The sequence below is a fragment of the Halobaculum sp. EA56 genome, assembly GCF_051195075.1.
GTDB lineage: Archaea > Halobacteriota > Halobacteria > Halobacteriales > Haloferacaceae > Halobaculum.
Genome location: NZ_JBNTJX010000004.1, coordinates 108,642 through 215,994, shown reverse-complemented (window position 1 = coordinate 215,994; position 107,353 = coordinate 108,642). Strand labels below are relative to the sequence as shown.

Here is a 107,353-nt window from a genome sequence, read left to right as displayed (position 1 = left end):
GGGCCGAGACCGTCGAGGCGGCCCTGGAGAACGACGCTTCCGGCGTGCTCGTCGCCCGCTCGATGCCCGAGGCCGTGCTGTTCGCCGAGGAGTACGCCGCGGAGCACCTCTCGATCCAGGCCGAGGCCGACGAGGAGCTGCTCGACCGGGTCTCGAACGTCGGCTCGGCGTTCCTCGGGCGATACACCCCCGTCGCCGCCGGCGACTACGCCTCCGGGACGAACCACGTGCTGCCGACGAACGGGGGCGCGAAGGCGTTCGGCGGGCTGTCGACCGCGACGTTCCTGCGCTCGTCGACGGTCCAGCGACTCTCGGCGGACGGCCTGCGCGACCTCTCGGAGACCGTGACGACGCTGGCGGAGGCGGAGGGGCTGGAGGCCCACGCGGAGAGCGTTCGGACGCGGTTCGAGGACGAGGAGTAGCGGGAGGGAACGCTCCGGGGCCGGGGCAGCCGCCGCGGTTCCGGGCGTTCGGCCGCGTGACGGGACCTCCCAGTACGGCTATACCGTTCGTGGCCGTAGTTCGATCGATGCCGACGTTCGCGGACGCGTGCGCCGCGGTGCTCTCCGACCCGGACGGGGACCACTCGCTGTACACGACGCTCGCCCCCCTCTACGACCGGGTGGCGGCGTCCGCGGGGTCGCGATACGACGCCCAGGTCCGGGCCGTCGCCGAACGCGTCCCGACGAGCGCCCGCTCCGTCCTGAACGCGGGGTGCGGCGTCGGCCGCCTGCTCCCGATGCTGGCGGACCGACACGGCGCCGTCGTGGGAGTCGACGACTCCGCCGAACTGCTCTCGCTCGCGGCGGACCGGGTCGCCGCCGCCGGGGGCGTGTCGCTCGTCGAGGCCGACGTCTCCGCGCCGGACCTCGACCTCGACCGTCGGTTCGACGCGGCGGTCGCGCTCGACCACCTGACCGGACGCCTCCACGGCGACGCGCTCGACCGCGGGCTGGCCACCCTCCGGCGACATCTCCACGACGGCGGTACGGTCGTCGTCGACGCGGCGGCCGACGAACGGGCGGTCCGGGAGCCGTCGCCGTCGGTGTTCCGCGACGAGCGGTACGTGGTCGAGCGCGCCGTCGACGCGGTCGTCGCCGGCGACGGCACCGGCGACCTGCGACGCGTGTCCGACTACCGCGTCACGGACCGCCGGACCGGGGAGACGGCCGTCGCCCGCGAGCGCGAGTCGATCCGGACGTTCGACGGCGAGGGGCTCGCGGCCGCGCTCCGCCGGGCGGGCTTTCGCGGGGTGACCGTCGAGGCCGACGCCGTCGAGGAGGGCTCGCTCGTCGCCGACGCCCGAGTGTGACCCCCAACCGAAGGCCGCGGGGCCGCGTCGGGCGCCCGCGGACCCCGTCGGAACCGGCGGTCCGTGCCAGCCGGCGTCAGGGTTATACCCCTGTGCTCGGATCCATCCACCATGAGTACCGACGCGTCCGGAGGCGGCGAGCTCGACGCGGCCGTCACGGTGACGCCGGCGGCGGCGGAGGAGGCCATCTCCCTGATGGAGCGCGAGGGGATGGACACCGACGTCGGCGGGCTCCGCCTGTTCGTCCAGCAGGGCGGCTGTGCGGGGCTCTCCTACGGCATGCGCTTCGACAACGAGCCCGAGGACGACGACCGCGTGACCGAACAGCACGGCCTGCGCGTGTTCGTCGACCCGTCGTCGATGAACTACATCGGCGGCTCGACGCTCGATTACGAGTCCGGCCTGCAGGCGGCGGGGTTCCACGTCGAGAACCCGAACGTCGAGGCCGAGTGCGGCTGCGGCGAGTCGTTCAGGACGTAGTCGGTGTTCTCGCGGCCCGCCCGTCGTTCGCGCCGACCCAGACCGCTTAACAGCGCCCGCCCCCTTCCGACGGTATGAACCTCGACACTGTCGAGACCGCCGCCGGCGACCTGTACGTCGACCGGGCGGGCGGCGAACGCGGGGCGAAGGCCCCGTTCTTCCACGTGTACGCGGACGACGAGGGAGACACGCGCTGGGGCTTCCTCTGTGGCAACTGCGAGACGGTGAACAACGCGATGGACTCGATGGGGCGGATCGAGTGCAACGAGTGCGGGAACATCCGGAAGCCGGAGGAGTGGGACGCCGCGCACGAATAGCGTCTTCGAACGACCGGAGGGGACGAGACGACGGCACGACCGCGGAGCGGTCCTGTGCCGCTCCGCCCGGAAGATCGCGTCCCGGATGCGAACGCAGCGAGCGAGGGGACGGCCGTCGGCGGCGAGCCTTCGGCGAAGCCGCGGCGGGGAGACGACACCGTCGCCACGAACACCGCACATAAGGGGGACCCGGCCGCAGTCGGTGCCATGCTCGTCTCGCTCCCCCTGCAGTCCGGATCCGAACTCGTTCGGGAGGCGCTCACGCGGTTCGTGGACGACCTGGTCGGGGCCCTGCCGAACGTGCTGGCCGGCGTCGTCTTCCTGATCATCGCGGGCCTCGGGATCAAGCTGTTCATGACAGCCCTCAGGGCGGCGCTCAAGCGGACGATCGGCGGCGAGTCGCCGGTGTACCGTCAGTTCGTCGCGACCATCGTCGCCGTGTTCCTGTGGTTCGGCGTCGGCCTCTCGTTCCTCTCCATCGTCGGCCTCGACGGCATCGCCACGTCGCTGGGCACGGCCGCCGGGTTCGTCGCGCTCGGCATCTCCTACGCCACGTCCGGGATGATCGCCGACGCCGTCGCCGGGGTCTACCTCCTGCGCGACGAGGACTTCAACCCCGGCGACACCGTCGACATCGGCGGCACGGTCGGCGTCGTGAAGTCGATCGAGCTCCGCAAGACCCGCCTCGCCGTCGACGACGACACCGTCGTCCGCGGCAACGCCGAGATAGAGAAGAAGTGGACGAAGATCGGCGACGCCGAGTCGGACCGACAGGCGGCGGCGCCGACGGACGACTGAACGGCGGGATCCGGCGAGGGACGCGCACGGTCGCCCGATCGGGGCCCTCGTGCGATCCCGCCTGACGAGGGGATTGCGGCGTGCTACCGTGTCACGGTTTCTGCCGCGAGTTTAAATCCGATGAGGTGGTAGTACGCGCTATGTTCGTGGGACACGCGCTGGCGGCGTTCGCGCTCGTCGCCGTGGTCACCCGGCGCCTCGGCGAGCGACCGGCGCGTGCGCTCACGTTCGGCGTCGTCGCGGGGCTGTTCGCCGCCTCCCCCGACGTCGACATCGGCTACGCGCTCGTCGGCGTCGCCTCGGGACTGAGCGCGGGCGCGGGCGCGCTGGGGCTGGCCGAGTCGTTCTGGTCGACCGGGAACGTCGTCCACCGGTCGGTGACCCACTCGCTCGTCGTCGCCCCCGTCGTCGCGCTCGCGGCCGCGGCGTGGGTCGACGGCCGCGCGAGCGCCAGGGCCGTCGCGCTCGCGCTCGTCGCCGGCCTGGTCGCGGTCACGGCGACCGTCAGCGGCGCCCTCGGTGCCTTCGTGACCGTCGCGTTCGTCGCCACCGCGCTCGCGCTGGCCGAGGGGATCCGACGACGGACCGACCTGACGCCGCGGGCGACGTTCGCGCTCGCGCTCGCCGGCCTCGTCTCGCACCCCTTCGGCGACCTGTTCACCGGGGAGCCGCCGGCGTTCCTCTACCCCCTCTCCACCGACGTGGTGACCGCACGGGTGGCGCTATCGGCGGACCCGACCCTCCACCTGCTGGGCGCGTTCGCGCTGGAGCTGGCGACCGTCTGGGCGGCGGCGCTGGTGTGGAGCCGCCTCCGCGCCGAGCGCGACGGCCGACCCACGGGGCGGTTCGACCTCCAGCGTCGCGTCGACCCGCTCGCGATCGCCGGCGCGGGCTACGCCGCCGGCGCGTTCCTCATCCCCGCACCGACGCTCGACCTCTCGTACCCGTTCGTCTTCTCGGTGCTCGCGGTCGGAGCCGTCGGGGTCGCGCCGGTTCGGATCCGCCGCCGGGGGCGCGCGGCGCTCTCGCCGGAGTTCGTCCGCCCCGGGGTCGAGCGCGCCCTGTTCACCGGGCTGACCGCGGTGACCGTCGCGTGGCTCGCCTACCTGCTCGCCTACCTCGCGGGCGTCGCGTGAGGGTCCGACGGACCGCGTGAGGGCCGGACCGGGGAGGGAACCGCCAGGCGGCGCGGGCCGACCGATTTACACCCCGGCGCCGCATAGCGGCTTCCATGACGCAGTCGGGGCTCCGGACCGTCGTCGAGGACCGGCGGGCGAACGCGGCGGTCGGGTGGACGGTCCTCGCGTTCCTCGCGGTCAGCGGAGCCGGAGAGGTCGTCTCGGGCGAGCGGGTATGGGGGGCGTTCGTGCTCGCGCTGGTCGCGGTCGCCGTCGTTCCCCCGGTCGCCTACCGGAACGCGACCGCGATGCTGCCGTGGGAGGTGCTGGCGCTGGCGTCGCTCCCGGCGGTCGGTCGGACGCTGATCGTCGGGGAAACCGTCGGCGGCATCACGTTCACCGGACGGGTGACGACGTATCTCGCGGTGGCGGCGGTCGCGCTCATCGTCGCCGTCGAACTGGACGTGTTCACCCCCGTCCGCATGACGCACTCGTTCGCCGTCTTCTTCGTGACCATCGCGACGATGGCCGCGGCGGGCGTGTGGGCCGTCGTCCGGTACTTCTCCGACACGCTCCTCGGCACCCGGCACATGCTCGACGGGCGCCCAGAGCACGTCGTCGAGACGGCGCTGATGTGGGACTTCGTCGCGGCCACCGTCGCGGGTATCCTCGCCGGCTTGCTGTTCGAGTACTACTTCCGGCGGCGCGCCGCCGGCTCCGACCGGGTCGACGTCGAGGTGGTCGAGGCGTGAGGCTCCGCGACGTACTCGGGGTCTCCAGGCGGCGACAGGAGCAGGCGACGCGCGCGATGCAGGTGCTGATGGTCATGTTCCTCGGGATCGGGATCGAGCGCGGCTCGACGGGGCTGATCGTCAACGGCCTCGTGGCGCTCGGGGTGACGTTCCTCCCCGCGGCGCTGGAGCGCGAGTACGACCTCCCGATGGACGCCGGGCTGACGCTGTGGATCACCACGGCCGTCTTCCTGCACGCGCTCGGCGTCGCCGGGATACCGGGGGTGACCGGGAACCTCTACGCCGACGGGAGCCCGATCCCCTTCTGGGACCACGTCACCCACGCGCTGTCGGCGTCGGTCGTCGCGGCCGTGGGCTACACCGTCGCCCGAGCGATCGACGAGCACACCGAGGCGGTGTACCTCCCGTCGCGGTTCATGTTCGTGTTCATCCTGGTGTTCGTCGCCGCCTTCGGCGTGTTCTGGGAGGTGCTGGAGTTCGCCATCGGCGGCGCCGCGGCGGCCATCGGCTCCGGGAGCGTGCTCACGCAGTACGGGCTGGAGGACACCATCTACGACCTCGTGTTCGACCTTGCCGGTGCCGTCATCGTCGCCGTCTGGGGGACCGCCCACCTCACCGACGTGGCCGACGCGGTGACCGAGCGGATCGACCGCCGCCGCGGCACGCGCTGACGGGGGTTCGGACGGGCTCCCGCCGCGGCACCGTTGGGCGCGCGTGTCGCCGGCGGGGCACCTCGGGGGCGTTGTGCGCCCGCGGATACTTTTTTGGGCCGCGCCGGAGAGCGGACGTGTGGGATGGTCTTCAAGAAGATCACGCTGATCGGCCGGAGTACCGAGAGTTTCGACGCCGCCACGGACGACGCGATCGACCGCGCCGAGGAGACGCTGGACGAGGTACACTGGGTCGAGGTGACGGAGTTCGGGGTCGAGGTCGCCTCCGTCGAGGAGCGAGAGTACCAGGCGGAGGTCGAGGTCGCGTTCGAACTCCAGGACTGAACGGCCGCGGACGCTCAGTCCTCCTCGGACCCGCCGCCGTCGGGGACGCCGTCCGTCCCGGCCGCGGCGTGTGACTCGTGCGTCGCGCGCTCGTGCGAGACGGCGGCCTCGTCCCGCATCGTCACCTGCGCGACGCCGCTGGTGTCGTCGAACACGAGGTGGCTGTGCGGGTAGGCGAACTCCACGTCGATGGAGTCGTCGGACTCGAGGATGTCCCAGACGGCGGTCTGGACCTGCGAGCGGACGGTCAGCGGCTTGAACGGGTTCTTCGCCCAGTAGCGCAGGGTGATCTCGACGCCGTGGTCGCCGAAGTTGTCGATGTAGCAGGTGGGTTTGGCGGGGTAGCGGGCGACGCCGATCCGGATGTCCGGACCCCCCTCGATCACCGACTCGCAGGAGGCGGCCGCGCGCTCGATCAGCGACCGTGCGCGCTCGATGTCCGACTCGTATGTGACGAGGATCGGCAGCGAGAGGCGCGTGCGCTCGTCCTCGGCCGAGAGGTTCGTGACCCGGTGGTCGCGGATGTAGGAGTTCGGGATCACCTCGAAGGTGTTGTCGACGGTGAACACCTTCGTGTAGCGCAGGGTGACGTCCTCGACGAAGCCGCGGGTCCCGTCGGGGAGTTCGACCATGTCGCCGATCTCGAACGGCTGGTCCGCCAGCACGAACACGCCGCTGATGATCGACCCGACGATCGGCGCGAGCACGACGCCGACCACCGCCGAGAACACCGTCACCGAGAGGACGATGTTGCCCAGTTCCACGCCCGCCGCCGAGAGGCCGGCCGCGCCGAACAGGAGGATGACCACGAGGCGGATCCCCCTGAGAACGACGTGTGCGACCGACTCGCGGTCGAACCGGCGGGCGACGGGCCGCCCGAGCAGGCGGAGGGCGTACGTGGAGACGACCGCCCCGACGGCGACGAACAGGACGACGACGGCGATGGCGACGCCGGGTACGGCCAGCGCCGACTGGTACGCGGCGGCTATCCGCTCCAGCAGCCCCCCGACCGACGTGAGCGGTACCGCGGCCGCGGGCGCGGCGGTCGTCCCCGAGTGCATACCGCGGGCGTCGGCGCCGGCGCGAAAAAGCGTTCCCCTCACGCGGTCGCCCGCCACACCGGGCGGTCGCGTGTCCCTCCTCGGTCCTCGTCCGCCCGGTAGGGATAACACCGTGTCGCACGATCGGGTCCCATGGAGGAACGCGCCGACCGTCCCGCCTTTCACGTGGCAACGGAGACGGAGCCGTCGAGCACCGTCGTCGCCGGGTTCTCGCAGTTCGGCCTCGCCGGGCTGACCGCCGCCGACTACCTCGTCGACCACCTGGAGCTGGAGCGGACCGGTCACATCCGGACCGAGGGCCTGCCGACGATCACGCCGTTCGAGAACGGACGGCCGCGGTATCCGACGCGGCTGTTCTCCCGGCCCGACCTCGACGTGTCGGTGCTCGTCGGGGAGCTGTTCGTCCCGAACACGCTCGCCGAGCCGTTCTCGCGGGCGATCCTCGACTGGACCGAGGAGGGGGGCGTCGAGGAGGTCGCCGTCCTCTCGGGCGTCCCGTTCGCCCACGGGCCCGACGAGCACAGGGCGTTCTACATCGCCAGCGACGATTACCGGGAGGCGCACTCGCCCGCGTTGGCCGCGGCGGCACCCGACCCGACGGCCGACGGAGCCGCGGACAGTTCCGCCGCCGATGACGACCCGGGCACGGACCCGGCGACGGGGCCCGCGACCGATCCGGCGATCCCCCCGATGGGGAACGGTTTCCTCGACGGCACGAACGCGGCACTGATGGCCCGGGGGATGGAGTCCGACCTCGGCGTCGGCGTCTTCGTCACGCCCGTGCACGCGCAGGCGCCGGACGTCGAGGCGGCCCTCCGTCTGGTCGAGGCGATCGACCGCGTGTACGGCCTCGGCGTCGACACCGGGCCGCTGGAGGCGTTCGCCGGGGAAGTCGGGGAGCACTACCGTGGCCTCGCCGAACGGCTCGACGACCAGCGCGAGGAGGATCAGCCGCTCGACAGGATGTACATGTGAGCGCGCGTCGCCGCCGTCTCGGCCGACGACCGTCGTCATCGGGGGAGTCGGGCGCACACGCGGTTCCGAAATCCGGTACTACTCGGTTTTCAGTAAAACCCTTAGGGATGGGCGAGAACGAGGAGACATGGCCGACGACCTGCGGACGACGATGGAGCGGGTGGGCGAGCGGTTCAACCTCGGGGAGTACGAGATCGACGCCTACCTCGCCGTGCTGGAACACGGGGAGCTGACGGCCTCGGAGATCGCCAGCGAGACGGACATCCCCCAGCCGAGGGTGTACGACACGGTGCGCAGCCTCTCGGACCGGGGGCTGGTGGAGCTTCGCGAGTCGCGCCCGATGAAGATCGTCGCGGTCGACCCCGACGAGGCGTTCGGCGACATCCGGTCGTCGCTCTCGGAGATGGTCGACGAGCTGGAGGCCCGGTACACGGCGCCCACCCGCGACACGGAGGCGGTGTCGCTGGTGAAGTCCCGCTCGACGATCCTGCGGTACCTGGAGGAGGTCATCGAGTCCGCCGAGTACGAGCTGGCCGTCTCGCTGACGCCGGACCTGCTCCGGCGGTTCCGCGGGGCGCTCGAACGGCGCGTCGAGGACGGCGTCGCCGTGGAGCTGCTGGTGACGCCGGCCTCGCGGGCGCCCTCGACCGCGGAGTTCGACTACGACGCGGTGGCGACGGAGACGCGGAGCCGGCGCGGCATCACCACGCCCGTCATCGCGGTCGCCGACGGCGAGTACTCCGTGTACGCCACGCAGGACGCCCTCCGCGACGACCGCGACCGCTACGGCGTCATCTTCAACCGCTCGGCGCTTGGCTTTCTCGTCTCGGGCTTCTTCGGCACCGTCCTGTGGAGTACGGCCGAGTCCGTCTCGACCGACGGCGAGAGCCGGCCGTTCCCGCGGACGTACGCGTCCATCCGGCGCGCGGTCAAGGACGTCCACGAGATCGGGGGCGACTTCCACGCGGCCGTCACCGGCCGCGACGTGGAGACGGGCAACGAGATCCGGGTCGAGGGCCCGGTCGTCGACTACGAGTACGACGCCTCCGAGCAGGTCGCCTCCTTCACCGTCGACGACCCGGACGGCGGCCGGGTGAGCGTCGGCGGCCTCGTCGCCGCCTTCGAGGACATCGAGGGCCAGGAGATCGAGCTCGACCGGCGCTGAGCCGGCCGGGGATCCCCCGCCGGGACGCGGACGATCCACCGCCCCGGCAACCGCGGAAAGCTCCAAGTTCTCCCGCGTCGACGGGACGGGCATGGGTCTCCAGTGGTCCTCGCTGTCGGACGACCTCGCACCGACGACCGTGCTCGTGGTCGGCTTCCTGCTGTTCGTGTTCCCCGAGCCGGCGACGTCGGCGTTCGGGGCCGGACTGCTCCTGCTCGGCGCCGCGTGGTGGTTCTACGAGTGGGACCGCTTCTGAGCGGCGCGTCCGCCCGGGGCGGCCTCGGGACGGCCGGACCGCCCCGGGCCGACGGCGCCGCCCTCACACGTCGACCGAGTAGGGCGCGAACTCCGGGGCGCGCTCGGCCATGGCGCCGAACAGGTCCGCGACGGCGACGAGGTCCGTCGTGTCGACCACCTCGACGGGCGTGTGCATGTAGCGGTTCGGGATGCCGACGTTCAGCGACGGCGTCCCGCCGCGGCTGGTGAAGAACGCGTCCGCGTCGGTGCCGGTCCGCGAGCCCGCCGCCTGTAGCTGGTAGTCGATGCCGTCGCCCTCGGCGGCCGCCCGCGCCAGGTCCACGACGCGGGGGTGGTTCGCCGACCCGCGGCCGACGACCGGGCCCGCGCCCAGCTTTACCGGCCCGCGCGCGGAGTCGTCCACGTCCGGGTTGTCGGTGGCGTGGGTCACGTCCGCGGCGACCGCCACGTCCGGGTCGAGGTCGAAGCCGACCATCTGCGCCCCCTTGAGCCCGACCTCCTCCTGCACAGTCGAGACGGCGTACACCGTCGCGTCGACGTCCGCCTCGACGGCCCGGCGGAGCCCCTCGGCGGCCGTCCACGTCCCGACGCGGTTGTCCATGCCACGCCCCGAAAGCCGGTCCCCGTGGAGCTCCTCGACGGTCGTGGAGAAGGTGACCGGGTCGCCGACCTCGACGAGTTCGCGTGCCTCGGCCCCGTCGCTCGCGCCCACGTCGACGAACTGCTCGGCGACGTCCTCCACCTCGTCATCGGCGGGGTCGCGCAGGTGGATCGCCGTCTGGCCGATCACGCCCTGCACCGGGCCGCCGTCGGCGTGCACCGTGACGTGTTGGCCCTTCGAGACGGTCCGGTCGGAGCCGCCGACGCGGGTGAGCCGCAGGAAGCCGTCGTCGGTTACCCGCCGGACGAGGAAGCCGATCTCGTCGGCGTGTCCGGCGAACGCGATCGAGGGTTCGTCGTCGCCTCCCTCGTGGACCGCGACCGCGTTGCCGTAGGCGTCCACGGACACCTCGTCGGCGAACCCGCGGACGTAGTCGGTCCAGACGCGCTGGCCGTCGATCTCGAATCCCGAGGGGCTCGGGGTCGAAAGCAGGTCGTCGAGGAACTCGCGCCGGTCCGTGTCCATGTCCGTCCGCGGGGATGGACCGGACAAGAAGCCGGCGGTCCGCGCCGTCCGCGCGGGGAGCCGCCGTCCGCCCGGGTCGGCGTTCCCGGACCGGGAGGAACACCCGAACCGATAACAGGTCCCGCGGCGTATCGGAGCGTATGGCAGACCTCACGCTGTTCGAGCTGCATTTCCACGACGGGTTCGACTTCGCCCCCTCCGCGGTCACGGGCGGCGGCGACGCGGCCGACGTGGACGACGACGGGTCGGAGGAGACCGACGGTGCGGACGCCGAGTCCGGCGGCCGCGGCCCCGGCGTCGGCGCGCTCGTCGGCCTCGTGCTGCTCGTCGTGCTGGGCGTGGCCGTGCGGAAGCTCCTGGGCGACGACCTCGACCCGATCGAGGAGCTGGAGGAGCTGGACGAGTCGGACGGGGAGTGAGCCGGCGGCCGGGGGAGACCGTGCGGCCCGACCTCAGAGCGTGCCGGCCCGCTCGGCGGCGTAGCCGAACAGGTCCGCGTAGCCGTACGCCGACATCAGCGCCGGGTGGAACGGCTCGTCGGCGGTGAAGACCTCGCCGTCGGCCGAGGCGAACCGCTCGCCGACGGAGACGGCCGCGAAGTTCTCGACGAACACCTCGTACTCGTCGGCCGGCGGCTTCGGCACGGCGTCGAGCAGGCGGAACACCTCGACGTCGCGGGCGCCGCCGTCGGCGACGGCGTCGTCCGTCCCGGGCCTCGGGAACGCCCCGGTCGCCGAGAGGAACGACCGGACGAGCCGGTGGGCGTTCTCGGCGGCCTCCTCGGTTCCCTGGAGGCCGCACTCCACCTCCAGCGTGTGCGGGTGGCGGACCAGCCGCCCCTCCGCCAGCCCCTCGCTCTCGAGGAGCTTGTCGACCGGGAGGTGGGGCACGATCGCGCGGGCGATCTCGTCGACCGTCTTACAGACGGCGAACGGTTCGGCGGTCGACTGCGTGGAGTGGAGCGCCAGCACGGTACACCCCTCAAGTTCGCTCATGAGGTGGTGGGCCAGCCGGGACTCGTGGGTATCGCCGTCGGCGTCGCCCGGGAACGCCCGGTTCAGGTCCTCCTCGAGGTAGCGGACGCCGGCGTCGAGCGCCTCCTCGTTGGCGACGACGAGCTTCACCGGCCGGTCCACGTCGGGGTCGGCCGCGAGCAGCCGCTCGACGGCCCGGGGACCGCACGGCTCGTCGCCGTGGATGCCGGCGACGACGGCCACCTCGGGGACGCCCGTCCCCAGTTGGTGGATTCGCATATATCCGATCTCCGCCCGGTACACATTTGAGGGGCGCGGTTCCGGACGCGTCGTGTCCGCGATCGGACCGGTCCGGGAAGTGTCCATTGATAACAGTTAACAGGGACGGCGGCGAACATCTTCGCGACAATGAGCGAACCAACGGAGGTCGCGGGCGGGGAGTCGGCGGTGATCGAGTCGGGGTCGGAGCTGGCGATCCCGATCACCGTCAAGGTGCTCGGGGTCGGGATGCTCGGCGGGCTGCTCGGGATGATCACGATGATCCCGGTGCTGGTCGGCCTCCCGGCGGCGCTGGGGCTGTTCCGTCCGGACCCGATCGTGGAGTTCGTCCCCCTGACGGAACTGTTCGGAATCGAGCCGTCGCTCGCGCTCGGCCTCGCGCTGTTCGTCGCCGGGGGAACGGTGCTGCTGCCGATGGTGTTCCTCGTCGTCGGGGCGTACCTCCCGCCCGAGGGACCGCGCTACCTCCGCGGCGCGACGTTCGCGACGATCTTCTGGACCGGGTTCGTCCCCGCGTTCTGGCCGGAGGGGTCGGCCGTCGTCGTCGGAACCTTCCTGGTCGTCTCGCTGGTCGCCCACTGGGTGTACGGGGTCGTCCTCGCGGGGGTGCTCGACCGGACCATCGGGATCCCCCAACACGAGGTGTGACCCGAGGTGTCGGGGATCCGAACACCCCGAACCGGGGCTCCGTCGGCGATAGTTCTATCAATACTTGCCGTGATTGGTAGTGTGACATGATACCGTGTGACGCTGCGGCGGTCCACGCCGTGCTCCTCCACACGGGCGGGAGCGGGCTCGTCCCCCGGGGGACCAGAGCGCAGGTGTTCAACAGGATCTTCGAGGTGTTCCTGGTGCTCGGGACGGCGGTGGGCGTCGTCGTGATCGGCTACATGGCGCTGAAGGCGTACCAGTACCGACAGGGTGCCGATCACGACCACGAGGACGTCGAGCGGCCACGGCTCGGCGAACTCCCGAGCGGGAGCGAGGGGGGCGGGAAGCTGTTCGTCTCCTTCGGCATGAGCGCGGTCATCGTCGTCTCGCTCATCGCCTGGACGTACCTCACGCTGCTGTACGTCGAGAACCCCGGGTCGACGGCCGCCGATCCCGAAGCGATCGAGGTGCAGGTGGTCGGCGGGCAGTTCTCCTGGACGTTCATCTACCCGAACGGCCACGAGAGCGACGTGTTGCGCGCGCCCGCCGACACGGACGTCCACCTCGTGGTGACTTCCCGCGACGTGTTCCACAACTTCGGCATACCGGAGTTGCGGGTGAAGTCCGACGCCATCCCGGGCCAGACCACCGAGACCTGGTTCGTCGCCGACGAGCCAGGCACGTATCAGGCCCACTGCTACGAGCTGTGCGGGTCGGGCCACTCCTACATGGACGCGCGGGTGGTGATCATGGAGCCGGAGGCGTTCGACGCGTGGTACGCGAACACGTCGGCGCCGAACGGCTCCGACGGTGACGGGGCCACGAACGCCAGCGTCTCGGCGACGACCGACCGGGTCGCCGCGCCGGCGGGGGTGGGCGCGTGAGCGCCCCGGACGACCGGGCGAGCGTCCTCGCGACGCCGCATCTCCCGGACTCGAAGACGCTGAAGCGCTGGTTCGTCACGACGAACCACAAGGACATCGGGCTGCTGTACATCGGGACGTCGCTGTTCTTCCTGGTGTTCGGCGGCGTGCTCGCGCTGTTGATGCGGACCCAGCTGTGGGTGTCGCGGGCGCCGGGCGAGGGCCTGCTCGGGCCGGTCGCGTACAACCAGGCCGTGTCCGCGCACGGCCTGCTGATGGTGTTCTGGTTCCTCTCGCCGTTCGCGTTCGGCTTCGCGAACTACATCGTTCCCCTCCAGATCGGCGCGAAGGACCTCGCGTTCCCGCGCCTGAACGCACTGAGCTACTGGCTGTACCTCTTCTCGGGGGTCCTGTTCGGCGTGTCGTTCTTCCAGGGGGCGTCGTTCTCGGGCGGGTGGACGATGTACGCCCCCCTGAGCGTCCCGACGTTCCTCCCGAGCGTCGGCGCGACGACGACGGTGCTGGCGATGGTGCTGTTCACCGCCTCGGTGACGGTCGGGTCCGTGAACTTCATCACCACCATCCATCGCATGCGCGCGAAGGGGCTGTCGCTGTGGAACATGCCGCTGTTCTCGTGGACGATCCTGCTCACCGTCTGGATGATGCTGTTCGCGTTCGCCGCGCTGCTTGCGGCGCTGCTCATCCTCTCCTCGGACCGCATCCTCGGGACGACATACTTCGCACAGACCAGCCCCGGCGGGTCGCTGCTGTGGACGCACCTGTTCTGGTTCTTCGGCCACCCGGAGGTGTACATCGTGTTCTTCCCCGCGCTGGGGATCATGGCCGAGACGTTCCAGACGTTCACCGGCCGCCGGATCGTCGGTCGCAAGTGGTTCATCGCCGCGATGGTGCTGGTGGCGCTGCAGAGCTTCTTCGTCTGGATGCACCACATGTTCCTCACGAGCATCTCGCTGAACGCCAAGACGGTGTTCATGGCGACCACCATCGGCATCTCGCTCCCGTTCGACCTGATGGTGTTCGCGCTCATCTACACGATGAAGAAGGGCGACATCCGATTCAAGACCCCGTTCCTGTTCAACTTCGGCGCGCTCGTGCTGTTCATCCTCGGGGGGATCACCGGCGTGTTCCTCGGGGCGGTCGTCCTCGACTACGAGTTCCGCGGCACCTACTGGGTGGTCGCGCACTTCCACTACGTGATGGTCGGGGGGGTCACCGCGCTCGTCGGCGGGCTCTACTACTGGTTCCCGAAGCTCACCGGGCGGATGTACGACGAGTTCCTCGGGAAGGTCCACTTCGCGATGTACTTCGTGGGCTTCAACCTCCTCTACTTCCCGATGTTCGTCGCCTGGGAGACGCCCCGCCGGGTGTTCGCCTACCAGACCGAACTGGAGCCGTGGCACCAGCTCGCGACGGTCGGCGGCTTCCTGCTGGGGTCGTCGTTCCTGGTCATGTTCTACAACCTCTACCGGAGCGCGTGGGCCGGCGAGGAGGTATCCGACCGGCCGTGGGAGTACGCCAGCACCGCCGAGTGGGCGGTGCCCTCGCCGCCGCCGCTGGAGAACTTCCCGGGCTACCCCGACTACACGTCCGGCGAACTGGAGTTCCGCGACGAGGAGGAGGTCCGCGCGGCGACGGCCGGCGGCGACCCCCACGGCGCCGCGGCCGCCGCGGACGGCGGTACGACGGCGTCGGACGGCGGGGCGGTCGTGACCCGCGAGGGCGCGACGCGGCCGGCGACGCCGGTCGAGACGGAGCACGGCGGGCACGTAAGCCACGCGAGTGTCTGGCCGGTGATCGTCTCGGCGGGCGCGTTCCTCACGCTGCTGGGCGCCTCGGGGATCAGCGAGGGGTCGTTCGTCGACGGCATGGCCGGCGACGTCTACCTCGGCTTCCTCGTGGCCGGCGGCGTCGTCACGCTGGGGTCGCTCGTGGCGATGACGATGGAGCCGTTCGACGGGCCCGTCGTCGAGTGGGCCGCCCAGTGGCCCTTCGGCGACGTGGAGAACACGAAGATGGGGATGTGGGTGTTCCTCGCCTCGGACGTGGTGCTGTTCGGCGCGTTCATCGGCGCGTACGCGTTCGTCCGTGTGGCGTACGGCTGGGAGTCGTGGCACCACATGATCCCGGCCGCGCACGTCCCGCTCCCGGGGCTGATCAACACCTACCTCCTCCTCACGAGCAGTTTCACCGTCGTGATCGCGATGGTCGCCGCTCAGCGGGGAAAGCGACTGTGGACCGTCGGGAGCCTCGCGGCGACGTTCCTGCTCGGCGTGGGGTTCCTGATCAACAAGGCGCTGGAGTGGAGCCACCTGTTCCACGTCCACAGCGAGGCGTTCCCCGACGGGTGGGGGCTGTCGACGAACATCGCGTCGTCGACGTTCTACCTCACCACCGGCCTCCACGGCGCCCACGTCGCCGTCGGCCTCCTGATCACCCTGTACATGATCGTCCGGGCCGCCCGCGGCGCGTACGCCGGGAACGAGGAGCCCATCGAGTACTTCGGGCTGTACTGGCACTTCGTGGACGTGGTGTGGCTGTTCCTGTTCCCGCTGTTCTACATCGTGTGAGGTGACCAGAACATGACATCACTCAAACTGTACACGGCGATATACGTGGTCCTGTTCGTCATCGCGACGGCGCAGGTGGCCGTCGAGCGCGCGGGGTACCTCGACTCGATGTACTGGGTCGCGTTCACGGCGATCATGGTGCTTTCGGCGGTGAAGGCGCTGTTCGTCGTCGGCTACTACCAGCACCTCAAGTTCGAGCCCCGGTCGGTGACGCTCGTGGTGCTGGCCGGACTGATCGGCGCGCTCGCCCTGACGTTCGCCGCGGCCTACTCCATCATCTAACGGGAGGCCGCGGCTCCGCCGTCGCCCGCGACCACACACGGTCGGACCGGGACGGGCGTCCGTACCGGGTCAGGAGCCGCCGAAGCGACCCGGCACCACCACGAGCAGCGCGACCGCCAGCAGGAACGCCGCCGTCGACACCTCGACGGAGGCGGCGTACACCGCGCCGAGGGCGGCCGACGACCCGCCCGTGACGCCCGCGACCAGCGAGAGGACGACCGAGAAGCCGCAACTCACGCAGGAGGCGAGCCCCACGACGCCCGACAGCGCCGCCGCAGTCGCCGACAGCAGCCGGGCGTACACGAGGTACGACAGCGCGAGGTACCCGATAAGGCGGTACGGGACGAGCGTGAACGAGAACAGCGTCCCCGCGAAGCGGACGACCGGCCCCCAGCCCGGGGAAGCCATCCCCACGTCGATCCACCCGAGCGGCCCGCCCGTGCCGCCCCCGAGAAGCCCGGTCACGGCCAGCAGGACGAGGAAGTAGCAGCAGGCGGCGACGCCCGCCGCGACCCGTCGGCGTCGCGGCGCCGGCGGGGCGTCGACGCGAGCGAGCGCCCAGACGCCGGCGTTGATCCAGACGAACGGCGCGAGCACGTAGCCGAGGTGCGTCACCGTCGCGTCCGTGAGCCCGAAGTACGCGAGCAGCAACGCCGCCTCGACGCAGAGGAGGAGCGCCCACCGCAGGACGGTCCCTCGGTCGGCGTGGCCGGACAGCGCGCCGCGGAGCCGCGAGGCGACCGCCGCCGCGAGCCCGCGCACGTCGGCGGAGGCGCCCCCGTCACCGGACACCGTCGATCACCCGACGAGGAGCTTCGCGACGATGCCGGCGAGGAACACCGTCGCGAGCAGCCAGACGCCCGCGCCGAACGCCTGCGCGTAGGTCATGCCGCGCGACCGGCAGATGTGATAGACGCCCCAGGCGACGTACAGCGCGAGGAGGCCCCCGAACAGCCCGAAGAGCGCACCCAGCGCCGGGGTCTCGGCGAGCACCGCCGCGCCGACGCCGGCGGCGGCCGCGACGACCAGCACGCCGCCGACCGCCAGCGGGACCCCCGAGGGCTCGGCGGTCTCGCCGGGGAGCTCCGGGGTCGACCCGTCGTCGGTCCCGACGCCGGTGCCGGTCGCGCTGACCCAACTCCGCCAGGCGAACGACCGGGCGACGTACGCGCCGACCGCGACCAGCACCAGCCCCGTCGCGAGCGTGCTGACCAGATACGCCGTCGAAGCCATGTCGAACACGTTCGACCCCCTCCGATATAATGCTTGCCAGATACTGACACGCATGTCGCCGACGCGACGACCGTTCCGCGCCGGGGTCAGCCGTCGTCGTCGGCCGGGACGCTCCAGCGCGCGAGCACGACGCGGTCGACCCGGTTGCGCTCCCACAGCAGCGCGACGTCCGACCCGGCGTCGGCCCTGAACAGCCCCGCGTCGCCGGACGAGAGCGTCCCCGATCCCCACGCCGGGTGTCGCTCGACGCCGTCGACCGACACCATCAGCCCCTCCGGGGAGACGGTCGGCCCGCCGTCGTGGACGACCCGCGCGTGGCTGTCGTTCACCCGGTCGAAGCGCCACTGGACGTCCCGCATCGGCTCGGCGGTCGAGGCGTTCCCGGTGGCGGCGACGTACCCCAGCACCCCCAACGCTGCGACGAACAGGGCAGCGACGCCGACGACGGCGACCGTCAACAGGCGGTCCGGATCCCCGGGCATGTGAACTCTCCCCGCAACTCGCGGCTCGAACGGCATGAGCGTACCGGCGGAACCGCCGGCGGGATCGGACGGGGTTCCTCCCCCCGCATCCCGCCTCGCCTAGCGAAGTCCGTCGGGTCCGGCCTCGACGGCGGCCGTCAGGAGGTCGACCGTCGCGGCCAGGTCGTCGACGTGGGCCGTCTCGACCGTCGAGTGGTGGTACCGGACGGGAACCGAGAGGGCCCCCACCGGCGTCGACCCGGCGGCGGTCTGGAGGGCGCCGGTGTCGGTCCCGATGTTCGCCGCCACCTCGCGCTGGAACGGGATGTCGCGCTCCTCCGCGAGCGCCTCCAACCGCCCGACGACCGCCGGCGTCGGGACGACCGTGGCGTCCTTGTGTTTCACGCCGACGCCGGCGCCGAGTGCGGTGACGCGCTCGGCCGGGTCGACCCCCGGGACGGCGCGTTCGAGCGTCCCGTCGACGGCGACGGCGAGGTCGGGGTCGACATCGACCCCGACCGCCTCGGCGCCCCGGAGGCCGACCTCCTCCTGGACGGTCGCGACGAAGTGGACCGTCGCGTCCGGGTCGGCCCGCTCGGCGGCCCGGAGCATCGCCCACACACCCGCGCGGTCGTCGAGCGCCTTCCCGCTCACGCAGTCGCCGATCCGCTCGGTCGGCGCGCGCATCGTCACCGCGTCGCCGACGGAGACGCGCTCGCGTGCCGCCTCGGCGTCGAGGCCGAGGTCGACGGCCACGTCCGTCACGTCCTGTTCCCCCTCGGTGTCGCGGACGTGCGCCGGGACCGCGCCGATAACCCCGTCGACCGGGGCCCCACGGGTCGCCCGGCTCCCCGTTCGTTCCGAGGGCTCACTTCGCTCGCCCTCGCTCTCCCCGCCGCCGGTATGGATCCGGACCCGTGCGGACCGGAGGATCTCGGGGTTCCAGCCCCCCAGGGGGGCCACGCGGACGAACCCCTCGTCGTCGACGTGGCGGACGACGAAGCCGATCTCGTCCATGTGGGCCGCGACGAGTAGTTCGGGCCCGTCGTCCGCGCGGGCTCCGCCCGCCTCCCCCTCCACGGTGCCGACGACGTTGCCCATCGCGTCGACGCGCACGCGGTCGACGCTCCGCTCGAACTCCCGGGCGACGAGTTCCCGCGGTTCGTCCTCGTGCCCGACGGGCCCGTGTGCCTCCGTGAGTTCACGGAGGAGGTCGAATCCGTCCATGAACGGGGGAGGATACGGGGGGCGATAAGGGACCGGGAGGCGGCGGGTCGAGCCGGAAGGCGGCGGGTCGTGGCCGTCGGCCCCGAAGACCGCCCTCCCGACGCGGGTCAGTGTTCCAGCGACTCCGCGTACTCGTAGTCGGCGGCGTGCGCCGTCGCACGCTGGCCGTCGAGTTCGATCAGCCAGCCGTCGAGGGCGGCGGGGTCCTCCAGCGCCCGCCGCAGCGTCGCTCGCACGTCGTCCACGTCGACGCCGTAGAAGTCCCCGGGAACCGACCGGAGGTACCGGAGGGCGGTCCGGAACAACGAGCGCATCCCGTCGTCGTCGCGGAAGTCGACGTGCTTGTAGGCGCCGGCGGCGACCTGCACCATCCCGTGGAGGAAGGCGCTCTCGACGGACCCGCGGCCGTAGTTGTACCACTCGTCCTCGAAGCAGTCGTGGGACTCGTGGTAGTCGCCGGCGTTGAACAGGCGGACGCCGTGTTCGGTCGCCCGGCGGAGGGTCGCGTGCTCCCAGACGCGCTCGTCGCTCCGCCACCCCGTGGGGTCCCCCAGCGGGGGGGCGACGCTCGGGTCGCGCGTGTGGTCGTCCATGCGGGGACGTGCGCGAGCGAGGCGTGTAACTCCGTCGCCGGCGCGTCGCCCCGGTCGGACGGCTCGCGTCCGTGGCCCCGCGACCGGCGGGCATTTATGAGCCGCCGACCCCATTCCCCGGTGTTCGATGTCCCTACCCCGACGTGTGACGGCGGCCGCAGCGCGCGCGTTACGGCGTCGCGGCCGCGCCCTCCGGCGGACCTGGGCGGCGCTCGCCGACCGAAACGCCCGCCCGGCCGTGTTGTACCTCCTGGCGCTGGCGGCCGCCGGCGCGAGTTTCGTCATGTTCCTGCTCGGCGACGGCGGCACGCCCGACGGCGTCGAGTTCGGCCTCCTGATGGGCTCGTTCGGGATGGTCCTGTACATGTCGCTGCAGCAGGCCGGCACCGCGTCGCGGCGGGGACGGTAACACCGCGGGAAATCGGAGCTTTAACCCCCGGGGCCGTCCTGCCGGCTACTGCGTGCGAGGGTAGCCAAGCCAGGAAACGGCGGCGGACTCAAGATCCGCTCCTGTAGAGGTCCAAGGGTTCAAATCCCTTCCCTCGCATCGCAGCGAGGCCCTCAGGGGCCGAGCGAGATGCACAGCGGAGGGGTTTGAAGCAGGGAGCAGTTCGCTGCGACCGTGGTTCAAATCCCTTCCCTCGCACTGCGCGGGCCGCTGGCCCACAGTGCGGAAGACGCTCTCACGGAGCGCTCTTCCCTCGCACAACTCACGTCCGGAACCCGACTACCGCGAGGTGTCGACGGATCCGTCATCGATTTTGGCACGCCTAAATTTCGAAACCCACTTATCCGATTAGGTTGGCCTAAATCGTATGTCGAGCGAGGCGGAGCCGGACGGGGGAACGGCGTCGAACGGCGAGGAGGGCCGCGACTGGTCGAGGGGGGAACCGACCGGGAGCCGATCCGCGATGCTCGCCCGGACCTGGGCGATCGCGGGCTGTTACGGCGAGCCCGCCGAGTACGGGATCCCCGACTTGCCGGGATGGGAGGTGCGTCGAGTCGAGGACGGGGGCCTGTCGTTCGTCGCCGAGGGGGAGACGCGGCCGTTCATCAGCGCCGAGGACCCCGTTCGGGTGCGGCGCTGAGCGGACGGAACGGACGCGGGGCTCGCGGCGGGGATCGGACCGTGGAGAACCCGAGACGGGGCGCTATCGATCCGCCGTCCGGTGGCGACGCCTGTCGACCGGGCGGGTCACTCGCCCCCGTCGGTCGCGACGCCGAGGAGTTCGTCGGCGACCTTCCCGGCCTCGGCGGGGTCGGGGCGGGCGCCCCCGCGGACCTCGGCGCCGAGGGCCGCCGCGAGGTCGGCCACGTCGGCGCCGTCGCCGGCGGCGTGGACGCGTTCGAACGCGGGACGGTAGCCGGCCGCGCAGCGACGGCCGCCGTCGGTCGATGTCGCGTCGATGACGTATTCGATCTGTCGGACCGCCTCACTCGGGCGCATCGGATGGGATCACGTCGTACTCCGACTTAACTCCGGGCTGAGTCGATTTCGAGTAAACAGTCGCTCCGGGCGTCTGTCGGCCGATATCGCCGGGGACGGTTCGAACACAACTCGGTTCCGAGTTCGAGTACACGCTACGCGAGCCGTCGGCGCATCGCGTCCAGATACTCCGCGGCGACGGACGGGTCGGCCTCGGCGAGGTCGGCGACCCGGGCGCACCCGTGAAGCAGCCGATCCCTCCTGTCGCCGTCTGGGAGCTCGGTGGCGGCGACCGTCTCCGCGGTGTCCACCGACGCGAGCGCCTCCCCCCTGTCCCCCGCGCGCAGCGACTCCCGGGCCGACGCGATCAGTTGGGCGAGCGCGGCCTCGACGTCCGCCGGGAGGTCGTCCCGGGGCACGTCGTTCCGCGGCGTCGCCGTCGGCTCGGGAAGGCCCTTGGGCTCCGTTGAGTCGGCCTCCTCGCGGTCGTCGTCCATGCGCGGCCGGTTCCGACCGGAGGATAAAAACTCCCGCGGCGCGCGAACCGACGGCTATTCCAGGGCGGTCGCCACAACGGGGGGCATGACGGTACCCGACGACGCGTCCCACGACGGCAGGGCGGCGGTCGCCGAGGCCGCCGCCGCCGCGGGCGCGGCGGTCGCCGGCGAGCACTTCCGGCGCGGCATCGACGTGGAGCGCAAGGGCGGGAAGACGAACGTCGTGACCGAGGCGGACCGCGAGAGCCAGCGGCGCGTCATCGAGCGCATCCGCGAGACCTACCCCGACGACGCGGTCGTCGGCGAGGAGGAGGACGAACGCAAGACGGTCCCCGAGGAGGGCGCGGCCTGGGTGATCGACCCCATCGACGGGACGAACAACTACGTGCGCGACATCCGGGCGTTCGCAACCGCCGTCGCCGCGGTGGTCGACGGCGAGCCCGTGGCGGCGGCAACGGCGTTGCCCGCGATGGACGACGTGTACCTCGCCGACGGTTCCGCGACCTACCGAAACGGGACCGAGGTGACGGCGAGCGCCCGGACCGACCCCGAGACTGCGGCGGTGTCGCCGACGGTGTGGTGGGACTTCGACGCGCGCGACGAGTACGCCCGGGCGTGCACGGAGGTCGTCGAGCGGTTCGGCGACATGCGGCGGTTCGGCTCCGCGCAGGTGACGCTCGCGATGGTCGCCGACGGGTCGCTCGACGGGACGATAACGAACGTGCGGTGCAACCCCTGGGACACGGTCGCGGGCGTCCACATGGTCCGCGCCGCCGGCGGGACGGTGACTGACCTCGACGGGGAGCCGTGGCGCCACGACTCGCGGGGGCTGGTCGCCTCGAACGGCCACCTCCACGACGAGGTGCTCGCGGCGGCGCGGGCCATCGAGTCCGGCGGGGACTGAGTCGTCCGGGCGCCCCGAACCCCCGGCCGGTCCGCAGCGGCAGCCACACATACGGAAACCCAAACCGCAAAGGCTCGCTCCCTCCTGTGTCCGCCATGGAACTCGACGAGACGGACCGCGCGATCCTCCGCATCCTCCAGGAGGACGCCCGGACGCCGTTCAGCGAGGTGGCGCGACAGATCGACATGTCGAGCGCGACGGTCCACGACCGCGTCTCCCGGATGGAGGAGGCGGGCGTGCTGAAGGGCTACCGCGCGGAGGTCGACCCGAAGGCGGTCGGGTACGGCGTCTCGGCGTTCGTCGGCCTCCGGGTACAGCAGGGCCACGAGGAGGACGCCCTGAAGACCCTGCGCGAGGTCGAGGGCGTGCGCGAGGTGCACCTCACGACCGGCGAGTACGACGTGATGCTCCGGGTGTACGCGGAGTCCACGGACGCGCTCCGGGAACTGATGTTCGGCCAGATAGCGACGATGGACGGGTTCGACCGCTCGCAGACGATGGTGATCCTGGGGACCGACTACGAGGAGTCCGGCGTTCCGATCTGAACCGGCCGCGAGCGCCGGCGGTCGGGAGCAGCGCGGGGAGCGCGATGGCGGACACCGACACGCATACGGTACCCACCCACGCCATACGAGTCAGTCAGATGAAGGCGATCAAGGACAGCGTCCACGACTACATCACCCTCGACCCGGTCGCCGCGGACCTCCTCGACACCCGCGCCGTCCAGCGCCTGCGCCACATCAAACAGCTCTCCACCGTGCGCCTCGTCTACCCCTCCGCCTCCCACACCCGATTCGAGCACTCGCTGGGCGTCTACCACCTCGCCTCCCGCGCGCTGGAGTACCTCGGCGTCGACGGCGACCGCGCGCGCCACCTCCGGGCGGCCGCCCTCCTCCACGACGTGGGCCACGGCCCGTACGGCCACCAGACCGAGGAGGTGATCCGCCGGCGTACCGGCGTCGACCACGACGAGATCGGCGACCTCCTCGGGAACACCGACGCCGGCGACGTGCTCGACGAGCACGGCCTCTCGGCCGACCGCGTCGCCGCCATCGTCCGCGGCGAGGGCGAACTCGGCCAGCTCGTCTCGGGGGAACTGGACGTCGACCGGATGGACTACCTCGTGCGCGACGCCCACCACACCGGCGTCCCCTACGGCACCATCGACCACGAGCGGCTCGTGCGCGAACTCCGGTACCAGGACGGCGCGCTCGTGCTCGCGGAGGGGAACGTCCAGACCGCCGAGTCGCTCCTGCTCGCGCGGGCGCTCATGGACGCGACTGTCTACCGCCACCACGTCTCCCGCGTCGCCGGCGCGATGCTGGAGCGCGCCTCCGAGCGCCTGCTCGAATCCGACGCCGGGGTCGACGTTGCCCAGTTCCGTCGGATGGCCGACCACGACCTGCTGGTGGCGCTGCGCGAGCACGTCCCCGACCTCGGCGAGCGCATCGAGTACCGCGACCTCTACAAGCGGGCCGTCTGGGCGGACCTGTCGGCGACGCCCGCGGACGTAGTCGAGTTGGACCACGCCGGCGAGCGTGCCGCCGAGCGGGAGATCGCCGACCGCGCGAGCCTCGACGCGCGCGAGGTGATCGTCGACGTGCCCGGCCGCCCGACGTTCACGGAGGCCGGCAGCAGGGTCCTCGTCGACGGCGTCCCGCAGCGGCTGGAGGACGCCTCCGAACTCGTCTCGGGGCTGCGGGCGGCCCAGCGCGCCGGCTGGCGGATGGGCGTGTACGCCCCCGATGGCGAGACCGACGCCGTCGCGGCCGCGGCCGAGGACGTGCTCGGGGTCCGGGCGGGGCCGATCCGGGACTGACACGCGGCGCGGACGGCCGCCGACCTCGCCGCCCCGCCCACCCTCGCCGTCCGCTCCGGTCCCGCCGTCCTCGCCGTCCGCTCCGGTCCCGCCGTCCTCGCCGATCCCGTCGCCCACAGTTTAAGAACGATGCCGGCGAAGCGCCCGCCATGACGACGATCAAGGACTCCGTCCACGACCACATCTCGGTGGACGGCGTCGCCGCGGACCTCCTCGACACGGGGCCGGTCCAGCGGCTCCGGCGGATCGCCCAGCTCGGGACGGTCAAGCTGGTCTACCCCTCGGCCAACCACACCCGGTTCGAGCACTCGCTGGGGGTCTACCACCTGGCCGACCGCGCGCTCTCCTCGCTCGGGGTGGGCGGCGTCGAGGCGGAGCGCGTCCGCGCGGCCGCGCTGCTGCACGACATCGGCCACGCCCCGTTCAGCCACAACGTCGAGGAACTGCTCCACCGCCACACCGGGCTGTACCACGACGACGTCTCCGACCTGCTCGTCGACACCGAGGTCGGCGATGTGCTCCTCGCCCACGACCTCGACCCCGAGCGCGTCGCCGGCCTGATCGCGGGCGAGGGGCAGTACGGGCAGTTGGTCTCGGGGGAACTGGACGTCGACCGGATGGACTACCTCGTGCGCGACGCCCACCACACCGGCGTCCCCTACGGCACCATCGACCACGAGCGGCTGATCCGCGAGCTCACCTTCGCCGACGGGGAACTCGTCCTCGACGAGGGGAACGTCCAGACGGCCGAGTCGCTGCTGATGGCCAGAGCCCTGATGACGCCGACGGTGTACGCCCACCCCGTCGCCCGCATCTCGAAGGGGATGCTCCGGCGGGCGACCGAGCGCCTGATCGCGACGCCGGACATCGACGCCGGGCAGGTGCGCCGGATGGACGACTACGACCTGATCTGCGCGCTCCGGATGACGCCCGAGACCGAGGAGTTCGCCCGCCGGTACGACCGCCGCGACCTGTACAAGCGGGCCGTCTGGGCCGAGTACGACGATACGCCCGACCGCCTCAGGGAGGCGGATCACGATACCGTCAGGGATCTGGAGTCGGACATCGCCGGGCGCGCGGACGTGTCGCCCTCGGAGGTGGTGGTCGACGTGCCGCCGGAGCCGTCGATGACGGAGTCGACCTCCGAGGTGCTCGTCAACGGCGAGGTGCGCCGCCTCGGCGACCACTCGCCGCTGGTCACCGGCCTGCGGACGGCCCAGGAGCGGCAGTGGCGCATGGGCGTGTACACCGTCGCCGACGCGACCGACCGCGTCGGGAAGGCGGCGACGGACGTGTTAGGGCTGGACATCGACGGGACGCTCGTCTCGGACGTGCGCCGGCGCGTCCACGCGACGCTCGACGAGTTCGAGGGGGGCGAGTGACGATGGGCGAGGTCGCAACCTACGAGGGGACCGTCCTCGTCGGCCGGGAGTTCGAGGCCGTCGAGGGCCGCGTCGTCGTCGAGGACGGCGAGGTCACGGGGATCGAGGAGGCGTCCGTCGCCAGCGACGACGTGATCTGCCCGGCGTTCGTGAACGCCCACACCCACATCGGCGACTCCGTCGCGAAGGAGGCGGGCCGGGGGCTCGACCTCGACGAGCTCGTCGCGCCGCCGGACGGCCTCAAACACCGGATCCTCCGGAACACGCCCGCAGCGGAGAAGATCGACGCGATGCGGCGCTCCCTGCGGTACATGCACGCGACGGGGACGACCGCCCACGTCGAGTTCCGCGAGGGCGGCGTCGCCGGCGTCGACGCCATCGAGGCCGCGAGCGACGGCGTCCCCGTCGAGTCGGTGGTCCTCGGGCGGGAGACGGTCGAGGCGATGGAGCACCCCTTCGCCGCGGGCTTCGGCGCCAGCGGCGCCCGCGACGACGACTTCGACGCCGAGCGCAACGCGACCCGCCGCGCCGGCAAGCTGTTCGGCATCCACGCCGGAGAGCGCGACGCCCTCGACGTCGACGCCGCGATGGACCTCGACCCGGACCACATCGTCCACATGGTCCACCCCGAGGAGACGCACCTGGACCGCCTGGCCGACGCGGAGTGGCCGGTCGTCGTCTGCCCGCGCTCGAACCTCGTCACGGGCGTGGGCGTCCCGCCCGTACGCGACCTGCTGGACCGGACGACCGTCGCGCTCGGGACGGACAACGTGATGCTCAACAGCCCCTCGATGTTCCGCGAGATGGAGTTCGCGGCGAAGCTGACCGACGCGACGGCCGTCGAGGTGCTCCGGATGGCGACCGTCAACGGCGCCGCGGTCGCGGGGCTCGACTGCGGCGTGGTCGAGGAGGGCCGCCCGGCCCGCCTGCTCGTCCTCGACGGCGACACCGACAACCTCGCCGGCGTCCGGGACCCTGTCAGGGCGGTCGTCCGGCGGGCGGGCGAGAGCGACGTGAAGACGGTCGTGTCGTAGGGCGACACACCCAAGCCTTCCCGGCCGGACCCGGCGGACGTGGATCCCGACGAGCTACCCGATCCGGGGAGCGTCATCCGTCACGAGCGGACGTTCGGCGTCGAGGAGGTGCGGACGTTCGCCGACCTCTCGGGCGACCGCGGAGAGCACCACCGGCGGCCCGACGAGGAGGGTCGCCTCCTCGTGCACGGGCTGTTGACGGCGACGCTACCGACGAAGATCGGCGGCGACCTCGACGTGCTCGCGCGGACGATGACGTTCGACTTCCGCCGCCCCGTCTACACCGGCCAGCGCGTCGTCTGCGAGGTCACCGTCGAGGACGTGCGTCGCCGGGACGACCGCGCCGAGGTCGAGGCCGACATCGCGTGTCACCGCGACGGCGACGAGGTCGTCATGACGGGAGAGTTCGAGGGCGTCGTGCTGGAGTGACACGGGGGCTCAGTCCGTCGGGTTCCGCGGTCGCGCCACGGGCGGGCGAACGCGGTGACGGCCGTGTCACCGAAGCCCGCATTGAAGCGGCACGGCGACGAGTGGAGGGTATGGCCTGTCCACACCTGGAGTACCGCGCGTCGGACGGCGACCGGGAGTTCGACACCGCGCGCGCCTTCTGCACGGTCGCGGGGGAGTTCGTCCAGCCGGTCCACGCCGACATCTGCAACGAGCGGTACGGGCTGGACCCCGGATCGGACTGCGAGATATTCCGCGAGCACGCCGGGCTGGCGTGGGACGAATGACCTACGAGGAGTACCTCGACGGCAAGCCGGTCGTGATCACGGCGGCGCTCACCGGGGGCATTCACGGGAAAGAGACGCATCCGGGCCTCCCGGAGACCCCCGAGGAGATCGCGGCGGACGCCGCGGCGGTCGAGGAGGCCGGCGCCGCGGTCGTCCACCTACACGCCCGCCGCGACAACGGCGAGCGGGCGTTCTCGACGGAGCGCTTCCAGGCGGTGACTGACGCCGTCCGCGACGCGACCGAGGACCTCGTGATCCAGCACTCGACCGGCGGCACCGCCGCGCCGGACGCCCTGCGGGCGGAGCCGCTGCGCACGGATCCGGCCCCGGAGATGGCGAGCCTCGACATGGGACCGATGAACCGCGGGCGACGCCTCACGAGCGAGAACACCCGCGACACCGTCGACGGCCTGCACGCCGAGATGCGCGAGCGGGGGATCAAGCCGGAACTGGAGGTGTTCAACGACGGGCACCTCAACGAGTCGTTCCGGATCCTCGACGACCTCGCCGACCCGCCGTACCTGAACCTCATCTTCGGGCCGGGGACGCTCTCGCCGCCGTCGCCGGCGAACCTCCAGCGGATGGTCCAGCAACTGCCCGAGCGCGCCGAGTTCAACGTCATCGGGTTCGGCCCGCATCAGCTCCCGCTCACGACGCAGTCGCTGATCCTCGGCGGACACGTCCGCGTCGGGCTGGAGGACAACAGCTACCTCCGGAAGGGGGAGCTGGCGACGAACGAGGCGCTGGTGGCGCGGGCGGCGCGGATCGCCGAGGAGCTGGGCCGCCCGGTCGCGTCGCCGGCGGAGGCGCGCGACCTGCTCGGCGTCGAGTCGCGTCGCTGACCCGAGGGCGCTCGCGTCCCGGATGTCGGTACCGGAACCGCCGGAACGCATTTGCGTGCCCGGTCGAAGCCCCGCCCATGAACCGGGAGCCGTCCTCGGACGCCGACGCGGAGGCCGACGGAGCGGCGGCCGAGCGGGCGCGCCGGTACGCCGAGCGCGTGCGCGCGCTGCCGGGCGACGACGCCGCGCCGGCGTTCCCGCCGGCGAGACCGACCGCTCGTGCGGACCCGGTCGACGCGTTCGCGACCCCGGCGACGGCGCCGGGGCCGGACGTCGGCGCGCTCTCGGATCTCCGCGTCGCGACGAAGGACAACGTCGCGGTCGCCGGCCTCGCCCACCGCGCCGGCACCGGCGCCCTCGACTGGCGCCCCGACGCGGACGCGACGGTCGTCGAGCGGCTCCGCGCGGCCGGCGCCGAGTTCGTCGGGTTGACGCGGATGGACCCGTTCGCGCTGGGCGTGACCGGGGAGGCGTGTCGGGCGGGACGGACCGCGAACCCGGTCGCCGACGGCGTCGTCCCCGGGGGCTCCTCCAGCGGGTCGGCGGCGGCCGTGGCGGCCGGCCTCGCGGACGCGGCGATCGGAACGGACACCGGCGGGAGCGTGCGCGTTCCCGCGGCCTTCTGCGGCGTCGTGGGCGTGAAGCCCACCTACGACCGCGTCCCGCGGACGGGCGTGCTCGACCTGGCGCCGACGCTGGATCACGTCGGCGTGCTCGCGGGCGACGCGGAGACGGCGGCCCGGACGCTCGACGCCGTCTCCGGGGGCGACCCGCTCCGCCCCGCGACCGCGGCCGCGACCCCGACGGCCGCCGCGGCGGCGCTCGACCGCCCGCTCGGCCGCCTCCGCGTCGGCGTCCCGGAGCCGTTCGTCGACGCCGCCGAGCGCCGCGTCGCCGCGGCGTTCGAGCGCGCCGTGACCGACCTCGCGGGCCGCCCCGGCGTCACCGTCGAACGGCTCGCCTTCCCGGAACACGAGTGGAGCGGGCTGGTGAACCAGGTGCACACGCTCGCGGAGTTCGCGGCCGTCCTCGACGGCGGGGTGGGACCGCTCGACGGCGGGCGGGCCCGGTCGATGCGCGCGGCGCTCCCCGACGACGTCGCCGACGCGGACGTTCCGCCGCGGGTGCGTCGGCTGGTCGAGACGGGGCGCGCGCTGGGTCGCGGGGGCGACGCCTACGCCGAGGCGTGGGACGCCCGCCGCCGGCTGATCCGACGGACGCGGGCGTGCTTCGACCGGGTGGACGTGCTCGCGACGCCGACGACGCCGATGCCCGCGCCCGCGTTCGGCGCGGTCGGCGACGGCGAGGACGCGTCCGTGACGCCCGGGGAGGTGCTGGCGAACACGGCGGCGTTCAACTGCACGGGCACCCCCGCGGTGTCGGTGCCGTGCGGGGCGGCGGACGGCCTCCCCGTCGGCCTCCAGGTCGTCGCGCCGGCGGGGGAGGACGAGACGGCGCTCCGGGTGGCACGCGCGGTCGAACGGAGTGAGACCGCGACAGCGAACGGGGAGTGAAACGACCCGTGAGCGAAGCACGCGCGGTCGAACGAAGCGGGGGCGAGCGATAGGGAGTGCCCGAATCACGGGTCACCCCCAGTCAGAGGACGAACACGAACAGCACGAACCCCGCGAGGACGGACAGCGTCAGCACGAACTGGGCGAGCGAGGAGGCGAGCAGGCCGACGACGGTGTAGCCCGCGGCGCGGGCGGCCGCGGCCGGCTCCTTGCCGGCGTACAGTTCGGCGCCGAGCACGGCGACGGCGGTGCCGACGACGATGCCGAGCGGGCCGAGCACGAAGAACAGCGCGAGCGACGCGACGCCCGCGAGCACCATCGTCGACGTCTCGGCGCCGCCGGCCTTCGAGGCGAGCGCGCCGCCGAGGTGCTCGACGGCGAACGTGAACAGCCCCACGAGCACGAACAGGAGCACCCAGCCGGCGCCCAGCGGCGGCGCCGACGGCGGGGCGAGGAAGTAGTACACGAGGACGCCTGCGACCGAGAGCGGCCCCGCGGGAACGAGCGGGAGGACGCTCCCGACCACCCCGGCGACGAGGAGGAGGAGGGCGACCGCGGTGACCACGTCGACCATGAGGGGGGTCCGTGATGTGGCCCAATAAGCACCGTCGTCGCCGCGCGCGCCGACCTCACTCGTACCGGTCGCGCTCCGCGGCGGCGACCTCGCCGCCGTAGCGGTCCACCAGCGGCTGGAGCGCGCGGCCGAGGCTCCGCATGCACTCGGCCGCGGAGACGAACCCGAGTTCCCCGGTCACCGCCTCCCAGTCGTGCGCCTGCAGCACCTTCCGGACGAGCAGGCGCTCCTCCCGGTCCGAGAGGTCGCACTCGCGGTCGAGCAGGTGCGCGAGCGCGAGGCGCCGGAACGGCCGGGGGGCCATGTCCGCGAGGCCGGGGCCGTACGCCGCCGCGACGGTCAGGCGCCACTCGTAGTCGGTGCAGTCCACGAGCGGGTCGCCGTCGGCGTCGCAGGCGGACAGCGCCGCGCGGACGACGTCCGGGTCCAGGTCCCGCAACGCGTCCGAGAGGACCGAACCGATCCGCTCGCGGAACCACCGGGCGTGGCGCCGGGCGAGCCGGCGGCCCTCCTCGCCCGTCGGGGTCACCATGAGCGCGGAGTGCTCGCCGCTGGCGTCGTTGCGGGTGGTCGCGAGGTGGACCGTCCGGTAGCCGTTGGCGGCCCAGAAGTCGAGCAGGTCCGGGGTGGCGCCGAAGCCGGTCCCGAGGTAGTCCACCTCGTCGCCGAACTCCGACTCGACCTCGCGGAGCAGCCGCGAGCCGAGGCCGCGGCCGCGGACGGCGTGGTGGGTCGCGATGCGCATGACCCGCAGGCCGGCCGGGGCGGCCGCGTCCGGATCGCGCAGCTGGCTCGTCAGCACGTCCGGGAGCATGTTGCCGGCGACGCGCTCGCCGTCGTACATCGCCTCCCGGGTCGCCGCGTCGAGGTCCCCCTCGCGGGCGAGCAGCGCGACCGAGACGACGTGCCCCTCGTGGGCGAGCGCCCGCAGCGAGAGGTTCGGCGCGTCGAGCAGGCGCGCGAGGTCGTTCGGCTCGGTCCGGTAGTGCGCGAGCACGAGCAGCCCGAACGCCTCCCCGAGCAGGTGTTCGTCGGCGAGCAGGTCGTCGGGTGTGAGCGCGCGGTACTCCGCGGACTCCGGCGTCGCGTCCCCGACGGCGGCGTCGACGGCGGGCCGGGCGTCGAGCATGAGCGCGCGGAACGCCCACCCCTCGACGGGGTCGCCGCGGGCGTAGCGGATCGGGTCGTCCATCCGCACGTCCGTCACGCGGCGGTCCGACTCCTCCAGGCGGTCGCGGAAGCGGACGGAGAAGCCCCGCCCGGCGCCCTCGTAGCCGTGGACGGTCGTGACGAACGCCGCCGCGGGGGCGTCGAGCAGGCCCGCGAGCAGGCGCACCGGCAGCGCCGCGGCCTCGTCCGCGACGGCGACGTCCGCGTCACCGGCCGCGTCGACCGCCTCGGCGGGCGGGAGATACCTGATCCGGCCGACTGAGTCGGCGCCGTCGCGGTCGGGTCCCTCCCCCGGCCCGTCGCTCGCGCCCCCGCCCGCGAGCACGAGTCGGCGCTCCTCGTCGACGGCGAGCGACGCGTCGAGGTCGTCGAGGAGGGCCCGCGCCCGCTCGAACAGCGCGGCCGCGCCGCCGAAGGACGGCGCAGTGACGAGCACGTCGCGTCCCTCCGCGGCGAGGCCCGCGGCCGCGAGGCCGGCGGCGCTGGACTTCCCGCGTCCCCGGTCGGCCTCGACCACGACGGCCGACTCCGGTGTTCGCAGTCGCTCCAGCGACGAGAGCGCGCGCGACTGGTCGCCCGTGAGGCACGCCTCGTAGGCGGCGTCCGGGAACGCCGCGTCCGCCGGGGTCGACGGCGCGGACGCCGGCGGCGGCGACTCCTCGCCCGTGAGGCCGTCGCGTTCGACCTCGACGGCGTCGCTGTCACCGTCGGCGTCACCGCCACCGTCACGGTCGCTCTCTCCCCCGCCCACGTTCACCACCGCGACCCCGGGGTGCTGACGGAGGGTGTCGACCAGGCGGGAGCGGAACCGGCCCGTCACGTCGTCGAGGCCGAACGGCGGCACGGCGAGCGACTCGTCGAAGTCGTCGCGGCGGTCAGGCCACTCGTCGAGCGGCGGCGCGAGGAGGACGTACAGGCCGCCGCCGTCGACGGCGCCGACCGACTGACCGACCGCGTTCGGAGAGAACTCCGCGAACGCGTCGAGGATCACCGCGTCACGCGTCGTCCCGAGCAGCCGGCGGGCGTGCTTGGGGCGGCGGCGCTCGAAGCGGAACCCCTCGCGCGTCGACAGCAGCGTCACGTCGTCGTCCGCGACACCGGCCCCCTCGACGGCGGTGAAGGCGGCGTCGACGCAGGCGTCGCGGTCGCCGTGGAGGACGAGCAGGCGTCGCTGGTCGGTCCGGCGCGCCTCCGCGCGGAGCTCCCCGGCGAGGGCCGCGAGGTCCATACCCGCGCTTCCCGGCGGCCGGGGTTGGCTCTTTCCGTCGGCGGCGGCGCCGTCGACACCCACGTTTAAGTTCTCGTGCGATAGTGTCACGCGGTAGCAATGCCCATTGACCCGAGCTTCGAGGAGAACCGCGAGCAGGTGGACGAGCACGAGGGCCACGCGGTGTGGGGCCCGGTCGACGAGCCGGAGGAGCTGGGGATCCACGGGACCCACGTCGCGGTCGACTTCGACATCTGCCTGGCGGACGGCGCCTGCCTGGAGGACTGCCCGGTCGACGTGTTCGAGTGGGTCGACTCCCCCGGCCACCCGGAGAGCGAACTGAAGGCAGACCCGGCGAACGAGGACCAGTGCATCGACTGTATGATCTGCGTCGACGTCTGCCCCGTGGACGCCATCGACGTGGACGCCGGCCGGGCGGGTCGACTCTGAGTTCCGTCGGGGCGAGACCAGCCGACGAACGGAAGCGACGGCGAGTAGCGACAGCTACGGGACGCCGACGGTCGAGCGAGGGGTCGACGCCGGGAACGGGAGGAAACGTTTTACCCTGAACTGATGACACCAAAACCGTCGAGTGGTACCAATGGACACGATCGTACTGACGAAGGGGGTTCCCGACTTCCGCGAGGGGAAGGTCTCGTTCGACGAGGACGGCCACCTGGAGCGGGGGAACACGCCGACGGTGATGAATCCGAACGACGAACACGCGCTCCGGGCGGCGCTGCAGACCCGCGTCCGGCACGGGGGCCGGGTGAGCGTGATGAGCATGGGCCCGCCGGGGTACGAGGACGTGCTGCGTGAGGCGATGGAGTCGGTGTACGCCGACGACTGCTATCTCGTCTCCGACAAGGAGTTCGCGGCCGCCGACACGTGGGCGACGGCCATCACGCTCGCGACCGCGATCGAACGCCTCGGCGAGCCGGACCTGGTGTTCGCGGGCTTCAAGACGGCCGACGGGGAGACGGGTCACACCGGGCCGCAGACCTGCTGGGGGCTCGACATGCCGATCGTCACCCACGTCGTCGCGCTCGACATCGACCCCGACGAGCGGACGCTGCGCGCCAAGCGGCTGGTCGAGGGCGACATCGAGGAGATAGAGACCGTGGAGACGTCGCTGCCGGCGTTCGTCGTCGCGGACCCCGAGTTCGAGCCGACGTATCGGACGGCCCGTCACCGGCTCGAACGCAAGCGGCTCCGCGAGGAGGCCCGCGAGCGGGCCGCGGACATCGACGAACACGTCACCTACTGGGACCACGAGGAGCTGAACCTCGACCCCGACTACGTCGGCCTCGACGGGTCGCCGACGATCGTCTCCTCGGTCGACCCGATCCCGCGAGCGCCCGCGGAACGGGAGGCGACCGAAGTGGACCCGGCCGACCCGGACGCGCTGGGCGAGGTCGTCGAGGAACTGACGCCGTACGCGGGGGGTGACTGAGCGTGCCCGAGTTCGACCCCGCCGAGTTCGACGTCTCCGAACTCGGCCCGAAGGTCCAGTCGATCGACGACCCGGAGGAACTCCGCGCCCTCCTGGCGGCCGAGCGCGACGGCGAGAACCGCGACGCGGTGATCACCGTCATCGAGAGCAGGCTGGAGCGGGTGACGGACGACGGCGACGACGCCGAGGAGGGCGATATCGACCTCGACGCGATGTCGGTGGCCGACATCGGCAACGCCCTCCAGGGCGTCGACGACCCGGACCGCCTGCGCGACCTCAGGGAGCGCGAGGTCGAGGGCGAGGAGCGCGACACCGTCCTCAGGCTGATCGACCGGCGCCTCGACTCCGTCGAGGGGGGCGAGGAGGGCGAGACCGGCGGCGCGGAGACGGACCGCGCCCCGCCGGAGGAGCGCCACCCGGAGCTGGACCATCCGACGGCGGACAAGCGCCACGTGCGGGCGCTGTCGGACGGCACCTACCGCGACATGTGGGTGTACTGCGAGACGCAGGCGGGCGACCTGCTCGACGTGTCGCGGGAGCTGCTCGGGAAGGCCCGCGAGCTGATGGACGGCTACAACGACGAGTACGTCGGAAACGCGGTCGAAGACCGCGCAGACGAGGACGACGAGCGCGTCGTCGCGGTCCTCATCGGCGACGACGTGGCCCGTCACGCCGACGAGTGCATCGCGCTCGGCGCGGACGTGGTCGTCTACCACGAGGACGACCGTCTGGCGCGGTTCCAGCACAAGCCGTACACGGAGGTGTTCGCGGACATGGCCCGGTGGGGCGCCGACCCGCCCGCCCGCGACGAGGACCGCGAGGCGACGCCCCCCGACGACGCCGACTGGCGCGACTACGACGAGCCCCGATACGTGCTGTTCCCGGCGACGCACAACGGTCGCGACCTCTCGGCGCTGGTGCAGGCGGAACTGGACTCCGGGCTCGCCTCCGACTGCTCCGGGCTGTTCATCGACGACGTGGGCATCTCCAACCCGGTGAAGACCGGCGCTCCCGGGACCACGCGGACGTTCGAGCGCGTCCTGCACATGAAGCGACCGGACTTCTCGGGGTTCGAGTACTCGACGATCCTCTGTCTGGACAACCCCGACCGCGAGTTCCACCCGCAGGGCGGGTCGGTCATCCCGGGGAGCTTCGAGGTGCCCGACCCGGACCCCGAGCGCGAGGGGGAGGTGATCGAACACGCGGGCGACCTCGACGACGGCTGGTTCCGCGTCGAGGTGACGGAGTTCGACCGCCTCGACGGCGGCGTCGACCTCTCTGGCCACGACGTGGTCGTCGCCGTCGGCCGGGGCATCGGCGACGACCCGACGCGCGGGATGGAGCTGGCGCTCGAGCTGGCGGACGCGTTCGAGGACGCCGCAGTCGGCGTCTCCCGCGGCATCGTCACCGGCTCGTACAGCTTCGACGGTCACGTCGAGGAGTACACCCGCGAGGAGCGCCAGATCGGCGAGACCGGACAGGTCGTCGAGCCCGACGTGTACATCGCCGCGGGCATCTCCGGGGCCGTCCAGCACAAGGTGGGCTGTGACGAGTCGGACACCATCGTCGCCGTGAACACCGACCCCGACGCCCGCATCCACGACTGGTGCGACTACTTCGTCGAGGGCGACCTCTTCGAGGTGCTCCCGCGGCTCACGGAGGCGGTGAAGACGGGGAACGTCGACGCCGAGGCGCTCGCCGACGGCGGTCCGGGCGTCGGAACCGACGACGGCGGCGGGCCCGCCGGGAGCGGGACCGGCGGGACCGCTGACCCGCGGTCCGACGGGGGTGAGACCCATGAGTAGCGGACCGGACGTCGGGTTCGGCTCGGCGGCCGCCGTCGACGGCGACGAGGAGTTCGAGGCGGTCGTGGTCGGTGCCGGCCCCGGCGGCGCCGCGGCGGCGGCCGTCCTCGCTGACAACGGCGTCGAGACGCTCGTGCTGGAGCGCGGCGTCGAGGCGGGGTCGAAGAACGTCTCCGGCGGCCTGCTGTACGCCGAGGAGTCGGCGCCGTTCGCGCTCGACTCCCTGTTCCCGGGGTTCCGCGGGGCCGCGACCGAGCGGCCCGTCACCCGCAACTACATGGACAACCTCGCGGGCGAGCGAGTCCACACGGTCGACCTCGGGCGCGTCCACGAGCACGACACCCGCTGGTGCGACTCGGTGCTCCGGCGACGGATGGACGCCTGGCTCGCCGAGCGGGTCCACGAGCGGACCGTCGAGGCCGGCGGGGGACTGCTCACCGGCGTTCGGGTGAACGGCCTGCTCCGCGAGGGCGGCGAGGTCGTCGGCGTCACCTGCGACGAACTCGACCCGATCCGCGCGGACCTGATCGTCGCCGCCGACGGGGTGAACAGCGAACTCGCCCGCGAGGCGGGGCTGATGGACTGGGACGAGCCGGAGGAGTGGTTCCAGGGCGTGAAGGCCGTGGTGGACGTGCCGCCCGAGGAGGTGAACGAGCGGTTCGGGGTCGACGACGACGAGGGCGTCGCCAGGCTGTTCGCGGGCGACCTGTTCGAGGGCGTCCGCGGCGGCGGCTTCCTGTACACGAACCGGGACTCGCTGTCGATCGGGACGGTGTTCCACCTCGACAGCCTCGCGGCCGAGCGCGCGGAGCCGCACGAGCTGCTCGACGCGCTGCTCACCCACCCCCACCTCGGGCAGTGGCTCCCCGACGAGTACGACGAGCGGGAGTACGCGGCGAAGCTCGTCCCGGACTCGAAGAAGGTCGCCCACCCGTCGCCCCACGAGGACCGGCTCCTGCTCGTCGGCGACGCGGCCGGGCAGATGCAGGCGCAGGGGCCGATCATCAAGGGGATGAACCACGCCGTCTCCGCGGGCGGCCTCGCGGCCGAGGCGTACATCGAGGCGCGCAACCGGCGCAAGCCCGAGAGCGCGGGGGACCGCTACGAGCGGAAGCTCCACGAGTCGGGGCTGTACGACACGCTCCGGCCCCGGCGGTACGAGGTCCTCGGGCGGCTCGGCGAGCGCGAGGCGGTCGCCGACGCGGTCGAGGGGCTCGCCCGGTCGCGCCTCGGCCGCCTCGGCGTCCGGGTCGCCGGCGGCGTCGTCGAGCGCGCGTTCAACTCGCCGTTCCTGCTTGGCGCGCTCCCGGACACGCGCGCGGCGTACGCGACCGTGCCGACCGTCCTCGCCGAGGAGCTGGGGCGGCCGGTCGCGGGCGACAACGACGCCGACCCGCCGTCGCTGGAGGAGCGCATCGGCGACCTCACCTACGACACCGACGTGGGCAACCCCCACATCGAGGTGATCGACAACTCCTACGACGCCAGCGGCACGGCCGTGACGGCGTGCCCGGTGAGCGCGGAGGGGTTCGGCGGGGGCTGCTACCGCGAGGAGACCGTCCGGGCGAACGGCGACGAAGAGCGGGTCGTCAGCCTCGACACCCAGCCGTGTATCGAGTGCGGCACCTGCGCGGTCGTCGCCGACACGGAGTGGACCCACCCCCGCGGCGGGAAGGGCGTCGAGTTCAGGGAGGGGTGAGCGCGCGTGGACGACGGCGAGGGGGACGACGTCGCCGCCGTCGCGGCGCGGGCGGCCCGGGCGCGACGACGGACCGAGCGGGCGGAGGAGCCCGACGAGGAGGCGGCGCTCGCGGCGGCCCGGGACGGACTCGGCCCGGTGGTCGCCCGATACGTCGACGCGCGAACGGGCGACCTCGAACGGCTCCCGCCCGACGGCCTCGCCCGCCTGAACCGCGCCTGCAACGACTGGCTCGTCGTGTACGCGCGCCGGTACGGCGTCGAGTGCGACCCGGGGGTCACTGTCCGAACCGCCGCGGAGGCGCTGCTCGACACCCACGACATCGTGGCGACGGCGCGGGTACTGACCGGCGTCCCCCGCGAGGGGTGACGCCCGACCACCGCGGTTCGGCCGCGACCCGCCGCGGGTTCGGCCCGACCGGTCGCCGGAGGGGGGCGGCGGCCGATGTAGACTTATATAGTGCGGTGTGTTAGCAGGAGTCATGGAGCTGACCGAGAAGCTGTCGTTCAGCCACGACGACAGGAAGGACCTGTACGAGTACGTGGAGGAGCACGGGACGGTCCACGAGCGGGAGGCGCGCCGCGCGCTCAACCTCGACCCGACGGCGTTCGGCCACCACGCGACGGTGCTGGTCCGGGACGGCTACCTCACGTGGGAGGACGATCACCTGAGCGTCGCCTACGAGGAGGAGGACGCGACCGAACACGAGGCGGACGGGTTCGCGTACACCGTCCGGATGGCCGCACAGCGGGACCTGAGCGGCCTCGTCGGCGCGATCCGCGAGGTCGCGGAGGAGGGGACGTACATCGAGGCGGAGACGGTCGCGGACATCATCGAGCACGACGAGGTGGTGTTGCGACACAACGAGCTCCGGTCGCGGCTGTTCTTCGTCGCCGCGGTCGACGACGACGTCATCGGGTGGGTCCACCTCGACCTGCCGGAGGCGGAGAAGCTGAGCCACACGGCGGTGTTGACGGTCGGCCTCCTCCCGGAGTACCGGGGGAAGGGGATCGGGTCGACCTTGCTGGAGCGCGGCGAGTCGTGGGCCGCCGACAACGGCTTCGAGAAACTGTACAACAGCGTGCCCGCGACGAACGAGGGGGCCGTCGAGTTCCTCGAGGCGCACGGCTGGGAGCGGGAGGCGGTCCGCGAGGGGCACTACAAGATCGACGGGGAGTACGTGGACGAGGTGATGATGGCCAGACGGCTGGAGTGAGGCCGCCGCGGGTACCGGCGGGGGTCAGGTCGGGTCGGGTCGGGTCGGGTCAGGGCCACTCGTCCTCGCGGCCGGACAACGGCTCCGCGACGACCCCGTCGCGCTGGACGAGCGTCCGCGCGTGCGCCACGCACACGTCCCGGTCGGCGGCCCACGGCACGTGCAGTCGCACCGCCGCCTCGCCCGCGCAGCCCTCCTCCGCGCACTCGGTCATCCCGGTTCGGAGTTGGAGCCCGGCCGAGTTGACTCCACCGGCGCCCGCGGGCGCCACGTTCACGGCGGTCGCCCGCGGCGTTCCCGTATGGACCCCCTGGACCTCACCCGACGGATCGACGTCGGGATGCAGACGTACCCCGGCGACCCCGAGGTCGCCGTCGAGCCGAGCGCGACGATGGCGGCGGACGGCTACCGCGTGACCCGGCTCTCGCTGTCGACTCACGCGGGAACGCACGTGGACGCCCCGGCGCACACCGAACCCGACGGGGCGACGCTCGACGAGTTCTCGGTCGGGGACTTCCGGCTCGACGCGCGCCTCGTCGACCTCCCGGGCGAGGCGCACGGGACCGACGACGCGGGGGGCTCGGGCGACGCCGGCGGGACGGACGCCGGCCTCGACGCGCGCGAGCCGATCGAACCGTCGATGCTCCCGGACGACGCCGACGGCGCCGACGTGCTCGTGGTCCGGACCGGGTGGGGAACCCACTGGGGCGCCGACCGGTACTTCGACCACCCGTATCTCACTCGCGCCGCCGCGCGCCGCGTCGCCGACCTGGGGTGCTCACTCGCGCTGGACACGCTCAGTCCCGACCCGTCGCCGACGGCCCGCGCGGGCGACGCGGAGCGCGAGGCCGGAACCGCACCGGACGGTCGGGCGACGGGGTCCCGGGACGAACCCGAGGGCGTCCCGGCCCACCGCGAACTGCTCGGGGCGGGCCGCCTCGTCGTCGAGAACCTCCGACTCCCGTCCGAACTCCCGGAGCGCTTCCGCCTGCGGGCGTACCCGCTGCGCGTCGACGCCGACGGGGCTCCCGCGCGCGCGGTGGCGGAGTGAGGGGAGCGCCGCCACGGAAGCCGTGCGGAAACCGGAGGCGGCTGGACGGCCGCGCGTCGGTGGCCGCGGGCCGCGGACGCCGGGACGGCGGGGCCGCGGGCCGTGAGCCGGGATCGCACGGTCGCCGCGCTTTGAACACGTTTATACGGCCCTCCCGACTACCGATGGAGTACGACCTGCTCGGGGTCGTGACCCGCTCCGTCGTCAGGGACTTACGACCGGCGGAGGTGTCGAGCCACCGAGCGGGAAGCCACACAACAATGTCAGTCTACGTCGATTACGAGACCCCGGCGGACCTCGCGGAACGAAGCCTCGACGCGCTCGAGGTCGCCCGCGACACCGGCATCGTGAAGAAAGGAACCAACGAGACGACCAAGGCGGTCGAGCGCGGCAACGCCGAGCTCGTGTACATCGCCGAGGACGTCGAACCCGAGGAGATCGTCATGCACCTCCCAGAGCTCTGCGAGGAGAAGGGCATCGCCTACGTCTTCATCGAGACGCAGGACGATGTCGGCCACGCGGCCGGCCTAGAGGTCGGCTCCGCGGCCGCGGCGGTCACCGAGGCCGGCGACGCCGAGGAGGACATCGACGACATCGCGGGCAAGGTCGAGGAACTGCGGTAACCCACCATGTCCGCCGAAGAGCAAGAGAGCGGCTCCACGCCCGCCGAGGTCGTCGAGATCGTCGGCAAGACCGGGATGCACGGCGAGGCCATGCAGGTCAAGTGCCGCATCCAGGAGGGCGAAAACCAGGGCCGCATCATCACGCGGAACGTCCTGGGTCCCGTCCGGATGGGGGACGTCCTCCAGCTGCGCGAGACCCAGCGCGACGCCGACTCCATCGGAGGTCAGTAAGCCAATGCCCCAGCAACGAGACTGCGACTACTGCGGCGCCGACATCGAGCCCGGCACGGGCACGATGTTCGTCGCCGTCGACGGCAGCGTCACGCACTTCTGTTCGGCCAAGTGCGAGAAGAACGCGGACCTGGGTCGCGAGGCGCGCGACCTGGAGTGGACGGCCGAGGGCCAGGAGTAACGCACCATGAGCGAACACGACGAACGCACGTTCGTGATGGTCAAGCCGGACGGCGTCCAGCGCGGCCTCATCGGGGACATCGTCTCCCGGTTCGAGGACCGCGGCCTGAAGCTCGTCGGCGCGAAGTTCATGCGGATCGACGAGGAGCTGGCCCACGAGCACTACGGCGAGCACGAGGGCAAGCCGTTCTTCGAGGGGCTCGTCGAGTTCATCACCTCCGGCCCCGTCTTCGCGATGGTGTGGGAGGGCGCCGACGCCACCCGCCAGGTTCGGAAGATGATGGGCGAGACCGACCCCGCCGAGTCGGCCCCGGGCACGATCCGCGGCGACTACGGGCTGGACCTGGGACACAACGTCATCCACGGCTCCGACCACGAGGACGAGGGCGCCAACGAGCGCGAGATCGCCCTGTTCTTCGACGAGGACGAACTCGTCGACTGGGACCTCGACGCGGCCGACTGGGTCTACGAGGACTGACGTCCGGCGTGGTTCGGCGGCCGCACGGCCGCCGACCGGCGACGGACGCTCGCGGCTCGCGATCCCTCCCGGAACGCTCCGAGGCCCAGCGGCGTCGCCGCCGACGGGGTATGGAGGGGCCCCGGAAGAAACCGGCAATTATTGCTTTCTCGCGCGATGTGAGGTCAGTTGACACGAAACACGGAGGGTATGAGCGACGCCGAGGAGCCGTCGGGAACGGGAGCACACGGACACGCACACGCGGACCACGATCACGACCACGGCGTGGAGGGGCCGGGGTACGCGACGCCGCAGGCGGCGATCGAGGAGTCCGAGCCCGAGGAGACCGCCTACGTGATGGGGCTGTACACCGGGAGCGACGTGGACGCCCCCGACTTCCTCGCGGTGGTCGACGTGGACCCCGACTCCGACACGTACGCGGAGGTCGTGAACCGCGTCGAGATGCCGAACCGCGGCGACGAGTTGCACCACTTCGGCTGGAACGCCTGCTCGTCGTCGTGTCACGTCGGCGGGCTCGAACGCCGACACCTGCTCGTGCCCGGGCAGCGCTCCTCGCGGATCCACGTGATCGACACCGAGGACCGCCGCGACCCGGAGCTGACGGAGGTGATCGAACCCGAGGAGGTGTACGAACACGACCTCTCGGCGCCCCACACCGTCCACTGCATCCCGGACGGCGAGATCCTGATCAGCATGCTCGGCGACGCCGACGGCGGGCTCCCCGGCGGGTTCCTGGAGCTGAACGACGACTTCGAGGTGGAGGGACGGTGGGAGCCGCCGGGGGAGATCGAGATGAACTACGACTTCTGGTACCAGCCCCGGCAGAACGTGATGGTCTCCTCGGAGTGGGCCGCCCCGGAGACGTACTACCCGGGGTTCGACCTGGCCGACGTCGAGGCCGGGAAGTACGGCCGGAAGCTTCACTTCTGGGACTGGGAGGCCGGCGAGGTGCAGCAGACGGTCGACCTGGGCGAGGAGGGGCAGATCCCGCTGGAGGTGCGGTTCCTCCACACGCCGGAGTCGACCCACGGGTACGTCGGCGCGGCGCTGTCCTCCAACATCGTTCACTTCTGGGAGGAGGACGGGGAGTACGAGACGGAGGTCGCCATCGACTTCGAGGCGCGCGAGCACCCCGACTGGGACATGCCCGTGCCGGCGCTCCCGACGGACATCCTGATCTCGATGGACGACCGCTACCTGTTCGGGTCGAACTGGCTCCACGGCGAGGTGTGGATGTACGACGTCTCCGACCCGGCGAACCCCCGGAAGGCCGACTCCATCTCGATCGGCGGGTACTTCGGCGAGCGGCAGGAGGTGCAGGGGCGGGAACTGGTCGCCGGCCCGCAGATGCTCCAGCTCTCGCTCGACGGCGAGCGGCTCTACTGGACCACCTCGCTGTTCTCCTCGTGGGACGACACGTTCTTCCCGGAGGAGGGGGAGCGCGGGTCGGTCATGCTGAAGGCCGACGTCGACCCCCGCCGCGGGACGCTCTCGCTGGACGAGGACTTCCTGGTCGACTTCGGCGACCTGCCGGCGGGACCGGCGCGCGCCCACGAGATCCGGTGGCCCGACGGCGACTGCACGAGCGACGTCTGGCAGTAGCCCCGCGTGCCCCACGACCTCGTCCTCCGGTGGGACGACGGCCGCGAGGAGACGGTCGAGGCCGGCTCCGACGAGTCCGTGTTCGCGGCCGCCGAGCGCGCCGGCGTCGGCCTCCCGATCGGGTGTCGGACGGGCGCGTGTGCGACCTGCACCGGGCAGCTCCTGTCGGGGGCGGTGTCGCACCGCAGGCCGCCGCGGGCGCTGGACCGGGACCGGCTCGACGAGGGGTACGTCCTCCTGTGTATCGCCGAACCGCGCGCGGACTGCGTCCTCCGCGTCGGCAGCGCCGTCGCGCGCGAACTCACGTCGAACCCCTGGAAGTGAGGTCGAACCCCCGGAAGTGACCGCGTCCGACGCGACCCGACCGCCGCTCAGTCGATCCGTTCGGCCGTCTCCTCGTACCGGTCGATCAGCGCGGCGTAGTGGTCGGCGCCGAACCGCCCCGGGGACGGGCCCGCGTCGGCGTCCAGTTCGGTCCTCACCTCGGCCGGAACGCCGGTCACGAGCGTCCGCGGGGGGACCTCCGTCCCCTCGGTGACGACGGCGCCGGCGCCGACGACGGCGTCCTCGCCGACGCGGGCGTCGTCGAGCACGACCGCGTTCATGCCCACGAGCGCCCCCTCGGCCACCGTCGCCGCGTGGACGATGGCGTTGTGACCGACCGTCACCTCCGGTTCGAGGACGGCGTCCTCGTGGAGCACCGCGCCGTCCTGCACGTTCGACTCCCGGCCCACCTCGATGCGGCCGTGGTCGCCGCGGAGGGTGGCGTTGGGCCAGACGCTCGCGTCCTCCGCCAGCACCACGTCGCCGATGACGACGGCGGTCTCGTCCACGTACGCCGACTCCGCTATCTCCGGCTCCGTTCCGTCGAGGGCTCTGATCACGGCGGAGGGTGCGCGCCTGGGGGGCTTGAAACGTGTGGACCGGGCGGGTCGGGGTCGACGGACCCGACGGCTCGCGCCGCCGGAGCGCTGGCCGGTGTCGCCCCCAACGACAGCATACAAATCGGACGGCGTCCAAGCACGCCCATGGTCACGTTCCTCGCCGGCGGCACCGGCACGCCGAAGCTCCTCGACGGCGCCGCCGACGTCTTCGCCCCCGGATCCACGACCGTCGTCGGGAACACCGGCGACGACGTGGAGCTGGGCGGGCACCTCGTGTGCCCCGACCTCGACACGGTCCTGTTCCACGGCGGCGGCGTCATCGACCGCGAGACGTGGTGGGGGATCGCCGACGACACGACCGAGACCCACGAGGAGCTCCACCGGCTCGCCGACGCCGCCGGCCTCGACGGCGGCCCGCGCTACCTCCCCGAGGCGGCTCAGACGACGGGCCGGGAGATCGCCCGCTGGCGGCGCTTCTCGGGCGTCGCCGAGTTCATGGAGATCGGCGACCGCGACCGCGCGGTCCACGTCACCCGGACCTCGCTGCTCGACGGGGGGAACACCCTCACCGAGGTCACCCGGACTCTCGCGGACGCCTTCGGCCTCGATATCGACCTGCTCCCGATGAGCGACGACCCCGTGGCGACGATCGTCCACACGGCCGAGGGGCCGATGCACTTCCAGGAGTACTGGGTGGCGAACCGCGGCGAGCCGGCGGTCGAGGACGTCGAGTTCCGCGGCGGCGACGCCGCGGCGGCGACCGACGCCGTCCGCGACGCCCTCGGCGACGAGGTGGTGATAGGCCCCTCGAACCCCGTCACCAGCATCGGACCGATGCTCGCGGTCGAGGGGATCCGCGCGGCGCTCGCGGAGACGCCGGTCGTCGCCGTCTCGCCGTTCGTGGAGGACCGCGTGTTCTCCGGCCCGGCCGCCGACCTGATGCGGGGCGTCGGTCGCGAGCCGAGCACCGCCGGCGTCGCGGCGGCGTACCCGTTCGCGGACGCGTTCGTGCTCGACGAGGCGGACGGCACCGACCTCGACCGGCCGGTCGTGCGCACCGACACCCGGATGGACGACGCCGCCGACGCCGCCCGCGTGGCCCGGGCGTGCCGGGAGGCGCTGGAGGTGGTCCGGTGACCGGGAGCGGAAGCGGGGACCGGAGCGACGCGGGCGGCCGCCCGGCGCCCGCCCGGACCCTCGGGATCGACCCGCCGGTGGCGCTGTCGAGCCTCTCGGGCGAGTCCGACGCCGAGTGGGCGCTCGCGGGCGCCGAGCACGCGGGCGCGGCGTTCCTCGGCGGCATCGCGGTCGACCGGGAGAGCCGCGAGGCCGTCCGCGGGATGGTCGCCGACCGCGACCGCGACGAGTTCCTCCCCGAGGACCCCGTCGCGTGGATCGACGCGCAGCTGGCCGCCGTCGCCGACGCGGACGCGGCTCTGCGACCCGCGGTGAACGTCCGCGCCACCCGGCCGGAGGCGATCCGGGGCGCCGCCGCGGTGTGTGCCGACCACGGCGCGATCCTGGAGGTGAACGCCCACTGCCGGCAGGCGGAACTGTGCGCGGTCGGCTGCGGCGAGTCGCTCCTGCGGGACACCGACCGCCTCGCCGGGTACGTCGCCGCCGCGAGCGACGCCGGCGCGGACGTGAGCGTGAAGGTCCGCGCGGAGGTCGACGGCGTCGACCCGGCGGGGACGGCCCGCGCGGTCGCGGACGCCGGCGCGGACGCGGTCCACGTCGACGCCATGGACTCCGAGGGCGTCGTCGGCATCGTCAAGGACGCGGCACCGGGGATGACGGTGATCGCGAACAACGGCGTCCGCGGCCGCGCGACGGTCCGCGAGTACCTCGCCGCCGGCGCCGACGTGGTGAGCGTCGGCCGGCCCAGCGACGACCCGCGCGTCCTCCGGCGGGTACGCGAGGCCGTGGACGAGTGGGTCGCCGAGGAGGGCACCGCAGGGAGGCAGGAGGGGCGCGACGCGCCGGAGGTGTCGCGGTGACCGCGACACCCGACGGGGTCCCGCGCCGGGACCCCGCCGCGAACGCGGAACTCGCGCTCCTCCTGGAGGTCGCGGGCACGCCGAAGCCGGGGAACGTCGACCGCCGGCGGGACCTCGCGGACCTGCGCTTCGAACACTTCCTCGCCGGGGCGGTGGGCGCCCGGCCCGGCCTCGACCGCGCCGCCGCCGGCGACCCCGTGGGCGAGGCGTTCGAGGCGGCCGTCGCGGGGATGAGCGAGCAGTCCGGCGGCAACACGCAGTTCGGCTGTCTGCTCCTGCTCGTCCCGCTCGTGCGCGCGGCCGCCGCGGGCGACCTCTCCCGCGAGGGCGTCCGCGCGGTGTGCGAGGCCACGACCGTCGCGGACGCCGCGGGGTTCTACCGGGCGTTCGAGCACGTCGACGTGGCGGTGACGGACCCGCCCGAGGGGATGGACGCGCTGGACGTGCGCCGCGGCGCCGACGCGGTGGCGACGCTGCGCGAGCGCGGCCTGCCGCTGTTCGACGTGCTGCGCGAGTCCGCCGACCTGCCCGACGGCCGCGGCGACGCTAACGCCCGCGAGTGGGTCGAGGGCTTCCCGCGGACGTTCCGCGCGGCGGCGGCGATCCGCGCGGACGAGGGGCCGATCACGGATCGCACGGCCCGCGCGTTCCTCGACCTGCTCGCGGAGGCCGAGGACACGCTCGTGCGAACCCAGCACGGACCGGAGGTCGCGCGGGAGGTGCGCGAGCGGGCGGACGAGGTCGACACGCTCGACGAGGCGGAGGCGTGGGCGGAGGAGCTGGTCGACCGCGGGGTCAACCCGGGGACGACGGCCGACATCGCCGCCGCGGCGCTGTTCGTCGCGCTCGAACGGGGGGTGTCGGTGTGAGCGAGCGCCCGTCCGACGACGCCGGGGACAGCGACGGCGGAGACGACGACGCCCACGGCGGGAACGCCGACGCCGACGCGGGAACGGCGACCGACGCCTGGCCCGCGGACCTCCGCGGCGTCACCGAGTCGGTCGTGGCGACGCTCGGCCCGAACGGGAAGTGGAACGTGGCCGCGCTCGGCCTCCACGCACCCGAACACGACGACAGACCGGCCGAGGCGCCGGTGCGCGCGCGGACGTGGGGCCGGACGCGGACCCGGCGGAACTTCACCGAGCGGGGCGGCGGCGTCGTCCAGTTCGTGACCGACCCGCGCGACTTCGTCGACGCCGCGGCGACGGTCCGCGAGGAGGACGAGCCCGTGCTCGACTCGGCGGACGCGTGGGCGGAGGTGACGGCCGAACGCGTCGACAGCGGCGAGCGCGGCGGCACGGAGTGGGTCGACTGGCACCTGCGCGTGACCGACGCGGCCGTGGAGCGGACGGGGGTGCGGACGATCAACCGCGGGTTCGCCGCGGTCGTCGACGCCACGGTCGCCGTCTCGCGGCTCGACGTGCCGGCGTACGACACCGACGTCCTGCTGGAGCGGCTTCGGTACTTCTCGGACGTGGTCGACCGCTGCGGCGGGCCGGCCGAGCGCGAGGCGTTCGAGCGGTTGAGCGACGCCAGCGGGTGGCGTGCGAGATGCGAGTGCAGCGAGCATCTCGATGCGAAGGGGGAGCGGAGCGACCCGTGAGCCCTGCGCGGTCGAGCGAGCGGGCCGTCGAGCGGCCGCGACGCGGGCGACGCGGAACGAACGCTTTTAGTTCGCGTTCCGTCTTGTTCCCGACATGGCGATCAAACCCAAGTACGTCAAGCAGCTCGCGACGCTGCTGCTGGAGAAGTACCCGGAGTCGTTCAACACGGACTTCGAGACGAACAAGGAGAACGTCGAGAAACTGACCAACGTGGAGTCGAAGGGCGTCCGCAACCGCATCGCGGGCTACATCACGCGCAAGAAGGCCAGCAGCGCGGCCTCGGCGTAATCTGCTACCGGAGTTCTCGCGGACGCGCGTCCGACGTCCAGTGACCGGCGAGCCGCGGCCGTGCGTGCCGTCGCTCCCGTCCCCGGCGGCACGGACCCGGGCACCGCCGCGGTCTCGGCGGTCACGCTCGGCTTCGGGCGTCCTGCGGCGCCGGCGTTCCGGCGTGCGTTCCGGGCACACGCAACCGACAGGTTGAACGACGAGGCCCGCCGCTCCCCGGTATGTCGACTTCCTCGCTCGCGGACCGGCTGGGGACGTCACCGGAGACGGCGTACCTCGCGGCCGTCACGGCGGGCGTGCTCGCTCTGGCCGGCGGAGCGCTGGCGTTCCCCGAACGCGTGTACGACGGCTTCATCTGGCACTACTTCTGGGGACCGGTGCAGGCCGACGCCAACTCCGCGGCCTGTGCGATCCGCCCCGGCAGCAGCGTCGAGTACCTCTACTCGCAGGCGGAGTGCACCGCCGCGGCCGAGCCGGTCGCCTACCCCGGCTACACGCTGGTCTCGGAGGCCGGCTACGTGGCGATCCTGCTCGTCGCGCTCGCCGGGGTCGTCCTCCTGTTACGCCGGCTGGACATCGCACGGAGCACGGACTTCTTCCTCGCGCTCGTCCCCTTCTTCGTGTTCGGGGGCGCGCTGCGCGTCGTCGAGGACGCCGACAACGCGATGGCCGACACGCTGCTGCCGTACCCGTGGGACACCCTGCTCATCAGCCCGATCATCTACTTCACCGTCTTCGGGCTCACCCTCGCGGCGGTCGTCGCGGCCGTCTGGCTCGACCGCCGCGGCGCCATCGACGGCATCGAGCGGCCGATCCTCGGGGTCGGCATCGCGCTGAACGTGCTCACCGTCGGCTTCCTCGCGGCGCTGGCGCTCGAACCCGGCAATCCCGTCACCTTCTACCCGCAGGTGATCGGCGTCATCCTCGTCGCCACCGCCGTCGCCACGGCGGGGACGTGGTACGCGACGCGGGCGGCGATCCCGTGGGTCCACTCGGGCACGGGGGCCGCGGGCGTCGTCGTCATCGCCGCCCACGCGCTCGACGGCGTCGCCAACGTCGTCGGCCTCGACTACATGGTCGCGCTCGGCGCCGGCCCGAACCTCGTCCCGAAGCACCCGGTGAACCAGTTCATCGTCGACACCGCGGGCGCCGCGTGGCCGTTCCTCGTGGTGAAGCTCGTGGCCGCCGTGCTGGTGCTCGCCATCTTCGAGGAGGAACTGTTCGCCGAGTCGCCGCGCTACGCGGTGTTGCTGCTGATCGCGGTGACCGCCGTCGGGATGGGCCCCGGGACGCGCGACATGCTGCGCGCGACGTTCGGGATCTGAGCGTCCGTCTCGGTTCCGGTCCGGCAAAGAGTTCCGCTAGTCCGGTGCTCCGTGGAGTTCCGATCCCAGCAGGTACAGCGGGTAGCCGAACAGGAACAGGAGAACCGCTGCGCCGCCGCTGACCGTCAGATACGACACCGGCTGTATCCGTCCTCGGTCGACGGCGAGGAAGGTGAACAGAAGGAGAGACACGGCGACGAGTTCGCCCGCCAACAGCCTGCGTCGCGTCCGTCCCGGGGTCACGGTTCCGAGCGCGAACTGGAGGCCCAGCCCGACCGACCCGAGGAGGATCCACTCGGGGAACTGGGGGACGAGAACGCGACCCTCCCGGACCCACCACGCGGCAACGACGACACAGAACGCGGTCGCGGCGGCGACGAGTCCCGACCGGACCGCTTGGGGAGTCGTCACCGTCCGCGGGTGCTCCCGTCGGCGGAGTCGGACGGCGGCCGTCGCAGTCAGAGCGACGAGGAGCGATCCGACCAGGAGTAGGACGAACTGGAGGACGCCGAGGATCCCGAAGCCGCTCGGGAGGACGCCGACCGTGGTCGCGAGCCCGTACCCGAAGACGCCGATCCCGAGAAGGAACACCGCCGCGATCAGCACACCGGCTCGGCTCGTGGCTCCGTCGGGGGGCGACCCCGTCCGCGCCTCGCTCGACATGTGGGGTACGTTCCCCCAGTCGCGGGGGGAACAAGTGTCTTCAGGGAAAGCCTACGGAGTCCGCTGGATCCGGACCTACTCCAGCACGACCAGCACGTCGCCCATGTCCACCGAGTCGCCCTCGCCGACGAGCACCCGACTCACGACGCCGCCCTTGTCGGCGACCACGTCGTTCTCCATCTTCATCGCCTCCAGCACGCACACCACGTCGCCGGCGGCGACCTCGTCGCCCTCGCTCACGTCGACCGAGAGGATGGTGCCCTGCATCTCGGCGGCGATGGCCTCGCCGTCCCCCTCGACGACGACCTCGTCCCCGCCGTCGTCCTCCTCGGCCACGTCGGGGCGCTCCATCCGGCCCGAGCCCGAGCTCCCGCCGTTGGGCGTCGGGATGGCGGGCGCGCCGCGCTCCTCGAGGCTCACGTCGAAGCGCTTGCCGTTCACCTCGACGGTGAACTCGCGCTCGGTGGACTCCTCCTCGTCCGTGTCGACCCCGGCGGCGTCGCCGGTGCCCCACCGCTCCTGAGCCTCCGCGAAGCGCGAGCGGTCGATCCCCTCGTCGAGGTACTTGGTGGTGTGTTTGCCCTCGACGAACGTCTCGTCGGTGAGCATCAGCCGGTGGAACGGGACGACGGTGACGACGCCCTCGATGTCGTACTCGGCGAGCGCCCGCTTCGAGCGGGCGATGCACTCCGCGCGGTCGGACCCGTGGACGATCAGCTTCGCGATCATCGAGTCGTAGTCGGTGACGATGTCGTCGCCCTGGCGGAGCGCGTCGTCGAGGCGGACGCCGATGCCGCCCGGCGGGTCGTACGTCTCCAGGTGCCCCTCGTTGGCGGGCGCGAAGTCGTTCGCGGCGTTCTCGGCGTTGATCCGGAACTCCATCGCGTGACCCTCCAACTCGACCTCGTCCTGGGAGAACCCGATCTCCTCGCCCATCGCGACCCGGAGCTGTTCCTTCACGATGTCGATGCCCGTCAGCTCCTCGGTGACGGTGTGCTCGACCTGGATGCGCGTGTTCACCTCCAGGAAGTAGAAGTTCGCGTCCGGGCCGAGCGGCTCGTCGGGGTCGCGGTCGGGGTCCTCCTCGACGAGGAACTCCACGGTGCCGGCGTTGGTGTAGTCGGCCGCGCGGACGCCGCGGCGGGCCGCCTCGCCGATCCGCTCGCGGAGCTCGTCCGAGAGCGCCGGGGAGGGGCCCTCCTCGATCACTTTCTGGTGGCGCCGCTGGAGCGAGCAGTCGCGCTCGCCGAGGTGGCGGACGTTGCCGTGCTCGTCGGCGACGATCTGCACCTCGATGTGGCGGGGGGTCTCCAGGTACCGCTCCAGGTACACCGAGTCGTTCGAGAAGTACGCCTGCCCCTCGCGCTTGGCCGACTCCAGGAGGTCTCCGGCCTCGTCGGCCGACTCGACGACCTTCATCCCGCGGCCGCCGCCGCCGCCCTCCGCCTTGATCGCGACGGGGTAGCCGTGTTCGTCGCCGAAGTCGGTGACCTCCTCGACCTCCGTGACGGGGTCGGTCGTCCCGGGGACGATCGGGACGTCCGCCTCGTCCATGATCCGTCGGGCCTTCGTCTTCTCGCCGAGCGCCTCCATCGCCTCGGCGTCCGGGCCGACCCAGGTGATCCCCTCCGCGTCGGCCACCTTCGCGGCGAAGTCGGCGTTCTCCGCCAGGAAGCCGTAGCCCGGGTGGATCGCGTCGGCGTCGGCCTTCCGGGCGGCCTCGACGATCGCGTCCTGGTCGAGGTAGGAGTCGGCCGCCCGCGCGGGGCCGACGTTGTACGCCTCGTCGGCGTAGCGGACGTGGCCGGAGTGCTTGTCGGCCTCGGAGTACACCGCGACCGTCTCGATGCCCAGTTCCTCGCAGGCGCGCATCACCCGGACCGCGATCTCCCCGCGGTTGGCGACCAACACCTTGTCGAATCCCCGAGTTTCGGTCATTCTTGCGAGACGGTTCCGCCGGCCGTCTACTCAAACCGTCGGTTCGGGGTCGTCCAGCCCCCGCCGATCGGCGGTTGACGGGCCGGAAGATTACCGTGCGCGCGAGTGAACGATCCGGCATGCGCGTCGTCGGCCACCGGGTCCGTCCGGATCGCGCTACTCGGCGCCGATCGCGTCCGCGACGAGCGCGCGTTCGGCCTTCCGGAGGTGGGCGGAGGCGGTCGCGCGGGCGCAGCCGAGCGAGTCGGCGACCGCGTCGAGATCGGTCTCCCGCGGAACCTCGTAGTAGCCGGCGTCGAAGGCGACCGCGAGCGCCTCCCGTTGCCGGGCGGTCAGCCGGGCCGCCGGCGACCCGAGCCGGTGGTCCAGGTCGCCGACGCTGTGCACCGTTGCGTCGAACCCCCCGGGCAGGTCGTGGACGGCCGCCCGCAGCGCCTCCGCCCTGCCGACGACCCGCAGGCGCATGCGCCCGTCGCCGTCGTACAGGACCGGGAACGGGACCACGAGTCCACGCTCCGCGAAGGCCTCGCGCCACGCGGCGTCCGACGGGCGGGTCTCCTCCGCGACGAAGGCGTAGAACCGGCAGTCGTCCACGGGCGAGAGCTGGAACTCCCGGACCGAATCGACGCCGGCCACCGCCTCGCGGTACCGGTCGCGGTCACCCTCGACGAGGAACAGGAGGTACTCGACGCCCCGGTCGGGGAGCCCGTGGCGCGCCAGCAGTTCCTCCCGCCTGACCGCGTCGGTCTCGGCGATGAACGTCTGCATCGGGTGGCGGGCGTCCGACGGCCGTTCGATCGTCGCGTCGAGGTAGCGCATCGGTCCGATCCGTTCGGTAGCGGGCGATACTATATAAACACACGACGAGGTTCGTGCGAATCTCGAACCGGCCACGCCGATCAGGACCGAGTATGAAGGGTCCGACAGCCACCGAGGACACCGCGACGGACGATCGAGCGGACGGCGACACGCGACGGGGATCCGAAACCGGATCGGGGGTCCCGCCCCGCCGAAACGAGGGCGCCGCAGCGCCGGGATCGGATCCCGAGCGTGCGTCGCTCCCGCCCGGTCCCGACGGCGTCCCAGTGCTCGGGACGCTCCCGCGGTTCGTCCGTGACCCGTTCGCGTTCTACGACCGGCTGTTCGAGTACGGCGACGTGGTCTCCTACGACTTCGGGATCTGGAACAACGTCGCGCTGTTCCATCCGGCCGACGTCGAGCGCGTGCTCGTGGACGACGCCGACGGCTTCCGGAAGTCCCACGTCCAGCGACGCTCCGGGGTGGACTTCCTGGAGAACGGGTTGCTCCTCGCCGAGGGGGAGGAGTGGCGCGAGCAACGGACGCAACTCCGGCCGCTGTTCTACCGCGAGAAGATCAAGGCGTTCGCCGACGCGATGGTCGAGGAGGCCCGTCTGCTGGTCGACTCGTGGGACGACGGCGAGGTGATCGACCTCCAAGCGACGTACTCGACGCTCGCGATGCGCGTGCTCGGCCGGACGCTGTTCGGCGTCGACGTCAACGAGGGCGAGGGGTACGAGGTGATCCGCGCGGCCGCGGCCAGCGTGCAGGAGCGCGCCGACGCGGGGTCGGTCACGGCGTTCCTCCCCGACTGGGTACCGACGCCGACGAACCGCCGCTTCGCCCGGGATACAGCGGCGTTCCGGGCGTACGTCGACGACCTCGTTCGCCGTCGCCGGGGTACCGACCCCGCCGAGGCGGACGACCTGTTGACCCTGCTGGTCGGCCTCGGGGAGGGCGACGCCCTCTCGGACGAGGCGGTGCGCGACCAGCTGATGACGTTCCTGTTCGCCGGTCACGAGACGACGTCGCTCGCCCTCGCGTACGGCACGCACGCGCTCGCCCGCCACCCCGCCGTCGCCGAGCGCGTACACGGGGAGGTGACGGACGTCGGCGACGACGACGGCGGTCGCGCCGCGCCCCTCGACGCGACCGCCCTCCGCGACCTCGACCTGACCGACCGGGTCGTCAAGGAGACGCTCCGAAGGTACCCGCCCGCGTACGTCCTGTTCCGCGAGCCGGCCGCGGACGTGGTCGTCGGCGGCTACCGGATCCCGGCGGGAACGAACGTCTCGCTGCCCGTCTGGCGGCTCCACGCCGACCCCCGGTGGTGGGACGACCCGGAGGCGTTCGACCCCTCACGGTGGATCGAGGAGGACCCTGACCGCCCCGAGTACGCGTACCTCCCGTTCGGCGGCGGCCCGCGCCACTGCATCGGAATGCGGTTCGCGTCGCTGGAACTGCGCGCGACGCTCGCGGTCGTGTTCGGCGCGGTCGACGTCGAGCCCGTGACGGACGGCGAGCCGTCGTTCGAGGCGGCGGCGACGCTGCAGCCGAGCGAGCCGCTCCGCGTTCGCGTCTCGAAACGGTAGGCGGGTGTCCGGGCGGGGGCTCCGTCCGCTCAGAACCGGTCGGTCCGCCCGCTGGCGGTCCACGCGTCCGTCGGCGCGCCCCGCGGCGCGCGCGCGGCGCGCCCCTGAAGCGCGTCGAGGCGGCCCGCGAACGCCCAGCGCTTGCCGTCCCACGTCTCCTCCCCGTCGTCGGCCGCGGCGGCCGCGGCGGCGGCCTCGGAGTCGCGGACGTGCGCGCCGACCGCGGCGACGATGGCGGCCGCCTCCTCGGCGTCGGCGTCGTCCGGGAGCGTCAGCCGCTCCGCGAGCGTGTCGGGGTCCGAGGGCGCTGACGGGTCGACCGGCTCGGCGTCGTCCGTCGGCTCGGCCCGGTCGGGGTCGTCGGTCGCCATCTCAGATCGGGATGTTGCCGTGTTTCTTCTCCGGGAGCGAGTCGCGCTTCGAGGAGAGCATCTCCAGGTCGTCGATGAGTCGCGGGCGCGTCTCCGGGGGCTCGATCACGTCGTCGAGGAACCCCTTGTCGGCGGCGGTGTAGGGGTTCGCGAACTCCTCGCGGTACTCGTCGATCAGCTCCTGGCGCTTCTCCTCGGGGTCGTCGGCGTCGGCGAGCTCGTCGTCGTAGAGGATGTTCACCGCGCCCTGCGGGCCCATCACGGCGATCTCCGCGGTCGGCCACGCGTAGTTCACGTCGCCGCCGATGTGCTTGGAGGCCATCACGTCGTAGGCGCCGCCGTACGCCTTGCGCGTGATAACCGTCAGGAGCGGCACGGTCGCCTCCGAGTAGGCGTACAGCAACTTCGCGCCGTGGCGGATGATCCCGTTGTGCTCCTGGTCGGTGCCGGGCATGAAGCCGGGCACGTCGACGAACGTGAGGATGGGGACGTTGAACGCGTCGCAGAAGCGGACGAACCGCGCGCCCTTCTCGCTGGCCTCGATGTCGAGCGTGCCGGCGTTGACACGCGGCTGGTTGGCGACGACGCCGATCGAGCGGCCGTCGAGGCGGGCGAAGCCGGTGACGATGTTCTTCGCGAAGTCCGCGTGCGTCTCGAAGAACGAGCCCTCGTCGACGACGCGGTCCACGACGTTCGTGATGTCGTAGGGCTTGCGCGGCTGGTCCGGGACGATCGTGTTCAGCTCCTCGTCGGCGCGCTCGGGGTCGTCCCACGGGTCGACCCTGGGCGGGTCCTCGACGTTGTTCTGCGGGAGGTACGACAGCAGGCGGCGCATGTCGTCGAGCGCCTCCTCCTCGGAGTCCTCCGCGAAGTGGGCGACCCCGGAGGTGGAGGCGTGGGTCTGTGCGCCCCCCAGTTCCTCGAAGCTCACCTCCTCGCCGGTGACCGTCTTGATCACCTCGGGGCCGGTGATGAACATGTGGCTGGACTCCTTCACCATGAACACGAAGTCCGTGATCGCGGGGGAGTACACCGCGCCGCCGGCGCACGGGCCCATGATCCCCGAGAGCTGGGGGATGACGCCCGACGCCTCCGTGTTGCGCCGGAAGATCTCCGCGTAGCCGGCGAGCGAGCCGACGCCCTCCTGGATGCGCGCGCCCGCGGAGTCGTTGAGGCCGACGACGGGCGCGCCCACGTCCATCGCCTTGTCCATCACCTTGCAGACCTTCTCGGCGAACACCTCGCCCAGCGAGCCGCCGAAGACGGTGAAGTCGTGGGCGAACACGAACGTCTTCCGGCCGTTCACCTCGCCGTAGCCGGTGACGACGCCGTCGCCGTAGATCTGTTTCTCCTCCATCCCGAACGTGTGGGTGTCGTGCGTCCGGAACTGGTCGAACTCGTGGAAGGTGCCGTCGTCGAGGAAGTAGTCGACCCGCTCGCGCGCGGTCATCTTGCCCTTCTCGTGCTGGCGCTCGATGCGCTCCTCGCCGCCGCCCTTCTCGGCCTCCGCGCGCTTCTCGCGGAGCTCCTCGATCCGGTCCTCCATCGTCACGGCAGATCACCTCGGGTCGACGCGTACATTCGTTGGGTGGACGGTGCGGCGAGGCGCCCCTTAGGGGTTCCGTAACGGGCTACGACTGCGCGGCCCCGTCGCCCGCGATCACCGACCGGACGCGCTCCCACGTCAACTCGACGCGGGCGCCGACCTCGGCGGCGGCGAGCGCGCCGCACGCGTTCGCGACCGCGAGCGCGCGCTCGTAGCCGCCGCCGTCGAGGCGGGCGGCGAGGAACCCGGCGGCGAACGCGTCGCCCGCGCCCGTCGTGTCGACGGCGTCGGCGTCGAAGCCGTCGTGCGTGTAGGTGCGGCCCTCCGCCCGGGCGTGCACCTCCGAGCCGGCGGCGCCGTGGGTGACCACCAGGGTCGCGTCCTCCCGGAGGGCGCCGTAGCGGGTCGCCCCGTCCTCGTCCTCCTCCAGCAGCGCCGCCGCCTCGCGACGGTTGCAGAAGACCAGGTCCGCGAGCGCGAGCGTCCCCGAGAAGTCGCGGTCGGCGAAGCGCCGCCCCGGCGCGAAGCTCACCGCGGCGCCGACCTCGCGGGCGCGCTCGGCGAGCGCCGCCGCCACCGCCGGCGGCTGGTTCGTGAGGTGGAGCAGGTCCGTCCCCTCGGCGAGCGCGCCCGGCGGGAGGTCGCCGGCCGCGAACGCCTCGTTGGCGCCCTCGTCGGAGAACACCATCACCTCGCCGTCGGCGTCGACGACGAGGTACTTCACGGCGGTGTCGCCGTCGGCCCGGACGAGGTGGGTCCGGACCCCCGCCCGCGACAGTTCCCGGCCCGCGTGCTCGCCCTCGGCGTCGTCGCCGACGGATCCGAACAGCGCGGCGTCCGCGTCGAGCCCCGCCAGCACCGCCGCGACGTTCGCCGCGCTCCCGCCGCCCGCCTGGTGGCGGCGCTCGATCGCGACCTCGCCGTCCGGTTCCGGCAGGCGGTCGACGATCAGCGTCACGTCCCAGTTGACGTGGCCGGCGCAGAGGACGCGGGGACCGCCCCCGGCGCCGTCGGCGCGCCCGGCGACGGGGGCGCCGGGGTCGGCGCCGTCGCTCCCGGCGCCCCGGTCCGGGTCGCTCCCGCTGCTCATTCGGCGGGGGCCCCCGCCGCGTCCGCCGACTCCCGCTCCGGCTCCTCCCACGGTCGGTCGGCGCTCTCGCCGAACAGCTCCCGCATCAGCGTCACGATGCTCTCGGGCGGGAACTGCCCGGACTCGGTGACGATGGCGTCGACGTACCGCGGCGGCGTCACGTCGAAGGCCGGGTTGTGAACCTCGACCTCGCCGATCCCCTCGCGCGTCTCCGTGTCGATCACCTCCGTCTCGTCGCGCATCTCGATCTCGACGGTGTGGCCGGTGAGCGTGTCGGGGTGGAGCTTGATCGTCTGGGCCGCGACCATGATCGGGACGCCCCGCTCGCGGGCGTTGACGGCGAGCCCGGAGGTGCCGATCTTGTTGACGACGCCCCCGTCGGCGGCGATGGAGTCGGCCCCCACGAGCACGTGGTCGGCCTCGTCGAGGTAGCGCCGCGCGGCCGAGTCGACGATCAGCGTCACGTCGACGCCCAGGTCGCGTAGTTCGCTCGCGGTGATGTGGCCCTGGTTGCGCGGGCGCGTCTCCTTGACGATGGCCGAGACTTCCTTCCCCTGCTCGACGGCGTGTTCGACGCACGAGAGCGCGTCCGTCGAGTGGCAGTGGGTCATCACCGTGTCGCCGTCGCGGAGGCGGTTCGCCCCCACCCGCCCGAGGTCGCGCTGGGCGCGGCCGAGGCGGTCCGTGAACGCGGTCGTCGCCGCCAGCACCGACTCGCGGAGCGCCTCCACGTCGTCGCCCTCCATCCGCCCGAGGGTGTAGCGGAGGGCGTTCGGGAGCGACACGGCCGTCGGGCGGGTGTCGTACAGCCGACGGCCCGCGTGGCGCATCGCGCGCCGGAACGCGGCGGGCCCCTCGGCCTCGGTCTCGCGGGCCTGCGCGGCGAGCGCGTCCGCGGCCGCGGCCGCGATGGTGGCGGCGCCGCGGATCTCCATCGTCGCGATGTCGGCGGCGGTGTCGTCGACCGCGTCCGCCAGCGGGGGGTCGTCGGTCATGACCGCCCCGTTCGGGACGGCGGGTTATCAGTTGTCGGGGTCGGCACGCGACATTCGTGACACCCACGGCCCCGGGAGCGGCGGTGCGTCGGTCGTCGTGCCGCCGGTCCGCTCAGGTCGACTCCGAGAGGAAGCGCTCGGCGGCCGCGAGGCACTCGGGCTCGTCGGCGACCGCGGAGAACCCCTCGACCAGCCGCGCGCGCTCGTCGGGGTCGGCGGAGGCGGCGCGGACGTAGCGCTTCACCAGCGCGACCGCCGGCGCGGGCGCCGCACACGCCGCCTCCGTCAGGTCCGAGACGGCGTCGTCGAGGTCCCCCCCGGCGACGACCCGGTTCAACAGGCCCCACTCCTCGGCGGTCCCGGCGTCGACCGGGTCGCCGGTGAGCGCGAGTTCGAGCAGCCGCTTGCGGCCGCACGCCTCGCCGACGCGCGCGACGGCGTACGGCGGGTAGGCGCCGATCGTCGCCTCCGGGAGCGCGAACGTCGCGTCCGCAGTCGCGACCGCGAGGTCGGCGGCGGCGACGACCTCGAACCCGCCGCCGTACGCCGGGCCGTCCACGGCCGCGATCACGGGGACCTCGACCCGCTCGGGGCCGAACAGCGCGTCGTACAGCCGGGTCGCCAGCGTCGCCGGCGCCACCTCGTCGCCGAGCCCCGCGACCGAGGCGATGTCGTCGCCCGCGCAGAAGGCGTCGCCGGCCCCGCGGAGCACGACGGCGCGCGCCTCCTCGGCGCCGCGGTCGAGCGCGTCGCGGAACTCGGCGAGGCCCTCCAGCGTCAGCGCGTTCCGTTTCTCCGGACGGTCGAACGTCACCGTCGCCACCTCGCCCGCCAGGTCGTAGCGGATCACGCCGTCGCCTTCCGCCGGGGACACGATAAGCGGGTGGGCCGAACGGGGTCCCGAGCGGGCGCCGCGACTACTCCGTCCGGACCGTCGAGACGCGCGCGTTCTCCTTGAGCCGGATCCCGACGCCGTCGCCGTCGACGGTTCGGCTCACCGTGAGGGGGAGCGCCGGGAGCGACGCCGTCCGGAGGGTCGGATGGCCGGCGCCGCGCGCGACGAGTTCGGTTCTCGGCCGGAGCGTGACCGGGTCATCCCCCGCCAGCGACTCGTTCAGCGTGATCACGTACGTGCCGGCCGCGAGGTCCCACCAGCCGTACTCGTCGTCCGGGTCGCGTCGCTCCGGGTCGATCGGTGCGAGCGAGCCGTCGGCGAGTTCGCCCCCGCCGAAGTCGACGGCGCCGGGGTCGTCGACCGCGTGGACGCCGGCGAGCGTCAGGTCGACCCGGTCCCCGTCGCCGCGGACCTGCGTCTCCCCGTGGACGATCCCGTCGAGCCTGTCGGCGAGCGTCATGCGCGTCGGTTGCGCCGCCAGGGGAAAGAGCGCGGCGGCGGGGATGCCGCCCCGGCCGCCGTGGTTGGTGACGGTCAGCGACGGCGACGCCGACGTGCCGCCGCCCCCGCCGCGACGCACAGCGCCGCGGCGGCGGCCGCGACCCCGAAGCCGGGGCCGGTCGTCTCGGTGCTCCCGCCGGTCGACGTCGTCGCGGCGCTCGACCCCGTCGCATCGGTCCCGGTTCGGGTCACGGGGACGCCGTCGGCAACGATCCGCCCCTCGGCCTCCGCGATGGTCGCGTCGTCGTGCCTGACGGTCACCGTGAACGTGTCGCCGGGGTCGTACTCCGAGAAGTCGAACGCCGCGGCGAAGCTCCCGTCCTCGCCGACGCGCACCGTCTCGCTCCTGATGAACGCCGGTTCCGTGTCTCCGCTCGACTGTACCCGGACCGAGACGTTCGCGCCGGGGTCGAGGTCGGTCGTCCCGCGGACCGTCGCGTCCTCGACCGCGTGGACGCGGACAGTCCCGTTCACCGTCGACAGCGACGCCTCGGACGCGCCGGCCGCGACGCCGGCGACGCCCGCGAGCGCGAGCAACACCGCGCCCGCGACCACGACTCGTCTGCGAGTGGAGGGCCTCATGGTGCGTTCGTATCCGGGGACGGGGACGCGCTAAACCTATCGGAAACGAAGACGGTCGTTTTTGTTATCACGTCGCACGGCGGCGGGACGGTGCGGGTCGCGTCGTCCGTGGGCGGCGCGTCCACGCGTGCCGCCGTCCTACCGGGGCCGACCGAAGGGAGGCCTCCGCTCCTTTGGTGGCCGGCTCGGCCCGGTGACCTCGCCGGCGGCCTTCCGAGGCCTCCCTGCGGTCAGCCCCACCTCGTTCGTGGGCGGCTCGGCCCGATGACCTCGCCGCCGTCCTACCGAGGCCTCCCTGCGGTCGGCCTCGCTTCAGTCGTCGGCGGGCGCGGCGTCCTCGATCGCGGGCACGTCGATCTCGCCGGCGTCGAGTTCCGCTTCGACTTCCCGGGCGGCCTGCACCATGTTCTCCATCTTCGCGTAAGCGGCCTCGCGGGGCAGGAGCTTCAGCCCGCAGTCGGGGCTGATCGTGAGCTTCTCCGGCGGGACCACCTTCAGCCCCTGCAAAATGTTCTCCTTGATCTCCGCGACGGGCTCCACCTCGGCGACGTGGGCGTCGACGACCCCGAGCGCGAGGTCCGGCGCGAAGTTCCCGTCGGCGAACGTGTCGATCTGCTCGTAGTCGTCATTGCACAACTCCACGTCGAACTCGTCGATCGGGTAGTCGTTGATCTCGGGGTAGACGCGCGAGTAGTCGCCGTAGCAGACGTGGAGACCGACGCGGATCTCCTCGTCGATGTCGCTGACGATGCGCTCCAGGCACTCGCCGACGATGGCGTGGTCGTCCGGCGTCGTCGCCAGGGCGGGCTCGTCGATCTGGATGTAGCGGGCGCCCGCCTCGACCAGCTTCTCGATCTCCTCGTTCACGAGGTCCGCGAGGTCGTACGCCAGCGCCTCGTCGTCGTCGTACGCCTCGTTGAACGCCCAGTTCGCGAGCGTGTACGGGCCCGTGATCGGCACCTTCACGGGTCGCTCGGCGACGTCGTCGACGAACTCGAACTCGTCGACCAGCCACGGCTCGTCGTACTCGACCCCCTCGACGACCGACGGCTTGTCGAAGTAGTTGTGGCCCCACACCTTCACCGGGCCGTTGAACTCGTAGCCATCGATCCGCTCGGCGAAGAACTCGACCATCTCCTCGCGGCGCATCTCCCCGTCGACGACCGTGTCGAGGCCGGCGCGCTCGTGCTCGTGGGTGATGACGCGGCAGGCGTCGTCGGTCGCCTCCGCCCACTCGTCCTCGCCGAAGGAGTGCTCGTCGTCCTCGAAGTGGTCGCGCGCGCGATTGAGCCACTTGGGCTTCGGGTAGGAGCCGACCACGGTCGTCAGCAGGAAGTGGTCGTGCTCGTGGTCGTCCGGTCGGAACTGCTCGCGGTTCCCGGGGTTGCGACTCATGCTTCCACCTCCGCCTCGGCGGCGTCGGCGTCACCGGCGGCGATCTCGGCCGCCTCGGCGAGGACGGAGAGCTTCGCCCGATGCTTGTTCACCGGCAGGTAGAACGTCTCGGTGTTCGGCGTCACGTACGTCGTGTCGAACTCCTGTGCGGGGATCTGGTCGTGGACCCAGTCGACGCGCTCGGCGACCGTCCCGGCGTCCTCGACGAGGGTGTTCTGCCCGTCGACGAGGCCGAGGGCGATGTCGCCCTTCGTCCCGAGTTCGTTGATCCACTCCAGGTTCGCGTCGCGGTCGGCGGCGACGAAGTCGAAGCCGATCGCGTCCACGTCCGCGTCCATGAGGTGGGCGTACGCCGTCTCCTCGAACGCCTCCCAGTACGTCTGGACGACCACGTCGGCGTCGGTGGCGGCGGCGACGCGGTCGACGGTCTCGCTTGCCAGCTCGTTCAGGTCGTCGCCCGGGGCGTTCGTCACGTAGGACGGCTCCAGGAGGAACAGCGTCTCGTGGGCCGGGAACGCCTCCACCTCGCCGGCGAGGAAGTCGCCGACGGCGTCGAGGAACGCCGCCTCGTCGCCGTAGTGCTCGTCGCTCGCGAGGTCCGCGAGGGTGTACGGGCCCGGCAGGACGGCCTGGAGGGCGTCGTCCTCGCCCAGGAGGTCGGCGGCCGCAGACAGTTCCTCGGCCACGTCGCCGGAGGCGGTCAGCTCGCCGACGACGCGCGGGTCGCGGTAGAAGTTGTTGTTGTCGTAGTAGCGCACGATGCCGCCCGTCTCCACGCCCTCGTGGACGGTCAGTGGGTGCGCGAGCATGTCGTCCCAGCGGGCCTGCCCCTCGACGATACGATCGAGGCCGGCGTCGCGCTGATCGGCGACGAACTCGGCGCGCACGTCGTCGTACGCCCCGGCGATCGCGTCGCCCTCGTCGCCGTCGATGAGGTCGTGCTTCTGGTGGCCCTTCAGGTCGGAGAGGTCGTCCTTCGCCCAGTCCGGGAGCGGGTACAGCCCCGGTGTGGTGGCGACTACGTCGGTCATCGACAGTCGGTACGAAATGCCGACGCATAATACTTGTCGTTCGTGCTAATGTCTATCAGTAATCCACCGGGCGGGAGGGGCCCGCCGGTCGGCGTCACTCCCGGGGGCGAAGCGCGAGGACCGACAGCGTCTCGAACGGGTACGACTCCTCGCGCACGGTCTCGGCGTCGAGGCCGCGGGCGACGGCGTACTCGACCACGTCGGCGAAGCCCGTCAGCGAGGAGACGAGCAGCAGCGCGACCCCGTCGGGCGCGAGCACCCGGGGCAGGTCGTCGAGGAACGGCTCGATCAGCTCCCGGCCCGTCTCGCCGCCCGAGAGCGCCACCTCCTGCCAGTCGTCCCACTCGTTGTCGGGGTCCGTCGGGAGGTACGGGGGGTTGAACAGCACCGTGTCGAGCGCGCCCGCGCGGAACGGCCCGAGCAGGTCCGCGCGGACCGCCTCGACGCCGCGCTCGCGGGCGCGCTCGACCGCGTGGGGGTTCACGTCGCTGCCGAGGACCCGCGTCGCGTCGCCCCCCTCGGCCACCCGCCCCGCGACCCACCCGGACCCGGTGCCGACCTCCAGGGTCACGCCGCGGGCGTGTTCGACCGCCGCGTCCGCGAGCAGCCCCGAGTCCTCGGCGGGTTCGTACACGGGCGCGTCGAGGCCGCGGCGCTCCGCGAGCGCGTCGCGCGTGTCGGCGGCCGTCCTCCCCGTTCGATCCGGCGCGTCCGGGTCGGGCCCCTCAGGCATCGTCTCCCCCGGCGTCGTCCGCGGCGGGGCTTCCGTCGCCGCCTCCGCCGTCGCCGCTCGGACCGCCGTCGGCCCTGCCGCCGTTCGCCTCGGCGTCGACCGCCCGGTCGCGCCCCGACCCCTCGACCGCCTCGCCGTCGGCGACGCGGAAGCCGCCCGTCTCGGCGCGGCCGGTGAGCTCCCGCTGCGGGAACGGGATCTTGATCCCGGCCTCCTCGAACGCGCGCTTGACCGCGAGCGTGACGCGCGTCCGGGCCTTCCACATCTTCCGGGCGCTGGGGTTGTCGATGTAGAAGCGCAGGCGGAGCCCGACCGAGGAGTCGCCGAAGCCGGTGAGCACGACGTGGGGCTCCGGCACCGACAACACGAGGTCGTGGTCGCGCATCGCCTCCTCGGCGACCTCGATCGCCTCGTCGACGTCCGTCCCGTAGTCGACGCCCACGTCGAGGTTGAGCCGGAGGCGCCCCTTCCGCGAGCGGTTGACCACGTCCGTGTCCGTGACGTGGTCGTTCGGGATCATCACGTACTCGTCGTCGAACGTCCGGATCTGGGTGTTGACGATCGTGATGTCGGTGACGACGCCCTCCTGGTCGTCGATCACGACCCAGTCGCCCAGCTCGAACGGCCGCGAGAACAGGACGACGAACCCCGCCAGCACCGCGCCGAGCGTCTGCCGGGCGGCGAGGCCGAGGACGATGCCGGCGAAGCCGGCGCCGACGAGGAGGCTCCCCGGGTTGACGCCCCAGACGGCGAACACGACGATCAGCGAGACCGCGTACACCGCGACCTGGACGACGTGGTGGGCGATCTCGCTCTGGTGGTCCGACAGGGCGGTCCGGTCCTGTCCGATCTTGCGGATCGTCCGCTTGGTGAGGCGGGTCAGGAGGGTCGCGCCGCCCAGGATGCCGACCGTCAGGACCGTCCGGGCGACGTTGCGTCCCGAGAACACCTCGGAGGGGACGGCGGTGTCGAGCAGCGACACGCCCTCCCAGACCACCACGACGAACAGCCCGGACGCGACGACCGTCGCGGCGGCCGCGGTCGCCTGGAGGGACTCGATCGCGAGGTCCCGACCCTCGAACCGGTCCTTGAGCAGCGGACCGGCCCGTCGGATCCCGACGAGGAGCGCGACGACCGCGGCCGTCGCGAGAACCGAGGCCGCCAGTTTCGCGCCGGCCGTCGGGAACAACGACTGGATCCACGAGACGGCGTCGGCGGTCGTCGTCGCGACGGCGTCGCCGCCCGGGATCCCGGGCGTCGCCGTGCCCGCCGCGGGGGTGGTCCCGGCCCGCGTCACTGTCCCGGGCCGATCTCGCTCGCGCCCCGGGCGACACGCGCCAGCGCCGCGAACGACGCCGGGGAGAGCTCTCCCGGCCGCCGCGAGAGCACGTCCTCGTCGGTCGCCGCCACGACCGCGTCGGCGTCCGCCAGCCCCGAGATGTGGGCCGTGTTGCGGATCGCGTTGCGGACGGTCTTGCGCCGCTGCGTGAACAGCGCCTTCACGAACCGCAGGAAGAACGCCTCGTCGTCGACCTCGTACTCCGGGTCGCGGGGGCGACACCGGACGACGGCGCTGTCGACGCGGGGTTGCGGGTCGAACGCCTCCGCCGGGACCCGTTCGACGACCTCCACGTCGGCGTAGTGCTGGGCGGACACCGACAGGCGGCCGTACTCGGAGGTCCCCGGTTCGGCGACCATGCGGTCGGCGAACTCGGACTGGAACATCAACACCAGCGGTCGCCCGAGCGGAAGCAGCCGGAACGCGACCTCCGAGGAGACGCCGTACGGGAGGTTCGACACCGAGGCGGTGAACTCGGGGAGGTCGACCGCGAGGGCGTCGCCCTCGATCACGTCGAGGCGGCCGGACGCCACCTCGTCGGCGAACTCCCCGCGGAGGAACGACGCGAGGTCGCGGTCGCGTTCGACGACGGTCACCCGGTCGCCCGCGGCCAGCAGTCGATCTGTGAGGGCGCCCGTCCCGCCGCCGATCTCCAGGAGGTGCGAGCGGTCGGCGTCCTCGGGGAGGTAGCCCGTGAGCCTGTCGAGGACGCGGTCGTCGACGAGGAAGTGTTGGTCGCGGTCGGGGTCGCCGCGGACGCCCGCACGACGCCGCAGGTCGTCCGGATCGCGGAAGTCGGGGGCAGCGTCGGTCATTACCCGCCGTTGACGGCCGGCGGCCGTAAATGCGTCCATGCGGGACGGCCGGGCGGCGAGCGCCGGGCACGCGGAACGGCCGGACGCGGCGTCCCTGCCGCGTCCGCCCCTCGCGGGCGTCCTGGACCGGTCGCTACTTGTTCGCGGTCGGCGCGTCGACGCCCACGAAGATCCGGTACTTCAGGTCGTCGTCGCGTAGCTCCTCCATGATGCGCTCGACGAGCGTTCCCTTCGGGTCGTGGAGCCCCGAGACGCGCTCGGTCAGCTCCTCGAACGACTCGAACGGGCCGCGCTTGCGCTCGTCGAGGACGTTGTTGCGGAGCTTCTTGCCGATCCCCGGGAGGAGGTTCAGCTGGTGGAGCCGGAGGGTGATCGGCTCGGCGTCGTTGTAGAAGTCGACGAACCGCCGCTCGTTCGCCTCGACGATGTCCTCGACGACGTACTCCAGTTCCTGGCGGGCGCCGCGGTTCAGGTCGTCGTAGTCGACCCTGCGCGCGCGTTCGATCCCCGGGGCCGTCTCCGGCTCGATCTGCACGCGGTCGTCGATGCCGAACTCGGCGTCGTCGGTCAGCTCGAACTCGAACAGGCGGAAGTCCCGCTCGCCGAGGGCGTACGCGACCGGCGTCCGCCGGTGCTGCGGGCGGTCGTCGTCCGCGCGGCCGTGCGGCAGGTACTCGAGGATGTACGCGTGGACGGCGTCCTCGTCGCCGGCGTCGTCCGCGTTCGCGTCGGTCGCCGCGTCCTCCGCCTCCCCACCCCCGTCGGTCGACGGGGCGTCGGGCGGGTCGTGTGCCGCGTCGGGGTCGTGTTCGTCGTTCATGCCCGTCGATAGGTCGTCGGTAGTGATAAAAGGTCGTCGCCGTCGCCGCGGTCCGGCGATCCCGCGACGACGGGGGGCCGAGCCGAGGGAGCGTCGCCCGCCGGGACGGGGTCAGGCGTACTTGGCGACGACGTCGAGGATCTCGTCGAGCTCGTCGCCGTCGAGGGCGTACCGCTCCTGGGCGTACACCGAACGGACCTCGGTGCGGTCGCGGGGGAGGAGGTCGGCGAGCTTGTACGCCTGGGGCTCCTCCACCTTCTCCAGCTCCAGCAGCTCCTCGACGAGTTCCAGCGACTCGTCGGCCTCGAGGAACGCGAAGCGGTTGACGTGGTCGACCGCGCGCGCCAGCTCGTAGCGCATCTCGCGGTCCTCGTCGGTCGCCCGCTCGGCCTCGACGGCCCCGAGCAGCTCCTTCGCCTGCGAGACGGTGAGGTACTCCTCGTCGAGCTTCTCCTTGAAGATCGTCATCGCGTCACTCGGTCTGGGCCGTCAGGTGCGCGGGCTTGGCGATGATCGTCTTCGGCTTGCCGCCGTCGACGATCTCGACCTTGAACGCGGCGCCCTGCTTGCCCTGCACGGTGCCGGTGTGCCCGTTGAACCGGGGGTGGAACCGGCCGTCGGGGACCGACGGGTCCAGGTTCAGGTGGACCTTCTGGCCCTCGTCGAACTCGGCGATCGAGCGCTGGGGCGGCGAGGTGCCGCGGTCGCGGGGGTCGTTCGAGAGCTTTCCTCGGGTACCGTGAAGGGGTCCGTTCGAACTCGGCATAGTCGTGCGCGCCCCTTCTCCTGTCGCGCGTATAAATGGTGCGTTCCGCGCGTCGGATGGGGCGGCGTCACAGGGTGCGCGGTCCCGCTCGGCGCCCGATCGATCCGGTCACGCGGGGACGCCGACCCCGAGCACCTCCGCGAGCAGCAGCAGGCCGACGAGCACGCTCGCGACGCCCCCGAGGGCGCGCACGGCGCCCGCGCGGCCGGCGGCCCGGTCGAGCCCCCAGGAGGCGGCGCCCATCGCCGCGACCGTCGCGGCGGCGAACCCGGCGAGGAACGCCGCGCCGTCGACCGGGCTCCCGGCGGTCGCCGCCAGCGCGACGACGACGCCCCCGCTGCCGGCGAGGCCGTGGACGACGCCCACGCCGAAGGACTCGCGGTCGACGTGGGAGTGCGTCAGCCCGACCTCCCGCCGGAGGACGCGGACGTGCGGGTGCCCCTCGGAGTCGTCGCCCGGGGCGTCACCATCGTCCGGACCGTCGGGGTCGCGCTCGCGTCCGCCGTGGACGTGTCGGACCACGACGCGACCGAGCGACGGCGCGCCGACGACGGCACGGACGCCGAGGAGGATCAGGACCAGCGCGACCAGCCCCTCGAAGCCGGCGGCGACCCGGTCGGGGACGCCGACCCCGAGCGCCAGGAACGCCCCGCCGAGCGCGACGATCGGGGCCGCGTGCCCGACGCCCCAGGCGACCCCGGTGGAGCCCGGGCGGTCGGTCTCGCCGACGAGCGCGGCGACGGCGGCGACGTGGTCGGCCTCGAAGGCGTGGCGGACGCCGAAGGCGCCGCCGACGAGCAACGCGGTGGAAAGCACGAACCGATCGACGGCGGGGGGAGAAAAAGCGGTGACGGATCCCGCGACTAGGCGCCGATGTACTCCTCGTTGATCTCCCACTCGCCCCGGTCGTTCTCGACGAGGTACTCGCCGTAGTAGGGGACCCGGTTGTCGACGACCTCGCGGAACGCCTCGCGAATCTCGGGCTTCGTCATCTCGCCCATCGACCTGAGGTCGTCGTTGCGGTTGAGACAGCCCTTCAGGTAGCCCTCGTGGGTGACGCGGACGCGCCCGCAGTTGGCGCAGAAGTCGTCGTTCTCGACGGGGTCGACGATCTCGACCATGCCGAGCCCGGCCGCGTCCGGCTCGTCGGCCGACGCGGCGTCCGCGTCGCCGACGTAGTAGCGCTTGCGGTCGTGCATCTCGCGGTGTTCCACGCGGACCGCGATGTCCGACAGCCAGTCGTGCACGCGCTGGATGTCGATGTTCCACTCCGGACGGCCCGTCAGCTCCGGCATGTACTCGATGAGCTGGAGCTGGAGCCCGTCGTTCTCGGCGACGTGCTCGACCATCCCCTCGACGTAGCCGGCGGTGTGCTCGAACACGACCATGTTGAGCTTCACCGGGTCGAGGCCGGCGTCGACGGCGCAGCGGACCCCCTCCAGCACCTGCTCGTAGGCGCCGGACTTGGTGATCTCCGCGAACGCGTCCGGGTCGAGCGCGTCCTGGGAGACGTTCACCCGGTCGAGACCGGCGTCGACGAGGCCCTCGGCGCGGCCCGGGAGGAAGGTGCCGTTCGTCGTCATCGAGGTCTCCATCGAGTCGGGGGTGCGTCGGACGATCTCCTCGAGGTCGTCCCGGAGCATCGGCTCCCCGCCGGTGAACTTCACTGAGTCGACGCCGAACTCGGCGGCGACCTCCAGAAAGCGGACGACGTCGTCGGCGGACATCTCGTCGTCCTGCGGGTCCATCGGGCCCCGCGTGTCGCCGAGGCCCTCGTTGTGGCAGTAGACGCAGTCGAAGTTACACCGGTCGGTGAGCGAGACGCGCACCCCCGTCACCTCCCGCCCGAAGTCGTCGACCAGCGGTGTGGGCATCGTGTAGACGGATACGTTCGTGCGTACTTGATTCTATGGGACGCGGAGGCAATAACGTAATCGTTAGCGATTACGTTCTGTCGCGTGCGGACGACACGGTCCGTCGCCGGCGTCCGTGCGGGGCGCCGGCGGCGGCGGGGTCCGAGTTCCCCGTGGGAAACCCTTATTCGGGGCGCTCGCCGACGGGCGGGCATGGACGAAGCCGCCGTACGCGAGCGACTCGGAGGCGTCGAGGACCCGGACCTCGGCGACGACATCGTCTCGCTCGGCCTGGTGAACGCGGTACAGGTCGACGACGAGGAGGGCGTCATCCGGGTGTCGCTGGCGCTCGGCGCGCCGTACGCCCCGAACGAGACGGCCATCGCCGAGGCCGTCCGCGACGCGCTCGCGGACGCCGACTACGCGCTCGACATCTCCGCGAACGTCGATTCCGACCTCTCGTCGTCCGAGGAGGTCCTGCCGGACGTGAAGAACGTCATCGCCGTCGCCTCCGGGAAGGGCGGCGTCGGGAAGTCGACGGTCGCCGTGAACCTCGCGGCGGGCCTCTCGCAGCTCGGCGCGCGCGTCGGCCTGTTCGACGCGGACATCTACGGGCCGAACGTGCCCCGGATGGTCGACGCCGACGAGGCGCCCCACGCGACCGAGGACGAGACGATCATCCCGCCCCAGAAGTACGGGATGCGGCTGATGAGCATGGCGTTCCTCGTCGGCGAGGACGACCCCGTCATCTGGCGCGGCCCGATGGTCCACAAGCTGCTCACCCAGCTCGTCGAGGACGTGGACTGGGGCGAGCTGGACTACCTCGTGCTCGACCTCCCGCCGGGCACCGGCGACACCCAGCTCACCATCCTCCAGACGCTCCCGCTCACGGGCGCGGTCATCGTCACCACCCCCGAGGAGGTGGCGCTCGACGACGCCAACAAGGGCCTGCGGATGTTCGGCAAGCACGACACGAACGTCCTCGGCATCGTCGAGAACATGTCCGGGTTCGTCTGCCCGGACTGCGGCAACGAACACGAGATATTCGGCAAGGGCGGCGGCAAGCGGTTCGCCGCCGACAACGACCTCCCGTTCCTCGGCGGCATCCCGCTGGACCCCTCGGTGCGCGCCGGCGGCGACGGCGGCGAGCCGGTCGTCCTCGACGACGAGTCGAGCGAGGTCGGCGACGCGTTCAAGCTCGTCACCGAGAACGTCGCCAACAACGTCGGGGTCGTCCGCCGGCGGACGGTGAGCCGCCGGGCTGGACGCGACACGCCGACGCAGTAGCGCCCGGGGAGCGCGACGGCCGCAGTCTCCGGCCGTCGCGTCGACCGACGCGTCGATCCCGCGACCCGGGCGACACACCGGTTTTCACGGATCCCGCTCGGAGTCGGAAAGGGCTTAGCCGCCGGCGCGTCGAACGCCGGGTATGAGCGACGACCCGGACTGGCAGCTGTCGCCCGACTCCGACGAGGAGTTCCCGCCGGACCCCGAGCGGCGGGCGCTGCTGCGCGAGGTCGCGGAGGACGTGCGCGGCGACTCCAGCGAGTCGAAACAGCTCTCGGCGGTCCTCTACCGCGTCTCGGACCTGTACGACCCCGAGGAGGACACCTCGCCGGAGGAGATCTACCTGAACGTGAGGCGGATCATGCAGATCAAGGAGCGCGGCGGGCTGAGGCGGGAGTAACCAGCGGACCGGGACCGTGCAGGACCTCACCGTGCGATCCGCGACGGAAGCGGACGCGGCAGCGCTCGTTGGAGTGTATCACAGCGCGTACCGGGAGAACCGCGAACTCGGGTTCCCGATGAAAGCGGAGTCCGTCACCGAGGCGGAGGTCCGCGAGTGGATCCGCGACCACACGGTTCTGGTCGCCGACGGCGGGGACGAGCGCGAGTGTGGGACCCGCGACGGCGACGGTGTGGTCGCCGGGGTCAGGCTCGAAGCGACCGGGGAGAACCGCGTGAAGCTCAGTCGCCTCGCCGTCCACGACGGCGAGAAGGGCCGGGGGATCGGCGGGACGCTGGTCGACCGCGCCGAGGAACGGACCCGCGAGCGCGGCTACGGGACGATCTGGTTGACGACGCCGCCCGACCACCCGTTCCTCCCGGACTTCTACCGGGACCGCGGGTACGAGAAGACCGGGGAGCACCCGCTGGAGTACAGGGAGTACGACGAGATAGTCCTGGAGAAACGGCTTGACTGAGTGGCGGTAGCGGTGCGGAGATCGTCAGCAGTCGTACCGCGAGTGAGCCAGCCGGAGGCTGGCGAACGAGCGGCTTTTTGGCATGAACGGGTTTTAGCGGGGTCTGGCCGCAGCGGGCGGCGAAGCCGCCCGCGAGGACATGCCCCCGCTAAAAGAGGTTCACTGGAACGTCCGACCCAGCTCGGCCTCGCGCTCGTCGCGGGCCTCGCGGTTCCGGAACCGCCGTTCGATCTCCTCGTAGCGCTCCTTCGTCTCGTCGGTGACGGAGGGGTGGACCTCCTCGAGCGCCTGCTCGAAGTGCGCCATCGTCACGCGGACGTTGCCGACGGACTCGTCCACCTCCTCGGGCGACACCGACTGGATGAACTCCCGGGAGGCGTTCATCGACGCCTCGCGGCAGACCGCCTCGATGTCCGCGCCGACGTAGCCCTCCGTGCGGCTCGCGAGCGCGTCGAGGTCGACCCCGTCGGCCAGGGGCTTGTGCTCGGTGTGGACCGCGAAGATCTTGCGGCGCGCCTCCTCGTCGGGGACGGGCACGTGGACGTGGCGGTCGAGCCGGCCCGGACGCAGCAGCGCGTTGTCGATGAGGTCCGGCCGGTTCGTCGTCGCGATGACGACCACGTCCTCCAGCGTCTCCAGGCCGTCCAGCTCGGTCAGGAGCTGGGAGACGACGCGCTCGGAGACGCCCGAGTCGCCGGTGTTGGTGCCGCGCTCGGTGGCGATCGCGTCGATCTCGTCGAAGAAGATGACGGTCGGGGCGTTCTCGCGGGCCTTGCTGAAGATCTCGCGGACGCCCTTCTCGGACTCGCCGACGTACTTGTTCAGCAGCTCCGGCCCCTTCACGGAGATGAAGTTGGACTCCGACTCGTTGGCGACGGCCTTCGCCAGCAGGGTCTTCCCCGTGCCCGGCGGGCCGTACATGAGCACGCCCTTGGCCGACTCCATGTCCATGGCCTCGAACACCTCGGGGTAGTCGAGGGGCCACTGGATCGTCTCGCGGAGGCGCTCCTTCGTGTCGTCGAGCCCGCCCACGTCGTCCCAGGTGACGTCGGGGACCTCGACGAAGACCTCGCGGAGCGCGGAGGGCTCGATGCCCTTCAGCGCCTCCTTCATGTCGGTCGGCGTGATCTTGATCGACTCGAGGATCTCGGCGTCGATCTCGTCCTCCTCGAGGTCGATCTGCGGCCGGATGCGACGGAGGGCGTTCATGCCGGCCTCCTTCGCGAGGCTCTCGATGTCGGCGCCGACGAAGCCGTGGGTGGTCTCGGCGTACTCGTCGATGTCGATGTCGTCCGACAGCGGCATGTTCCGGGTGTGGACCTGGAGGATCTCCTTGCGCCCGTCGCGGTCCGGGACGCCGACCTCGATCTCGCGGTCGAAGCGGCCGCCGCGCCGGAGCGCGGGGTCGATCGCGTCGACGCGGTTGGTCGCGCCGATGACGACGACCTCGCCGCGGTCCTCCAGGCCGTCCATCAGCGAGAGCAGCTGGGCCACGACGCGGCGTTCCACGTCGCCGCTCGCCTCCTCGCGCTTGGGCGCGATGGAGTCGAGCTCGTCCATGAAGATGATCGCGGGGGCGTTCTCGGAGGCCTCCTCGAACACCTCGCGGAGCTGCTCCTCGGACTCCCCGTAGTACTTCGACATGATCTCGGGGCCCGAGAGGGTCTGGAAGTGGGCGTCGATCTCGTTGGCGACGGCCTTCGCGATGAGCGTCTTCCCGGTTCCCGGCGGGCCGTGCAGGAGCACGCCCTTCGGGGGCTCGATGCCGAGCCGCTTGAACAGCTCGGGGTGCCGCATCGGCAGCTCGATCATCTCGCGCACCTGCTCCAGTTCGTCGTCGAGACCGCCGATGTCCTCGTAGGTCACGTCCGGCGTCTCGGCGCCCTCGCCGGCCGCGGACTCCGCGATCTGTTCGGCCGGCTTCTCGGAGATGTCGACCTCGGTGGAGTCGGTGATGACGACGGTCCCGGACGGCGTGGTCGAGGCGATCTTCAGCGGGACCGCCTGCGAGCCGCCCCCCATCAGGCCGAGCCCGAGGGGGAACCGGATGGTCTGTCCCTGGGTGACGGGCTGGCCCGAGAGCTTGTCGCGGATGATCGAGCCGACGTTGCCGCGGATGCCGAACTGCTGCGGGAGCGCGATCGTGATCCGCTCGGCCGGCTCCACGTCCGCGGGCTCGACCGTCACGCGGTCGTCGATGCCGACGCCCGCCTCCTGGCGGAGCTGGCCGTCGATGCGGACGACGCCGGTGTTGTCGTCCTCGGGGTAGCCCGGCCAGACGCGGGCGATCGCCGTGGAGTCGCCCTCGATGCGGATGTAGTCGCCGCCGGAGAGGTCGAGCTCCTCGGCCGCGACGCGGTCGATCGCGGCGAGGCGTCGCCCGGCGTCCTTCTGCTTCAGGGGTTTGACGGTGAGCTTCATGCGTGGACCTCGATCGTGAGTACGCCGTTCTCGATGTCAACGCTTGCGGCCGGCCCGGGGAGATCGAACTCGAACTCGTCGGTCCCGTCACCCCGCTCGACGACGACGATCGCCGTGCCGTCGACGGTGTCGACCGACACGTCGTCGTCGGCCGCGTTCAGGTCCGCCGCGACGACGGTGCCGTCGCCGTAGTCGTACCGCCGAACGAACCGGTCGCGGCGGTCGGTAGAGTGGCGCTGGTTCATGTCCATTCCTAACCCAAGGTAATACGCTTGAGTATATAAATCTTTCTTGCACTAATCGCATGAAGGCGGCAGGTGCCCGTTCGAACAGTATCGTTGCGGTTCTCACCGAACGGTCCGGTCGTGACGGCGCACGTCCGATTTATCACTACGGGCCGAGGACGGATCGTATGAACACGATCGAACACCACGGTCGGCGGACGGCGTACCGGATCCGCGGCGCCGACGCCGGCGGTCCCGGACTGGTGTGCGTCCACGGCAGCGGCGGGTCGAGCGAGGTGTGGACGGGGCAGTCCCCCCTGGCTCGACGGACGGCGGTCGCCGCGCTCGACCTGAGCGGACACGGGGAAAGCGACGACGTGGACGCGACCGGCGGCCCGGACGCGCTCGAGGCGTACGCGGACGACGTCGTCGCCGTCGCGGAGGCGACGGGCGCGACCGTGCTCGTCGGAACCTCCCTCGGGGGCGCGGTCGCGATGTGGGTCGCGCTGGAGCGCGATCTGCACCTCGACGGGCTCGTTCTGGCGGGGACGGGGGCGAAGCTGACCGTCCTCGACGACCTGCTCGTGTGGCTCCGGGACGACTTCGACCGGGCGATAGAGTTCCTCCACGCGCCCGACCGGCTGTTTCACGACGCGGACGAGGAGACGCTTGAGCGTTCCCGCGAGTCGATGCGCGACGCCGGACGGGCCGTCGTCGAGCGCGACTTCCGCACCTGCCACGAGTTCGACGTCCGCGGGCGCCTCGACGGGATCGAGGTCCCCGCGCTGGCGGTCGTCGGCGAACACGACGCCCTGACGCCGCCCCCGTACCACGAGTACCTCGCCGACGAGATCCCCGACGGCGACCTCGCGGTCGTCGACGACGCCGCGCACCTGACGATGATCGAGCGCCCCGACGCGTTCAACGACGCGGTCGAGACGTTCCTCGACGGGCTGTAGTCCGCGGCAGCGGGCCGCCCCCGCCCCGACGTGAAGCGGTCGTCGGACGAACGTTCAAATAGCGAAACGGACCCAGCGTCGCCGTGCCGGACTGAACAGCCCCGGGTCGTCTCGCGGGTGCGCGGCTCGTCGACCCGGGAGCGACACGAGCCGCCTGTCAGCGATACCGGGAGAAGCGCCGTCAGTACACGTCGTCGACGTCGTCCACCTCGTGGCTGTGTTCCTCGGCCGGGAACTCGCCCTCCTCCACCTCGCGTTTGAACGCGGACACCGCCTCCGTCATCTCCCCGCGGAGGTCGGCGTACTGTTTCGAGAACGGCGGGGACCACTCGTCGAGGCCGAGCACGTCGGTTATCACGAGCACCTGCCCGTCGGTGTCCGGTCCGGCGCCGATGCCGATGGTCGGGATATCGAGCGCGGCGGTCACCTGCTCGGCGAGGTTCGCGGGGACGTGTTCGAGCACGAGCGCGAACGCGCCGGCCTCCTCGTGCTCGCGTGCGAGCTCCAGCATCCGCTCGGCCGCCTCGGCGTCGGTTCCCTGCCGCTGGTAGCCCCCGAGCTGGTTCACGTGCTGCGGAGTCAGACCGAGGTGCGCCATCACCGGGATGCCGAGCTCCGTGAGCCGTCGGGTCAGGTCCACGGTGTGGGGACCGGATTCGAGCTTCACCGCGTCGGCGTCGGCCTCCTTCAGCATCCGGCCGGCCTGTTCGATGCTGTCGGCCTCGTCGACGCCGAACGAGAGGAACGGCATGTCGGCGACGACGAGCGCGTCGTCGGTCGCGCGGGCGACCGCCGCCGTCCGGCTCCGAACCTCCTCGACCGTGACGGGGAGCGTGGAGTCGTAGCCGAGCACCGCGTTGCCCATCGAGTCGCCCACGAGGATCACGTCGACCCCGACCTCGTCGACGACGGCCGCCGTCGGCGCGTCGTAGGCCGTCAGCATCGTGATGGGCTCGTCGCCGGCACGCTCGCGGATGTCCCGCGTGGTCACCATGTGCCGGCGTACGCGCGGCCCCCGATTAATCCGTGGGATCCGGGCCCACCAGTCCGGGGAGCGCGACCCCCTACGGAGGCGACCACGGGATCGAGCCGCCGAGTTCACAGACCTGATATTCGGGGGCGAACAGTTTTGATCCGCCCGGACCGAACGTTCGGTCAGTGACCGACCGCGGCATCTCTCCGACGATCGGCGTCGCGCTCATGGTCGTCATCGTCGCCCTCCTCGCCGTCGTCGTCGGGGCGATGGCGCTCGGCTTCGACGACCGATTGGGGGAGCCCGCACCGCAGGTCGCCCTCGACGTGACCGCCTACTCGGCGGACGGGTCCGACAACTCGAACCGGCCGTACATCGAGATCCACCACCGCGGCGGCGACATCGCCGACGGGACCGAGGTGTTCATTCGCGACGAGTCGGGCAACGAGGTCGCCTGGAGCGACGTGTGGACCGCCGGCCCGACAGTCGGTCCCGGATCGTACGCGCACATCGACGGCTGCGGGAGCGACGGCGCGCTCGACGTGATCTCGGAGGCTGGCCAGGAGTACTCCGTCGTCTTCCGGAGGGACGGACGCACGCTCGTCGTGTACGACGTGTCGGTCCCGGCGCCGCCCGAGAACGTCGGGTGCTGATCGGTTCCCGGACCCGTTCCGCGGAACCGACACGGCTTACCCGGTCGACTCGAATGCACGCCCGTGCCCGAGCGCGTCGAGACGACCGACCCGGAGGGGGTGGACTACGGCTGGGTGATGCAGGCGACGTTCGTCGTCACCGTCACGGTCGGCGCGGCGCTCGTCGCGGCGCTGTCGGCGTTCGTGGCGCTACCGACGTGGGAAGCGCGCGCCGGCTTCGCGGTCCGGGTCGGCGCGGTCGTCTGGATCGTGACCGCCCTCGGCGCGTACTACTACGAGAAGAACGTCCGGGCATAACGCGGGAACCGCCGTCGGTAGCGAGGACGAGCGGGCCGGGTCACACCCACCGGAAGTCGACGCCTGCGCGCTCGGCCGTCACTGCGTCCCGCTCGGAGTCGCCGACGAACAGCCCGCGGTCGGGAACGACGCCGAGGTCGTCGAGCGTCGCGAGCAGCGGCGCCGGGTCGGGCTTGTACGTCGGTACCGAGTCCCGACCGACGACGCTCGCGACGTGGTCGGCGAGGTCGTGCCGCTCCAGGGCGGTCCGGCACGCCGCCTCGCAGTTGAGCGAGCACACCCCGGTCGGCACCGACAGCGGGAGGTGGTCCGCGTGCGCGAGTCGCTCGGAGGCGGCGGCGCCGCTCGTCTCGTGCTCGGCGAGCACCGCCTCCAGCTCCGACCGGAGTCCGACGTCGTCGGCGCGTTCGAGGAGGTCCCACAGCCCGGCGCCCGCCGCGTCGTGACCGTGGCGCTCGAACAGCGCGACGGCGTCGCTGGCGGCGGCGTCCCAATCGACCGCGAGCCTGACGAGCGTGCCGTCGAGGTCGAACACGACCGCGTCGTAGCCGCCGTAGTCGGCGGCTGCGTCCCCGTCTCCGACCACGGTCACAGGAGTTCCCTGGCGATGATCGTCTTCTGGATCTCGGTCGTCCCCTCGTAGATGGTCGTGATCTTCGAGTCGCGGTAGAACCGCTCCACGTCGAACTCGCTCATGTAGCCGTACCCGCCGTGGATCTGGACCGCCTCGTTGGTCACGTCGACGGCCGACTCGCTGGCGAAGTACTTCGCCATCGACGCCGCCAGCCGGGGGTCCTCGCCGGCGTCGGCCTGCCGGGCCGCCTCGCGGACGAGCAGGCGGGACGCCTGGATCCTCGTCCCCATCTCGGCGAGCTTGTGCCGGATCGTCTGGATATCGGCGATCGGCTTCCCGAACTGCTCGCGCTCGCCCGCGTACTCGCGGGCCTCGTCGAACGCCGCCTGCGCGAGCCCGACCGCCTGCGCGGCGATGGCGATACGGCCGCCGGTGAGCGTCGACAGCGCCGCCGACAGCCCCTTCCCCTCCTCGGTGAGGCGGTACCGCTCGGGGACGCGCACGTCGGAGAACTGCATCCCGACGGTGTCGGACGCCCGCAGGCCGAGCTTCTCCTCCTTCTTTCCCACCTCGACGCCGTCGAAGTCCGCGGGGACGAGGAACTGCGTGATCGAGTCGTCGTCCGCCGGGTCCGTCTTCGCGAAGACGATGTACACCCCCGCGCGCTCGCCGTTCGTGATCCACTGCTTCTGTCCGTTCAGCACGTACTCGTCGCCGTCGCGTTCGGCGGTCGTGCTCATCTCCGCGGGGTTCGACCCCGCGTCGGGCTCGGAGAGGCAGAACGCGCCGACCGGCCTGCCGTCCACCATCTCTGGGAGCCACTCCTCGCGCACCGCCTCGGAGCCGAAGTTCGCGATGCAGGAGGTGGCGAGACAGTGAACCGAGAGCGCGGTCGCGACCGCGAGCTGTCCGTACGCGATCTCCTCGTTCACGAGCGCGTACGTCGAGCGGTCCGCGTCGAAGCCGCCGTACTCCTCGGGGGTCGTGAGTCCGGTCAGATCGAGGTCGGCGAGCCGGTCCCACGCCTCCTCCGGGAACGTCTCGCTCTCGTCGGCCTCGCGCGCGCCCGGCCGGAGTTCCTCGACCGCGACCTCCCGAACGACCTCGCGGATGGCGCGCTCCTCCTCGGAGAGCGAGGAGGGGGAGTGACCGTACGCGCCCGGGTTCGCGTTCGACATGGCCGGATCTTCGGCGCCCGGAGGTTAAGCGTGTCTGACTCCCGCCCCACGCGCGTCGCGCCCCCGGCTGACGGCCGGAAAGCCGGCCTTAACAGGCACACGTCCGGTCGAATGCTGTTCGTACCTTTCCGGCGCGAACTGTTGGGGCACACACATGCGTACATCGAACCGACTCGCTGTGTTCGCGACGGTCGTCGTCCTGGTGCTGGCTCCGGCCGTCGTCGGCGTCGGCTCCGCGGCGGGACCGAGCGACGGCGTCGAACCCGCGGGGGCCCAGGAGGAGACCGTCACGCTCACCGTCGCCGTCCGGACGCCGGGTGGCGATCCGGTCGGGAGCGCGACGATCACCGCCTCGTGGGAGAACGGCTCCACGACGGCGACGACCGCGAGCAACGGGCGAGCCTTCGTCGACGTGCCCGCCGGCGCGACCGTCGAGGTCGCGGTCGACCACCCCGAGTACGTCCGCAACAACCCCGTCGTCGTCGAGGACGCCCGGGAGGAGACCGTCACGGTCACCGTCCGCGAGCGGGGGTCGCTCACCGTCCGCGTCGAGGACGAACGCGGGAACGCCGTCGGCGACGCGCTCGTCGTCCTCCGGGAGGACGGCGACGTCGTGGTCAGCGGCCGGACGAACGCGAACGGCGGCTTCACCAGCGGCGACGTCGAACAGCGAGACTACAGCCTCACCGTCGTCAAACGGGGATACTACCGTGTGAACCGGGACGTGACGGTCGACGACTCCGCCCGGGAGACGGTGACGCTGGAGCAGGGGTCGGTCACGGTCTCGTTCGTCGTCACCGACGACCGGTTCGATCCGCCCGAGCCGGTCAGTAACGCCCAGTTGCGGCTGGAGACGGCGGGGACCTTCACCACCCTCCGGAACGGCGAGGCGACCGCGCAGGTCCCCGTCAACGCCGACCTCGAACTCGAGGTGACGAAGGAGGGGTACGAGACGGTGACGCGAACCGTCGAGGTGGGTGAGTCCCCGATGACCGTCCGGCTCAACATCAGCAGGACGCCACGGCTGAACGTCACCGCGGTAAACCGGCGGGTGCTCGTCGGCGAGCGGACCGTCGTCAGCGTCGCCGACGCCTACGGCGACCCGGTCGCGGACGCCCGGATCCTCGTCGACGGCGAGGAGGTCGGCACGACCGGCGGCGACGGGACCGTCACGATCCGGTTCGAGTCCGCGGGCAACCACACGGTCGTCGCCGAGACGGAGGATCTCACCTCGGAGGGGCTGACGATCCGGGCGGTCTCGGCGCGCACCGAGACCGCGACCCCGACGGAGTCGCCGACGCCGACCGCGACGGCGAGTCCCACGACGACCGCCACCGAGGAACCGGACACCGGGGTCAGCTTCCCCGGCTTCACGCCGGCGACTGCGCTCCTCGCGCTCCTCGCGCTCGGCGCGCTGTTCACCCGCCGGACGGGCCGCGGAGGCGAGTAGGCTAGCGCCCGTCTCTCGGGCACGAGGACGCCGTCGGCTGCGCCGACCGCGGGTGCCGCTACGGCTCCCGCAGGAACGCGACGACCTCCGCGGGGTCGGCCGACAGCCCGCCTCCCTGTGCGAACCGGGGCGACCCGCCGCCGCCCCCGCCGAACTCGCCGGTCACGTCGTCGACCACGTCGCCCGCGTCGACGCTCCCGTCGGAGGCGACGACGACGAACGGGGCGTCGCCGGATCCGACGACGGCGACCGCGTCCGCGGTCCGCCCGTCGGCTTCTCCCTCGCGGACGACCGACTTCGCGGCCTCCCCGACCGCGTTCGCGTCGAACCCCGACAGCGTGCCGACCCGCCAGACCGCCCCGTCGCGCTCCGTCCGGTCGAGGTCGCGGATGCGGCTCCCGAGGACCTCGGACTCCAGATCGGCCACCTCGTCCGCCAGGTCGTCGCGCTCGGCGGCCAGGCGCGCGACGGCGTCCGGCAGGTCCGCGAGCGCGACGCCGAGTTCGCGGGCCGCGGCGCGGGCGCCCCGGTGCGTCTCCGTCCGTCGCTCGATGCCGGCCGGGCCGACGGCGAACTCGACGCGGGTGAGCCCCTCGCCGGGGTTCGAGCGGCCCAGCACCGTCACGGGCCCGATCTCTCGGGTGTTGCGGACGTGCGTGCCGCCGCAGGCCGCCCGGTCCCAGCCCTCGACGGTCACGACGCGGACCGTATCCGCGTCGTCCATGACGCCCTCCTCGGTCTTCGTGTTGAAGGCCACGTCGCCGTCGGCGCGCGCCTCGTCGACGGGCACCTCCTCCCAGGAGACCGGCCGGGAGTCCCACACCGCGCGGTTGACCAGCCGCTCCAACTCCACGAGCACGTCGTCGGTGATCTCGGTGCTCGTCTCGAAGTCGACGCGGACCTTCTCGTCGGCGCTCTCGGGGTCCCCGTCGGCGCCCTCGCCGCGCGGCGCCGCCCGGATCCCGAAGCCGCCGTACCCCAGGTCGTCCAGGAGCCGACGCCCGGCGCCGTACAGCACGTGGCTGGCGGTGTGTGCGCGCTTGCAGTACGTCCGGAAGTCGGCGTCGACGACCCCCGCGACCGTGTCGCCCGCGCCGAACTCGGGCGCCTCGCCGAGCGTGTGGACGACCGCGTCCGCGCGCGACTGCACGTCCGTCACCTCGATCCCCCCGAGCGTCCCGCGGTCGGCGGGCTGGCCGCCCCCCTCGGGATAGAAGTACGTCTCCGCGAGAGTCACCTCGCGGCCGTCGACCGATCCGACCGTCGTCTCGAACTCCAGCACCTCCGGCTCTGCCGGCGCGAGCGAGTCGCTCATGCGCGAGGGTTGCCGCCGGAGCCGAAAAGTCGTCCGCCCGCGGCAGGGGCGAGCGGACGGGCGCGGGGACTGCTCCGCCGTCCATCCGAGGCGCTCGCCCCCGGTCACGGCTCGCTCCGCTCGCCGTTCGCATCGAGGCGCTTCCTCCGGTCGCGCCTCGCCTCGCTCGCGCCCCGCCTTCCGCTTCGTGGGCGGAGCGGCACGAAGACCGCTCCGCCGTCCGTCCGAGGCCTCCCTTCGGTCGCCCTCGCGCTACTCGTCCACGAGGCTCACGTCCAGAACCTCCTCGATGCCGCGCACCGTCGACCCGCCGACGCCGGCGCGGGCGGCGCGGCCCTCCTCGACCGCGTGGACCTGTTCGGCGTCGACGCCGAGCTCCGCGGCGAGTTCGTCCACCGTCATCCCCGCGTCCTGGCGGGCCCCGGTGACCACCTCGCCGTACCCCTTGACGAGGTACGGGAGGCGGTCCTCCTCGTAGTCGGTGCCCTCCTCCTCCCAGTGGCGCGAGTCGCCGGTGGAGGCGTCCATCGCCTTCGCGACGTTCTGGGCCGCGCGCTTCTTCCTGCTCGGCTCGTCCCCGTCGCGTCCGCCGGACCCGCCCCCGCCGCCCCCGCCGCGGCCCGAACCACGGCGCTGGGCGGTGTCGTCGTGGGGCGCACAGTCGGAACAGACCAACAGGTCGGCGCCGGCGACGTTGGCGCGCGACAGTTTCGTGTCCTCTCGTCCGCACAGCTCGCAGGCGCCGCCGTCGCCGCCGCCACCGCCGCTTCCGGTGGAGTACTTTGCCATGCCCTCCCGTACGACCTCCGACAGTTAAAACCGTGTTCCGTCGACGGGGCCCCCTCGGCGGCGTCCGCCCGAGGGGACGCCCCCCGCCGGCCGGGGGAGTCAGACCACCCGGTTCTCCAGGTCGGGGACCGCGTCGCCGTCGGCGGCCGCGAGCCGTTCGACGTTGCCGGCGAGGATGTCCGCGACGCGGGCGAAGTACCGGGGGGTGTGACCCGCGTTGTGTGGGGTGATGTGCACGTCGTCGAAGCCCCACAGCGGGTGGTCCTCCGGCAGCGGCTCCGGGTCGGTCACGTCGAGGAACGCCCCGCGGACGTGGTTCCACCGGAGCGCGTGCACGAGGTCGTCCGTGTCGACGACGGGACCGCGCGCGACGTTCACCAGCGTCGCGTCCGGGGGGAGCGTCCGCAGCGCCTCGCCGTCGATCAGCCCCTCGGTCGCGTCCGTGAGCGGGCACGCGAGCACGAGGTGGTCCGTCCGCGCGAGCGCGTCGTGCAGCTCCTCGAAGCCGAACACCTCGTCGGTGGGGCCACCCTTCTCGGGCGTGTAGCGCACGCCGAGCGTCTCGACGCCGAACGGCTCCAGCCGGTCGCAGACGGCGGTCCCGATGGCGCCCAGGCCGACGACCGTCACCGTCGAGTCGTACAGCTCCTTCGTTTGATAGGCTCGCCACTCGCGGCGGTCCTGCTGACGGGTCGCCCGCCGGAAGTCGCGCGCGAGCGAGACGAGCGCGCCGATCACGTACTCGGAGATGTTCGGCTCGTGGACGCCCGAGGCGTTCGTGACGGCCACGCCGGCCTCCTCGAACGACTCCAGGTCGAGGTGGCCCGTGCCGGCGTACACGCCCGCGAACAGCCGCAGCGCGTCCGCGTCCGCGAGGTGGTTCTCCACGGCGAACCCCTCGCCGACGGCGACGTCGGCGTCCCGGAGGGACTCGCGCTCGCGTTCGGGGGTGTCCGCGACGACGACCTCGTGGTCGGGAAGCCGCTCGCGGATCTCCTCCGCCAACTCCCCCGGTGCGTGTCCGTGGATCTTCTGCCGCGTGACGACGATTCGCATGCCCGGCCGCACGGAGGGGCCGCACTTAACTACGACGAGGGCGGAAGCCGGCCGGCGCGTGTGCCGGTCGACACACCCCCGATAGCGACGTGCGATACTCGCGGGCGATCGAGACACTCCGCGAACGGCGACGGTCCGGGAGCCCCGTCCGCCGTTCAGTCCTCGTCGGTCGAGCCGTCTCCGGGGAGGTCCGTGACGGCGGCCGCCGGGTCGAGCCCGTCGAGGTCGTCGAGGTCGCCGGCGGCGGCCGAAGCGGCCGCGAGAAGGTCCGCCCCGACGGCGGCGATCGACCGGAGCGTGGCGTCCGCGCCGTCGCCGAACGACGCCGGCTCGCGCCGGAACGTCGACAGCGTACCGACCGCGTGTCCGTCGACGCGCAGCGGGGCGCCGAGGTACGCGCGCAGGCCGAGTTCGAGGGCGCGAGAGTCGGCCTCGAACCGGGGGTCCGAGGCGAGGTCCGGGACGTCGTGGACGCCGTCTTCGAGGACCGTGTACGTCGAGACGGTCCGGGCACGGTCGACCGATGGGGCCAGCGGCTCCTCCAGTTCCTCGAACCGCTCGCCGGCCACGCCGACGTGCCAGAGCCGGTAGTCGCCGAGCACGGAGACGGTCGCCGCGTCGGCGTCGACTGCCCGCGCCGCCGCCGCGGCGAGGCCGTCGAACGCGTCGCCGGCGTCCGCGTCGAGCCCCTCCCCGGCGAGCGCGCGCGCGGTCGCGACGCGGTCGTCCTCGCGGTCGGGGACCGGATAGCCCCGATGGGTCCGCCGCTCGACGGCCGTCTCGGCCGCGGCCGCGACCGACTCGGGGTCCCTGACGGGCAGGTACTCCAACACGACCGGTCGGGGGTCCGCCTCCGGGACGGCGCGGGCGTCGACGCGGGCGGCGCCCCCCGCGAGCAGGCAGGCGGCGTCCGGGTACGACTCCCGCGCCTCGACGAACGGGACCATCGGATCGGTCGCGGCCTCGCCGTCGACGATCACCGCCGCCGGGTAGCCCTCCCGCGCCGGGCCGAGTTCGCCGGCCCGTTCGGCGGCCACCCCGTCGACCGGCGCGTCCGCCGCCGCGGCGAGCCGGTCGACCCAGTCGGCGTCGCCGCTGACGACGACGAAGCGCTCGGGCGTCCCGTCCAGCGTGCCGTGGGTGACACGCGCGTCCGCCTCCGCCGTCCCACCCGAGGTCATGTCCGGGAAACTATGGGTACCGAACGTAAGCGTGCCCCTCTCAGTATCGAACGTGATACTCGGAGGGATCTCAGGGGCGGTCGACGACCTCGTTCGCGAGGGTCCCCACGCCCTCGTAGGTGATCTCGACGGACTCGCCGGCCTCGACGAGCCCGGGGTTCGCGGGCGACCCGAACGCGACGCAGTCGCCGGCGCGGAACCGGAACCGCTTCGAGAGGAACGAGACGACCTCGTAGGGGTCGAACAGCATCAGCTCCGTGTTGGCCTCCTGTCTGCGCTCGCCGCCCACGTCGGTGTGCATGTCGATGCCCGTCGGGTCGACGTCCGTCTCGATCCACGGCCCCAGCGGGCCGGAGGCGGTGAACGCCTTGCGGGCGGTGCGCCCCTGCTGGTCGAGCGCGTCGAGGTCGTTCATCAGGGTGTAGCCGCGCACGACCTCCGGCACCTCCGCCGGCGCGAGGTCCGAACACGGCTCGTCGATGACGGCGACGAGCTCGCCCGCGTAGGTGAGTTCGTCCGTCCACTCGGGGTACGGGACGGGGTCGCGGTGGCCCACGACGGAGTGGGGCGGCTTGATGAAGAAGTCGGGCTCCTCGGGGCGCTCGTAGTCCATCTGGTCGAGCGTCGCCGCGTAGTTGCGGCCGACGCAGAACAGCGCGTCCGGGTCGCAGGGCGCGAGCAGGTCGGACTCGCCGACCTCGTACTCCGCGTCGTCGGTCACGAGCCGGCCGTCGCGGTACTCCCCCTCGCGGACGCCGTCGTCCGTGCGGGCGCGTGCCAGTCGCATACCGGTCGGTGGCGGGCGGCGGGGGAAGTAGCTCCCGGTCCCGCGGCCCGTCACCCCGTGGGCCGCCAGCGACCGCCGATCTGGTCGCGCGGATAGTCCTGGTACGTCCCGTTCAGGAACGTCGTCACGCGGCCGTCCTCCTCGCTCAGGGTGACCGCCCACAGCACCTCGTCGCGGGTCGACGCCTCCAGCGCGCTCAGGTGTCTGGTCCCCATCCAGTCGGGGTACTCCGGGGCCGACTCGGCGTCCGTCACCGTCGGGCTCCGCACCCGAACCATCTGCTCCTGAATGGTTCCGTCGCCGGTCACGACGACGGCCCCGTCGTGGCCGAACGCGACGTCCCGCGCGACGGCGGTGAACGCCTCGGGCGAGTCAGTGACGACCCGGCACCGGTCGACGGGCCAGGTATTGGCCCCCAGCGGGTCGGTGTACTCGCCGAAGTTGACCTCGGCCACGACGAGGAAGTACAGCCCCGGGCCGCTGACGTGTCGCTCGCCCCACCGGTCGAACTCCAGGCTCAACGTCTCGGCGGTGTACCTGATCTGATCCATCAGGGCCTGGCTGGTCGCGTATCGGTTCAGGACCCGGTCCAGTTCGTCCATTCGAGGGACAACACGGCACCGAGCGGAATAAATCGTCGCACGGTCAGAGACGCCCGAGCTACCGGCGTCCGAGCGAGTGATGGGAGAACAGTCCCCGCACGACGGCGACTGCCTCCACGGACCACCGGGTAACGGCGGGAGGCGGCCGCCTCGTCGCCTCAGTTCCCGACGTTCGTCGCCCGCTCGACCACGTCGGCGCCGTATATCTCCTCGAGTTCCTCGTGCTGGTCCGGGCGGTGCTCGTACACGTCCTGGAACAGGGTGATCGGCGTCTGGGCCGCCTGATAGGTCGCCTCGTCCCACATGCGGTCCTTGCTCACGTCGACCTCGACGCCGTCGATGACGAGCGTCGCCGACTGCGTCATCGCGATGGCGCCCTTGCCGGCCTCCTTGGCCGCCTCGAACTCCTCCATCGACTCGACGATGTCGTCCATGCTCGGGACGTAGGAGGTGCGGTCGAGCAGCTCCTCGCGGAGCTCCTCCCCGCTCAGTTCGTGCTCGTCGCCGTCGACGGTGAGGACGTACGAGTCGCCGTCGGCCGACAGCGACACGTCGTCGCCGTCGTACACCTCGCGGTCGCCCTCGGAGACGAGTTCGACCTCGTCGCCGCCGACGTCGAGCAGCCAGCTCCCCGTCCTCGGCGGGAGCGGCGCCTTGTTCGCCACCTCGACCTGCTTGGGGGTGAGCGACCAGATGCCTGTCATCCCCTTCGCGCGGTTCGCCTCCATCCGCTCCCTGTAGCCCTCGACGTCCCGGATGTTGTCGTACGGCCCGTCGACGGCGATCAGCCCCGCGGCGCTGGCGCCCTTCGAGGTGTTGTGGCGGAGTTCGGGCCACTCGGGCAGTTCGCCCGTGGGCGTCATCGCGCGCATGTCCTTCGTGTAGTCGACCTCGCCGTCGACGAGCATGAACATCCGTTCGAGGGTGTTCGAGGGCTTGCCCATCTCGTCGCGGATGCGGTTCAGGGCGATCTCGGCCTCGCCGCTCTCGACGATGACGGACATCGAGAGGCTCCCCTCCTCCAGGCCGTGCTCGTCCTCGACGATCTGGAAGAACTCGTCGGCCTTCTTCCAGTCGTCGATGTCGCCGACCTCCGGGATGACGAACCCGTCGATGTGGTCGACCGCCCCGTTCTCGGGGTCGGCGATCTCCCGCATGTACTCGAAGCCGTCGAGCCGCTTCGAGGGGTCCTCCCGGTGCCACACGACCCGGGGATGGATCTCGCCGGGGAAGTCGGCGCCGTGTTCGCTCACCACGTCGATGATGTTCTCGACCCCCTCGTCGCGCATCGAGGGCGCGGTCGCGTCCTCGTTGTCCGGGATCCACACGTCCGGCGCCTGCATACCCCGGAGCTGTGCGGCGCTTCGGAGCATCTTCGCGGAGTCGTCCTCCCCCTGGACGGCCGTCGGGGACGTGAAGAACGTCCGAACGAACTCCCGTTCGTAATTCCGTTGTACGCTCATGTGTGCCGGTTTCACCGTCTCAGGGCGGTTTCATAAACGTTAGTCCTTGACACAGTATTGCCCCCGCGGGAAACCGCGGTCGACCGTCGCGAGCGGTCCCCCCGCTCCGGCGGATCCGGCCCGCCTCACTCCAGCGGTTCGACCAGTTCCACGGTGTGGCCGTCGGGGTCCTTCAGGAACGCCGTCCGCGCGCCGGCCGCCGGCTGGTCGCCCGGCTCCTCCACGACGCCGTGGTGGTCGATGCGCTCGAAGGCGGCGTCGACGTCGTCGACCTTCACCGCGAAGTGGTCGTAGGCGGTGCCCGCCTCGAACTCGTCCTCGCCGTCGGTGTCCGACAGCTGGAGCTCGACGCCGTTCTCGTCGCCGACGTAGACGTTCCTCGTGTCGCCGTCGGGGGTGGTGAACTCCCAGGTCCGCTCGAACCCGAGGTTCTCCGCGTACCAGTCGGCCGCGCGGTCCGCGTCCGCGACGTTGAGACAGACGTGGATGAACGCCATGTCGGGTTCCCGCACGCGGACCGGCATAACCGTTGGCGTCGGCGCAAGCCGGCGAGCGGGCCCGGGCCGGCGCCCGGACGTGATCCCACGACGGCGGCACCAGTGGGACGCCGAGTGGCAACATTTGACAAAGAGCTTTTACACGATTGTTCCCTCGGGTACCCCATGGCAACACACGACAGCGGTCCGGCGGGTCGGTGGGACACGTCGGCCGCGTCGCTGGGTCACGACCGTCCCGACGTGCCGGCGTACGCCGCGCTCGCGTCGGACCTCCGCGAGCGCGTCGCGGGCGAGGTGCAGTTCGACGAGTACGCGCAGGTGCTGTACGCGACGGACGGGTCGATCTACCAGGCGAAGCCCGCGGGCGTGGTGTGTCCCCGCGACGTCGACGACGTGGTCGCGGTCCACGAGGTGGCCGCCGACCACGGCGTCCCGGTGCTCCCCCGCGGGACCGGCTCGTCGCTCGCGGGGCAGTCGGTCGGGCCGGGGTGCGTCGTCATCGACACGACGAAGCACATGGACGACATCGTCGACGTGGACACCGAGGCGCAGGAGGCGACCGTCCAGCCCGGCGTCGTCCAGGACCACCTCGACGCCCGGCTCGCGGAGGACGGCCTGAAGTTCGCCCCCGACCCGGCGTCCTCCGGGCGGGCGACCGTCGTCGGCGGCATCGGCAACAACTCGACGGGCGCGCACTCGGTGCGCTACGGGATCACCGACGCATACACCGAGGAGCTGGAGGTCGTGCTCGCGGACGGCACGCGTATCCACACCCGCGAGGTCGTCCTCGACTCGGAGGAGCACGAGGAGATCATCCAGGGCGGCGGCATCGAGGCCGAGCTGTACCGCACCGTCGAGGGGCTGGTGGAGGAGAACCGCGAGGAGATCGACGAGAAGTACCCGAACCTCAAGCGGTCGGTGTCGGGGTACAACCTCCACAAGGTGATCTACGAGAACGACGACGGCGAGGAGGTGATCAACCTCTCGAAGCTGTTCGTCGGCGCGGAGGGCACCCTCGGCACCATCGTCGAGGCGACCGTCTCGCTGGTCACGAAGCCCGAGGAGACGGCGCTGGCGCTGTACTGCTTCGAGGATCTGGTCGACGCGATGGAGGCGGTGCCCGTCGCGCTGGAGTACCCCGTGAGCGCGGTGGAACTGATGGACGACGAGGTGTTCCGGCTGGCGCGCGAGTCGACCGAGTACGCCCAGTACGAGGAGCCCATCCCAGACGGCACCGCGGCGGCGCTGATGCTGGAGTGGGACTCCGAGCTCGTTTCCCACTCGCCCGACGGCGAGTCGTCGGGCGAGGCGCCGGACTTCGAGGCGGCGATGGCCGACACCACCGAGGAGTTCGTCACGGAGGGGCCGGCCTTCGACGTGCTGGAGGCGTACACCGAGGAGGCGCAGGAGGACCTCTGGAAGCTCCGGAAGGCGGCGATCCCGCTGCTGATGAGCCTGCAGGGCGACCCGAAGCCGTACCCGTTCATCGAGGACGCGACCGTTCCCCCCGAGGAGCTGGCGGAGTACGTCCAGGAGTTCGAGGACGTGCTGGAGGCGCACGACACCTCCGCCGCCTACTTCGCGCACGCGGGGTCCGGGACGCTCCACATCCGGCCGATCCTGAACCTCAAGGAGGACGAGGGCATCCAGAAGATGCACTCGATCACCGACGACGTGACCGACCTCGTGCTCGACCACTTCGGGGCGTTCTCCGGGGAGCACGGCGACGGCCTCGCGCGCACGGAGTTCAACCCCAAGATGTACGGGGAGGACCTCTGGACGGCGTTCCAGGAGCTGAAGTCCACGTTCGACCCCGACTGGCGGATGAACCCCGGGAAGGTGGTCTACGTCGACGCCGAGACCGCCGAGGAGCGCGGCTACCCCGACTCCGCGGCCGACACGGACATGCGCGAGAACCTCCGCTACGGGGCGGAGTACCAGTCCATCGAGCCGCAGACCGCGCTGGACTTCGACGACGAGGGCGGGTTCTCCCACCTCGTGGAGCTGTGTAACGGCTGCGGGACCTGTCGGGAGACCCAGGGGGACGTGATGTGTCCGACCTACCGCGCCTCGAAGGAGGAGATCCAGGCGACCCGCGGGCGCGCGAACATGCTCCGCGCGGCCATCTCCGGGGAGCTCCCCGAGGAGGAGATCCACTCCGACCGGTTCCAGGAGGAGGTGCTGGGCCTCTGTGTCGGCTGCAAGGGCTGCATGTCCGACTGCCCGACGGGCGTCGACCTCGCGAAACTCAAGGCCGAGGTGAAACACGAGCACCACGAGAGGGAGGGCGCGGGCCTCCGCGAGCGGGTATTCGCCGACATCGACGCCGCGAGCCGGATCGGGAGCGCGCTCGCGCCCGTCGCGAACGCGGCGACGGAGCTCCCCGGCGCGCGGACGGTGATGGAGAAGGCCCTCGGCATCGCGAAGGAGCGCGAGCTCCCCACGTTCACCCGCGACACGTTCCGCAAGCGGTGGGAGCGCCGCGGCGGCGCGCGGGTGAGCGAGTCGGAGGCGGACGCCAAGGTGGTGCTGTTCCCGGACACGTACACGAACTACAGCATGCCCGACGCGGGCATGGCCGCCGTCGAGGTGCTCGAGGCGGCGAACGTCCACGTGCGGGTGCCCGACGACCTCGCCGCCTCCGGGCGGGCGGCGTTCTCCAGCGGCTTCCTCGACAAGGCGCGCGACCGGGCGGCCGAGAACGTCGAGAAGCTTCACCCCCTCGTCGACGACGGCTACGCTGTCGTCTTCGTCGAGCCGTCCGACGCGGTGATGTTCCAGGACGAGTACCTGGACCTCCTCGACGGCGACGCGGTCGAGGCCGTCTCGGCCGCCAGCTACGGCGTGCTGGAGTACGTCGACACCGCCCGCCTCGACGAGGCGATCGAGTTCCGCGACGCCGAGGACCTCGGCGAGTCGCTCGCCTACCACGGCCACTGCAACCAGAAGTCGATGAACAAGGACCACCACGCGGTGGGGGTCCTCCGCCGGGCCGGGTACGAGGTCGACCCGCTCGACACCTCCTGTTGCGGGATGGCCGGCAGCTTCGGCTACGAGGCCGAACACTACGAGCTCTCGAAGGCGATCGGGTCGATGCTGTTCGAGGCCGTCGACGAGAGCCCCGCCGAGCGCGTCACCGCGCCCGGCGCGTCCTGCCGGTCCCAGCTCGGCGACAGGGAGGGCGCGAGCGAGCAGCCGCCCCACCCGATCGAGAAGGTGGCGGCCGCGCTGGCCGAGTAATCCGACGCGTTCGGGGTCGGTTTCCCGGGATATCGGCCCGATTTTCCGATAAAGTTATAATACATAGTCGAACATGTCGGTTACTGTGGTACGTGGCACGGTAGCACGAATCTCGACACGCGGTAACGTGCGACGGAGAGGTGCAACACAAAGCCATGGATTCTGACGAGACACGCACGGACGGAGGCGTCACCTCCACGGGGAAGGACGCGGACATCTTCGCGGAGGACGAGGTCGGAGAACAGTACCGCGATACGGTGTATCGCGATATCGACTACGAGTCCCTGGAGACCGCACCCGAGACTGCCGAGTACCCGGACACGGACGGGAAGGGGCGGTTCAAGAAGGCGGACCTCCCGAAGGTCCCGAAGGTCTCACACATCGTCGGGCCGAGCGCGATCATGCTCGGCGCCTCGCTCGGCAGCGGAGAGACGATGTTCTGGCCGACGCTCATCGCCCAGAACGGCTGGGGCCTGTACTGGGCGTTCTGGGTCGGCGTGATCACGCAGTTCTTCATCAACACGGAACTGCAACGGTGGACCATCGCCACCGGGGAGAGCATCTTCCGGGCGTTCGAACGGATGAGTTCGTTCTGGCCGTGGTTCTTCCTGGTCGCGGGGTTCATTCACGTGGGCTGGCCCGGGTGGGCAGCGGGCGCCTCGAAGGTCGGGGCGGCCGCCGTCGGACTGAGCACGTCCAACTGGCCCGCCATCGGCATCGGGCTGATGATCCTGATCTGGCTGTCCTACCAGGCCGGCCCGGTCATCTACAACATCATCGAGAAGGCGCAGGTCGCGCTGATGGTGGTCGCGATCCTCGGTGCGGTCGTGCTCGTGTTCATCGTCGGGTCGTTCGGCCAGCTGGCGAACGTGCCCGGCGGCGCCGTCAACTTCGGCGCGCTCCCGCAGGACATGGACATCGCGGTGTTCCTCGGGGGGCTGGCGTACGCCGGCGCGGGCGGGTACATCAACCTCTCGCAGGGCGTGTGGGCCCGCGAGAAGGGGTACGGGATGGCGACCTACCAAGGCCGCGTCCTGAACCCGCTGCGCACCGGGGAGGGCGAGATCGAGACGGTCCACGAGAACGGGTTCACCTTCGAGCCGACGGGGACAAACATGCGCCGGTGGCGCGCGTGGTGGAAGATCTGCCAGCAGGAACACTTCCTCACGTTCGTCGTGGGGCTGCTCGTCGTGGCGACGGTCGCGATGACCGTCTCCGCGGAGTACGCCGCCGGGACCGACCGTGGCGCCATCGAGATGTGGCTCACCGACATCATTCCGGCAGTCGGCGGAGTGAGCGCCGCGCTGCTATACGTGGTGATCTTCATCGCGCTGTTCTCGACCCAGTACGCGATCTTGGAGTCGTTCGTCCGCAACAGCGTCGACATCCTCTTCGAGATGTACGGACGGGAGGCCGGCTGGGACCTCAACCGGGTGTTCATCGGCCTGCTCACGGTGTTCACGCTGTGGGGGATCGCCATCATCGGGCTCCAGCTGTCTCAGCCGTGGATCCTGCTCGTGCTCGGCGCGGCGATCGCCGGCGTGATGATGTGGCCGTACAACGCCCTCGTCACCATCCTCAACACGACGCGGCTCCCCGAGCATACCCAGCCCGGCTGGGGTCGTGTCGTCGCGATGTGGTGGGCGACGGGCTTCTTCGGCTACTTCAGCGTGCTGCTCATCAGCAGCCAGCTGGTCAGTCGGTTCGGCCTCACGACGTTCGAGACAACCGTCGGCGTGATGGGCAGCGGCGCGGGCGGCTACGTCCTGTGGCTGCTCGCGCTCGTAGTCCAGGTGTACACCATGTTCCGCTCCGCGCGGGCGAAGTTGGAGTCGAGCGACACGGTGGAGCAGGCCGACGAGGCGCGGGGACTGCTCGCCTGAGCGCCGCGCCGACCCGGCCGACCGATTTTTTACCGAGAGCGCACGACGACGGGTGAGGGACCGCGCGGACGGAACGTCGACCCGGGAGCCGCCCGACGACGGCGTCCGGAGGAGAGAGCACGGAGATGACAGACCAGACACACCGGAACACGGGACGGCTCGACGAACTCGGCGGACTGCTGGTGACGTATCGACTGGCGATCTATCTGGGCGGCCTCGCCGCGATCGGGGCACCGCTCGCGCTCCGCAGCGCGGCCGGGGTGACGGTACCGGCGTCAGTTCGCGCCGCGATCACGGTCGCGACGGTGTCGCTGATGACCGTGACGTACCTGTTCGAGCGGCGGCTCGGCCTCGACGCCGGCGGCGACGACGCGGCGGACGCCGCCCGCGGGGGGGCGGACGGGCGGGCGGGCGACGCGACCGACCGCGGGGAGGGCGGCTACCCCCTGCGAACGCGCGCGGCCGTCGCCGCCGCCGTGCTCGGGCTCGCCGCCGGAGTGTATCTCGCCCTCGAGACGTCGCTCCTCGCGGGACTGCTGTTCGTGGCCGGGTCGTACCTGTTCGCGTACCTCGCGTACGGCGGGACCGGTGGGAACCCGAGGCCGGACGGCGGGGGTGGCACGTGAGCGCCCACGGTCCGGACGGGTCGGGCGAAGACGTCCCCGGTCCGACGGGAGATGAGGGGGTGAACCGGCGGGAGGAGATGCGCTCGGGCATCGAGGTGGAGGCACACGTCCACTTCGGCATGACGGGCTCGTTCCCGCTTCGGATCGCCGAGGTGTTCTTCGCCACCGACGGCGTCCACCTCGCGGAGTACGGGCTCGTCACGCCGTTGTTCGGGCTCGGCGCCCGCAAGCACCGCCGGGAGGCCGCGGCCATGCGACAGCTCCTGACCGAGTACGGCATCGACGAGGTGCTCGCGCGTGCCGACGCGGTGACGTGGCTCTCCTACGACGCGCTCGACCGTGTCCTCGTCAGCGACGGCGGGCGGCTCGGCAACCCCCGCGTCGGCGTCTACGCGGTCGACGACACGAGCAACGCCTACCGGATCCACGACGACGAGTTCTCGCCCGACGCGTTCGTCGAGACGCTGTCGCCGTTGGCCGACCGCGAAGGGTTCGAGGTCGTCTCGGAGTCGGGACTTGGCTACCGCCCCGGCGAGAGCCTCCGGCGGTTCTTCGGCTGAGGGCCGGCCCCGGCCCGTCACCCGATCGCCGACCGACCGACCGTCGCGAGGTGGCCGGCGACCGCGACGCCGACGCCCACGACGTACAGCGCCGTCAGCGTCGCCGACAGAGCCGCGGAGCCGACGGGTCCGGCCGCCTCCCGCCGTCGCGCGAGCGCCGCACAGCGGCGCACCAGTCCGCGGACGGCCCTGGCGGTTCGCCCCCGAGGGTTCTCGGCCAGCGTGTCCGCCACGGGCGGACTGACGCGCTCGTACACCCCGACCAGCGGGCGGCCCACCGGCGAGGGGCGAAGCACGTCGTCACGGAACGTCCGGAGCGTCGCGAGCGTCTCCTCCTCGCCCGCGACCGCGGTCGTGACGAAGCACGCGCTGTGGTGCTGTTCGACGCTCACTCGTGCGAGCGACTCCTTCTCGTAGACGGCGGTCTCCGACCGGGAGAACTCCGGCTCCGGAGAGACGAAGAAGGCGTCCTCGGTCTCTCGGAGGTACGAATCCCCGTGTTCGTGACGGTCGCCGTCGAGCGTGACCACCTCGACGTACTTCGGCCGGCCGTCGCCGACGGCCGCCTCGGCGCCGGGATGCGTCTCGTCTCCGGGGTCGTCGTTCGACGACTCCTCGTCCATGGGTGTCGCTACCGGGTACCGTGACAAAAATCCCCCCGGCGCGACGAACGCGGAGGACTCTTGTCCGTCCGCGACCGACAGCCGATATGTCCGAATCCATCGATCTGGTCCTCGCGAGCCCACTGAACACCGTCATCTTCCTCGCGGTCCTCGCGATCGTCGGGAAGCTCCTCGCGGAGGGGCTGTTCGTCGCCGCCGGGGGACTGCTGCTCCCGCTCGGCTTCCTGCTGTACCTCGAATACACCGACGCCATGCTCGTGCGGTAAGCCGGAGGACCGACGACGGCGGAGCGGGACCGGTATCCGACGGACGACGTCCGGGTCGAGCGGACCCGAAAGGGTACACCGCTCGACCACGTATGCGAACCGATGACAACCCTTCCGACGCCGCGCGGGAACGGGCTCGATATCGCCCTCCTCGGGGTCATCGTCGCCGGCCTGGGCACGTACGCCGGGGTCGTCACCGGGTCCGCGGACGCGACGCCGTCGCTCGTTCGGTTCTTCCAGGTTCCGGCGGGGACGACCTACCCGGCGACCCTCCCGCAGGACAAGGCGCTGCTCCTGCTGACGGACCCCCGGACGGCCGACGCGGCCGCCGGCGGCGTCGGGTCCAGCGGCGGGATCGGTCCCGTCATGATCGGGATCGGGGCGATGCTCGTCGTGGCAGGGCTGCTCGTGTGGCGGAACGGGTGAGTCCGGGCGACCCCGCGCCCCGAACCACGGCACCGTCCTCCGCCCGCGCCGCCTCCGCCGGACGGTGAGCTTTTCACCAGCTACGACGTTGTACAGTCGTGTTCGGCGCGATCAGCGAACTGCTCGGCGTCCTCCTCCACCGGACGATCCTCGTCGGCGCGGTGCTCGTCGCGATGCGGTTCCTCGCCGAGGGGGTCTACCAGCCGGCGCTGGCGCTGATCGCAGTCCTCGCCGTCTTCGGTTACATGCGGGTGACCGACGCGGCGTTGCTGGAGTGATCGCGGACGGGGGAGCGACCACCCCCGCGTCGGGTCCCCGCCTCAGATCCAGCCCTCGTTCGCGAGCAGCTCCCCGTTGAGCAGGGAGGCGCCCGCCGCGCCGCGGATCGTGTTGTGCGCGAGGCAGTTGTACTTCACCCCGGCGGGCGTCGTCTGCACCCCGCCGGCGACGACCTGCATGCCGTCGCCGCGCATCCGGTCCATCCGGGGCTGCGGGCGCTCGGGCCGGTCCTCGCCGAAGACGTGGATCAGGCTCTCCGGCGAGGAGGGCAGATCCGCGCCCGGGAGCGACGCCATCGCCTCGCGGACCTCGGCGGGAGTCGGCTCCTCGGCGAGCTCGGCGAAGACGTTCTCCAGGTGCCCGTCGATCGTCGGGATGCGGTTGCACGAGGCGGCGACCTCCGCGGGGTGCAGCGACAGCTCCGCGCCGTCGAACTCGCCCAGCAGCTTCCGGCTCTCGGTCTCCATCTTCTCCTCCTCGCCGCCGATGTGCGGGACGGCGTTGTCGATGATCTCCATCGAGGTGACGCCGGAGTAGCCCGCCCCCGAGACGGCCTGCAGGGTCGACACCTGCACGCGTTCGAGGCCGAACTCCGCGAGGGCCGCCAGCGTCGGCACCATTGTGATCGTCGAGCAGTTCGGGTTCTTCACCAGCGCGCCGTCCCAGCCGCGCTCGTCGCGCTGTACCTCGATCAGGTCGAGGTGCCCGGGGTTGATCTCGGGGATGGTGAGCGGCACGTCCTCGGCCATGCGGTCGTTCGAGGAGTTGGAGGAGACGACGTAGCCGGCCTCACAGAGGTCGGGTTCGATCTCGGCGGCGACGCCGGAGGGGAGCGACGAGAACAGGAGGTCGACGTCGTCGGGGATCTCGTCGGGATCGGTCGCGCGGACGGTGATGTCCCGTACCGGCTCCGGGATCTCGGTGTCGAGGCGCCACTTCGCCGCCTCGCCGTAGGGCTTCCCCGCGGAGGCGTCGCTGGCGGTCAGACACGCGATCTCGAACTGCGGGTGGCCGTCGAGCAGCTGGATGAACCGTTGGCCCACGGCGCCGGTGGCGCCGAGGATGCCGACTCGGTGCGTCATTGTGTGCCCCTGTGTCACACGCGAATAAGACGCTTCGGATACGGTGTGGAACGGCGAGGATTGCCGCGGCCGCGGTCCGTCGGGAGCGACGGCGAGGTGCCGAGAACTCGTCGGCTCGTGCGGACGGTCGCCGACGGATCGTCGGCCGGCGGCGACGGAACGGAGTGGCCGCCGCACCCCCGGACTACTCCCGCGCGGCGTCGAACGCGGCGTCGAGGTCCGCCCTCATGTCCTCGACGTGCTCGACGCCGACCGAAACGCGGATGAGGCCGTCCGTGAGGCCCGCGGCCTCGCGCTCCTCGCGCGGGATGGCCGCGTGGGTCATCGCCGCGGGCTGCTCGATGAGGCTCTCGACGCCGCCGAGGCTCTCCGCGAGCGTGAACACCTCCGTCTCCTCGACGACGGTGCCGGCTTGCTCCAGCGTGCCGTCGAACTCGAACGAGAGCATGCCGCCGAAGTCGTCCATCTGCTCGCTCGCGAGGTCGTGCTGGGGGTGGGAGTCGAGCCCCGGGTAGTAGACGCGAGAGACGGCGTCGTGGTCGTCGAGCCATGCCGCCAGGTCGCGGGCGTTCTCGCAGTGGCGATCCATCCGCACCGGCAGGGTCTTCGTCCCGCGGAGCACGAGGAAGCAGTCGAACGGCGACGGCGTCGCGCCCACGGAGTTCTGGTAGAAGCCGATGCGCTCGTCGAGGTCGGCGTCGTCCGTGACGAGCGCGCCGCCGACCACGTCGGAGTGGCCGCCGAGGTACTTCGTCAGCGAGTGGCTCACGATGTCGGCGCCGTGTTCCAGCGGACGCTGGAGGTACGGCGTCGCGAAGGTGTTGTCGACGGCACACAGCGCGTCGTGTTCGTGGGCGACGTCCGCGAGCGCGTCGATGTCGTTGACGCGCATCAGGGGGTTCGTGGGGGTCTCGACCCACAGGAGCTCGGTCTCCTCCCGCATCGCGTCGCGGACGGCGTCGTGGTCGGTCGTGTCCACGAAGTCGAACTCGAGGTCGTACTCCTCGTACACCTGGGTGAAGATGCGGTGGGTGCCGCCGTACACGTCGTCGCCGGTGACCACGTGGTCGCCCGCCGACAGGAGGTTGAGCACGGTGTTGATCGACCCCATCCCAGAGGAGAACGCGCGGCCGTACTCGCCGCCCTCCAGCGCCGCGAGGTTGGCCTCCAGGTCGGTTCGGGTGGGGTTGCCGGTCCGGCTGTACTCGTAGCCGCGGTGGTCGCCGGGGGCGTCCTGCTCGTACGTGGAGTTGGCGTAGATGGGCGTCATCAGCGCGCCCGTCTCCGGGTCCGGGTCCTGGCCCGCGTGGACCGCGTCCGTCTCGATGCGGTAGCCGGGAGCCGCGTCGCCGTCGTCGGTCATGGGTCCCACGAGAACCCCCGGCCGCCTGACTCTTGCCATCGAGCGCGTCCCGGCGGGCCTGACCGCGCCGGCGTCCGGACGCGCCCGCGACGGTCCGGGGACGGTATCCCCGGCGTCACGCGTCCGCGGACAAAGCCGCGGAGCGGACCCTCACCCGCCCCTGTGCTCCGCGACCACTTCCTCCCAGTGGACCGCGTCCTCGCTCACGATCCGCTCGGGGTCGAGCGCGTTCGTCCCGAGCGCCTCGGCCGAGCTCGGGACGTTCGGGTCGAGGCCCCCGAGAACCGACGGGAGCCAGTTCTCGTCCTCGGGCGGCCGGCCGGTCCCCGGATCGACGGAGTCCTCGACCGTCGGAACGTCGCCCGAGCCGTCGTAGACGACGACGCGCATGACCATCCCGAACACCTGGTGGGGCGGACAGTAGAGGTCGTAGACGCCCTCGTCCTCGAACCGGTAGAGCCAGTAGCCGCCGACCGGGATGAGCGGCGACGAGACGGGCGGCGCGCCCGAGGGGACGCGGTTCTGACGCCCGTGGCGCTCGTGGTACGCGGCGACGGCGTGGTCGGGCGTCTCCGCGCTGAAGAGGACCACGTCCCCCGGTTCCACCCGGAGGCCGGCCGGGTCGTAGTGGAACCCGACCATGGTCGCGACCAGCCGCGCGATCTGCCGGACCGTGATCTCCTCGGTCCCGCCGCCCGGCAGATCGACCGTCACCGACTGGTCCGGCTTGTGGAGCGTGTCGTCGTCGCCGGCGATCGACCCGTCGGCGGCCGCCTCGTTGATGCTCGCGGTCGTCTCCTCCGACAGCACTCCCTGGCTCGCCAAGGCGAACAGTATGCCCGGGACGTCGATGTGGACCTCGACCTCGCTGCTGGGACGGAGGGGCGGCCTGAACTCGTCGAAGCAGTCGTCCCCGGGGGGCTCACCGTCACCGGCGTTCGCACATGGGTTGCCCCCGGCGACGGCCTTCCCGAAGACCGGATCGATGTGCGGGGGCCCCCGAGATCCGTCCCCGTGTTCCGAACCGTGCGCGGCGGTTCCTCCACGTGAGCGTCCCCCGGCGACGCCGGACCCGACCCCGATCGCCGCGGAGGCGCCGGCGGCTTTCAGTATCGTCCGTCGCGCGGCGGCGATGGACGTGTCGAACCGATCCTCCCGCTTCGCTCGGTCTTGTTTCATGTTATCACTTCACACCCCTTCGGGGAGACTCGATTAGTATCAAATAAATATTATTTCTCCATGACAACACGGTGCGTTTCAGTCGAACGACTCGTACTGTCGTCGCGGATGCCGGGTTCGTGTCGCGAGACTGCTCGGCGCCGGTGTGGGAATCACAAGTACCATGCCGTCCGCCCGCGGAGGTGGCTCCACGGAGGTGGGTTCTGTGACCAAGAAACGCGAGTATACGGACGACTACCCCGACAAGACGCTGTACATCCCGGGCCCGACCGAGGTGCGCGAGGACGTGATCGAGGCGATGTGTCGGCCGATGTTCGGCCACCGGATGGACCGGATGACCGACCTCTACACGACCATCGTCGAGGACACCCGGGAGTTCCTCGGTACCGACAACGACGTGATGATCCTCACGGCGTCGGGCACCGAGTTCTGGGAGGCCTCGACGCTCAACCTCGTCGACGAGAACATCCTCGTGGCGACGTGCGGGAGCTTCAGCGAGCGCCACGCGAACGTCGCCGAACGCCTCGGCAAGGACGTCGACCGGCTGGAGTACGACTGGGGCGAGGCGGTCAAGCCCGAGGACGTCCGGGAGGCCATCGAGTCCGGCGAGAAGCACTACGACGTGGTGGCGTGCGTGAAGAACGAGAGTTCGACCGGCGTCCGCAACCCGGTCGAGGAGATCGGGGACGTGGTCGACGAGTACCCGGACACGTACTTCGTCGTCGACGCGGTGTCGTCGCTGGGGGGCGACTACGTCGACATCGACGCCCACGGGATCGACGTGATCTTCGCGTCCACGCAGAAGGCGTTCGCGATGCCGCCGGGACTGGCGGTGTGTGTCGTCAGCGACGAGGCCTACGAGCGGGAACTGGAGAAGGACTCCGCCTCGTGGTACGGCGGCTTCCAGCGCGCGCTCGACTACTACGACCGGAAGGGACAGACCCACTCGACGCCCGCGATCCCGGTCATGCTGGCGTACCGGAAACAGATGAAACACATGCTGGAGGAGGGCCACGAGGCGCGCTCCGAGCGCCACCGCGAGATGGCCGAGTACACCCGCGAGTGGGCCCGCGAGCACTTCGACGTGTTCCCCGAGGAGGGGTACGAGTCACAGACGGTCGCCTGTATCGAGAACACGCAGGGGATCGACGTCGCCGCCACCATCGAGGAGGTGTCCGAGAGGTACGACATGGTGTTCTCGAACGGGTACGGGTCACAGCTCGGCGAGGAGACGTTCCGCATCGGCCACATGGGCGAACACGACGTCGAGTCGATCCGGCGGCTGACGGACGCCATCGAGGACGTCGCCGGGCTGTAGGCGTCTCGGAGCTGTAGGTGTCGCGTGGCTCGCGCTCGGCGTGAACGGTGTCGCCCGGAACACTAACGATCCGGCGTCATCCCGTGGCGGCGTGCCGCGTCGGCCGGGAAACCCTCGTGCCGGGCGGTCGCGATCGCGGCTCGCGACGGGCCGTATGTCGCGCGCCCGGGTTCTCCGCACCGTCATCGCACCCTGGCGGGTTCACTGGGGCGGGGACTGAAGGCGCGCGCCCGGAGCTAGCGGGTCGGGGTACAAACCGTTGCCGGAGCGGCGGACGGTCGCGTCCCGCCGGGAGCGCCCCCGCCTCAGCGGAGGAACTTCGAGAGTCGGTCGGCGAGCGAGGAGCCGTCGCCCAGCTTCAGGTAGAAGGCGTCGCCGCCGTCCTCGTAGTAGTTCTCGATGCGGCGGACGACCTCGAACCCGATGTGTTCGTAGAAGTCCAGCGCGGCATCGTTGGTCGTCCGGGCGTGACACGAAACCGAGCGGTTCTCCTCGGCGACCTCGGCGACGAGGCGCTCGCCGTACCCCCGGCCGCGGGCCCGCGGCGCCACCGCGAGAAACAGGATGTAGCCGTCGCGACGCGCGGAGGCGAAGCCGACGAGCTCCTCGTCCTCGAAGAGGAGGTGACAGCCGGCGCGCCGGTACGCGTTCGTGAAGAAGCCGCGGCGCTGTTTCAGCACGCCCTCGGCCTCCCGGATCTCCTCTTTCAGCGCCCAGGCGTCCTCCACATGTGTGTCGTCGCCCGGGGGATCCACGCGCGTTTCGACGTTGACACTCACTACACGTTCGCTACTGCTGACGAGCATTTAACTCCACCGTCGGTGGCGACCCTCTCGTGGGCGGCCGGCGCGGGGGTCGGTGAACCGGAAGGCGCGGGCAGAACGGTTTTGGACCCGACTCTCGTGGGAGGAGAACAATGACGGATTGGTCGGCCCGCGACCTCTGCAGGGCGGTCGTCGGGATGTTTCACAGCGCGTTCGTGACCGGCGTCGCGGTGATCGTTCCGCTGCTCATCTCGCTCATCGTGCTCGCCGTCGCGGCGCAGTACGTCTACGAGTACCTCGACCTGTTCTCGACGCTGGTGTTGGATCTCGGGCCGGAGGCGAGCTACTCGCTGTCGACCCCGGCCGGGACGCTCGCCGTCGGCAAGGAGACGCTGATCGAGGTGCTCACGCCCCTGGTCCTCCTGTACGTCATCGTCGTCGTCGGCGTGTTCGTCAACGCCAGCCGGTTCGGCGAGGTGGCGGTCGACTACTTCGACGCCGCGGTGGCCCACGTCCCGGGAATCGGCTCCGTCTACGAGTCCTTCAGGAAGATGTCCGACGTCATGCTGGAGGAGGACACCCAGAACTTCCGGGAGGTGAAACTGGTGGAGTTCCCCCACGAGGGCGCCTACACGCTGGGGTTCCTGACGACCGAGACGCCGGAGCCGCTGCGCGAGCCGACCGGCCACGCCGAGATGTTGACGCTGTTTCTCCCGCTCGCGCCCAACCCCGTGATGGGCGGACACCTCGTTCACGTGCCCGCCGACAGGGTGATGGACGTCGACATGACCGTCGAGGAGGGGATCCGGGCGGTCGTGACCAGCGGCGTCGCCGTCGCCGGCGGGTCCGGCGCCGCGTCGGGCAACGGGGGACTCTCCGAGGAGGAGCTTCGCGGCCTCGCGGGCGTCGAACACGCCGACCAGCGGGTGAACCCGGAGGCCGAGTCCCCGGACGTCCGACGGGACGAGGGGGTGGACCCGGACCGGGACGAGCGATGGGACCGGCAGGTCGACCCCGAACGGTCGGAGACGCCGACCGACATCGCCAGACGGACGCGCGAGCAACGCGAGGAACCGGAGGGGAACGAGGAGGAACAGGCGCTCGCGGACGAGCAGCAACCGTACTCCCTGTACGGGCAGTCGGAAGCGACGTCGACGCCCGCCCGGGAGGCGGGCCGCTACGAGACGGAGTCGGAGTCCACGTCGGACCGGCCGGAACGGGCCGCGGACCGGCCCCCCGAGGAACGGGAGTCGACCGACGGGCGTCCCGGGGCGGCGAAGGGATCGCGGCCGGGGTCCCCGAACGACGGCTCGGCCGACGCGGACGGTCGCGACGACGGCGAAGGAGGCGACTCCCCGACCGACGCCGACCGGCAGGTGAGCGACGGCGGGGGACGCAGCGGGGACGACCCCACCGACGGGAGGCCCGACGTGCGGGACGACCCCGACGACGAGTGAGTTAACAGCCGGCGGGGCGAACTCCGACCAGACACCGTGACCGACGAATACGACACCGTCGAGGACTCGTCCGGCGACGGCGACGACGACGCCGACCGGACGCGCGGCAGGTTCGACCTCCGCGATCACACCGCAGACGTGGCCGTCGAGGCGACCGCGCCGACCCTGGGCGGGGTGTTCGCGGCGGTCGCGGACGGCCTGACGGCCGCGATGTGCGAGGCGGTCCCCGACGGCGGGGAGCGGTTCCCGATCCGGGTTCGCGCCGAGTCCCCGGAGGCGGCGCTGTTCGACTACCTCGACGAGTGCATCTACGAGCGGGACGTCCGCCGGGTCCTGCCGACCGACCACCGGGCGGCGGTCCGGGAGGAGGACGGCGAGTGGGTCGTCGACGCCTCGGCGCGGGGGGTGCCGCTCGCGGACGTGACCGCTCGCGACGTGAAGGCGGTGACGTACTCGGAGATGGCGCTCGACCGGACCGACGAGGGGGGATGGCGGGCGTACGTCGTCTTCGACGTGTGAGCACGCGCGGCACAGCACTTACCACGGAGCACGCGCATCCCCGTGTGATGCGACCGCTCACCCGGAACGGACGAACCCGGCTCGTCGTCGCGACCCTCGGCGCGGTCCTGACGGCGACCGGCATCGCGAGCGCACACGTGGAATACGTGACCGACGCCGGCGAGCGGGGCGACCCGGTCGCGTTCCTCGTCGGGGCGCTGTCGAGCCCCCTCGTGATCCTGGCGCTCGGGAGCGGCGGCGTCGCGGTCCTGGGGACGATGGCGGCGTACCTCCTGTTCCGGCCGCTTCGGGCCGACGTGCGGGCGTTCCGTCGCGCGCTCGCGCGGTACACCGACCTGCTGCCGTGGCTCCTCCGGCTCAGCATGGGGCTCCCGATGGTCGGCGCCGGCTTCGCGGGGTACCTGTTCACGCCGCTCGTCACCGCCGGCGACACCGTCGTCCCGGTCCGCCTGTTCGGCGTCGCCGTCGGCTTCGCGCTCCTGTTCGGGCTCGCGACCCGCTTCGTCGCGGGGGTCGCGCTGGTGTCGTACCTGGCACTGCTCCCGTTCCACCCCGAGATGTTCTTCGCGTTCGAGTACACCGCCGGCCTGCTCGCGGTCGTCCTCGTCGGCGGCGGCCGCCCGAGCGCGGACCACGTCATCGCGCAGATGGCCGCCAACGAGGAGACGGTGTACTCGCGGTTCGACCCCTTCTACCGACGGATCGCGGTCCCAGTCGGCGACCGGATCGACCCGTACCGACAGTTCGTCCCGACGGTGATCCGGGTGGGGATGGGGGTCGTCTTCGCGTACCTCGCGTTCGCCGAGAAGCTCCTCGCGCCGAACCAGGCGCTCGCGGTGGTCGAGAAGTACGGACTGTCGACGCTGGTCCCGGTGCCGCCGGAACTGTGGGTGCTCGGCGCGTCGCTCACCGAACTGTTCCTCGGGGTGCTGCTGGTGCTCGGGCTGTTCACGCGCGCCTCGTCGGCGGCGGCCTTCGTCGTCTTCACGACGACGCTGTTCGGGCTCGCGGACGACCCGGTGCTCGCGCACATCTCGCTGTTCGGGCTGGTCTCGGCGCTGCTCGTGACGGGAGCGGGCCCGCTTTCGGTCGACGCCGCGGTGTTCAGGGCGCCGAACCAGATGGGGATCCCCGGCACGGGGGTCGGGCCGTCGCGGGCGACCGACGGCGGCGACCGGTCGGGAACCGACGCCGACCGGTAGTAACGCTATTCCGTCAGCCCGGGGGAGGTACGGACATGAGCGAGACACGCGAGTTCGACGGGGTCGAGCTCCGGAAGGTCCGGGAGTTCGTCTGGGAGATCCCGCGGGAGGACGGGATGAACGCGCCGGCACGGGTGCTGGCGAGCGACGCGCTGCTGGAGCAGATCGGCGACGACAAGACCCTTCAGCAGCTGCGCAACTCGACGCACCTCCCGGGGATCACGAAGTACGCCGTCTGCATGCCCGACGGGCACCAGGGGTACGGCTTCCCCGTCGGCGGCGTCGGCGCGACCGACGCGACCGACGGCTGTATTTCCCCCGGAGCGGTCGGCTACGACATCAACTGCGGCGTCCGGATGATCCGGACGGACCTCACCTACGACGACGTTCGCGGGAAGGAGGAGGAGCTGGTCGACAGCCTCTTCGCCAACGTCCCCTCCGGGCTCGGCGGCGGCGGTATCGTCGAGAGCGGCGTCGACACCGTCGAGGCGGTGCTGGAGCGGGGGATGGAGTGGGCGCTGGAGGAAGGGTACGCCCGCGAGAGCGACCTCGCACACTGCGAGGACGAGGGGCACCGGCCGGACGCCCGTCCGGAGTACGTCTCACAGAAGGCCAAGGACCGCGGGAAGAACCAGCTCGGGAGCCTCGGCTCGGGTAACCACTTCCTGGAGGTCCAGCGCGTGACCGACGTGTTCGACGACGGCGTCGCCGACGCGTTCGGCCTCGCCGAGGACCAGATCGTGGTCCTGATCCACTGCGGCTCGCGGGGGCTGGGCCACCAGGTCTGTACGGACTACCTCAGACGGATCGAGCAGCGCCACGGCGACCTGCTGGAGCGGCTCCCCGACAAGGAACTCGCCGCCGCCCCGGCCGGCTCCGAACTGGCCGAGGAGTACTACGGCGCGATGTGCGCGGCGATCAACTTCGCGTGGGTGAACCGCCAGCTCATCACCCACCGGACCCGCCGCGTGTTCGAGCGCGTGTTCCGCGCCGACGCCGACGACCTCGGGATGGAGCTCCTGTACGACGTGGCCCACAACATCGCGAAGCGGGAGGTCCACGAGGTCGGCGTCGACGCCGACGGCACCGCCGTCCCCGACGAGGACGCCGTCGACCACGAGGAGCGCGAGCTGTTCGTCCACCGGAAGGGCGCGACGCGGGCGTTCCCGGCCGGCCGCGAGGAGGTGCCGGCCGCGTACCGCGACGTCGGCCAGCCGGTGATCATCCCCGGGAGCATGGGCGCCGGCAGCTACGTCCTCGTCGGCGGGGAGCAGTCGCTGACGGAGACGTTCGGCTCGACCGCCCACGGCGCCGGCCGGACGATGAGCCGCACCGCCGCCAAGCAGGAGTACTGGGGGGAGACCGTGCAGGACGAACTGCGCGACCAGGACCACGTCTACGTGAAGGCGCAGTCCGGCGCGACCGTCGCGGAGGAGGCGCCGGGCGTCTACAAGGACGTCGACGAGGTCGTCCGCGTGAGCGACGCGCTCGGCATCGGCGACAAGGTCGTCCGCACCTTCCCCGTCTGCAACATCAAGGGGTAGCCCGACGGCTCGGCGGGACTGGCTGACGGGCGACGCCCCGGACGCTCCACGGCGCGCGGCGTCGCACACCCGCGCTCGCGCCGTGGCGACCGTCAGGTCACGGCGGGTGTGGTCCCGGGATCGTATTTCAACGCTCGGACCGGTGGGGGACGGTGGACTTCCCGCGCCGGCGCGACGCGGGACCGGCCGGTCAGTAGAAGCCTCCGGTCGGTCCCGACGGGCCGTCCGGGCCGGACGGCCCGGACCGGGGGACGCTCCCCTCGGCGAGCTCGACCGTCTCGCCGTCCGTGTCCGCGCGGCGCGGGTCGAGTTCCTCGCCGTCCTCGAACTTCACGAACGAGAGGTAGAACTGTTCCCCGCAGCCCTCCGCGTCCTCCTCGGCCGGCGGGGGCGACTCGCCGCAGACGAACGCGACGCCGTCGGCGGCGCCGTCCTCGAACGCCTCGTCGGGGGCGGCGTACGTCCACCCCTCGAAGGGGTAGGGCGTGACGGCCTTGTCCGAGAGGTAGCCGTCCCGTTCCAGTTCGGCGAGGGTTCCGCAGCGGGGGCAGTAGTACGTGACGGGATAGCCCATACCCGACGCAGGGGGCGACGGTACTTGCGTCCGTCGTCGCGACGGCCGGGGGTCGCGATATCGGGGGGGGACGGGCGCGTGCGACGGCCCCGGGAACGCGGATTTCAAGCCCCCCGGCCCCGAGACGTGAACCGATGACACCCGAGGAGACGGTCCGGGCGTACTACGACGCCCTCCGGGCCGGCGAGGCGCTCGCCCCGTTCTTCGTCGAGTCGCCCGAGACCGTGAAGGTCGGCATCGAGGAGCGGCTGGTCGGGTACGCCGAGGTGGCCAGGGGGCTCCGCGAGCAGACCCGGACGACCGAGGACTGGACCGTCGAGAGCAGGGACCTGCACGTCGTCGAGCGCGAGGGCGGCGCCGCCGTGGCCGACGAGGTGGCGCTGTCGTGGTACGACACCGAGGGGTTCCGCGAGCGCTCCTTCGAGACGCGCTGGAGCGGGACCCTGCTCCCGACCGACGACGGCTGGGCGTTCGCGGGAATGCACGTCTCGGCCGCGACGGACCTCGATCGCTGATGGTCGGCCCCAGCATCAGCGACGAGGAGCGCGTGGCCACCAACAACCGACTCAAGATCGGGATGGTCCTCCTCGTGGGCGTCTCCGGCGGCCTCGTCGCGCTGCAGCTCGATCCGACCCCGGCACAGGTCGCGGCCGCGGTGGGCGTCTCGCTGCTCGTGGGCGCGGTCCTGACCTGGTTCGTGGTGCGGACGCTCCGGGAGTTCTCGCCGAAGCGGTAGCCCCGGGACTCGGTGACACGCCGTCGTCAGCCTTTTCCCCTACACGGAACCCCACCGACACGTGAACCGGAAGTCGAGAGCGATCCTGGTCGCCGCGGCCGCGTTCCTCGCCGCGCTCGCGGCGTTCGCCGCGGTCGTCCTCCCGGCGGCCGACGGTCCGGCCGAGGTCGCCGCGGCTGTCGCGGGAGTGGTCGTGCTCGCGGCGGCACGGCACGTGATCGACGACGCGACCTTCTGACCGCGGGCGGGCCGGGGGGCTCAGGCGACCCGCCGGAGCCACGCCGCGGGGTCGTCGAGTTCGTCGTCGCTCGGGAGGTTC

At 71.8% G+C, this 107,353-nt stretch carries 124 protein-coding genes and 1 tRNA gene (2 of these 125 only partly in view); 71 read left to right on the top strand and 54 right to left on the bottom strand.

Features of this window, described 5'->3' with window-relative positions; translation table 11 throughout:
• The 9 genes from hisD to ACQUQ1_RS08960 form a co-directional block, all read left to right on the top strand.
• Positions 1–422, top strand: the final stretch of a protein-coding gene (gene hisD / locus ACQUQ1_RS09000) for a histidinol dehydrogenase (protein WP_435063945.1). 859 nt of this gene lie to the left of the window's left edge; the window shows 422 of its 1,281 coding nt (coding positions 860–1,281); the start codon falls outside the window, past its left edge; the stop codon is at positions 420–422.
• A gap of 107 nt (positions 423–529) precedes the next feature.
• Positions 530–1,312, top strand: coding sequence for a class I SAM-dependent methyltransferase (locus ACQUQ1_RS08995; RefSeq protein WP_435063944.1), 783 nt, complete (start codon positions 530–532; stop codon positions 1,310–1,312).
• Between the two features lie 111 nt (positions 1,313–1,423).
• Complete coding sequence (locus ACQUQ1_RS08990) at positions 1,424–1,792, top strand: HesB/IscA family protein (RefSeq protein WP_435063943.1); 369 nt, start codon at positions 1,424–1,426, stop codon at positions 1,790–1,792.
• Positions 1,793–1,866: 74 nt separating this feature from the next.
• Entirely contained in the window at positions 1,867–2,109 is a 243-nt protein-coding gene (locus tag ACQUQ1_RS08985) for a DUF5816 domain-containing protein (protein WP_435063942.1), read from the top strand.
• A gap of 207 nt (positions 2,110–2,316) precedes the next feature.
• Positions 2,317–2,907: a mechanosensitive ion channel domain-containing protein gene (locus ACQUQ1_RS08980; RefSeq protein ID WP_435064127.1), complete on the top strand. Its 591-nt coding sequence runs from the start codon at positions 2,317–2,319 to the stop codon at positions 2,905–2,907.
• A gap of 140 nt (positions 2,908–3,047) precedes the next feature.
• A complete protein-coding gene (locus tag ACQUQ1_RS08975) occupies positions 3,048–4,043 on the top strand; it encodes a metal-dependent hydrolase (RefSeq protein ID WP_435063941.1) in 996 nt (331 codons plus the stop codon).
• 95 nt (positions 4,044–4,138) lie between these two features.
• Positions 4,139–4,777, top strand: coding sequence for a hypothetical protein (locus ACQUQ1_RS08970; RefSeq protein ID WP_435063940.1), 639 nt, complete (start codon positions 4,139–4,141; stop codon positions 4,775–4,777).
• Positions 4,774–5,448, top strand: a complete 675-nt coding sequence (locus tag ACQUQ1_RS08965; RefSeq protein WP_435063939.1) for a hypothetical protein — start codon at positions 4,774–4,776, stop codon at positions 5,446–5,448. The genes ACQUQ1_RS08970 and ACQUQ1_RS08965 overlap by 4 nt, the downstream gene beginning before the upstream one ends.
• A 123-nt stretch (positions 5,449–5,571) precedes the next feature.
• Entirely contained in the window at positions 5,572–5,772 is a 201-nt protein-coding gene (locus tag ACQUQ1_RS08960) for a dodecin (RefSeq protein WP_435063938.1), read from the top strand.
• Between the two features lie 14 nt (positions 5,773–5,786).
• On the opposite strand, the gene ACQUQ1_RS08955 is transcribed toward ACQUQ1_RS08960, so the two are convergent.
• Positions 5,787–6,833 (bottom strand): mechanosensitive ion channel family protein, encoded by a 1,047-nt coding sequence (locus ACQUQ1_RS08955; RefSeq protein WP_435063937.1) that lies wholly within the window; start codon positions 6,831–6,833, stop codon positions 5,787–5,789.
• 132 nt (positions 6,834–6,965) lie between these two features.
• On the opposite strand from ACQUQ1_RS08955, the gene ACQUQ1_RS08950 reads away from it, so the two are divergent.
• The 3 genes from ACQUQ1_RS08950 (at position 6,966) to ACQUQ1_RS08940 (ending at position 9,229) form a co-directional block, all read left to right on the top strand.
• Positions 6,966–7,808 (top strand): proteasome assembly chaperone family protein, encoded by an 843-nt coding sequence (locus ACQUQ1_RS08950; RefSeq protein WP_435063936.1) that lies wholly within the window; start codon positions 6,966–6,968, stop codon positions 7,806–7,808.
• 127 nt (positions 7,809–7,935) lie between these two features.
• Positions 7,936–8,973, top strand: a complete 1,038-nt coding sequence (gene trmB, locus ACQUQ1_RS08945) for an HTH-type sugar sensing transcriptional regulator TrmB (protein ID WP_435063935.1) — start codon at positions 7,936–7,938, stop codon at positions 8,971–8,973.
• Positions 8,974–9,064: 91 nt separating this feature from the next.
• A complete protein-coding gene (locus ACQUQ1_RS08940; protein WP_435063934.1) occupies positions 9,065–9,229 on the top strand; it encodes a hypothetical protein in 165 nt (54 codons plus the stop codon).
• A gap of 63 nt (positions 9,230–9,292) precedes the next feature.
• On the opposite strand, the gene ACQUQ1_RS08935 is transcribed toward ACQUQ1_RS08940, so the two are convergent.
• A complete protein-coding gene (locus ACQUQ1_RS08935) occupies positions 9,293–10,357 on the bottom strand; it encodes a M42 family peptidase (RefSeq protein ID WP_435063933.1) in 1,065 nt (354 codons plus the stop codon).
• Between the two features lie 140 nt (positions 10,358–10,497).
• On the opposite strand from ACQUQ1_RS08935, the gene ACQUQ1_RS08930 reads away from it, so the two are divergent.
• Complete coding sequence (locus ACQUQ1_RS08930) at positions 10,498–10,776, top strand: hypothetical protein (RefSeq protein ID WP_435063932.1); 279 nt, start codon at positions 10,498–10,500, stop codon at positions 10,774–10,776.
• Between the two features lie 33 nt (positions 10,777–10,809).
• Here the strand turns inward: ACQUQ1_RS08930 and ACQUQ1_RS08925 are convergent, their stop codons facing one another.
• Positions 10,810–11,610: a succinylglutamate desuccinylase gene (locus tag ACQUQ1_RS08925; protein WP_435063931.1), complete on the bottom strand. Its 801-nt coding sequence runs from the start codon at positions 11,608–11,610 to the stop codon at positions 10,810–10,812.
• Positions 11,611–11,739: 129 nt separating this feature from the next.
• Between ACQUQ1_RS08925 and ACQUQ1_RS08920 the strand changes: the two genes are divergently transcribed.
• The 4 genes from ACQUQ1_RS08920 (at position 11,740) to ACQUQ1_RS08905 (ending at position 15,994) form a co-directional block, all read left to right on the top strand.
• Complete coding sequence (locus ACQUQ1_RS08920) at positions 11,740–12,258, top strand: DUF6789 family protein (RefSeq protein ID WP_435063930.1); 519 nt, start codon at positions 11,740–11,742, stop codon at positions 12,256–12,258.
• 86 nt (positions 12,259–12,344) lie between these two features.
• Entirely contained in the window at positions 12,345–13,145 is an 801-nt protein-coding gene (gene coxB / locus ACQUQ1_RS08915) for a cytochrome c oxidase subunit II (protein ID WP_435063929.1), read from the top strand.
• Positions 13,142–15,712: a cbb3-type cytochrome c oxidase subunit I gene (locus ACQUQ1_RS08910; RefSeq protein ID WP_435063928.1), complete on the top strand. Its 2,571-nt coding sequence runs from the start codon at positions 13,142–13,144 to the stop codon at positions 15,710–15,712. The genes coxB and ACQUQ1_RS08910 overlap by 4 nt, the downstream gene beginning before the upstream one ends.
• Before the next feature lie 12 nt (positions 15,713–15,724).
• Entirely contained in the window at positions 15,725–15,994 is a 270-nt protein-coding gene (locus ACQUQ1_RS08905) for a cytochrome C oxidase subunit IV family protein (RefSeq protein WP_435063927.1), read from the top strand.
• A gap of 69 nt (positions 15,995–16,063) precedes the next feature.
• Here the strand turns inward: ACQUQ1_RS08905 and ACQUQ1_RS08900 are convergent, their stop codons facing one another.
• The 5 genes from ACQUQ1_RS08900 to ACQUQ1_RS08880 form a co-directional block, all read right to left on the bottom strand.
• Positions 16,064–16,786, bottom strand: coding sequence for a DUF7546 family protein (locus ACQUQ1_RS08900; protein WP_435063926.1), 723 nt, complete (start codon positions 16,784–16,786; stop codon positions 16,064–16,066).
• 6 nt (positions 16,787–16,792) lie between these two features.
• Complete coding sequence (locus tag ACQUQ1_RS08895; protein ID WP_435063925.1) at positions 16,793–17,227, bottom strand: hypothetical protein; 435 nt, start codon at positions 17,225–17,227, stop codon at positions 16,793–16,795.
• An 86-nt stretch (positions 17,228–17,313) separates the two neighbouring features.
• Positions 17,314–17,709: a hypothetical protein gene (locus ACQUQ1_RS08890; protein ID WP_435063924.1), complete on the bottom strand. Its 396-nt coding sequence runs from the start codon at positions 17,707–17,709 to the stop codon at positions 17,314–17,316.
• A 99-nt stretch (positions 17,710–17,808) separates the two neighbouring features.
• Complete coding sequence (locus tag ACQUQ1_RS08885; protein ID WP_435063923.1) at positions 17,809–18,915, bottom strand: M42 family metallopeptidase; 1,107 nt, start codon at positions 18,913–18,915, stop codon at positions 17,809–17,811.
• 107 nt (positions 18,916–19,022) lie between these two features.
• A complete protein-coding gene (locus ACQUQ1_RS08880) occupies positions 19,023–19,508 on the bottom strand; it encodes a DUF309 domain-containing protein (protein ID WP_435063922.1) in 486 nt (161 codons plus the stop codon).
• Between the two features lie 127 nt (positions 19,509–19,635).
• Between ACQUQ1_RS08880 and ACQUQ1_RS08875 the strand changes: the two genes are divergently transcribed.
• The 3 genes from ACQUQ1_RS08875 to ACQUQ1_RS08865 all read left to right on the top strand — a co-directional run bounded on the left by ACQUQ1_RS08875 (position 19,636) and on the right by ACQUQ1_RS08865 (position 20,596).
• A complete protein-coding gene (locus ACQUQ1_RS08875; RefSeq protein ID WP_435063921.1) occupies positions 19,636–19,917 on the top strand; it encodes a hypothetical protein in 282 nt (93 codons plus the stop codon).
• Between the two features lie 54 nt (positions 19,918–19,971).
• Positions 19,972–20,055 (top strand) — tRNA-Leu (locus ACQUQ1_RS08870).
• Positions 20,056–20,323: 268 nt separating this feature from the next.
• On the top strand, positions 20,324–20,596 hold the full coding sequence (locus tag ACQUQ1_RS08865) for a hypothetical protein (RefSeq protein WP_435063920.1): 273 nt from the start codon (positions 20,324–20,326) through the stop codon (positions 20,594–20,596).
• 107 nt (positions 20,597–20,703) lie between these two features.
• On the opposite strand, the gene ACQUQ1_RS08860 is transcribed toward ACQUQ1_RS08865, so the two are convergent.
• Both ACQUQ1_RS08860 and ACQUQ1_RS08855 read right to left on the bottom strand, forming a co-directional pair.
• A complete protein-coding gene (locus tag ACQUQ1_RS08860) occupies positions 20,704–20,955 on the bottom strand; it encodes a hypothetical protein (protein ID WP_435063919.1) in 252 nt (83 codons plus the stop codon).
• Between the two features lie 134 nt (positions 20,956–21,089).
• On the bottom strand, positions 21,090–21,431 hold the full coding sequence (locus ACQUQ1_RS08855) for a hypothetical protein (protein WP_435063918.1): 342 nt from the start codon (positions 21,429–21,431) through the stop codon (positions 21,090–21,092).
• A gap of 85 nt (positions 21,432–21,516) precedes the next feature.
• Between ACQUQ1_RS08855 and ACQUQ1_RS08850 the strand changes: the two genes are divergently transcribed.
• From ACQUQ1_RS08850 to ACQUQ1_RS08810, 9 genes are all read left to right on the top strand, one after another.
• Entirely contained in the window at positions 21,517–22,335 is an 819-nt protein-coding gene (locus ACQUQ1_RS08850; RefSeq protein WP_435063917.1) for an inositol monophosphatase family protein, read from the top strand.
• A gap of 95 nt (positions 22,336–22,430) precedes the next feature.
• Positions 22,431–22,880: an Lrp/AsnC family transcriptional regulator gene (locus tag ACQUQ1_RS08845; protein WP_435063916.1), complete on the top strand. Its 450-nt coding sequence runs from the start codon at positions 22,431–22,433 to the stop codon at positions 22,878–22,880.
• A 98-nt stretch (positions 22,881–22,978) separates the two neighbouring features.
• A complete protein-coding gene (locus ACQUQ1_RS08840) occupies positions 22,979–24,154 on the top strand; it encodes an HD domain-containing protein (protein WP_435063915.1) in 1,176 nt (391 codons plus the stop codon).
• 149 nt (positions 24,155–24,303) lie between these two features.
• Entirely contained in the window at positions 24,304–25,536 is a 1,233-nt protein-coding gene (locus ACQUQ1_RS08835) for an HD domain-containing protein (protein WP_435063914.1), read from the top strand.
• A gap of 2 nt (positions 25,537–25,538) precedes the next feature.
• A complete protein-coding gene (locus ACQUQ1_RS08830; protein ID WP_435063913.1) occupies positions 25,539–26,570 on the top strand; it encodes an amidohydrolase family protein in 1,032 nt (343 codons plus the stop codon).
• A gap of 39 nt (positions 26,571–26,609) precedes the next feature.
• Positions 26,610–26,999 (top strand): hotdog domain-containing protein, encoded by a 390-nt coding sequence (locus ACQUQ1_RS08825; protein ID WP_435063912.1) that lies wholly within the window; start codon positions 26,610–26,612, stop codon positions 26,997–26,999.
• Positions 27,000–27,109: 110 nt separating this feature from the next.
• Complete coding sequence (locus ACQUQ1_RS08820; RefSeq protein ID WP_435063911.1) at positions 27,110–27,304, top strand: hypothetical protein; 195 nt, start codon at positions 27,110–27,112, stop codon at positions 27,302–27,304.
• Positions 27,301–28,146, top strand: a complete 846-nt coding sequence (locus ACQUQ1_RS08815) for a 3-keto-5-aminohexanoate cleavage protein (protein ID WP_435063910.1) — start codon at positions 27,301–27,303, stop codon at positions 28,144–28,146. Before ACQUQ1_RS08820 ends, ACQUQ1_RS08815 begins: the two co-directional genes overlap by 4 nt.
• A 77-nt stretch (positions 28,147–28,223) precedes the next feature.
• Complete coding sequence (locus ACQUQ1_RS08810; protein WP_435063909.1) at positions 28,224–29,660, top strand: amidase; 1,437 nt, start codon at positions 28,224–28,226, stop codon at positions 29,658–29,660.
• Positions 29,661–29,742: 82 nt separating this feature from the next.
• On the opposite strand, the gene ACQUQ1_RS08805 is transcribed toward ACQUQ1_RS08810, so the two are convergent.
• Both ACQUQ1_RS08805 and tmcA read right to left on the bottom strand, forming a co-directional pair.
• On the bottom strand, positions 29,743–30,234 hold the full coding sequence (locus tag ACQUQ1_RS08805) for a DUF456 domain-containing protein (RefSeq protein WP_435063908.1): 492 nt from the start codon (positions 30,232–30,234) through the stop codon (positions 29,743–29,745).
• A gap of 55 nt (positions 30,235–30,289) precedes the next feature.
• A complete protein-coding gene (gene tmcA, locus ACQUQ1_RS08800) occupies positions 30,290–32,632 on the bottom strand; it encodes a tRNA(Met) cytidine acetyltransferase TmcA (RefSeq protein ID WP_435063907.1) in 2,343 nt (780 codons plus the stop codon).
• A 99-nt stretch (positions 32,633–32,731) separates the two neighbouring features.
• On the opposite strand from tmcA, the gene ACQUQ1_RS08795 reads away from it, so the two are divergent.
• From ACQUQ1_RS08795 to ACQUQ1_RS08770, 6 genes are all read left to right on the top strand, one after another.
• The gene (locus ACQUQ1_RS08795; protein ID WP_435063906.1) at positions 32,732–33,061 is read left to right on the top strand and encodes a 4Fe-4S dicluster domain-containing protein; all 330 of its coding nucleotides are present in this window, start codon (positions 32,732–32,734) and stop codon (positions 33,059–33,061) included.
• A 151-nt stretch (positions 33,062–33,212) separates the two neighbouring features.
• Positions 33,213–34,064, top strand: coding sequence for an electron transfer flavoprotein subunit beta/FixA family protein (locus ACQUQ1_RS08790; protein WP_435063905.1), 852 nt, complete (start codon positions 33,213–33,215; stop codon positions 34,062–34,064).
• A 2-nt stretch (positions 34,065–34,066) separates the two neighbouring features.
• Positions 34,067–35,869 carry an electron transfer flavoprotein subunit alpha/FixB family protein gene (locus tag ACQUQ1_RS08785; RefSeq protein ID WP_435063904.1) on the top strand — a complete coding sequence of 601 codons (1,803 nt, stop codon included), beginning with the start codon at positions 34,067–34,069 and terminating at the stop codon, positions 35,867–35,869.
• Positions 35,862–37,568: an FAD-dependent monooxygenase gene (locus ACQUQ1_RS08780; RefSeq protein WP_435063903.1), complete on the top strand. Its 1,707-nt coding sequence runs from the start codon at positions 35,862–35,864 to the stop codon at positions 37,566–37,568. Before ACQUQ1_RS08785 ends, ACQUQ1_RS08780 begins: the two co-directional genes overlap by 8 nt.
• A 6-nt stretch (positions 37,569–37,574) precedes the next feature.
• Positions 37,575–37,937, top strand: a complete 363-nt coding sequence (locus ACQUQ1_RS08775; RefSeq protein ID WP_435063902.1) for a hypothetical protein — start codon at positions 37,575–37,577, stop codon at positions 37,935–37,937.
• 112 nt (positions 37,938–38,049) lie between these two features.
• A complete protein-coding gene (locus ACQUQ1_RS08770; RefSeq protein ID WP_435063901.1) occupies positions 38,050–38,784 on the top strand; it encodes a GNAT family N-acetyltransferase in 735 nt (244 codons plus the stop codon).
• Between the two features lie 49 nt (positions 38,785–38,833).
• Here the strand turns inward: ACQUQ1_RS08770 and ACQUQ1_RS08765 are convergent, their stop codons facing one another.
• On the bottom strand, positions 38,834–38,998 hold the full coding sequence (locus ACQUQ1_RS08765; RefSeq protein WP_435063900.1) for a hypothetical protein: 165 nt from the start codon (positions 38,996–38,998) through the stop codon (positions 38,834–38,836).
• A gap of 87 nt (positions 38,999–39,085) precedes the next feature.
• Here ACQUQ1_RS08765 and ACQUQ1_RS08760 point away from each other — a divergent pair, with 87 nt between their 5' ends.
• From ACQUQ1_RS08760 to ACQUQ1_RS08730, 7 genes are all read left to right on the top strand, one after another.
• Entirely contained in the window at positions 39,086–39,835 is a 750-nt protein-coding gene (locus ACQUQ1_RS08760) for a cyclase family protein (protein WP_435063899.1), read from the top strand.
• A 260-nt stretch (positions 39,836–40,095) separates the two neighbouring features.
• Positions 40,096–40,458, top strand: a complete 363-nt coding sequence (gene rpl7ae / locus ACQUQ1_RS08755) for a 50S ribosomal protein L7Ae (RefSeq protein ID WP_435063898.1) — start codon at positions 40,096–40,098, stop codon at positions 40,456–40,458.
• A 6-nt stretch (positions 40,459–40,464) separates the two neighbouring features.
• On the top strand, positions 40,465–40,689 hold the full coding sequence (locus ACQUQ1_RS08750) for a 30S ribosomal protein S28e (RefSeq protein ID WP_284014164.1): 225 nt from the start codon (positions 40,465–40,467) through the stop codon (positions 40,687–40,689).
• Positions 40,690–40,693: 4 nt separating this feature from the next.
• Positions 40,694–40,870 carry a 50S ribosomal protein L24e gene (locus ACQUQ1_RS08745; protein ID WP_435063897.1) on the top strand — a complete coding sequence of 59 codons (177 nt, stop codon included), beginning with the start codon at positions 40,694–40,696 and terminating at the stop codon, positions 40,868–40,870.
• 6 nt (positions 40,871–40,876) lie between these two features.
• The gene (gene ndk, locus ACQUQ1_RS08740; protein ID WP_435063896.1) at positions 40,877–41,347 is read left to right on the top strand and encodes a nucleoside-diphosphate kinase; all 471 of its coding nucleotides are present in this window, start codon (positions 40,877–40,879) and stop codon (positions 41,345–41,347) included.
• A 189-nt stretch (positions 41,348–41,536) separates the two neighbouring features.
• On the top strand, positions 41,537–42,949 hold the full coding sequence (locus ACQUQ1_RS08735; RefSeq protein WP_435063895.1) for a selenium-binding protein SBP56-related protein: 1,413 nt from the start codon (positions 41,537–41,539) through the stop codon (positions 42,947–42,949).
• Between the two features lie 6 nt (positions 42,950–42,955).
• Complete coding sequence (locus ACQUQ1_RS08730) at positions 42,956–43,273, top strand: 2Fe-2S iron-sulfur cluster-binding protein (RefSeq protein WP_435063894.1); 318 nt, start codon at positions 42,956–42,958, stop codon at positions 43,271–43,273.
• A 47-nt stretch (positions 43,274–43,320) separates the two neighbouring features.
• Here the strand turns inward: ACQUQ1_RS08730 and ACQUQ1_RS08725 are convergent, their stop codons facing one another.
• On the bottom strand, positions 43,321–43,833 hold the full coding sequence (locus tag ACQUQ1_RS08725; protein ID WP_435063893.1) for a gamma carbonic anhydrase family protein: 513 nt from the start codon (positions 43,831–43,833) through the stop codon (positions 43,321–43,323).
• Between the two features lie 144 nt (positions 43,834–43,977).
• Between ACQUQ1_RS08725 and cofD the strand changes: the two genes are divergently transcribed.
• The 6 genes from cofD to ACQUQ1_RS08695 all read left to right on the top strand — a co-directional run bounded on the left by cofD (position 43,978) and on the right by ACQUQ1_RS08695 (position 49,047).
• Positions 43,978–44,970, top strand: coding sequence for a 2-phospho-L-lactate transferase (gene cofD, locus ACQUQ1_RS08720; RefSeq protein ID WP_435063892.1), 993 nt, complete (start codon positions 43,978–43,980; stop codon positions 44,968–44,970).
• A 65-nt stretch (positions 44,971–45,035) separates the two neighbouring features.
• Positions 45,036–45,830: a tRNA-dihydrouridine synthase gene (locus tag ACQUQ1_RS08715; RefSeq protein WP_435064126.1), complete on the top strand. Its 795-nt coding sequence runs from the start codon at positions 45,036–45,038 to the stop codon at positions 45,828–45,830.
• Positions 45,827–46,699 carry a triphosphoribosyl-dephospho-CoA synthase gene (locus tag ACQUQ1_RS08710; protein WP_435063891.1) on the top strand — a complete coding sequence of 291 codons (873 nt, stop codon included), beginning with the start codon at positions 45,827–45,829 and terminating at the stop codon, positions 46,697–46,699. The genes ACQUQ1_RS08715 and ACQUQ1_RS08710 overlap by 4 nt, the downstream gene beginning before the upstream one ends.
• Entirely contained in the window at positions 46,696–47,433 is a 738-nt protein-coding gene (locus ACQUQ1_RS08705) for a DUF447 domain-containing protein (protein ID WP_435063890.1), read from the top strand. Before ACQUQ1_RS08710 ends, ACQUQ1_RS08705 begins: the two co-directional genes overlap by 4 nt.
• Positions 47,434–47,527: 94 nt before the next feature.
• Positions 47,528–47,722: a 30S ribosomal protein S17e gene (locus tag ACQUQ1_RS08700; RefSeq protein WP_435063889.1), complete on the top strand. Its 195-nt coding sequence runs from the start codon at positions 47,528–47,530 to the stop codon at positions 47,720–47,722.
• A gap of 221 nt (positions 47,723–47,943) precedes the next feature.
• Positions 47,944–49,047, top strand: coding sequence for a DUF63 family protein (locus ACQUQ1_RS08695; RefSeq protein WP_435063888.1), 1,104 nt, complete (start codon positions 47,944–47,946; stop codon positions 49,045–49,047).
• Positions 49,048–49,083: 36 nt separating this feature from the next.
• Here ACQUQ1_RS08695 and ACQUQ1_RS08690 read toward each other — a convergent pair whose 3' ends face one another.
• The 3 genes from ACQUQ1_RS08690 to ACQUQ1_RS08680 form a co-directional block, all read right to left on the bottom strand.
• Positions 49,084–49,710 (bottom strand): hypothetical protein, encoded by a 627-nt coding sequence (locus ACQUQ1_RS08690; protein WP_435063887.1) that lies wholly within the window; start codon positions 49,708–49,710, stop codon positions 49,084–49,086.
• A gap of 75 nt (positions 49,711–49,785) precedes the next feature.
• Positions 49,786–51,648: an acetyl-CoA carboxylase biotin carboxylase subunit gene (locus tag ACQUQ1_RS08685; protein ID WP_435063886.1), complete on the bottom strand. Its 1,863-nt coding sequence runs from the start codon at positions 51,646–51,648 to the stop codon at positions 49,786–49,788.
• A gap of 156 nt (positions 51,649–51,804) precedes the next feature.
• On the bottom strand, positions 51,805–52,467 hold the full coding sequence (locus ACQUQ1_RS08680) for a helix-turn-helix domain-containing protein (protein ID WP_435063885.1): 663 nt from the start codon (positions 52,465–52,467) through the stop codon (positions 51,805–51,807).
• 92 nt (positions 52,468–52,559) lie between these two features.
• On the opposite strand from ACQUQ1_RS08680, the gene ACQUQ1_RS08675 reads away from it, so the two are divergent.
• Entirely contained in the window at positions 52,560–54,038 is a 1,479-nt protein-coding gene (locus tag ACQUQ1_RS08675) for a cytochrome P450 (protein WP_435063884.1), read from the top strand.
• Positions 54,039–54,067: 29 nt separating this feature from the next.
• Here the strand turns inward: ACQUQ1_RS08675 and ACQUQ1_RS08670 are convergent, their stop codons facing one another.
• The 17 genes from ACQUQ1_RS08670 to moaA all read right to left on the bottom strand — a co-directional run bounded on the left by ACQUQ1_RS08670 (position 54,068) and on the right by moaA (position 68,791).
• Complete coding sequence (locus ACQUQ1_RS08670) at positions 54,068–54,409, bottom strand: hypothetical protein (protein WP_435063883.1); 342 nt, start codon at positions 54,407–54,409, stop codon at positions 54,068–54,070.
• Between the two features lies 1 nt (position 54,410).
• On the bottom strand, positions 54,411–55,955 hold the full coding sequence (locus tag ACQUQ1_RS08665) for an acyl-CoA carboxylase subunit beta (protein ID WP_435064125.1): 1,545 nt from the start codon (positions 55,953–55,955) through the stop codon (positions 54,411–54,413).
• An 85-nt stretch (positions 55,956–56,040) separates the two neighbouring features.
• The gene (locus tag ACQUQ1_RS08660; protein ID WP_435063882.1) at positions 56,041–57,045 is read right to left on the bottom strand and encodes a carbohydrate kinase family protein; all 1,005 of its coding nucleotides are present in this window, start codon (positions 57,043–57,045) and stop codon (positions 56,041–56,043) included.
• Entirely contained in the window at positions 57,042–58,040 is a 999-nt protein-coding gene (locus ACQUQ1_RS08655; protein WP_435063881.1) for a ribose 1,5-bisphosphate isomerase, read from the bottom strand. The genes ACQUQ1_RS08660 and ACQUQ1_RS08655 overlap by 4 nt, the downstream gene beginning before the upstream one ends.
• Positions 58,041–58,152: 112 nt before the next feature.
• On the bottom strand, positions 58,153–58,890 hold the full coding sequence (locus ACQUQ1_RS08650) for an enoyl-CoA hydratase/isomerase family protein (RefSeq protein WP_435063880.1): 738 nt from the start codon (positions 58,888–58,890) through the stop codon (positions 58,153–58,155).
• Between the two features lie 67 nt (positions 58,891–58,957).
• Positions 58,958–59,395 carry a dCTP deaminase gene (locus ACQUQ1_RS08645; RefSeq protein WP_435063879.1) on the bottom strand — a complete coding sequence of 146 codons (438 nt, stop codon included), beginning with the start codon at positions 59,393–59,395 and terminating at the stop codon, positions 58,958–58,960.
• 74 nt (positions 59,396–59,469) lie between these two features.
• Positions 59,470–60,018 carry a BGTF surface domain-containing protein gene (locus ACQUQ1_RS08640; protein ID WP_435063878.1) on the bottom strand — a complete coding sequence of 183 codons (549 nt, stop codon included), beginning with the start codon at positions 60,016–60,018 and terminating at the stop codon, positions 59,470–59,472.
• A gap of 312 nt (positions 60,019–60,330) precedes the next feature.
• Positions 60,331–61,413, bottom strand: coding sequence for a methionine synthase (locus ACQUQ1_RS08635; protein ID WP_435063877.1), 1,083 nt, complete (start codon positions 61,411–61,413; stop codon positions 60,331–60,333).
• Positions 61,410–62,444 (bottom strand): 5-methyltetrahydropteroyltriglutamate--homocysteine methyltransferase, encoded by a 1,035-nt coding sequence (locus tag ACQUQ1_RS08630; protein ID WP_435063876.1) that lies wholly within the window; start codon positions 62,442–62,444, stop codon positions 61,410–61,412. The genes ACQUQ1_RS08635 and ACQUQ1_RS08630 overlap by 4 nt, the downstream gene beginning before the upstream one ends.
• A 94-nt stretch (positions 62,445–62,538) precedes the next feature.
• Positions 62,539–63,177, bottom strand: coding sequence for a HemK2/MTQ2 family protein methyltransferase (locus ACQUQ1_RS08625; protein WP_435063875.1), 639 nt, complete (start codon positions 63,175–63,177; stop codon positions 62,539–62,541).
• Complete coding sequence (locus ACQUQ1_RS08620) at positions 63,170–64,474, bottom strand: mechanosensitive ion channel family protein (protein WP_435063874.1); 1,305 nt, start codon at positions 64,472–64,474, stop codon at positions 63,170–63,172. The genes ACQUQ1_RS08625 and ACQUQ1_RS08620 overlap by 8 nt, the downstream gene beginning before the upstream one ends.
• A complete protein-coding gene (locus tag ACQUQ1_RS08615) occupies positions 64,471–65,331 on the bottom strand; it encodes a 16S ribosomal RNA methyltransferase A (RefSeq protein ID WP_435063873.1) in 861 nt (286 codons plus the stop codon). Before ACQUQ1_RS08615 ends, ACQUQ1_RS08620 begins: the two co-directional genes overlap by 4 nt.
• A 133-nt stretch (positions 65,332–65,464) precedes the next feature.
• A complete protein-coding gene (locus tag ACQUQ1_RS08610; protein ID WP_435063872.1) occupies positions 65,465–66,151 on the bottom strand; it encodes a DUF655 domain-containing protein in 687 nt (228 codons plus the stop codon).
• A 111-nt stretch (positions 66,152–66,262) separates the two neighbouring features.
• Positions 66,263–66,619, bottom strand: a complete 357-nt coding sequence (locus ACQUQ1_RS08605) for an RNA polymerase Rpb4 family protein (RefSeq protein WP_435063871.1) — start codon at positions 66,617–66,619, stop codon at positions 66,263–66,265.
• A 4-nt stretch (positions 66,620–66,623) separates the two neighbouring features.
• The gene (locus ACQUQ1_RS08600) at positions 66,624–66,917 is read right to left on the bottom strand and encodes a 50S ribosomal protein L21e (protein WP_435063870.1); all 294 of its coding nucleotides are present in this window, start codon (positions 66,915–66,917) and stop codon (positions 66,624–66,626) included.
• A gap of 108 nt (positions 66,918–67,025) precedes the next feature.
• On the bottom strand, positions 67,026–67,733 hold the full coding sequence (locus tag ACQUQ1_RS08595; protein ID WP_435063869.1) for a high-affinity nickel-transporter protein: 708 nt from the start codon (positions 67,731–67,733) through the stop codon (positions 67,026–67,028).
• Between the two features lie 47 nt (positions 67,734–67,780).
• Positions 67,781–68,791, bottom strand: a complete 1,011-nt coding sequence (gene moaA / locus ACQUQ1_RS08590) for a GTP 3',8-cyclase MoaA (protein WP_435063868.1) — start codon at positions 68,789–68,791, stop codon at positions 67,781–67,783.
• A 192-nt stretch (positions 68,792–68,983) separates the two neighbouring features.
• Here moaA and ACQUQ1_RS08585 point away from each other — a divergent pair, with 192 nt between their 5' ends.
• From ACQUQ1_RS08585 to ACQUQ1_RS08575, 3 genes are all read left to right on the top strand, one after another.
• On the top strand, positions 68,984–70,057 hold the full coding sequence (locus ACQUQ1_RS08585) for an Mrp/NBP35 family ATP-binding protein (RefSeq protein WP_435063867.1): 1,074 nt from the start codon (positions 68,984–68,986) through the stop codon (positions 70,055–70,057).
• A gap of 142 nt (positions 70,058–70,199) precedes the next feature.
• On the top strand, positions 70,200–70,457 hold the full coding sequence (locus ACQUQ1_RS08580; RefSeq protein WP_435063866.1) for a hypothetical protein: 258 nt from the start codon (positions 70,200–70,202) through the stop codon (positions 70,455–70,457).
• Between the two features lie 16 nt (positions 70,458–70,473).
• Positions 70,474–70,974 (top strand): GNAT family N-acetyltransferase, encoded by a 501-nt coding sequence (locus ACQUQ1_RS08575; RefSeq protein ID WP_435063865.1) that lies wholly within the window; start codon positions 70,474–70,476, stop codon positions 70,972–70,974.
• Between the two features lie 159 nt (positions 70,975–71,133).
• Here the strand turns inward: ACQUQ1_RS08575 and ACQUQ1_RS08570 are convergent, their stop codons facing one another.
• Complete coding sequence (locus ACQUQ1_RS08570) at positions 71,134–73,395, bottom strand: CDC48 family AAA ATPase (protein WP_435063864.1); 2,262 nt, start codon at positions 73,393–73,395, stop codon at positions 71,134–71,136.
• A complete protein-coding gene (locus ACQUQ1_RS08565) occupies positions 73,392–73,646 on the bottom strand; it encodes a DUF7127 family protein (protein WP_435063863.1) in 255 nt (84 codons plus the stop codon). The genes ACQUQ1_RS08570 and ACQUQ1_RS08565 overlap by 4 nt, the downstream gene beginning before the upstream one ends.
• Positions 73,647–73,807: 161 nt before the next feature.
• Between ACQUQ1_RS08565 and ACQUQ1_RS08560 the strand changes: the two genes are divergently transcribed.
• Positions 73,808–74,578 carry an alpha/beta fold hydrolase gene (locus ACQUQ1_RS08560; RefSeq protein ID WP_435063862.1) on the top strand — a complete coding sequence of 257 codons (771 nt, stop codon included), beginning with the start codon at positions 73,808–73,810 and terminating at the stop codon, positions 74,576–74,578.
• 181 nt (positions 74,579–74,759) lie between these two features.
• Here ACQUQ1_RS08560 and panB read toward each other — a convergent pair whose 3' ends face one another.
• Positions 74,760–75,572, bottom strand: a complete 813-nt coding sequence (gene panB, locus ACQUQ1_RS08555; protein WP_435063861.1) for a 3-methyl-2-oxobutanoate hydroxymethyltransferase — start codon at positions 75,570–75,572, stop codon at positions 74,760–74,762.
• A gap of 164 nt (positions 75,573–75,736) precedes the next feature.
• On the opposite strand from panB, the gene ACQUQ1_RS08550 reads away from it, so the two are divergent.
• Positions 75,737–76,204 carry a type IV pilin gene (locus ACQUQ1_RS08550; RefSeq protein ID WP_435063860.1) on the top strand — a complete coding sequence of 156 codons (468 nt, stop codon included), beginning with the start codon at positions 75,737–75,739 and terminating at the stop codon, positions 76,202–76,204.
• A gap of 63 nt (positions 76,205–76,267) precedes the next feature.
• Positions 76,268–76,501 carry a DUF5822 domain-containing protein gene (locus ACQUQ1_RS08545; RefSeq protein WP_435063859.1) on the top strand — a complete coding sequence of 78 codons (234 nt, stop codon included), beginning with the start codon at positions 76,268–76,270 and terminating at the stop codon, positions 76,499–76,501.
• A gap of 40 nt (positions 76,502–76,541) precedes the next feature.
• Here the strand turns inward: ACQUQ1_RS08545 and ACQUQ1_RS08540 are convergent, their stop codons facing one another.
• Positions 76,542–77,093, bottom strand: coding sequence for an HAD family hydrolase (locus ACQUQ1_RS08540; protein ID WP_435063858.1), 552 nt, complete (start codon positions 77,091–77,093; stop codon positions 76,542–76,544).
• Positions 77,090–78,253 carry an acyl-CoA dehydrogenase family protein gene (locus ACQUQ1_RS08535; protein ID WP_435063857.1) on the bottom strand — a complete coding sequence of 388 codons (1,164 nt, stop codon included), beginning with the start codon at positions 78,251–78,253 and terminating at the stop codon, positions 77,090–77,092. The genes ACQUQ1_RS08540 and ACQUQ1_RS08535 overlap by 4 nt, the downstream gene beginning before the upstream one ends.
• 154 nt (positions 78,254–78,407) lie before the next feature.
• Here ACQUQ1_RS08535 and ACQUQ1_RS08530 point away from each other — a divergent pair, with 154 nt between their 5' ends.
• On the top strand, positions 78,408–79,703 hold the full coding sequence (locus ACQUQ1_RS08530) for a carboxypeptidase-like regulatory domain-containing protein (protein WP_435063856.1): 1,296 nt from the start codon (positions 78,408–78,410) through the stop codon (positions 79,701–79,703).
• A 58-nt stretch (positions 79,704–79,761) separates the two neighbouring features.
• Here ACQUQ1_RS08530 and ACQUQ1_RS08525 read toward each other — a convergent pair whose 3' ends face one another.
• The 8 genes from ACQUQ1_RS08525 to ACQUQ1_RS08490 form a co-directional block, all read right to left on the bottom strand.
• Positions 79,762–81,018, bottom strand: a complete 1,257-nt coding sequence (locus ACQUQ1_RS08525; protein ID WP_435063855.1) for an alanine--tRNA ligase-related protein — start codon at positions 81,016–81,018, stop codon at positions 79,762–79,764.
• Between the two features lie 252 nt (positions 81,019–81,270).
• A complete protein-coding gene (locus ACQUQ1_RS08520; protein WP_435063854.1) occupies positions 81,271–81,807 on the bottom strand; it encodes a helix-turn-helix domain-containing protein in 537 nt (178 codons plus the stop codon).
• 99 nt (positions 81,808–81,906) lie between these two features.
• On the bottom strand, positions 81,907–82,863 hold the full coding sequence (locus ACQUQ1_RS08515; RefSeq protein ID WP_435063853.1) for a D-2-hydroxyacid dehydrogenase: 957 nt from the start codon (positions 82,861–82,863) through the stop codon (positions 81,907–81,909).
• Between the two features lie 155 nt (positions 82,864–83,018).
• Positions 83,019–84,044 (bottom strand): GAF domain-containing protein, encoded by a 1,026-nt coding sequence (locus ACQUQ1_RS08510; protein ID WP_435063852.1) that lies wholly within the window; start codon positions 84,042–84,044, stop codon positions 83,019–83,021.
• Positions 84,045–84,114: 70 nt separating this feature from the next.
• A complete protein-coding gene (locus tag ACQUQ1_RS08505; protein WP_435063851.1) occupies positions 84,115–84,831 on the bottom strand; it encodes a fumarylacetoacetate hydrolase family protein in 717 nt (238 codons plus the stop codon).
• 50 nt (positions 84,832–84,881) lie between these two features.
• A complete protein-coding gene (locus ACQUQ1_RS08500) occupies positions 84,882–85,433 on the bottom strand; it encodes a diadenylate cyclase (protein WP_435063850.1) in 552 nt (183 codons plus the stop codon).
• Positions 85,434–85,591: 158 nt separating this feature from the next.
• On the bottom strand, positions 85,592–86,896 hold the full coding sequence (gene aceB, locus ACQUQ1_RS08495) for a malate synthase AceB (RefSeq protein WP_435063849.1): 1,305 nt from the start codon (positions 86,894–86,896) through the stop codon (positions 85,592–85,594).
• A gap of 125 nt (positions 86,897–87,021) precedes the next feature.
• A complete protein-coding gene (locus tag ACQUQ1_RS08490; protein ID WP_435063848.1) occupies positions 87,022–87,393 on the bottom strand; it encodes a VOC family protein in 372 nt (123 codons plus the stop codon).
• A 165-nt stretch (positions 87,394–87,558) separates the two neighbouring features.
• On the opposite strand from ACQUQ1_RS08490, the gene ACQUQ1_RS08485 reads away from it, so the two are divergent.
• The 4 genes from ACQUQ1_RS08485 to ACQUQ1_RS08470 all read left to right on the top strand — a co-directional run bounded on the left by ACQUQ1_RS08485 (position 87,559) and on the right by ACQUQ1_RS08470 (position 93,702).
• A complete protein-coding gene (locus ACQUQ1_RS08485; RefSeq protein WP_435063847.1) occupies positions 87,559–90,633 on the top strand; it encodes an FAD-binding and (Fe-S)-binding domain-containing protein in 3,075 nt (1,024 codons plus the stop codon).
• Between the two features lie 155 nt (positions 90,634–90,788).
• The gene (locus tag ACQUQ1_RS08480; RefSeq protein ID WP_435063846.1) at positions 90,789–92,516 is read left to right on the top strand and encodes an Nramp family divalent metal transporter; all 1,728 of its coding nucleotides are present in this window, start codon (positions 90,789–90,791) and stop codon (positions 92,514–92,516) included.
• Positions 92,517–92,641: 125 nt separating this feature from the next.
• On the top strand, positions 92,642–93,142 hold the full coding sequence (locus tag ACQUQ1_RS08475; RefSeq protein WP_435063845.1) for a hypothetical protein: 501 nt from the start codon (positions 92,642–92,644) through the stop codon (positions 93,140–93,142).
• Positions 93,139–93,702, top strand: a complete 564-nt coding sequence (locus ACQUQ1_RS08470; protein WP_435063844.1) for a hypothetical protein — start codon at positions 93,139–93,141, stop codon at positions 93,700–93,702. Before ACQUQ1_RS08475 ends, ACQUQ1_RS08470 begins: the two co-directional genes overlap by 4 nt.
• 17 nt (positions 93,703–93,719) lie before the next feature.
• Here the strand turns inward: ACQUQ1_RS08470 and ACQUQ1_RS08465 are convergent, their stop codons facing one another.
• Entirely contained in the window at positions 93,720–94,325 is a 606-nt protein-coding gene (locus ACQUQ1_RS08465; RefSeq protein WP_435063843.1) for a CFI-box-CTERM domain-containing protein, read from the bottom strand.
• A gap of 86 nt (positions 94,326–94,411) precedes the next feature.
• Between ACQUQ1_RS08465 and ACQUQ1_RS08460 the strand changes: the two genes are divergently transcribed.
• The 3 genes from ACQUQ1_RS08460 (at position 94,412) to ACQUQ1_RS08450 (ending at position 95,295) form a co-directional block, all read left to right on the top strand.
• The gene (locus ACQUQ1_RS08460) at positions 94,412–94,591 is read left to right on the top strand and encodes a hypothetical protein (RefSeq protein WP_435063842.1); all 180 of its coding nucleotides are present in this window, start codon (positions 94,412–94,414) and stop codon (positions 94,589–94,591) included.
• A gap of 102 nt (positions 94,592–94,693) precedes the next feature.
• Positions 94,694–95,017 (top strand): hypothetical protein, encoded by a 324-nt coding sequence (locus ACQUQ1_RS08455; protein WP_435063841.1) that lies wholly within the window; start codon positions 94,694–94,696, stop codon positions 95,015–95,017.
• Positions 95,018–95,115: 98 nt separating this feature from the next.
• A complete protein-coding gene (locus tag ACQUQ1_RS08450; RefSeq protein WP_435063840.1) occupies positions 95,116–95,295 on the top strand; it encodes a hypothetical protein in 180 nt (59 codons plus the stop codon).
• 42 nt (positions 95,296–95,337) lie between these two features.
• On the opposite strand, the gene asd is transcribed toward ACQUQ1_RS08450, so the two are convergent.
• From asd to ACQUQ1_RS08435, 3 genes are all read right to left on the bottom strand, one after another.
• Positions 95,338–96,378: an aspartate-semialdehyde dehydrogenase gene (gene asd, locus ACQUQ1_RS08445; protein ID WP_435063839.1), complete on the bottom strand. Its 1,041-nt coding sequence runs from the start codon at positions 96,376–96,378 to the stop codon at positions 95,338–95,340.
• 184 nt (positions 96,379–96,562) lie between these two features.
• Positions 96,563–97,741, bottom strand: a complete 1,179-nt coding sequence (locus tag ACQUQ1_RS08440; RefSeq protein WP_435063838.1) for a cystathionine gamma-synthase — start codon at positions 97,739–97,741, stop codon at positions 96,563–96,565.
• 150 nt (positions 97,742–97,891) lie between these two features.
• Complete coding sequence (locus ACQUQ1_RS08435) at positions 97,892–98,920, bottom strand: cupredoxin domain-containing protein (RefSeq protein WP_435063837.1); 1,029 nt, start codon at positions 98,918–98,920, stop codon at positions 97,892–97,894.
• 205 nt (positions 98,921–99,125) lie between these two features.
• Here ACQUQ1_RS08435 and ACQUQ1_RS08430 point away from each other — a divergent pair, with 205 nt between their 5' ends.
• A complete protein-coding gene (locus ACQUQ1_RS08430) occupies positions 99,126–100,238 on the top strand; it encodes a pyridoxal-phosphate-dependent aminotransferase family protein (protein WP_435063836.1) in 1,113 nt (370 codons plus the stop codon).
• Between the two features lie 305 nt (positions 100,239–100,543).
• On the opposite strand, the gene ACQUQ1_RS08425 is transcribed toward ACQUQ1_RS08430, so the two are convergent.
• Entirely contained in the window at positions 100,544–101,017 is a 474-nt protein-coding gene (locus tag ACQUQ1_RS08425) for a GNAT family N-acetyltransferase (protein ID WP_435063835.1), read from the bottom strand.
• A 137-nt stretch (positions 101,018–101,154) separates the two neighbouring features.
• Between ACQUQ1_RS08425 and ACQUQ1_RS08420 the strand changes: the two genes are divergently transcribed.
• From ACQUQ1_RS08420 to ACQUQ1_RS08405, 4 genes are read left to right on the top strand one after another with little or no spacing between them, the layout of a single operon-like run.
• Positions 101,155–102,459 carry a DUF502 domain-containing protein gene (locus ACQUQ1_RS08420; protein ID WP_435063834.1) on the top strand — a complete coding sequence of 435 codons (1,305 nt, stop codon included), beginning with the start codon at positions 101,155–101,157 and terminating at the stop codon, positions 102,457–102,459.
• A gap of 36 nt (positions 102,460–102,495) precedes the next feature.
• Positions 102,496–102,978 (top strand): archease, encoded by a 483-nt coding sequence (locus ACQUQ1_RS08415; RefSeq protein ID WP_435063833.1) that lies wholly within the window; start codon positions 102,496–102,498, stop codon positions 102,976–102,978.
• Between the two features lie 47 nt (positions 102,979–103,025).
• On the top strand, positions 103,026–104,180 hold the full coding sequence (locus ACQUQ1_RS08410; RefSeq protein ID WP_435063832.1) for a DoxX family membrane protein: 1,155 nt from the start codon (positions 103,026–103,028) through the stop codon (positions 104,178–104,180).
• A 35-nt stretch (positions 104,181–104,215) separates the two neighbouring features.
• Positions 104,216–105,724, top strand: a complete 1,509-nt coding sequence (locus ACQUQ1_RS08405; protein ID WP_435063831.1) for an RtcB family protein — start codon at positions 104,216–104,218, stop codon at positions 105,722–105,724.
• 190 nt (positions 105,725–105,914) lie between these two features.
• Here ACQUQ1_RS08405 and ACQUQ1_RS08400 read toward each other — a convergent pair whose 3' ends face one another.
• On the bottom strand, positions 105,915–106,298 hold the full coding sequence (locus tag ACQUQ1_RS08400) for a hypothetical protein (RefSeq protein WP_435063830.1): 384 nt from the start codon (positions 106,296–106,298) through the stop codon (positions 105,915–105,917).
• A 134-nt stretch (positions 106,299–106,432) separates the two neighbouring features.
• Between ACQUQ1_RS08400 and ACQUQ1_RS08395 the strand changes: the two genes are divergently transcribed.
• The 3 genes from ACQUQ1_RS08395 (at position 106,433) to ACQUQ1_RS08385 (ending at position 107,272) form a co-directional block, all read left to right on the top strand.
• Positions 106,433–106,813, top strand: coding sequence for a nuclear transport factor 2 family protein (locus ACQUQ1_RS08395; RefSeq protein WP_435063829.1), 381 nt, complete (start codon positions 106,433–106,435; stop codon positions 106,811–106,813).
• Positions 106,813–107,034, top strand: coding sequence for a hypothetical protein (locus ACQUQ1_RS08390; protein ID WP_435063828.1), 222 nt, complete (start codon positions 106,813–106,815; stop codon positions 107,032–107,034). The genes ACQUQ1_RS08395 and ACQUQ1_RS08390 overlap by 1 nt, the downstream gene beginning before the upstream one ends.
• Before the next feature lie 61 nt (positions 107,035–107,095).
• Positions 107,096–107,272, top strand: a complete 177-nt coding sequence (locus tag ACQUQ1_RS08385) for a hypothetical protein (protein ID WP_435063827.1) — start codon at positions 107,096–107,098, stop codon at positions 107,270–107,272.
• Positions 107,273–107,292: 20 nt separating this feature from the next.
• On the opposite strand, the gene ACQUQ1_RS08380 is transcribed toward ACQUQ1_RS08385, so the two are convergent.
• A protein-coding gene (locus ACQUQ1_RS08380; protein ID WP_435063826.1) for a zinc-dependent metalloprotease crosses the window boundary here: on the bottom strand, positions 107,293–107,353 show its 3' portion. It continues 941 nt past the right edge of the window; only the last 61 of its 1,002 coding nucleotides appear in the window; its start codon lies off the right edge, out of view; it ends in the stop codon at positions 107,293–107,295.

Excerpts from the sequence above, each read along its gene's own strand:
- ACQUQ1_RS08995 (WP_435063944.1), top strand. The coding sequence starts at position 530 with ATGCCGACGTTCGCGGACGCGTGCGCCGCGGTGCTCTCCGACCCGGAC.
- ACQUQ1_RS08990 (WP_435063943.1), top strand. The coding sequence starts at position 1,424 with ATGAGTACCGACGCGTCCGGAGGCGGCGAGCTCGACGCGGCCGTCACG.
- ACQUQ1_RS08985 (WP_435063942.1), top strand. The coding sequence starts at position 1,867 with ATGAACCTCGACACTGTCGAGACCGCCGCCGGCGACCTGTACGTCGAC.
- ACQUQ1_RS08980 (WP_435064127.1), top strand. The coding sequence starts at position 2,317 with ATGCTCGTCTCGCTCCCCCTGCAGTCCGGATCCGAACTCGTTCGGGAG.
- ACQUQ1_RS08975 (WP_435063941.1), top strand. The coding sequence starts at position 3,048 with ATGTTCGTGGGACACGCGCTGGCGGCGTTCGCGCTCGTCGCCGTGGTC.
- ACQUQ1_RS08970 (WP_435063940.1), top strand. The coding sequence starts at position 4,139 with ATGACGCAGTCGGGGCTCCGGACCGTCGTCGAGGACCGGCGGGCGAAC.
- ACQUQ1_RS08960 (WP_435063938.1), top strand. The coding sequence starts at position 5,572 with ATGGTCTTCAAGAAGATCACGCTGATCGGCCGGAGTACCGAGAGTTTC.
- ACQUQ1_RS08955 (WP_435063937.1), bottom strand. The coding sequence starts at position 6,833 with ATGCACTCGGGGACGACCGCCGCGCCCGCGGCCGCGGTACCGCTCACG.
- ACQUQ1_RS08950 (WP_435063936.1), top strand. The coding sequence starts at position 6,966 with ATGGAGGAACGCGCCGACCGTCCCGCCTTTCACGTGGCAACGGAGACG.
- trmB (WP_435063935.1), top strand. The coding sequence starts at position 7,936 with ATGGCCGACGACCTGCGGACGACGATGGAGCGGGTGGGCGAGCGGTTC.
- ACQUQ1_RS08940 (WP_435063934.1), top strand. The coding sequence starts at position 9,065 with ATGGGTCTCCAGTGGTCCTCGCTGTCGGACGACCTCGCACCGACGACC.
- ACQUQ1_RS08935 (WP_435063933.1), bottom strand. The coding sequence starts at position 10,357 with ATGGACACGGACCGGCGCGAGTTCCTCGACGACCTGCTTTCGACCCCG.
- ACQUQ1_RS08930 (WP_435063932.1), top strand. The coding sequence starts at position 10,498 with ATGGCAGACCTCACGCTGTTCGAGCTGCATTTCCACGACGGGTTCGAC.
- ACQUQ1_RS08925 (WP_435063931.1), bottom strand. The coding sequence starts at position 11,610 with ATGCGAATCCACCAACTGGGGACGGGCGTCCCCGAGGTGGCCGTCGTC.
- ACQUQ1_RS08920 (WP_435063930.1), top strand. The coding sequence starts at position 11,740 with ATGAGCGAACCAACGGAGGTCGCGGGCGGGGAGTCGGCGGTGATCGAG.
- coxB (WP_435063929.1), top strand. The coding sequence starts at position 12,345 with ATGATACCGTGTGACGCTGCGGCGGTCCACGCCGTGCTCCTCCACACG.
- ACQUQ1_RS08905 (WP_435063927.1), top strand. The coding sequence starts at position 15,725 with ATGACATCACTCAAACTGTACACGGCGATATACGTGGTCCTGTTCGTC.
- ACQUQ1_RS08895 (WP_435063925.1), bottom strand. The coding sequence starts at position 17,227 with ATGGCTTCGACGGCGTATCTGGTCAGCACGCTCGCGACGGGGCTGGTG.
- ACQUQ1_RS08890 (WP_435063924.1), bottom strand. The coding sequence starts at position 17,709 with ATGCCCGGGGATCCGGACCGCCTGTTGACGGTCGCCGTCGTCGGCGTC.
- ACQUQ1_RS08885 (WP_435063923.1), bottom strand. The coding sequence starts at position 18,915 with ATGGACGGATTCGACCTCCTCCGTGAACTCACGGAGGCACACGGGCCC.
- ACQUQ1_RS08880 (WP_435063922.1), bottom strand. The coding sequence starts at position 19,508 with ATGGACGACCACACGCGCGACCCGAGCGTCGCCCCCCCGCTGGGGGAC.
- ACQUQ1_RS08875 (WP_435063921.1), top strand. The coding sequence starts at position 19,636 with ATGTCCCTACCCCGACGTGTGACGGCGGCCGCAGCGCGCGCGTTACGG.
- ACQUQ1_RS08865 (WP_435063920.1), top strand. The coding sequence starts at position 20,324 with ATGTCGAGCGAGGCGGAGCCGGACGGGGGAACGGCGTCGAACGGCGAG.
- ACQUQ1_RS08860 (WP_435063919.1), bottom strand. The coding sequence starts at position 20,955 with ATGCGCCCGAGTGAGGCGGTCCGACAGATCGAATACGTCATCGACGCG.
- ACQUQ1_RS08855 (WP_435063918.1), bottom strand. The coding sequence starts at position 21,431 with ATGGACGACGACCGCGAGGAGGCCGACTCAACGGAGCCCAAGGGCCTT.
- ACQUQ1_RS08850 (WP_435063917.1), top strand. The coding sequence starts at position 21,517 with ATGACGGTACCCGACGACGCGTCCCACGACGGCAGGGCGGCGGTCGCC.
- ACQUQ1_RS08845 (WP_435063916.1), top strand. The coding sequence starts at position 22,431 with ATGGAACTCGACGAGACGGACCGCGCGATCCTCCGCATCCTCCAGGAG.
- ACQUQ1_RS08840 (WP_435063915.1), top strand. The coding sequence starts at position 22,979 with ATGAAGGCGATCAAGGACAGCGTCCACGACTACATCACCCTCGACCCG.
- ACQUQ1_RS08835 (WP_435063914.1), top strand. The coding sequence starts at position 24,304 with ATGACGACGATCAAGGACTCCGTCCACGACCACATCTCGGTGGACGGC.
- ACQUQ1_RS08830 (WP_435063913.1), top strand. The coding sequence starts at position 25,539 with ATGGGCGAGGTCGCAACCTACGAGGGGACCGTCCTCGTCGGCCGGGAG.
- ACQUQ1_RS08820 (WP_435063911.1), top strand. The coding sequence starts at position 27,110 with ATGGCCTGTCCACACCTGGAGTACCGCGCGTCGGACGGCGACCGGGAG.
- ACQUQ1_RS08815 (WP_435063910.1), top strand. The coding sequence starts at position 27,301 with ATGACCTACGAGGAGTACCTCGACGGCAAGCCGGTCGTGATCACGGCG.
- ACQUQ1_RS08810 (WP_435063909.1), top strand. The coding sequence starts at position 28,224 with ATGAACCGGGAGCCGTCCTCGGACGCCGACGCGGAGGCCGACGGAGCG.
- ACQUQ1_RS08805 (WP_435063908.1), bottom strand. The coding sequence starts at position 30,234 with ATGGTCGACGTGGTCACCGCGGTCGCCCTCCTCCTCCTCGTCGCCGGG.
- tmcA (WP_435063907.1), bottom strand. The coding sequence starts at position 32,632 with ATGGACCTCGCGGCCCTCGCCGGGGAGCTCCGCGCGGAGGCGCGCCGG.
- ACQUQ1_RS08795 (WP_435063906.1), top strand. The coding sequence starts at position 32,732 with ATGCCCATTGACCCGAGCTTCGAGGAGAACCGCGAGCAGGTGGACGAG.
- ACQUQ1_RS08790 (WP_435063905.1), top strand. The coding sequence starts at position 33,213 with ATGGACACGATCGTACTGACGAAGGGGGTTCCCGACTTCCGCGAGGGG.
- ACQUQ1_RS08780 (WP_435063903.1), top strand. The coding sequence starts at position 35,862 with ATGAGTAGCGGACCGGACGTCGGGTTCGGCTCGGCGGCCGCCGTCGAC.
- ACQUQ1_RS08770 (WP_435063901.1), top strand. The coding sequence starts at position 38,050 with ATGGAGCTGACCGAGAAGCTGTCGTTCAGCCACGACGACAGGAAGGAC.
- ACQUQ1_RS08765 (WP_435063900.1), bottom strand. The coding sequence starts at position 38,998 with ATGACCGAGTGCGCGGAGGAGGGCTGCGCGGGCGAGGCGGCGGTGCGA.
- ACQUQ1_RS08760 (WP_435063899.1), top strand. The coding sequence starts at position 39,086 with ATGGACCCCCTGGACCTCACCCGACGGATCGACGTCGGGATGCAGACG.
- rpl7ae (WP_435063898.1), top strand. The coding sequence starts at position 40,096 with ATGTCAGTCTACGTCGATTACGAGACCCCGGCGGACCTCGCGGAACGA.
- ACQUQ1_RS08750 (WP_284014164.1), top strand. The coding sequence starts at position 40,465 with ATGTCCGCCGAAGAGCAAGAGAGCGGCTCCACGCCCGCCGAGGTCGTC.
- ACQUQ1_RS08745 (WP_435063897.1), top strand. The coding sequence starts at position 40,694 with ATGCCCCAGCAACGAGACTGCGACTACTGCGGCGCCGACATCGAGCCC.
- ndk (WP_435063896.1), top strand. The coding sequence starts at position 40,877 with ATGAGCGAACACGACGAACGCACGTTCGTGATGGTCAAGCCGGACGGC.
- ACQUQ1_RS08735 (WP_435063895.1), top strand. The coding sequence starts at position 41,537 with ATGAGCGACGCCGAGGAGCCGTCGGGAACGGGAGCACACGGACACGCA.
- cofD (WP_435063892.1), top strand. The coding sequence starts at position 43,978 with ATGGTCACGTTCCTCGCCGGCGGCACCGGCACGCCGAAGCTCCTCGAC.
- ACQUQ1_RS08700 (WP_435063889.1), top strand. The coding sequence starts at position 47,528 with ATGGCGATCAAACCCAAGTACGTCAAGCAGCTCGCGACGCTGCTGCTG.
- ACQUQ1_RS08695 (WP_435063888.1), top strand. The coding sequence starts at position 47,944 with ATGTCGACTTCCTCGCTCGCGGACCGGCTGGGGACGTCACCGGAGACG.
- ACQUQ1_RS08690 (WP_435063887.1), bottom strand. The coding sequence starts at position 49,710 with ATGTCGAGCGAGGCGCGGACGGGGTCGCCCCCCGACGGAGCCACGAGC.
- ACQUQ1_RS08685 (WP_435063886.1), bottom strand. The coding sequence starts at position 51,648 with ATGACCGAAACTCGGGGATTCGACAAGGTGTTGGTCGCCAACCGCGGG.
- ACQUQ1_RS08680 (WP_435063885.1), bottom strand. The coding sequence starts at position 52,467 with ATGCGCTACCTCGACGCGACGATCGAACGGCCGTCGGACGCCCGCCAC.
- ACQUQ1_RS08675 (WP_435063884.1), top strand. The coding sequence starts at position 52,560 with ATGAAGGGTCCGACAGCCACCGAGGACACCGCGACGGACGATCGAGCG.
- ACQUQ1_RS08670 (WP_435063883.1), bottom strand. The coding sequence starts at position 54,409 with ATGGCGACCGACGACCCCGACCGGGCCGAGCCGACGGACGACGCCGAG.
- ACQUQ1_RS08665 (WP_435064125.1), bottom strand. The coding sequence starts at position 55,955 with ATGGAGGACCGGATCGAGGAGCTCCGCGAGAAGCGCGCGGAGGCCGAG.
- ACQUQ1_RS08660 (WP_435063882.1), bottom strand. The coding sequence starts at position 57,045 with ATGAGCAGCGGGAGCGACCCGGACCGGGGCGCCGGGAGCGACGGCGCC.
- ACQUQ1_RS08655 (WP_435063881.1), bottom strand. The coding sequence starts at position 58,040 with ATGACCGACGACCCCCCGCTGGCGGACGCGGTCGACGACACCGCCGCC.
- ACQUQ1_RS08645 (WP_435063879.1), bottom strand. The coding sequence starts at position 59,395 with ATGACGCTCGCCGACAGGCTCGACGGGATCGTCCACGGGGAGACGCAG.
- ACQUQ1_RS08640 (WP_435063878.1), bottom strand. The coding sequence starts at position 60,018 with ATGAGGCCCTCCACTCGCAGACGAGTCGTGGTCGCGGGCGCGGTGTTG.
- ACQUQ1_RS08635 (WP_435063877.1), bottom strand. The coding sequence starts at position 61,413 with ATGAGTCGCAACCCCGGGAACCGCGAGCAGTTCCGACCGGACGACCAC.
- ACQUQ1_RS08630 (WP_435063876.1), bottom strand. The coding sequence starts at position 62,444 with ATGACCGACGTAGTCGCCACCACACCGGGGCTGTACCCGCTCCCGGAC.
- ACQUQ1_RS08625 (WP_435063875.1), bottom strand. The coding sequence starts at position 63,177 with ATGCCTGAGGGGCCCGACCCGGACGCGCCGGATCGAACGGGGAGGACG.
- ACQUQ1_RS08615 (WP_435063873.1), bottom strand. The coding sequence starts at position 65,331 with ATGACCGACGCTGCCCCCGACTTCCGCGATCCGGACGACCTGCGGCGT.
- ACQUQ1_RS08610 (WP_435063872.1), bottom strand. The coding sequence starts at position 66,151 with ATGAACGACGAACACGACCCCGACGCGGCACACGACCCGCCCGACGCC.
- ACQUQ1_RS08605 (WP_435063871.1), bottom strand. The coding sequence starts at position 66,619 with ATGACGATCTTCAAGGAGAAGCTCGACGAGGAGTACCTCACCGTCTCG.
- ACQUQ1_RS08600 (WP_435063870.1), bottom strand. The coding sequence starts at position 66,917 with ATGCCGAGTTCGAACGGACCCCTTCACGGTACCCGAGGAAAGCTCTCG.
- moaA (WP_435063868.1), bottom strand. The coding sequence starts at position 68,791 with ATGCCCACACCGCTGGTCGACGACTTCGGGCGGGAGGTGACGGGGGTG.
- ACQUQ1_RS08585 (WP_435063867.1), top strand. The coding sequence starts at position 68,984 with ATGGACGAAGCCGCCGTACGCGAGCGACTCGGAGGCGTCGAGGACCCG.
- ACQUQ1_RS08580 (WP_435063866.1), top strand. The coding sequence starts at position 70,200 with ATGAGCGACGACCCGGACTGGCAGCTGTCGCCCGACTCCGACGAGGAG.
- ACQUQ1_RS08570 (WP_435063864.1), bottom strand. The coding sequence starts at position 73,395 with ATGAAGCTCACCGTCAAACCCCTGAAGCAGAAGGACGCCGGGCGACGC.
- ACQUQ1_RS08565 (WP_435063863.1), bottom strand. The coding sequence starts at position 73,646 with ATGGACATGAACCAGCGCCACTCTACCGACCGCCGCGACCGGTTCGTT.
- ACQUQ1_RS08560 (WP_435063862.1), top strand. The coding sequence starts at position 73,808 with ATGAACACGATCGAACACCACGGTCGGCGGACGGCGTACCGGATCCGC.
- panB (WP_435063861.1), bottom strand. The coding sequence starts at position 75,572 with ATGGTGACCACGCGGGACATCCGCGAGCGTGCCGGCGACGAGCCCATC.
- ACQUQ1_RS08535 (WP_435063857.1), bottom strand. The coding sequence starts at position 78,253 with ATGTCGAACGCGAACCCGGGCGCGTACGGTCACTCCCCCTCCTCGCTC.
- ACQUQ1_RS08530 (WP_435063856.1), top strand. The coding sequence starts at position 78,408 with ATGCGTACATCGAACCGACTCGCTGTGTTCGCGACGGTCGTCGTCCTG.
- ACQUQ1_RS08525 (WP_435063855.1), bottom strand. The coding sequence starts at position 81,018 with ATGAGCGACTCGCTCGCGCCGGCAGAGCCGGAGGTGCTGGAGTTCGAG.
- ACQUQ1_RS08520 (WP_435063854.1), bottom strand. The coding sequence starts at position 81,807 with ATGGCAAAGTACTCCACCGGAAGCGGCGGTGGCGGCGGCGACGGCGGC.
- ACQUQ1_RS08515 (WP_435063853.1), bottom strand. The coding sequence starts at position 82,863 with ATGCGAATCGTCGTCACGCGGCAGAAGATCCACGGACACGCACCGGGG.
- ACQUQ1_RS08510 (WP_435063852.1), bottom strand. The coding sequence starts at position 84,044 with ATGACCTCGGGTGGGACGGCGGAGGCGGACGCGCGTGTCACCCACGGC.
- ACQUQ1_RS08505 (WP_435063851.1), bottom strand. The coding sequence starts at position 84,831 with ATGCGACTGGCACGCGCCCGCACGGACGACGGCGTCCGCGAGGGGGAG.
- ACQUQ1_RS08500 (WP_435063850.1), bottom strand. The coding sequence starts at position 85,433 with ATGGACGAACTGGACCGGGTCCTGAACCGATACGCGACCAGCCAGGCC.
- aceB (WP_435063849.1), bottom strand. The coding sequence starts at position 86,896 with ATGAGCGTACAACGGAATTACGAACGGGAGTTCGTTCGGACGTTCTTC.
- ACQUQ1_RS08490 (WP_435063848.1), bottom strand. The coding sequence starts at position 87,393 with ATGGCGTTCATCCACGTCTGTCTCAACGTCGCGGACGCGGACCGCGCG.
- ACQUQ1_RS08485 (WP_435063847.1), top strand. The coding sequence starts at position 87,559 with ATGGCAACACACGACAGCGGTCCGGCGGGTCGGTGGGACACGTCGGCC.
- ACQUQ1_RS08480 (WP_435063846.1), top strand. The coding sequence starts at position 90,789 with ATGGATTCTGACGAGACACGCACGGACGGAGGCGTCACCTCCACGGGG.
- ACQUQ1_RS08475 (WP_435063845.1), top strand. The coding sequence starts at position 92,642 with ATGACAGACCAGACACACCGGAACACGGGACGGCTCGACGAACTCGGC.
- ACQUQ1_RS08465 (WP_435063843.1), bottom strand. The coding sequence starts at position 94,325 with ATGGACGAGGAGTCGTCGAACGACGACCCCGGAGACGAGACGCATCCC.
- ACQUQ1_RS08460 (WP_435063842.1), top strand. The coding sequence starts at position 94,412 with ATGTCCGAATCCATCGATCTGGTCCTCGCGAGCCCACTGAACACCGTC.
- ACQUQ1_RS08455 (WP_435063841.1), top strand. The coding sequence starts at position 94,694 with ATGACAACCCTTCCGACGCCGCGCGGGAACGGGCTCGATATCGCCCTC.
- asd (WP_435063839.1), bottom strand. The coding sequence starts at position 96,378 with ATGACGCACCGAGTCGGCATCCTCGGCGCCACCGGCGCCGTGGGCCAA.
- ACQUQ1_RS08440 (WP_435063838.1), bottom strand. The coding sequence starts at position 97,741 with ATGACCGACGACGGCGACGCGGCTCCCGGCTACCGCATCGAGACGGAC.
- ACQUQ1_RS08435 (WP_435063837.1), bottom strand. The coding sequence starts at position 98,920 with ATGAAACAAGACCGAGCGAAGCGGGAGGATCGGTTCGACACGTCCATC.
- ACQUQ1_RS08420 (WP_435063834.1), top strand. The coding sequence starts at position 101,155 with ATGACGGATTGGTCGGCCCGCGACCTCTGCAGGGCGGTCGTCGGGATG.
- ACQUQ1_RS08410 (WP_435063832.1), top strand. The coding sequence starts at position 103,026 with ATGCGACCGCTCACCCGGAACGGACGAACCCGGCTCGTCGTCGCGACC.
- ACQUQ1_RS08405 (WP_435063831.1), top strand. The coding sequence starts at position 104,216 with ATGAGCGAGACACGCGAGTTCGACGGGGTCGAGCTCCGGAAGGTCCGG.
- ACQUQ1_RS08400 (WP_435063830.1), bottom strand. The coding sequence starts at position 106,298 with ATGGGCTATCCCGTCACGTACTACTGCCCCCGCTGCGGAACCCTCGCC.
- ACQUQ1_RS08395 (WP_435063829.1), top strand. The coding sequence starts at position 106,433 with ATGACACCCGAGGAGACGGTCCGGGCGTACTACGACGCCCTCCGGGCC.
- ACQUQ1_RS08390 (WP_435063828.1), top strand. The coding sequence starts at position 106,813 with ATGGTCGGCCCCAGCATCAGCGACGAGGAGCGCGTGGCCACCAACAAC.